The organism is Exiguobacterium sp. s192 (assembly GCF_018618795.1).
GTDB lineage: Bacteria > Bacillota > Bacilli > Exiguobacteriales > Exiguobacteriaceae > Exiguobacterium_A > Exiguobacterium_A undae.
Genome location: NZ_JACSMS010000002.1, coordinates 57672 through 173014, shown reverse-complemented (window position 1 = coordinate 173014; position 115343 = coordinate 57672). Strand labels below are relative to the sequence as shown.

At 47.3% G+C, this 115343-nt stretch carries 108 protein-coding genes (2 of these 108 cut by a window edge); 19 read left to right on the top strand and 89 right to left on the bottom strand.

Annotated elements, in window-relative coordinates:
* From glyS to rpsU, 14 genes are all read right to left on the bottom strand, one after another.
* Nucleotides 1-621, bottom strand: partial view of a glycine--tRNA ligase subunit beta gene (gene glyS, locus KNP87_RS05810; RefSeq protein ID WP_214721112.1) — the 5' portion only. It extends 1440 nt beyond the left edge of the window; the window shows 621 of its 2061 coding nt (coding positions 1-621); the start codon lies at nucleotides 619-621; the stop codon falls past the left edge of the window.
* Nucleotides 614-1504, bottom strand: coding sequence for a glycine--tRNA ligase subunit alpha (glyQ, locus tag KNP87_RS05805; RefSeq protein ID WP_026833630.1), 891 nt, complete (start codon nucleotides 1502-1504; stop codon nucleotides 614-616). The genes glyS and glyQ overlap by 8 nt, the downstream gene beginning before the upstream one ends.
* 286 nt (nucleotides 1505-1790) lie before the next feature.
* Nucleotides 1791-2540 carry a DNA repair protein RecO gene (recO, locus tag KNP87_RS05800; protein ID WP_214721111.1) on the bottom strand — a complete coding sequence of 250 codons (750 nt, stop codon included), beginning with the start codon at nucleotides 2538-2540 and terminating at the stop codon, nucleotides 1791-1793.
* 3 nt (nucleotides 2541-2543) lie between these two features.
* Nucleotides 2544-3452 carry a GTPase Era gene (gene era, locus KNP87_RS05795; RefSeq protein WP_026833632.1) on the bottom strand — a complete coding sequence of 303 codons (909 nt, stop codon included), beginning with the start codon at nucleotides 3450-3452 and terminating at the stop codon, nucleotides 2544-2546.
* On the bottom strand, nucleotides 3445-3843 hold the full coding sequence (locus KNP87_RS05790) for a cytidine deaminase (RefSeq protein ID WP_026833633.1): 399 nt from the start codon (nucleotides 3841-3843) through the stop codon (nucleotides 3445-3447). The genes era and KNP87_RS05790 overlap by 8 nt, the downstream gene beginning before the upstream one ends.
* A 48-nt stretch (nucleotides 3844-3891) precedes the next feature.
* The gene (locus KNP87_RS05785) at nucleotides 3892-4242 is read right to left on the bottom strand and encodes a diacylglycerol kinase (RefSeq protein ID WP_214721110.1); all 351 of its coding nucleotides are present in this window, start codon (nucleotides 4240-4242) and stop codon (nucleotides 3892-3894) included.
* On the bottom strand, nucleotides 4239-4715 hold the full coding sequence (gene ybeY / locus KNP87_RS05780) for an rRNA maturation RNase YbeY (RefSeq protein ID WP_214721109.1): 477 nt from the start codon (nucleotides 4713-4715) through the stop codon (nucleotides 4239-4241). Before ybeY ends, KNP87_RS05785 begins: the two co-directional genes overlap by 4 nt.
* Nucleotides 4712-6769, bottom strand: coding sequence for an HD family phosphohydrolase (locus tag KNP87_RS05775; RefSeq protein ID WP_214721108.1), 2058 nt, complete (start codon nucleotides 6767-6769; stop codon nucleotides 4712-4714). Before KNP87_RS05775 ends, ybeY begins: the two co-directional genes overlap by 4 nt.
* A 41-nt stretch (nucleotides 6770-6810) precedes the next feature.
* Nucleotides 6811-7773: a PhoH family protein gene (locus tag KNP87_RS05770; protein ID WP_051524030.1), complete on the bottom strand. Its 963-nt coding sequence runs from the start codon at nucleotides 7771-7773 to the stop codon at nucleotides 6811-6813.
* 227 nt (nucleotides 7774-8000) lie between these two features.
* The gene (locus KNP87_RS05765) at nucleotides 8001-8468 is read right to left on the bottom strand and encodes a hypothetical protein (RefSeq protein WP_214721107.1); all 468 of its coding nucleotides are present in this window, start codon (nucleotides 8466-8468) and stop codon (nucleotides 8001-8003) included.
* Between the two features lie 13 nt (nucleotides 8469-8481).
* A complete protein-coding gene (gene floA, locus KNP87_RS05760) occupies nucleotides 8482-9465 on the bottom strand; it encodes a flotillin-like protein FloA (RefSeq protein ID WP_026833639.1) in 984 nt (327 codons plus the stop codon).
* Nucleotides 9462-9971 carry an NfeD family protein gene (locus KNP87_RS05755; protein WP_035387659.1) on the bottom strand — a complete coding sequence of 170 codons (510 nt, stop codon included), beginning with the start codon at nucleotides 9969-9971 and terminating at the stop codon, nucleotides 9462-9464. Before KNP87_RS05755 ends, floA begins: the two co-directional genes overlap by 4 nt.
* Before the next feature lie 189 nt (nucleotides 9972-10160).
* A complete protein-coding gene (locus tag KNP87_RS05750; protein WP_026833641.1) occupies nucleotides 10161-10607 on the bottom strand; it encodes a GatB/YqeY domain-containing protein in 447 nt (148 codons plus the stop codon).
* A 21-nt stretch (nucleotides 10608-10628) separates the two neighbouring features.
* A complete protein-coding gene (gene rpsU / locus KNP87_RS05745) occupies nucleotides 10629-10802 on the bottom strand; it encodes a 30S ribosomal protein S21 (RefSeq protein ID WP_012369719.1) in 174 nt (57 codons plus the stop codon).
* Between the two features lie 310 nt (nucleotides 10803-11112).
* Here rpsU and KNP87_RS05740 point away from each other — a divergent pair, with 310 nt between their 5' ends.
* Nucleotides 11113-12366 carry a dicarboxylate/amino acid:cation symporter gene (locus tag KNP87_RS05740; protein ID WP_026833642.1) on the top strand — a complete coding sequence of 418 codons (1254 nt, stop codon included), beginning with the start codon at nucleotides 11113-11115 and terminating at the stop codon, nucleotides 12364-12366.
* A 70-nt stretch (nucleotides 12367-12436) separates the two neighbouring features.
* Here the strand turns inward: KNP87_RS05740 and pulA are convergent, their stop codons facing one another.
* The 13 genes from pulA to KNP87_RS05675 form a co-directional block, all read right to left on the bottom strand.
* Nucleotides 12437-15349 carry a type I pullulanase gene (gene pulA / locus KNP87_RS05735; protein ID WP_214721106.1) on the bottom strand — a complete coding sequence of 971 codons (2913 nt, stop codon included), beginning with the start codon at nucleotides 15347-15349 and terminating at the stop codon, nucleotides 12437-12439.
* Between the two features lie 180 nt (nucleotides 15350-15529).
* The gene (locus tag KNP87_RS05730; protein WP_214721105.1) at nucleotides 15530-16453 is read right to left on the bottom strand and encodes an LCP family protein; all 924 of its coding nucleotides are present in this window, start codon (nucleotides 16451-16453) and stop codon (nucleotides 15530-15532) included.
* A gap of 12 nt (nucleotides 16454-16465) precedes the next feature.
* On the bottom strand, nucleotides 16466-17656 hold the full coding sequence (locus tag KNP87_RS05725) for a DHHW family protein (RefSeq protein WP_214721104.1): 1191 nt from the start codon (nucleotides 17654-17656) through the stop codon (nucleotides 16466-16468).
* Between the two features lie 15 nt (nucleotides 17657-17671).
* The gene (locus KNP87_RS05720; RefSeq protein WP_026833646.1) at nucleotides 17672-19060 is read right to left on the bottom strand and encodes an MBOAT family O-acyltransferase; all 1389 of its coding nucleotides are present in this window, start codon (nucleotides 19058-19060) and stop codon (nucleotides 17672-17674) included.
* Complete coding sequence (locus tag KNP87_RS05715) at nucleotides 19050-19544, bottom strand: hypothetical protein (protein ID WP_214721103.1); 495 nt, start codon at nucleotides 19542-19544, stop codon at nucleotides 19050-19052. Before KNP87_RS05715 ends, KNP87_RS05720 begins: the two co-directional genes overlap by 11 nt.
* A complete protein-coding gene (gene wecB / locus KNP87_RS05710; protein WP_483299337.1) occupies nucleotides 19541-20650 on the bottom strand; it encodes a non-hydrolyzing UDP-N-acetylglucosamine 2-epimerase in 1110 nt (369 codons plus the stop codon). Before wecB ends, KNP87_RS05715 begins: the two co-directional genes overlap by 4 nt.
* Before the next feature lie 14 nt (nucleotides 20651-20664).
* Nucleotides 20665-21495, bottom strand: a complete 831-nt coding sequence (gene tagH, locus KNP87_RS05705) for a teichoic acids export ABC transporter ATP-binding subunit TagH (protein WP_012369712.1) — start codon at nucleotides 21493-21495, stop codon at nucleotides 20665-20667.
* An 11-nt stretch (nucleotides 21496-21506) separates the two neighbouring features.
* The gene (locus tag KNP87_RS05700; RefSeq protein ID WP_012369711.1) at nucleotides 21507-22307 is read right to left on the bottom strand and encodes an ABC transporter permease; all 801 of its coding nucleotides are present in this window, start codon (nucleotides 22305-22307) and stop codon (nucleotides 21507-21509) included.
* Entirely contained in the window at nucleotides 22304-23596 is a 1293-nt protein-coding gene (locus KNP87_RS05695; protein WP_214721101.1) for a nucleotide sugar dehydrogenase, read from the bottom strand. The genes KNP87_RS05700 and KNP87_RS05695 overlap by 4 nt, the downstream gene beginning before the upstream one ends.
* A 302-nt stretch (nucleotides 23597-23898) precedes the next feature.
* Nucleotides 23899-25137 (bottom strand): glycosyltransferase, encoded by a 1239-nt coding sequence (locus tag KNP87_RS05690; protein ID WP_214721100.1) that lies wholly within the window; start codon nucleotides 25135-25137, stop codon nucleotides 23899-23901.
* Nucleotides 25134-26456, bottom strand: a complete 1323-nt coding sequence (locus KNP87_RS05685; RefSeq protein ID WP_235183996.1) for a glycosyltransferase family 4 protein — start codon at nucleotides 26454-26456, stop codon at nucleotides 25134-25136. The genes KNP87_RS05690 and KNP87_RS05685 overlap by 4 nt, the downstream gene beginning before the upstream one ends.
* A complete protein-coding gene (locus KNP87_RS05680) occupies nucleotides 26348-27352 on the bottom strand; it encodes a methyltransferase domain-containing protein (protein WP_251135464.1) in 1005 nt (334 codons plus the stop codon). The genes KNP87_RS05685 and KNP87_RS05680 overlap by 109 nt, the downstream gene beginning before the upstream one ends.
* On the bottom strand, nucleotides 27352-29994 hold the full coding sequence (locus KNP87_RS05675) for a glycosyltransferase (protein ID WP_214721098.1): 2643 nt from the start codon (nucleotides 29992-29994) through the stop codon (nucleotides 27352-27354). Before KNP87_RS05675 ends, KNP87_RS05680 begins: the two co-directional genes overlap by 1 nt.
* Before the next feature lie 276 nt (nucleotides 29995-30270).
* On the opposite strand from KNP87_RS05675, the gene KNP87_RS05670 reads away from it, so the two are divergent.
* Nucleotides 30271-30432 (top strand): hypothetical protein, encoded by a 162-nt coding sequence (locus KNP87_RS05670; RefSeq protein WP_199699986.1) that lies wholly within the window; start codon nucleotides 30271-30273, stop codon nucleotides 30430-30432.
* Nucleotides 30433-30493: 61 nt separating this feature from the next.
* On the opposite strand, the gene KNP87_RS05665 is transcribed toward KNP87_RS05670, so the two are convergent.
* Nucleotides 30494-31486: an NADP-dependent oxidoreductase gene (locus tag KNP87_RS05665; protein ID WP_214721097.1), complete on the bottom strand. Its 993-nt coding sequence runs from the start codon at nucleotides 31484-31486 to the stop codon at nucleotides 30494-30496.
* Nucleotides 31487-31678: 192 nt separating this feature from the next.
* Between KNP87_RS05665 and KNP87_RS05660 the strand changes: the two genes are divergently transcribed.
* Nucleotides 31679-32740 carry a PTS sugar transporter subunit IIC gene (locus KNP87_RS05660; RefSeq protein ID WP_214721096.1) on the top strand — a complete coding sequence of 354 codons (1062 nt, stop codon included), beginning with the start codon at nucleotides 31679-31681 and terminating at the stop codon, nucleotides 32738-32740.
* A gap of 58 nt (nucleotides 32741-32798) precedes the next feature.
* Here the strand turns inward: KNP87_RS05660 and KNP87_RS05655 are convergent, their stop codons facing one another.
* From KNP87_RS05655 to KNP87_RS05645, 3 genes are all read right to left on the bottom strand, one after another.
* Nucleotides 32799-33425 carry an HAD family hydrolase gene (locus KNP87_RS05655; RefSeq protein ID WP_214721095.1) on the bottom strand — a complete coding sequence of 209 codons (627 nt, stop codon included), beginning with the start codon at nucleotides 33423-33425 and terminating at the stop codon, nucleotides 32799-32801.
* 12 nt (nucleotides 33426-33437) lie between these two features.
* On the bottom strand, nucleotides 33438-34022 hold the full coding sequence (locus KNP87_RS05650) for a DedA family protein (protein WP_214721094.1): 585 nt from the start codon (nucleotides 34020-34022) through the stop codon (nucleotides 33438-33440).
* A gap of 227 nt (nucleotides 34023-34249) precedes the next feature.
* Complete coding sequence (locus KNP87_RS05645; protein ID WP_026833661.1) at nucleotides 34250-34684, bottom strand: YkvA family protein; 435 nt, start codon at nucleotides 34682-34684, stop codon at nucleotides 34250-34252.
* Between the two features lie 176 nt (nucleotides 34685-34860).
* Between KNP87_RS05645 and KNP87_RS05640 the strand changes: the two genes are divergently transcribed.
* Both KNP87_RS05640 and KNP87_RS05635 read left to right on the top strand, forming a co-directional pair.
* Nucleotides 34861-35610 carry an SDR family NAD(P)-dependent oxidoreductase gene (locus tag KNP87_RS05640; RefSeq protein WP_026833662.1) on the top strand — a complete coding sequence of 250 codons (750 nt, stop codon included), beginning with the start codon at nucleotides 34861-34863 and terminating at the stop codon, nucleotides 35608-35610.
* 335 nt (nucleotides 35611-35945) lie between these two features.
* Nucleotides 35946-37166 carry a murein hydrolase activator EnvC family protein gene (locus KNP87_RS05635; protein ID WP_214721093.1) on the top strand — a complete coding sequence of 407 codons (1221 nt, stop codon included), beginning with the start codon at nucleotides 35946-35948 and terminating at the stop codon, nucleotides 37164-37166.
* A gap of 51 nt (nucleotides 37167-37217) precedes the next feature.
* On the opposite strand, the gene KNP87_RS05630 is transcribed toward KNP87_RS05635, so the two are convergent.
* From KNP87_RS05630 to lepA, 15 genes are all read right to left on the bottom strand, one after another.
* A complete protein-coding gene (locus KNP87_RS05630) occupies nucleotides 37218-38867 on the bottom strand; it encodes a methyl-accepting chemotaxis protein (protein ID WP_214721092.1) in 1650 nt (549 codons plus the stop codon).
* The gene (locus tag KNP87_RS05625) at nucleotides 38864-39841 is read right to left on the bottom strand and encodes a BMP family lipoprotein (protein WP_214721091.1); all 978 of its coding nucleotides are present in this window, start codon (nucleotides 39839-39841) and stop codon (nucleotides 38864-38866) included. Before KNP87_RS05625 ends, KNP87_RS05630 begins: the two co-directional genes overlap by 4 nt.
* Before the next feature lie 155 nt (nucleotides 39842-39996).
* On the bottom strand, nucleotides 39997-40662 hold the full coding sequence (gene deoC, locus KNP87_RS05620; RefSeq protein WP_026833666.1) for a deoxyribose-phosphate aldolase: 666 nt from the start codon (nucleotides 40660-40662) through the stop codon (nucleotides 39997-39999).
* Nucleotides 40663-40737: 75 nt separating this feature from the next.
* On the bottom strand, nucleotides 40738-41622 hold the full coding sequence (rarD, locus tag KNP87_RS05615) for an EamA family transporter RarD (protein ID WP_214721090.1): 885 nt from the start codon (nucleotides 41620-41622) through the stop codon (nucleotides 40738-40740).
* A gap of 22 nt (nucleotides 41623-41644) precedes the next feature.
* Complete coding sequence (gene rarD / locus KNP87_RS05610; RefSeq protein WP_214721089.1) at nucleotides 41645-42520, bottom strand: EamA family transporter RarD; 876 nt, start codon at nucleotides 42518-42520, stop codon at nucleotides 41645-41647.
* 65 nt (nucleotides 42521-42585) lie between these two features.
* Nucleotides 42586-43281 carry a 23S rRNA pseudouridine(2604) synthase RluF gene (rluF, locus tag KNP87_RS05605; RefSeq protein WP_014969772.1) on the bottom strand — a complete coding sequence of 232 codons (696 nt, stop codon included), beginning with the start codon at nucleotides 43279-43281 and terminating at the stop codon, nucleotides 42586-42588.
* A gap of 125 nt (nucleotides 43282-43406) precedes the next feature.
* On the bottom strand, nucleotides 43407-44741 hold the full coding sequence (gene mtaB, locus KNP87_RS05600) for a tRNA (N(6)-L-threonylcarbamoyladenosine(37)-C(2))-methylthiotransferase MtaB (protein ID WP_026833670.1): 1335 nt from the start codon (nucleotides 44739-44741) through the stop codon (nucleotides 43407-43409).
* A 5-nt stretch (nucleotides 44742-44746) separates the two neighbouring features.
* Complete coding sequence (locus KNP87_RS05595; protein ID WP_214721088.1) at nucleotides 44747-45493, bottom strand: 16S rRNA (uracil(1498)-N(3))-methyltransferase; 747 nt, start codon at nucleotides 45491-45493, stop codon at nucleotides 44747-44749.
* A 4-nt stretch (nucleotides 45494-45497) separates the two neighbouring features.
* Complete coding sequence (gene prmA / locus KNP87_RS05590; protein ID WP_026833672.1) at nucleotides 45498-46445, bottom strand: 50S ribosomal protein L11 methyltransferase; 948 nt, start codon at nucleotides 46443-46445, stop codon at nucleotides 45498-45500.
* A 24-nt stretch (nucleotides 46446-46469) separates the two neighbouring features.
* A complete protein-coding gene (gene dnaJ / locus KNP87_RS05585) occupies nucleotides 46470-47576 on the bottom strand; it encodes a molecular chaperone DnaJ (RefSeq protein WP_026833673.1) in 1107 nt (368 codons plus the stop codon).
* A gap of 133 nt (nucleotides 47577-47709) precedes the next feature.
* The gene (dnaK, locus tag KNP87_RS05580) at nucleotides 47710-49536 is read right to left on the bottom strand and encodes a molecular chaperone DnaK (protein ID WP_026833674.1); all 1827 of its coding nucleotides are present in this window, start codon (nucleotides 49534-49536) and stop codon (nucleotides 47710-47712) included.
* A 46-nt stretch (nucleotides 49537-49582) separates the two neighbouring features.
* Nucleotides 49583-50146, bottom strand: coding sequence for a nucleotide exchange factor GrpE (gene grpE / locus KNP87_RS05575; protein ID WP_214721087.1), 564 nt, complete (start codon nucleotides 50144-50146; stop codon nucleotides 49583-49585).
* Nucleotides 50147-50170: 24 nt separating this feature from the next.
* Entirely contained in the window at nucleotides 50171-51208 is a 1038-nt protein-coding gene (gene hrcA, locus KNP87_RS05570) for a heat-inducible transcriptional repressor HrcA (protein WP_214721086.1), read from the bottom strand.
* Nucleotides 51209-51505: 297 nt separating this feature from the next.
* A complete protein-coding gene (hemW, locus tag KNP87_RS05565) occupies nucleotides 51506-52672 on the bottom strand; it encodes a radical SAM family heme chaperone HemW (RefSeq protein ID WP_214721085.1) in 1167 nt (388 codons plus the stop codon).
* 67 nt (nucleotides 52673-52739) lie between these two features.
* Nucleotides 52740-54563, bottom strand: coding sequence for a translation elongation factor 4 (gene lepA / locus KNP87_RS05560; RefSeq protein ID WP_026833678.1), 1824 nt, complete (start codon nucleotides 54561-54563; stop codon nucleotides 52740-52742).
* A 233-nt stretch (nucleotides 54564-54796) separates the two neighbouring features.
* On the opposite strand from lepA, the gene rpsT reads away from it, so the two are divergent.
* Nucleotides 54797-55057 carry a 30S ribosomal protein S20 gene (gene rpsT / locus KNP87_RS05555; protein WP_012369681.1) on the top strand — a complete coding sequence of 87 codons (261 nt, stop codon included), beginning with the start codon at nucleotides 54797-54799 and terminating at the stop codon, nucleotides 55055-55057.
* A gap of 182 nt (nucleotides 55058-55239) precedes the next feature.
* Here the strand turns inward: rpsT and KNP87_RS05550 are convergent, their stop codons facing one another.
* Both KNP87_RS05550 and holA read right to left on the bottom strand, forming a co-directional pair.
* Nucleotides 55240-55683 (bottom strand): GNAT family N-acetyltransferase, encoded by a 444-nt coding sequence (locus KNP87_RS05550; protein WP_214721084.1) that lies wholly within the window; start codon nucleotides 55681-55683, stop codon nucleotides 55240-55242.
* 12 nt (nucleotides 55684-55695) lie between these two features.
* Nucleotides 55696-56697 (bottom strand): DNA polymerase III subunit delta, encoded by a 1002-nt coding sequence (gene holA / locus KNP87_RS05545; RefSeq protein WP_026833681.1) that lies wholly within the window; start codon nucleotides 56695-56697, stop codon nucleotides 55696-55698.
* Nucleotides 56698-56799: 102 nt separating this feature from the next.
* Here holA and KNP87_RS05540 point away from each other — a divergent pair, with 102 nt between their 5' ends.
* Nucleotides 56800-56961, top strand: coding sequence for a YqzM family protein (locus tag KNP87_RS05540; protein WP_012369678.1), 162 nt, complete (start codon nucleotides 56800-56802; stop codon nucleotides 56959-56961).
* A 35-nt stretch (nucleotides 56962-56996) separates the two neighbouring features.
* Here the strand turns inward: KNP87_RS05540 and KNP87_RS05535 are convergent, their stop codons facing one another.
* The 15 genes from KNP87_RS05535 to KNP87_RS05465 form a co-directional block, all read right to left on the bottom strand.
* A complete protein-coding gene (locus tag KNP87_RS05535) occupies nucleotides 56997-59120 on the bottom strand; it encodes a DNA internalization-related competence protein ComEC/Rec2 (protein WP_353049356.1) in 2124 nt (707 codons plus the stop codon).
* Nucleotides 59121-59155: 35 nt separating this feature from the next.
* Nucleotides 59156-59770, bottom strand: a complete 615-nt coding sequence (locus KNP87_RS05530; RefSeq protein ID WP_214721082.1) for a helix-hairpin-helix domain-containing protein — start codon at nucleotides 59768-59770, stop codon at nucleotides 59156-59158.
* A 193-nt stretch (nucleotides 59771-59963) separates the two neighbouring features.
* The gene (locus KNP87_RS05525) at nucleotides 59964-60692 is read right to left on the bottom strand and encodes a class I SAM-dependent DNA methyltransferase (protein WP_214721081.1); all 729 of its coding nucleotides are present in this window, start codon (nucleotides 60690-60692) and stop codon (nucleotides 59964-59966) included.
* Nucleotides 60692-61039 carry a ribosome silencing factor gene (gene rsfS, locus KNP87_RS05520; RefSeq protein WP_014969755.1) on the bottom strand — a complete coding sequence of 116 codons (348 nt, stop codon included), beginning with the start codon at nucleotides 61037-61039 and terminating at the stop codon, nucleotides 60692-60694. The genes KNP87_RS05525 and rsfS overlap by 1 nt, the downstream gene beginning before the upstream one ends.
* Nucleotides 61036-61611 carry a bis(5'-nucleosyl)-tetraphosphatase (symmetrical) YqeK gene (gene yqeK, locus KNP87_RS05515; RefSeq protein ID WP_214721080.1) on the bottom strand — a complete coding sequence of 192 codons (576 nt, stop codon included), beginning with the start codon at nucleotides 61609-61611 and terminating at the stop codon, nucleotides 61036-61038. Before yqeK ends, rsfS begins: the two co-directional genes overlap by 4 nt.
* Nucleotides 61601-62170: a nicotinate-nucleotide adenylyltransferase gene (locus KNP87_RS05510; RefSeq protein WP_214721079.1), complete on the bottom strand. Its 570-nt coding sequence runs from the start codon at nucleotides 62168-62170 to the stop codon at nucleotides 61601-61603. The genes yqeK and KNP87_RS05510 overlap by 11 nt, the downstream gene beginning before the upstream one ends.
* Nucleotides 62167-62460 carry a ribosome assembly RNA-binding protein YhbY gene (gene yhbY / locus KNP87_RS05505; RefSeq protein ID WP_012369671.1) on the bottom strand — a complete coding sequence of 98 codons (294 nt, stop codon included), beginning with the start codon at nucleotides 62458-62460 and terminating at the stop codon, nucleotides 62167-62169. The genes KNP87_RS05510 and yhbY overlap by 4 nt, the downstream gene beginning before the upstream one ends.
* 1 nt (nucleotide 62461) lies before the next feature.
* Nucleotides 62462-63247: a shikimate dehydrogenase gene (gene aroE, locus KNP87_RS05500; protein WP_214721078.1), complete on the bottom strand. Its 786-nt coding sequence runs from the start codon at nucleotides 63245-63247 to the stop codon at nucleotides 62462-62464.
* A complete protein-coding gene (yqeH, locus tag KNP87_RS05495; protein WP_026829033.1) occupies nucleotides 63247-64353 on the bottom strand; it encodes a ribosome biogenesis GTPase YqeH in 1107 nt (368 codons plus the stop codon). The genes aroE and yqeH overlap by 1 nt, the downstream gene beginning before the upstream one ends.
* Nucleotides 64354-64494: 141 nt before the next feature.
* Nucleotides 64495-65079 carry a YqeG family HAD IIIA-type phosphatase gene (locus tag KNP87_RS05490; RefSeq protein WP_026833688.1) on the bottom strand — a complete coding sequence of 195 codons (585 nt, stop codon included), beginning with the start codon at nucleotides 65077-65079 and terminating at the stop codon, nucleotides 64495-64497.
* 151 nt (nucleotides 65080-65230) lie between these two features.
* Nucleotides 65231-66580, bottom strand: coding sequence for an ArsB/NhaD family transporter (locus KNP87_RS05485; RefSeq protein ID WP_214721077.1), 1350 nt, complete (start codon nucleotides 66578-66580; stop codon nucleotides 65231-65233).
* 59 nt (nucleotides 66581-66639) lie between these two features.
* The gene (locus KNP87_RS05480; RefSeq protein WP_214721076.1) at nucleotides 66640-67419 is read right to left on the bottom strand and encodes a phosphatidylserine decarboxylase; all 780 of its coding nucleotides are present in this window, start codon (nucleotides 67417-67419) and stop codon (nucleotides 66640-66642) included.
* Nucleotides 67412-67882, bottom strand: coding sequence for a thioredoxin family protein (locus KNP87_RS05475; RefSeq protein ID WP_233550606.1), 471 nt, complete (start codon nucleotides 67880-67882; stop codon nucleotides 67412-67414). The genes KNP87_RS05480 and KNP87_RS05475 overlap by 8 nt, the downstream gene beginning before the upstream one ends.
* Before the next feature lie 34 nt (nucleotides 67883-67916).
* A complete protein-coding gene (gene iadA, locus KNP87_RS05470; protein WP_214721074.1) occupies nucleotides 67917-69050 on the bottom strand; it encodes a beta-aspartyl-peptidase in 1134 nt (377 codons plus the stop codon).
* Between the two features lie 64 nt (nucleotides 69051-69114).
* On the bottom strand, nucleotides 69115-69309 hold the full coding sequence (locus KNP87_RS05465; RefSeq protein ID WP_012369663.1) for a YjzD family protein: 195 nt from the start codon (nucleotides 69307-69309) through the stop codon (nucleotides 69115-69117).
* A gap of 194 nt (nucleotides 69310-69503) precedes the next feature.
* Between KNP87_RS05465 and KNP87_RS05460 the strand changes: the two genes are divergently transcribed.
* On the top strand, nucleotides 69504-70313 hold the full coding sequence (locus tag KNP87_RS05460) for a Cof-type HAD-IIB family hydrolase (RefSeq protein WP_214721227.1): 810 nt from the start codon (nucleotides 69504-69506) through the stop codon (nucleotides 70311-70313).
* Nucleotides 70314-70406: 93 nt separating this feature from the next.
* Here the strand turns inward: KNP87_RS05460 and KNP87_RS05455 are convergent, their stop codons facing one another.
* The 7 genes from KNP87_RS05455 to KNP87_RS05425 form a co-directional block, all read right to left on the bottom strand.
* Nucleotides 70407-71258 carry a YitT family protein gene (locus tag KNP87_RS05455; protein WP_026833694.1) on the bottom strand — a complete coding sequence of 284 codons (852 nt, stop codon included), beginning with the start codon at nucleotides 71256-71258 and terminating at the stop codon, nucleotides 70407-70409.
* Nucleotides 71259-71461: 203 nt separating this feature from the next.
* Complete coding sequence (locus KNP87_RS05450) at nucleotides 71462-73762, bottom strand: glycoside hydrolase family 65 protein (protein WP_214721073.1); 2301 nt, start codon at nucleotides 73760-73762, stop codon at nucleotides 71462-71464.
* 242 nt (nucleotides 73763-74004) lie between these two features.
* Nucleotides 74005-75033 (bottom strand): LacI family DNA-binding transcriptional regulator, encoded by a 1029-nt coding sequence (locus KNP87_RS05445; protein ID WP_214721072.1) that lies wholly within the window; start codon nucleotides 75031-75033, stop codon nucleotides 74005-74007.
* Between the two features lie 34 nt (nucleotides 75034-75067).
* Entirely contained in the window at nucleotides 75068-76597 is a 1530-nt protein-coding gene (locus KNP87_RS05440) for an alpha-amylase family glycosyl hydrolase (RefSeq protein WP_214721071.1), read from the bottom strand.
* A gap of 23 nt (nucleotides 76598-76620) precedes the next feature.
* A complete protein-coding gene (locus tag KNP87_RS05435; protein ID WP_012369657.1) occupies nucleotides 76621-77454 on the bottom strand; it encodes a sugar ABC transporter permease in 834 nt (277 codons plus the stop codon).
* Complete coding sequence (locus tag KNP87_RS05430; protein ID WP_214721070.1) at nucleotides 77454-78806, bottom strand: carbohydrate ABC transporter permease; 1353 nt, start codon at nucleotides 78804-78806, stop codon at nucleotides 77454-77456. The genes KNP87_RS05435 and KNP87_RS05430 overlap by 1 nt, the downstream gene beginning before the upstream one ends.
* A 115-nt stretch (nucleotides 78807-78921) precedes the next feature.
* The gene (locus KNP87_RS05425) at nucleotides 78922-80181 is read right to left on the bottom strand and encodes an extracellular solute-binding protein (protein ID WP_233550656.1); all 1260 of its coding nucleotides are present in this window, start codon (nucleotides 80179-80181) and stop codon (nucleotides 78922-78924) included.
* 457 nt (nucleotides 80182-80638) lie between these two features.
* On the opposite strand from KNP87_RS05425, the gene KNP87_RS05420 reads away from it, so the two are divergent.
* On the top strand, nucleotides 80639-82426 hold the full coding sequence (locus KNP87_RS05420; RefSeq protein WP_214721069.1) for a glycoside hydrolase family 13 protein: 1788 nt from the start codon (nucleotides 80639-80641) through the stop codon (nucleotides 82424-82426).
* 117 nt (nucleotides 82427-82543) lie between these two features.
* Nucleotides 82544-83695, top strand: a complete 1152-nt coding sequence (locus KNP87_RS05415) for a cation:proton antiporter (protein ID WP_026833701.1) — start codon at nucleotides 82544-82546, stop codon at nucleotides 83693-83695.
* A gap of 70 nt (nucleotides 83696-83765) precedes the next feature.
* Here the strand turns inward: KNP87_RS05415 and KNP87_RS05410 are convergent, their stop codons facing one another.
* Complete coding sequence (locus KNP87_RS05410) at nucleotides 83766-84539, bottom strand: enoyl-CoA hydratase/isomerase family protein (RefSeq protein ID WP_028106839.1); 774 nt, start codon at nucleotides 84537-84539, stop codon at nucleotides 83766-83768.
* A gap of 196 nt (nucleotides 84540-84735) precedes the next feature.
* Here KNP87_RS05410 and KNP87_RS05405 point away from each other — a divergent pair, with 196 nt between their 5' ends.
* From KNP87_RS05405 to KNP87_RS05375, 7 genes are all read left to right on the top strand, one after another.
* Nucleotides 84736-86118: an MATE family efflux transporter gene (locus KNP87_RS05405; protein WP_214721068.1), complete on the top strand. Its 1383-nt coding sequence runs from the start codon at nucleotides 84736-84738 to the stop codon at nucleotides 86116-86118.
* Entirely contained in the window at nucleotides 86078-86545 is a 468-nt protein-coding gene (gene ybaK / locus KNP87_RS05400; RefSeq protein ID WP_026833704.1) for a Cys-tRNA(Pro) deacylase, read from the top strand. The genes KNP87_RS05405 and ybaK overlap by 41 nt, the downstream gene beginning before the upstream one ends.
* Nucleotides 86546-86566: 21 nt before the next feature.
* Nucleotides 86567-87313: a CDP-diacylglycerol--serine O-phosphatidyltransferase gene (gene pssA, locus KNP87_RS05395; RefSeq protein ID WP_174544503.1), complete on the top strand. Its 747-nt coding sequence runs from the start codon at nucleotides 86567-86569 to the stop codon at nucleotides 87311-87313.
* A gap of 162 nt (nucleotides 87314-87475) precedes the next feature.
* Nucleotides 87476-88234 carry a carotenoid biosynthesis protein gene (locus KNP87_RS05390; RefSeq protein WP_026833706.1) on the top strand — a complete coding sequence of 253 codons (759 nt, stop codon included), beginning with the start codon at nucleotides 87476-87478 and terminating at the stop codon, nucleotides 88232-88234.
* A complete protein-coding gene (locus tag KNP87_RS05385) occupies nucleotides 88203-88901 on the top strand; it encodes a lysophospholipid acyltransferase family protein (RefSeq protein ID WP_026833707.1) in 699 nt (232 codons plus the stop codon). Before KNP87_RS05390 ends, KNP87_RS05385 begins: the two co-directional genes overlap by 32 nt.
* Nucleotides 88898-89974: a glycosyltransferase family 2 protein gene (locus KNP87_RS05380; RefSeq protein WP_214721067.1), complete on the top strand. Its 1077-nt coding sequence runs from the start codon at nucleotides 88898-88900 to the stop codon at nucleotides 89972-89974. The genes KNP87_RS05385 and KNP87_RS05380 overlap by 4 nt, the downstream gene beginning before the upstream one ends.
* Nucleotides 89975-89989: 15 nt before the next feature.
* Nucleotides 89990-91462: a phytoene desaturase family protein gene (locus KNP87_RS05375; RefSeq protein WP_214721066.1), complete on the top strand. Its 1473-nt coding sequence runs from the start codon at nucleotides 89990-89992 to the stop codon at nucleotides 91460-91462.
* Between the two features lie 436 nt (nucleotides 91463-91898).
* On the opposite strand, the gene KNP87_RS05370 is transcribed toward KNP87_RS05375, so the two are convergent.
* From KNP87_RS05370 to addB, 9 genes are all read right to left on the bottom strand, one after another.
* Entirely contained in the window at nucleotides 91899-92726 is an 828-nt protein-coding gene (locus KNP87_RS05370) for a phytoene/squalene synthase family protein (RefSeq protein ID WP_026833710.1), read from the bottom strand.
* Nucleotides 92692-94164: a phytoene desaturase family protein gene (locus tag KNP87_RS05365; RefSeq protein ID WP_214721065.1), complete on the bottom strand. Its 1473-nt coding sequence runs from the start codon at nucleotides 94162-94164 to the stop codon at nucleotides 92692-92694. Before KNP87_RS05365 ends, KNP87_RS05370 begins: the two co-directional genes overlap by 35 nt.
* A complete protein-coding gene (locus KNP87_RS05360; protein WP_214721064.1) occupies nucleotides 94161-95651 on the bottom strand; it encodes a phytoene desaturase family protein in 1491 nt (496 codons plus the stop codon). The genes KNP87_RS05365 and KNP87_RS05360 overlap by 4 nt, the downstream gene beginning before the upstream one ends.
* A 106-nt stretch (nucleotides 95652-95757) precedes the next feature.
* Nucleotides 95758-96756, bottom strand: coding sequence for a class I SAM-dependent methyltransferase (locus KNP87_RS05355; RefSeq protein WP_026833713.1), 999 nt, complete (start codon nucleotides 96754-96756; stop codon nucleotides 95758-95760).
* 135 nt (nucleotides 96757-96891) lie between these two features.
* Nucleotides 96892-97272, bottom strand: coding sequence for a DUF1516 family protein (locus KNP87_RS05350; protein ID WP_119922438.1), 381 nt, complete (start codon nucleotides 97270-97272; stop codon nucleotides 96892-96894).
* Between the two features lie 63 nt (nucleotides 97273-97335).
* On the bottom strand, nucleotides 97336-99903 hold the full coding sequence (locus KNP87_RS05345; RefSeq protein WP_214721063.1) for an ATP-binding protein: 2568 nt from the start codon (nucleotides 99901-99903) through the stop codon (nucleotides 97336-97338).
* The gene (locus KNP87_RS05340) at nucleotides 99884-100261 is read right to left on the bottom strand and encodes a response regulator (protein ID WP_119922436.1); all 378 of its coding nucleotides are present in this window, start codon (nucleotides 100259-100261) and stop codon (nucleotides 99884-99886) included. The genes KNP87_RS05345 and KNP87_RS05340 overlap by 20 nt, the downstream gene beginning before the upstream one ends.
* Before the next feature lie 159 nt (nucleotides 100262-100420).
* Complete coding sequence (gene addA, locus KNP87_RS05335) at nucleotides 100421-103972, bottom strand: helicase-exonuclease AddAB subunit AddA (protein ID WP_214721062.1); 3552 nt, start codon at nucleotides 103970-103972, stop codon at nucleotides 100421-100423.
* Complete coding sequence (gene addB / locus KNP87_RS05330; RefSeq protein ID WP_214721061.1) at nucleotides 103969-107400, bottom strand: helicase-exonuclease AddAB subunit AddB; 3432 nt, start codon at nucleotides 107398-107400, stop codon at nucleotides 103969-103971. Before addB ends, addA begins: the two co-directional genes overlap by 4 nt.
* A gap of 205 nt (nucleotides 107401-107605) precedes the next feature.
* Here addB and KNP87_RS05325 point away from each other — a divergent pair, with 205 nt between their 5' ends.
* On the top strand, nucleotides 107606-107986 hold the full coding sequence (locus tag KNP87_RS05325) for a truncated hemoglobin (RefSeq protein WP_026833719.1): 381 nt from the start codon (nucleotides 107606-107608) through the stop codon (nucleotides 107984-107986).
* A 59-nt stretch (nucleotides 107987-108045) separates the two neighbouring features.
* On the top strand, nucleotides 108046-108387 hold the full coding sequence (locus tag KNP87_RS05320; protein ID WP_026833720.1) for a hypothetical protein: 342 nt from the start codon (nucleotides 108046-108048) through the stop codon (nucleotides 108385-108387).
* An 88-nt stretch (nucleotides 108388-108475) separates the two neighbouring features.
* On the opposite strand, the gene KNP87_RS05315 is transcribed toward KNP87_RS05320, so the two are convergent.
* From KNP87_RS05315 to lplA, 9 genes are all read right to left on the bottom strand, one after another.
* The gene (locus KNP87_RS05315) at nucleotides 108476-108898 is read right to left on the bottom strand and encodes a hypothetical protein (protein ID WP_026833721.1); all 423 of its coding nucleotides are present in this window, start codon (nucleotides 108896-108898) and stop codon (nucleotides 108476-108478) included.
* 106 nt (nucleotides 108899-109004) lie between these two features.
* Complete coding sequence (locus KNP87_RS05310; RefSeq protein WP_026833722.1) at nucleotides 109005-109490, bottom strand: competence protein ComK; 486 nt, start codon at nucleotides 109488-109490, stop codon at nucleotides 109005-109007.
* Nucleotides 109491-109608: 118 nt separating this feature from the next.
* Entirely contained in the window at nucleotides 109609-110982 is a 1374-nt protein-coding gene (locus KNP87_RS05305; protein WP_026833723.1) for a sensor histidine kinase, read from the bottom strand.
* Nucleotides 110979-111644 carry a response regulator transcription factor gene (locus tag KNP87_RS05300; RefSeq protein ID WP_026833724.1) on the bottom strand — a complete coding sequence of 222 codons (666 nt, stop codon included), beginning with the start codon at nucleotides 111642-111644 and terminating at the stop codon, nucleotides 110979-110981. The genes KNP87_RS05305 and KNP87_RS05300 overlap by 4 nt, the downstream gene beginning before the upstream one ends.
* A 127-nt stretch (nucleotides 111645-111771) precedes the next feature.
* On the bottom strand, nucleotides 111772-111927 hold the full coding sequence (locus tag KNP87_RS05295) for a hypothetical protein (protein WP_167331063.1): 156 nt from the start codon (nucleotides 111925-111927) through the stop codon (nucleotides 111772-111774).
* Between the two features lie 97 nt (nucleotides 111928-112024).
* On the bottom strand, nucleotides 112025-112459 hold the full coding sequence (locus KNP87_RS05290) for a methylglyoxal synthase (protein WP_119922433.1): 435 nt from the start codon (nucleotides 112457-112459) through the stop codon (nucleotides 112025-112027).
* Between the two features lie 76 nt (nucleotides 112460-112535).
* A complete protein-coding gene (locus tag KNP87_RS05285; RefSeq protein WP_214721226.1) occupies nucleotides 112536-114080 on the bottom strand; it encodes a fatty acid--CoA ligase family protein in 1545 nt (514 codons plus the stop codon).
* A gap of 124 nt (nucleotides 114081-114204) precedes the next feature.
* Complete coding sequence (locus KNP87_RS05280; protein WP_214721060.1) at nucleotides 114205-115092, bottom strand: SDR family oxidoreductase; 888 nt, start codon at nucleotides 115090-115092, stop codon at nucleotides 114205-114207.
* Nucleotides 115093-115143: 51 nt separating this feature from the next.
* A protein-coding gene (gene lplA, locus KNP87_RS05275; protein WP_214721059.1) for a lipoate--protein ligase crosses the window boundary here: on the bottom strand, nucleotides 115144-115343 show its end. The gene runs 790 nt beyond the window's last position; only the last 200 of its 990 coding nucleotides appear in the window; the start codon falls outside the window, past its right edge — the gene reads right to left on this strand; its stop codon occupies nucleotides 115144-115146.

The window sequence follows — 115343 nt, the reverse complement described above, 5'->3', positions numbered from 1 at the left end:
TGCCGCGAGTGCCTCGACGTAGGCGTTCGGACGAAGAATCGTAATGTCTTGTCCGAGGAAACGGTGTCCGCGTGATGTCCGTCCGGTTGCGACATCTGCGACCTCAAACGGAATGACTTGATCATCCAGTAAAGCAATCATCCAACGAATTGGACGCATGTACCGTAACGATTGTGTACTCCACCGCATGTTTTTCGGGAACGACATCGCTTCAACGATTTGTTTCAGTCCCGGCATGAGTGTCGCCGTTTCTTGTCCTGACTCTTTACGTACCGCGAAGATATACTCCTCGCCTTTTTCTTCTTGTAAGAATAAATCGTCCGTCGTCAATCCTTTTCCGCGGGCAAATCCCTGAGCTGCTTTTGTCCAGTTTCCGTCTGCATCTTGAGCAATCCGTTTAGCCGGTCCCTTCAGGGTTTCTTCTAAATCCGTTTGACGTTCAGAGATGCCCGTCACGAGAACCGCCAGACGACGTGGTGTTGAAAACGATTCGATGTTCTCGAATGTAATTCGTGCCTCCGTCAAAAACGTCGTGACGCGTTCTTTTAACTGCGTTTCCGATTGCAGAACGAAACGAGCTGGCAGTTCTTCCAGACCGATTTCAAGTAATAGTTCATGCATGCGATTCACCTGCTTTCGATTTAATCAACGGGAAGCCTAACCGTTCCCGTTCTTCAATGAAACTTTGTGCGCAACGGCGAGACATATTCCGAACACGGTGGATGAATCCAGTCCGTTCCGTCACCGAGATCGCCCCTTTTGCGTCCAGCAGGTTAAAGGTATGCGAACATTTTAAGATATAGTCATACGCTGGGAACACGAGATTCTCATCGAGTGCCCGGTTCGCTTCTTTCTCATACTGGTCAAACAATGTGAATAACAGGTCGACATCCGATGTTTCGAACGTGTATTTCGAATGTTCGAATTCCGGTTGATAGAAGATATCACCGTACTTGAATCCATCCGTCCAGACTAAGTCAAAGACACTCTCGACATCCTGAATGTAGGAAGCAAGACGTTCGATGCCGTATGTGATTTCTACGGCAATCGGGCTGCACTCGATTCCGCCGACTTGTTGGAAATATGTGAACTGCGTGATTTCCATTCCGTTTAACCAGACTTCCCAACCGAGACCTGCCGCACCGAACGTCGGATTCTCCCAGTTGTCTTCAACAAAACGAATGTCGTGTTCCAGCGGATTGATTCCGAGCAGTTCAAGGCTTTGTAAATAAAGCTCCTGAATGTTATCCGGTGACGGTTTCATGATGACTTGAAACTGATGGTGTTGATACAAACGGTTTGGGTTTTCTCCGTAACGACCGTCAGCTGGGCGACGGGATGGTTCTGTGTAACAGACGTTCCATGGTTCTGGTCCTAAGCTCCGTAAAAACGTCATCGGGTTCATCGTCCCGGCACCTTTTTCGACATCATATGCCTGCATCGTCAAGCAGCCTTGTTCAGCCCAAAACTTTTGCAGTGTTAAGATCATTTCTTGTACTGTCATCTTCAAGACTTCCACCTCCAAATTTATGAGGGAACGCAAAAACGTCCCTATGTACAACAAGGTTGTACATAGGGACGAGACAAGCCCGCGGTTCCACCCTACTTGCATGACTCAGCATGCCACTCTTTGATCGAGAACACTCAAAAATGCCGTTCACACCTGCTTCATTTCCGGCTCGCACTATCCCGAAATCGCTTGACTGAACATCAGGTGTTACTCCTTTTTCTCATCGTGTTCGTTTAGTTAGTTCTTCCGCACTTATTCTACCGAACGTTCGACTAGTCTGTCAATCGTCTCCAAGATTGAGTAATTGATCAAGAACCCGTTTCGAACGAAGGCGGAGTCCGCTGTACCGCTCCATATAGGCATCCATGATTTGCCGCAACAATCGTTTTGTATCCGGCTTCACTTCCACCTTGCCAATTCGGGAAAAATCATAAACAGAAAAGACGTATAACATCTTAGCCACCGCTTCTGTTAAATATACCGCATGCTCATCTTCGTGCCGGTGACGTTTACACAACAATCCACCATGGTTCAATGAGAAGGCAAACGGCGCTTCGGCACTGCCGCAAATCGTACAGCCGTTTAAGTGCGGGGCAATCCCTAAATGCCGTAATAACCGTAACTCGATGATAAAAGAAACGACGTCCGGATCAAGTCCTTCGTCCATCGCCTCTAGACCATCAACGAACAAGTCATACAGTGCCGGTTGCGGCACCCGCTCATCAAGCGCCTTATCGGCAAGTTCCAACACATACATGGCGTACGCCATCAGGAAAACATCTTGGCGAATGTTCGAATAACCGGTGATGACGTCTGCTGATTTCAGTTGACCGAGACCACGTGAGCGCGGATAGACGTAGACCGCTCGAATAAACGGCTGACTCGCTGCATTAAACCGGCTTCCTGGTTTTTTTGCACCACGGGCCATGACGGCGAGCTTGCCATATTCACGTGTCAACAGCGTAATGATCTTATTTGATTCACCATACACGACCGTTCGTAGTACAAGCCCTTCCGCCTTATCAATCATCGTTTAATACTCGTCGTCGCGGAACCCGAGCTCGCGCAATTGGCCGGCTTTGTTGCGCCAGTCTTTCTGCACCTTCACCCAAAGGTTCAAGTAGACTTTTGTACCAAGCAACATCTCGATGTCCGTCCGGGCTTCTGAACCGATTTCTTTCAGCAACGCCCCGCGTTTTCCGATGATGATCCCTTTTTGTGAATCACGTTCAATCATGATCGTTGCATGGATATCGACCATGTTGCCGTCTTCCCGTGTCTTGATTTGATCAATCGCCACAGCAATCGAGTGCGGGACTTCGTCACGCGTCTTTTGCAGGACTTTTTCCCGAATCATTTCCGAGATGATGAACCGTTCCGGGTGATCAGTAATTTGATCTGCCGGATAGTACATCGGTCCTTCTGGAAGAATCTTAGCGATTTCTTGCAGAAGGGGTTCCACGTTATTCCCTTGCAATGCCGAGATCGGAACGACCGCAGCAAAGTTCAGTTCATTTTGATACGATTCGATGATGGGCGGAATGTCATTCGGGTGAATCAAATCCACCTTGTTCATGACGAGGATGATGGGTGTATCCAGTTCTTTCAGCTTCTCGATGATGAACTCGTCACCTTTTCCTTTTGGTTCCGTCACATTGATCATAAAGAGGATCGCATCGACTTCCCGTAAGGCATTGGTTGCGACCTTCATCATGAAATCGCCCAGTTTATGTTTTGGTTTGTGAATCCCCGGTGTATCAATAAAAATCGTTTGCAGGTCTTCCGTCGTATAAACCCCTTGAATCTTATTCCGCGTCGTTTGCGGCTTATCCGACATGATGGCAATTTTCTGCCCGATGACGCGGTTGAGGAATGTCGATTTCCCGACGTTCGGACGACCGATGATCGAGACGAATCCCGATTTAAATCCTTCTTTAAACATGAAGATCTCCCTTCGTGAATGCACCTGGCAAGAGGGCACCAACCGTTGTTTCCGTGACGTCTCCCGTAAGGTTCGTCAAGTAAACCGGCATATCGGCTTCACACATTTCAAATAAAACTTGGCGGCACTGGCCACATGGTGCGACCGGACCTTCTGTATCGGCTACGACAGCAATGGCTGCGTATTCACGTGCGTCTTGCGCCCAAGCAGAGAAAATCGCTGTCCGCTCGGCACAGTTACAAAGACCATACGCTGCATTTTCGATGTTGCATCCGTGGAAGACTTGTCCGTCTTTCGTCAGTAAGGCAGCTCCGACTTGGAACTTGGAATAAGGTACATACGCTTTTTCGCGTGCAAGTTTAGCTTGTTCGAGTAATTGTTCTGTTTTCATGTCATTTTCCCCTTTTAGCAACTTTGTTGGCCAAAAAAGGCCGGATTCTTATTGTACCAAATATGGGACGAAGATGCATAGTGCAATTGCAATTGATGTAAGCGCCAACACCAGAACTGCTCCACTGGCAATGTCTTTTGCCGCTTTTGCAAGCGGATGCCATTCCTCCGTCACAAGATCCACCGTCCGCTCAAAAGCCGTATTAAACATTTCCGCACTCAGCACGACACCGACCGTCAAACATAGGATTGCCCGCTCGACTGCCGTCAGCGGCAAATAAAACGCGACCAGTAATACGACCATTCCAATGACAACATGCACCTTCATATGCCGTTCTTCTTTTAAGGCTTGACGGATTCCGTTCATCGCATGGACAAACGGTAACCACCACGTCTTCACAACTTTCCTCGATACAGCTCGAAGTGGTGTAAGATTTCCTCCTGCCGCTTCGTCATGATTTCTTCGTCCGCTTTCTCGATATGGTCATATCCGAGAAGGTGGAGAAAACCATGCACCGCTAAAAATCCAAGTTCCCGTTCAAAATGATTGCCGTATTCAGCTGCTTGTTCCCGGCACCGTTCGACCGAAATGATTAAATCACCGAGGACAACGGGCTCATCTTCGAGCAACTGAAAGTCGATTTCATCTTCTCCCAGTTCATCCATCGCAAACGAAATCACGTCCGTCGCCTGGTCTTTCCCACGCCATTCCCGGTTGATCTGCTGGATTTCATCATTGGTCACGAAAGTAACGGACAGTTCACTGTTACTTTCAATTTCCTCTTCCTTTGCCGTATACACTAAAATCGATTCGACCAGTTTCAATTGGTCCTCGTTCAACAATGTACCTTCATCTGTCATATAGATATTCATGTCGATTCCTCTTTCTTTAACTCAGGATATTCAATGCGTTCGTGGAATAACCCCGATAACGTATGACAAGCACTGTCACCAACACGGTAAATATCACGTGTCGTCATGTCACATTCGGAAAATTGATCATCGAGCAGCTTTTCTCGAATGATTTTTTTAACCAATTCCCGAATGCCTTCTTCCGTCGGTGATTTCATCGAACGGACTGCCGCTTCAATCGAATCGACGATCATGATGACGGCCGCCTCGCGTGATTGTGGCTTTGGACCACTGTAACGGAAATCCGCTTCGTTTACTTCGCCTTGTTCAGTCGCCTTGACATAAAAGTACCGTAATAACGATGTCCCGTGGTGCTCCCGGCAAATATCGACAATCACACCCGGTATCTTGGCTTCTTCCAGCAAGTCGACCCCGTCATCTGTATGGGCCAGAATGACCCGTGCCGACTCTTCCGGTTTGAGACGATCATGCGGATTCAACCCATGTTGATTTTCAATGAAATAAAGCGGCCGCCGGGTTTTGCCCAAATCATGATAATACGCACCGGCACGGGCTAGCAACCCATCCGCACCGATCGCTTCACATGCCGTCTCGGCAAGGTTTGCGACCATCATACTGTGGTGATAGGTGCCAGGCGCCTCGACCAACAATTTTTTTAGAAGCGGATGTGTCGGATTCAATAATTCCAGTAAACGCGTCGGTGCCAAGATGCCGAATGTCATTTCGAGGAACGGCAACAGCCCAATCGCAAAAATCGCACTCAAGACACCGCTCGCAATCGCAAATCCAATCAAGTATGAGGTTTCCTTCAGTTCAAGTTGCCCGGTCCGCATCAAAACAAATGCCAGAAACACAGCAATATTAGCCGCTGCGATTGTCAAACTGCTGATGAAGATACGGCGTCGGGATAAGCTCGATCGCAAAAAGTACGTCGCAACTAGCCCCCCCACCAACAGATAAATCGCGATGTTAAAGCTGAAATTCTGATTCGTGCTGTAGAAAAACGTCCCCGCTAATGCCATGAACAGCGTGCTCGATAATGCAATCCGCTCATTCAGCAAGTTGCGTAACACGAGTGCTGAAAACGCCGTCGGAGTGAGTAAGTACAAGGCAGGATTGATATCCTCCGCTAAGAATGCCATCCCGTACGTAACGATGAGCTGAAGTATGACGACGAGATAGACGAGGCTAAACAACTTCACCTTCCCCATCTTTGCATAACGGAGATTCGAACGACCGATGAAGCCGTACAATAACAACGTCATCAAGCCGCTTAAGATCAATGTCCCGAGCAACGGTTTAAAGGATTGCCGGTCTGAGATCAGCCCGACAAGTTGCAGTTGCCGGTAGGCATCTTGAGAAATCACTTCCCCTCGTTTGACGATGACCTCCCCTTCCGAAATCAGGACCGGCTCGACTTTATCATTCGTCTGCTTACGCAACTGTTCCGTTTTCTCCGGGTCATACACATAGTTCGTCACAATCAATTGGTCCGTCAACGTTTTTCCGACGGCTTTCAAAGAAAAGGACAACGGTGACCGTTCAATGTCGAGCCGTGCATTTTCACGCGCTTCCGCCACTTCACCACCATCGGAAGAAATACGTTGCCGCATCGCCTCTTCAATCGCTGTGATCACGACGTCACGCGCTGTATTCCGGACTGCTGTCGACGAGGTGGCTAGAAGACGCAGTTCATCATCTTTCAGCAAATCAGCGGCTTCGGTTCCCCGGAGACGCTGTTTGATTTTACCGACGTCTTCGGCTTCCGTAATCCCTTTCAGGCTCGCAAAAAGCTGTTCGACTTTATCGATTTGTTGTGTTGCATATTCCTGCTTGATCGTATACTGGCTGTCGATGGCTGCCACCGTGTTTTCCTTCAACAGCCTTGTCGCTTCTCGATCTTCGATGGTCAACGGAGATCGAATATCTTCTTCCGCAATAGAAAAAGGTTCCGCCGACAATGCTTCCGGTCGGACACTTACGTACATCATCGTCGAGATGATGACGTAAAAGCCGAGCGTCAGCAGACTGATCCATATGCCTGCTTTACGCATCCGTTCGTCTCCTTTCCACTCTGTGATTCATCTGCCACGGTTCAGTCGAGTTCTTGACTGTACGCATCAATGATTTTTCGGACAAGTGGATGTCGGACGACATCAGCCGAGCTGAAGTGTTCAAAATGGATTCCCCGGACGTTCCCAAGTAGATTCAAGGCCTCCTGCAACCCAGATGCTTTCCCGCGTGGTAAATCGACTTGGGTCAGGTCACCGGTGACAATCATTTTGGAATGGAACCCAAGGCGTGTCAAAAACATTTTCATTTGTTCCCGTGTCGTATTTTGCGCTTCATCCAAAATGACGAAAGCATGCTCGAGTGTTCGGCCCCGCATGTAAGCAAGCGGCGCGATTTCAATCACACCACGTTCTAATAAACGCGCAGTATGTTCTACCCCCAACACATCATGCAACGCATCGTAGAGAGGACGCAGGTACGGATCGACCTTCTCTTTTAAATCTCCCGGTAAGAACCCAAGATTTTCGCCGGCTTCGACGGCCGGTCGTGTGAGGACCAGTCGTTTGACATGCCCTTCTTTTAAGGCACGTGCTGCCATGACGACCGCAAGATACGTTTTCCCCGTTCCGGCTGGTCCGATCCCAAACGTCAAATCACATTTTTCAATTCCCCGGACATAACGTGCTTGTCCCAATGTTTTCGCCCGGAGTGGTTTTCCTTTATGGTTCGTATGGATAACCGTGTCATATAATTCCAGCAATTCATCGACACGATCTTGTCGTGCCAACTGAATCGCACTGGTCGCATCCCGTTCCGTCAAGACTGCGCCACGATCCACAAGCTGTTTTAAAACGCCGACCACTTGTTTCGCCAAAACAACAGCACGTTCTTCTTCTGCCTGTGCCAGCAACTCATCTCCCCGATGTGTCAGTTGCACGTCCAGTTCCGCTTCCATCGTTTTTAGTACGGCATCGTTCGGTCCTACGAATGCTTGAATCTGTTCTGAATTCGAAAATGCAAATGGGATTCTTTCATTAAATATCACGTTATGATTGGCCTCCTAATGATGGATAACAGTACGTCATCTCTACAAATCTGTTCTAGTCCACTTTAGCATTTCCGAATAATACTTGGAAGGAAAAACCCATCCTCAAGATGTGGTTTCCTTGTTTTAACTCTTTTCGTTTTCGATCCTTGCTGAGCCCTTGATTTTTTCGTCGTGTCTTCACAAAAACAGATCAGCTCTCCACTGACACGAGAGCTGACCTGTTTTTAACGATGCGGGGACTTAGACGTCCGTTTTGATACCGGCGGTCCAAGGACTTCACTCCAGATGATCGCCTGGCGGATTTCCTCTTGCGTTGTCTGCATCCCTTTTTTCTCGTCCCGTCTTTTTCCAATCTCATCACTTGAAATACTTCCCGTGATTTTGCCCAAATTCGATCGTGCTTGTTTCTGAGCTTTCACACGATCGCGTTCGTCCAAGCGTTGTTGCAATTCGGTCCGCTGATGCTTGACCGGTTGTGTCTGTTTTTGTTGTTTCCGCTTAATCGGAGGTGGAACCTCTCGATTTTCCGGAAGCTTCGTTTCCACTTGATCGACCATTTTCTTGACATAGTCGCCAAATTCTTTAGAGGGAACACGTGTTGAAGAACTGGTCTTCTTTTGATCGGCTGCTTTTGAGATAACCGAGATGACACCAAAGGCAATCATCAAACCGACCCAAATTAAGCTTTCCATCCTAGATCACCCTTTATTGTGAGTCGTTCGGCGAAGACTGCCCACCAATGGCTTGACGCATTTTTGTATCCGCCGTCACGTTCAAGTAGTTGGCATAATCCATTACGCTGAAGTTTCCGTCACGCAATGCTTCTGCGATTGCCAGTGGAACTTCGGCTTCTGCCGCAACAACTTTGGCACGCATTTCTTCGACACGTGATTTCATTTCTTGTTCGCTCGCAATCGCCATTGCCCGACGTTCTTCGGCTTTGGCTTGGGCGATGTTTTTGTCGGCTTCCGCTTGGTCCGTTTGGAGAACCGCGCCGATGTTTTTTCCGATATCAATATCCGCGATATCGATCGAGAGAATTTCAAAGGCTGTTCCTGAGTCTAGACCTTTCGCAAGGACGGTCCGCGAAATCATTTCTGGATTTTCAAGCACTTCTTTTTGATCTTGACACGAACCGATTGTCGAGATGACACCTTCGCCGACACGCGCGATGACGGTTTCTTCACCCGCACCACCAACGAGGCGGTCGATGTTGGCACGTACGGTAATCCGTGCTTTTGCTTTTACTTCAATCCCGTTCATCGCGACACCTGCAATAAATGGCGTTTCGATGACTTTCGGGTTAACGGACATCTGAACGGCTTCGAGCACGTTTCGACCTGCTAAATCAATTGCTGCGGCCCGTTCGAAACTGAGTTCGATATTAGCACGATGTGCAGCAATCAACGCGTTGACAACACGGTCAACGTTACCACCGGCAAGAAAATGACTTTCCAGTTGGTTCGTATTGAGGTTGATCCCGGCTTTGACGGCCTTGATCAATGGATTGACGATTTTCGATGGCGTAACGCGACGGAGTCGCATCCCGACAAGTGTGAAGATCGAAACCCGGACGCCGGCTGCAAGCGAGCTGATCCAGAGTGGAATTGGAACAAGTGTAAAGAAGATCGCGAGGAAAATAAGTATTCCTCCTGATATGAGTAGAACGGTCAATAATTCAGGTGTCATGTGAGTGACTCCTCCTTCGTTTTTTGGACTCGAACGATGACTCGTCCGTGTGTGACGTCTTGAACGACGACTTGTTCTCCAGAGCTGATGAAGCTACCTTCCGTGACCGCATCGACTCGATTCCCGTCGATTTCAATCGTTCCTGCAGGACGAAGTGGTGTCAAACTGAGCCCCACTTTCCCACGTAGTTGTTCCTTGTCTTGATGAGACAAGTATCCTTTTTCAGACGATGTGGAGTCTGTTAAGATCAACCCTCTCCACAGTAATGACTGATTCGATTTGATCCGACGATATGCCCAGAACCCGGCAGCCAGCGACAAAAAGACTGCCAACCCTACTGCAAGACCCACTTGACCAACCGTTGCTCCTGCCATGATTAAGCTGGCAAGGACAGCACCGATTCCAAGTACGCCGAATATACCGAATCCAGTCACGAATATCTCGACCAGTAACATGATGACACCGATCATGAAGACCGCTAAAATCATCCCTAAGCTAAAAGACATTACTCCGTTCACCCCTTTTTCATCAGAATCAGACGACAAACAAATTTCCTCTTTCTGAACATGGCTCATTGTTACTATTATTATATACGCTTTCATCTCAGAAAAGGTTTCATAACTTTTTCTAAGTTCCGAATTTTCCGAATTCATCGAACAAAAAAAGGCATCCCGAAGGACACCTTTCAAAACGGGTTAATTCAGTTGTTGTTTCACAAGCCGATTAATCAAGGCACCGTCCGCCTTACCCTTGAGTTGCGGCATGACGATCCCCATTACTTTCCCCATATCAGAAGGAGCCGAGGCACCCGTCTTCGCAATTGCTGCATCAACGATTTCCTGGACTTCTTCTTCCGAAAGTTGTTTTGGCATATAAGCTTCGAGCACGATTATCTCTGCTTGAATCTTCTCGACGAGGTCGTGACGATCAGCGCGTTCGAATTCTCGGAGGGAGTCGTTGCGCTGTTTCATCTCACGTGAGAGTATAGTTAGCTCTTCCTCATCAGTTAATTCTTGCTTACCGAGTTTAATCGCTTCATTTTGCAGGGACGACTTCACCATCCGAATCGTCGTAAGACGATCTTTCTCACGCGAACGCATGGCTTCCTTCATATCCGCTGTCAAACGCTCTTGAAGACTCATGAGGATACACCCTCTCTTACGTTAGAACTTCTTACGCTTACGCGCAGCCTCCGATTTAAGCTTACGTTTTACACTTGGCTTTTCGTAGTGTTTACGTTTACGAACTTCAGCAAGCGTACCATCTTTTGAAACACCACGTTTGAAGCGGCGAAGTGCGTCTTCAAGTGATTCATTTTTACGTACACGAGTTTCCACTAGTTTTCCCTCCCTCCGATATTACCGACTAAAGGAAACGTGTCAGACACGTCATACAACATTATAGTAGGAATATACAATTTGGTCAATAGTTGATTGACCGGTTTTGGATCATTCCCGAGATGTTCCTTTTTGTTCTTTTCTATCCTCTCATGTCACCCCATTATTTACAACAGATTCATGGTTTTTTGCTGAAAAAATTCGAAATAATTTGTAAGCGTTTTCTTAAAATTTTTAAAATGTTTTGTCAAAACGGTGAATGATGTGTCAAAATAGACACAGTTATCTGAAAAAGGAGTTGTTCTCATTTATGAAAGAAGCCAAACGAATTATTTGGGGATTGATCCTCGGGGTCATTCTCGGAATCATTCTCGCAACGTTACCAGACAAATCAATCTATGAAGGATTGAATAAGTATGCACTTCAACCAATCGGTACGATTTTCTTGAACTTGATTAAGATGCTTGTCGTGCCGATCGTCTTCTTCTCGATTACGCTTGGTGTCATGGGACTCGGGAATCCAAAGGAACTTGGCCGGGTCGGCGGAAAAGCCATCGGTTATTTCATGACGACGACGGCTGTTGCCATCGTCATCGCACTTGGTTTGTCGTTACTGATCAAACCGGGTACGTTCGGCAACTTTGCAACCGACAACTTGGAATATGACCAAGGAAACTTACCGGATACCAGCTTGATCAATACGATTGTCGGAATGTTCCCGACGAATCCGATCACGTCGATGGCAGAAGGCAACATGTTGCAAATCATCGTCTTCAGCGTCTTTATCGGTTTCGGAATCACATTCCTCGGCAGTAAAGTATCGACTTTACGGTCATTCGTCGAACAAGGAAATGACTTGATGACGTATTTGATTGGTCTCGTCATGAAGATGGCACCACTCGGCGCATTCGCTTTGATTGCCTCTGCCGTCGGTTCACAAGGATTTGATTCCTTAAAAGCAATGGCTCTCTACATGGGTGTCGTCATCCTGGCATTGATTGTCCATTCCCTGTTGACGTACGGTTCGACCGTCTCGTTGCTCGGAAAGATGAATCCGTTTTTCTTCTTCAAGAAGTTTGCTCCCGTCATGTTGTTTGCCTTCTCGACTTCGTCGTCGAACGCGACGTTACCGGTCGCTATGCAAACCGCACAACGTGAGTTAAAAGTTCCACGCTCCGTGTCAAGTTTCGTCCAACCACTTGGTGCGACGATCAATATGGATGGGACAGCGATCATGCAAGGGGTCGCGACCGTCTTTATCGCTCAGGTATATGGAATTGATTTATCGCCTGCTCAACTCGCAACCGTTGTCTTGACTGCCGTTCTCGCATCTGTCGGAACAGCCGGCGTACCGGGTGTCGGTCTCGTCATGCTGACGATGGTTCTTCAGTCAGTCAACCTGCCTGTTGAAGGGATCGCCTTGATCATCGGTGTCGACCGCCTGCTCGATATGATGCGGACAGCCGTCAACATCACGGGTGACGCTGCTTGTGCCGTCATCGTCGCGAAATCGGAAGAAGGTAATCTGAACGAAGAAGAGGAAGAAGACGAGCGTTACGCTTAATTTTTCCTTGATCACAAAAAACGTATCGCCTCTGTGAATGATTCACAGAGGCGATACGTTTTTTACTTGTTTATTTTTTTAACACGTAAGAACTGAGTGGGTCGACCGTAAGGCTGCCCGACACTTTTTTAAGTGTTTTCGTTCCCGCGGTTTTACCGTCGACGATCACGTTCCACGTCCCTTTTGGCAACGTCATCTTGACGGCTTGACGTTTCGCATTATGGACGACATACAGATCGGTTTTTTGTTGTGGAGCTTCATCTGCCAATTGATAAGCAACGACTTGTTCCGGTGCATCCTTAAACGTCAGGTAGCGGCGGATGTCTTTTGCTGAACCGAGATGCAGAGCCGGATTCGCTTTTCGGACTTGAATCAGTCCTTTCATGTAATCCACATCGGCTTGACGGTCCATTTTTAATTTCCAATCCAGTTGATTGACGGAATCCGGTGACTTGTACGAATTGTGGTCGCCACCTTTTGTCCGCATGAAATCTTGACCGGCATGGATGAAGGTTGTTCCTTGTGACGTCAGCAGGATGCTTGACGCCAAGCGGTGCATCTTTGTTTTTGTTGCATCGGTATCTTGCGGATTCGTTAAGTTTAACTTGTCCCATAATGTGTGGTTATCATGGGCTTCGACATACGTGATGGCTTGATCGGGTTCTGCTGTGAAACCGGTGATTTCTTTGTTATAGGCAATCTCACCGACAACCCCGCGCTTGATGCGTGTTTCAAGACCTGCCTTACCGTTGACGAAACCGGCTTCCGTATCTTCAAAAACACTTCCTTTGAGCGCATCCCGCAAGTTGTCGTTAAAGTGTGCGATGCCCGGCATCTGCTTGGCATTCGTCTGATTGGCTTTTTCGGCTTCCGGAAGTGGTGTTCCAAGGCTCCATCCTTCTCCGAAGACGAGGATTGACGGATCGATTTTAGTTGTCGTCCGCTTGACGGCATTCATCGTCTTGACGTCATGAATCCCCATTAAATCAAAACGGAATCCGTCCCAACGGTATTCTTTTGCCCAGTAGTCAACCGAATCGACGATCAGTTTATGCATCATCTTGCGTTCGGAAGCCGTATCGTTTCCGACACCTGTGCCGTTCGCCAGATCGCCGCCTTCTGTGTAGCGGTAGTAATAGCCTGGGACGATTTTATCCAAGTTTGAAGCTTTCGCATCAAACATATGGTTGTAGACGACGTCCATGACGGCACGTAATCCGTTGTCATGTAATCCTTGAATCATTTGTTTCATCTCTTTGATCCGGACTTTTGGATCATAGGCATTGGTTGCGTAAGAACCTTCAGGCGCATTGTAGTTTTTCGGATCATAGCCCCAGTTGTATGTTTTAAGGGGATTCGTCTCATCGACGGACGCCGTATTGAAGTCATACACCGGAATGAATTGGACGTGAGTAATTCCCAATTCTTTTAAGTGATCGAGTCCGGTTTTCGTTTTTGTTTTTTTGCCGTCCTTCAACAGACGTGTTCCCGGCTCGATGACACCGAGATACTTTCCTTTTTGCTTGATGCCTGAATCGTATGTCGTACCTGTCACATCAAACATCGACAAGTCACGGACATGCGTTTCGTAGATGATGGCATCCGTTGCCTCTTTTAACGGCATTTTTGTTTTGGTCCAACGTTTTGGATCCGTTTCATTTAAATCGACGACGACGCCTTGATCCCCGTTGACGGCAACTGCCGTCGCATATGGGTCAACCGCTCGTGTCGTTTCTTTGGCATGCTTGACTTCATACGTGTAGCCTGTTCCGTCAAGGTCTCCCTTGACCGTGACGCTAAAGACACCACGGTCGCCGCGGACCATTTTCACTTCACGCACGATATCTTTAGTTGTTGCTGCTTGTTTTTTCGGTAACTTGTACAGTTCGAGTTCCACTGCTTGAGCTGTCGGTGCCCAGACCCGGAACGTCGTTTTGCCTTTTTGATAGACTGTACCGAGTTTGCCATCGTACGCATACTTTTGATCAAAGGCATCGGAACGCAGGACTTTCCCCGCTTCTAAAATCCCTTCGCCAAAGACCGGATGTGACACGGTGACGACATTCGCCAGATCGATGTCAGAGGTGACCGTGACTTCAAGCGTCTTCGCATCAACTTGTTTTACGACCGGCTTGACCAGTCCTTTAAACGTTAACGCTTTTACATCTTCCGCCGTAATCGGCGAGTTGGTTTTCAGCGTCATGGTTTTAAAATCATCGGCCAGGAAACTTGTGAATTTGGGTGTCCGGTCGATGTCCGGTTTACTGTAATAAATGGTTTGATCGCCTTCAATCAACCAAATGTCTTTTGCTCCGGCGTAATAAAAACGATCCGCTCCGTCTTTTTCAGACCATCCTTCGATGTGCGGAATGATTCCGACAAGACGCTCCTTTGTTGTATTCGTCAACGTGACGTTGGCAACAGCACCAAACTCATCTTGACCATTAAACTCAAATCGTTTTCCATCCTGGGCGTTTGGCCATGCCCATACCCCGTACTTGTCGTAGTCATTATCGTAACGGTAGTAATGAATGTTCGTATTGACATCCTCAACGTCGCTGCCACCTGTTGGATTGACAGGTGATACTTCTTTACTGCCTGATTCGATCCAGACTTCTGCGACCCCGTCCTTGATCATATCTTTTGTGATGAAACGGTCGTTTTCCGAACCGGGATCTTTGTTCCATGAATCATCGCGGACGATGAATCCGATTTTTTCCGGTTGATCCACTGGAAATTCATAAGCTGCGATTTTCCCGTAAGCATCTTCGCCGTTAAAGGCGTGTGCCTTGTTCGGGAAATAATCTGGTCCGTTCGCCCATAACCAGAGATTCCAATCTTTTTCTGACGTTTTATCTTCTTTGTAGTGAATGATGACGAGTGTCGATTTGCCTTTTTCCAGTGCCAAGCTGTTTACTGGAAACAAACTAAACATCAGTGCAAACGTTAGCACAACTGCACAGACTGATTTCAATCGATTCATGCCGTATCCTCCTTGGATTTATGTAATCGTTTTCATTTCCATTCTCCATTCGTTCTGCTTGTCTGTCAAAGCTTATTTTAGTCTGCTAAAGAAAATAAGACTTTTGGACCAACAAGCGAATCGAAAAAAAGGACTGTGAAAAAGGAACCCCCTTTTACACAGTCCTTGCTCACGATTGGATTAACTTTTCGTCAGTTTGTCGATTGCCTGTTTGGCTTCTTGCATCGATTGATCCGAGGCGAAAAAGTACCAGACGCCGTCACTCGCAATGTATCCCTCACCGTCCAGTTTGAGCGGTTTCAGACGTTCAAACCCGGTTTGATTTTCTTGCGCCAGTTGTGCCGCTTCTGAAAACGTGATATTCGTGCTGAAGTTGTTTTTCAGAACCCGGCTAATTTCTTCCAAGTTCGCTAAAATATCAGGACCGGCTAGTTTCATCCCGACCGCTTCCAAGACCTGCCGTTGACGGATTTGTCGTCCCATGTCACCGAGCGGGTCTTGTTTCCGCATACGGGCATATCCGCTCGCTTCGAGCCCGTCAAGTTTGATTTTCCCTTCCGCATAGTCTTTTTGCAGACGACGGTCGTTCCAACTGAAAGCAGATGGATTATCAACCGTCACCCCACCGACCGCGTCAACGAGTTCAATCAATCCATCCATATTGATTTTGGCATAGTACGGGACTTTGGTCTCAAACGTCCGCTCGACCGTCTCAATCGTCTCTTCAACCCCACCGTAAGCATACGTATGATTGATTTTTGTTTTCTCACCATTTGCAATTGTCACCTGCATATCACGCGGAATCGAAAGAGAGGTCGCTTGTTTCGTTTTCGGATTAAACGACAACAACATGATCGCATCCGCTCGCCCCGGATCATTTTTTCGTTCGTCGACTCCAATCAATAAGACGTTGACCGGTTGCATCACCTCAAGCGGGAGCTTTTTTGTTCCTTTTAATGGTGTGATGAATGAATCTGCTGTTTGTTGGAACTTCAAGAACGCAAATCCGGTTGTGGCACTGACGGTTAAGACAAACAACAACAAAACGGCACTGGCAATCCGCCAACCGATGCGCGGTTGTTTTTTCCGTAAACGTGATCTCATGCGGCACCTCCTTTACAATTTCTGCTGATACGTCTTCATCAACCCGTTGATGTTCGCATTGTGTAAGAAGACGACGGCATCCACGTTTTTTTGCTTCGCAAATTCAGATGCGTCAAAATCTTTGTTGACGTATCGCACATCGACGACCTCAAGATTGGCACTCTTAGCAAGAAACGGCAGGACCGGATTGGCAAACGAGTCTTTGAGGACAAGCAGCTTCGGTCCTTTCGTCTGCGACGTCATTGATAAGATACCGTGATTGCCGCGCATGAACACTTCGTAGCGATCGGCATAGTCGCCCTCTTCCTTGATGAATTGCTCATCAATCAGCGGCTGACCACATTTCTTGTCGTAGCAGACGTCGATGCCCTTAAATTGGTCGGCATCGTAGTATTCAATTTTGTCTCCTGTGCTCGCATACGCAAGCGTCGTCTTGCGGGCGAGTGAACCAAAGTAAGGATGTTCCGATGCCCGCTTTGATTCCGGATCGACTTCCACTTTTTTTAACGTCGGTTCTGTTTTCGCGACTGTACGGATAATCTCACCATAGGCTTGATAGGCGCCGTCTACGTTCCAGTGATGATCCGTCTTAAAGTAATCGGACAACTGTAAGGCATCGAGAGGAATCGAGGTAATGCCCGCTTGCTTGAAGCCGGCTTGCATCGTCTGATACCGTTGTTCCGCGTTCGAAGCCACGTAACCCGGAATGATTCCATCCCGTTCCGCGACGACGGTTTTCGACGGTGCGAGGGCAAAGTAGACCGGACGGTTCACCTCTTGCGTGAACTGTCGGAAAGCGTCCGGGACGATTGGTTGCGCCGCTTGACTCGGCTCAATCAAGTAACCGTCTTCTGCCGTATAAATGCCGTTACGGAACGGTTGCCGCAGGACATTTTTTGATAATCGGGCCTGCATTTCAACAAAGGTTCCACGCAACACTAATTGATCGGTGAAATAACTTTCCATTTTCACCATATCGTCACCCGAAATCACGCCTTGGACGGTCGGTTTGACAGACTGTGCAAGGGTTCGATTTTCCAGTTGGGAACTGACGCGGTCTTCCCGAAGGATCGTCCCCGCGCCAATCGCCATCAAGATGACGAAAAAACTGATCGTCGTCAGCCACATCATCTTCCGTTCAAAGGATGAGGACGGTTGACCGTCCGCTTTCGGCTTTAATTTGCGTTCGATTGGTTGTGCCATGTCGTCTTCTCCTTTCTAGAAACGGAAATAAATAAAGGGATTAAATGTACTTGCGACGAGTGCCGATGTTGCGAGGAACAACAAGACCATCGCGTATCCATATTGCATCGTCTGTCCGACTTTGCCCGATGATTCGACAAATCGTTCGCCGATCCGTTTTGGAATCGGGGTCGCAGCAAGACACGCCAACGCTAAAATCACACCATTTTGGACGAGTTGGTAGCTCGCGCGGTCATCCCACAGCACATCCGGGACGAACATCGCTTGAATGTACGTGATCGCTTCCGGGAACGTTTCTGCCCGGAAAAAGACCCATCCGACCAAAACGAGCACGAGCGTCCACACCGTCGCGAATACGGGAACCCGCGCCAGCAGTTTTCCGAGGAAGGCTTTTTCGACCATGATCCAGATTCCGTAGTAGACTCCCCAGGCAACAAACGTCCAGCTTGCGCCGTGCCAAAGTCCGGTCAACATCCAGACAATTCCGAGATTTCGGTACTGTTTCCACGGCGACACCCGGTTTCCTCCAAGAGGAATGTAGACATAATCCCGGAACCAGGAGCCTAATGAAATATGCCACCGGCGCCAAAATTCAGAGACGGATTTTGAGATGTACGGATAGTTGAAGTTTTCAAGAAAATGAAAGCCAAACATCAACCCCAGTCCAATCGCCATGTCACTGTAACCGGAAAAATCAAAATAAATTTGTAAGGCATAGGCGATGATTCCAATCCAAGCGAGACCCATCGATAAATCCTTCATGTTAAAAATCGTATCCGCGACTTGCCCGCATCCGTTCGCTAAAATCAATTTTTTGGATAAGCCGATGATAAAGCGGCGGACGCCTTGCGCAAATTCAGGCAAGGTTTCCCGCCGGTGATTGATTTCGTCCGCAACCGTCTCATAGCGGACAATCGGACCGGCAATCAATTGCGGAAACAACGCGATGTACAAAGCGAGATCGAGCGGGTTTTTTTGAACCTGTCCCGCTTGACGATACACATCGATGACGTAACTCATCGCCTGAAAAGTAAAGAACGAAATCCCAATCGGTAAAACGACTTCCGGGACAAACAACGTTGTTTGAAAGGTCTCGTTGATTGACGTCACAAAAAATCCGCTGTATTTAAACCAACCGAGCAGTCCCAGGTTGACGGCGATCATACTGAACATGATCCATTTGACACCGATCCGTGTCCGGTACGCGTGTACAGCCAATGCAAACAGATAGTTGATCAAAATGCTGGTCAACATCAATAGGACGAATCTCGGCTCACCCCAGGCATAAAAGAAAAGGCTCGCTACAAGGAGCCAGCCGTTCCGAAACGTGCGTGGCAACAAGTGGTAGACAAGCAACACGATCGGTAAGAATAGAAATAAAAAAATCGTCGAACTAAATAACATGATAGGATTCCTCCTGCTTGATCGGAACAAGCCGGTTGACGTGTAACGCCGTCAACCGAACCCGCATGTCCCCTTCGAGTAAAAACTTGAATGCAATTTTAAAATAGTCGGCGCCTTTAACTCGTTTCAATTGTAAGGAACACGTTGTTTTTCCGTTTACTGTCAGCCATTCCGTCTCTGAATGCATCCGTTTTTTTTGCCCGTATTGCATCTTGAATACCTGAATGTCGCATGACGATTCCGCTTCCAGTTCGCACGTCAATGTGACGGACTCGGCCTGTCCAAAAGAGGCGTCGGCACGATACAACTTCGAGGGAGGGTATTGAAATCCCTGATCAAACAATTGGATGTACAGCTTATCGGTCGGATCCGCCTGTTGAAAATCGAACCAAACACCGTCCGCATCTTCTTCGAGCAGAATTTTATCGCGGTCCCCTTGCGGAAAAAACTGATAACTCGCCAGTTCCAGTGGACGTGAACTCATACCGGTACCTCGCTTAAAATCGCGTCCACGATGCGTTCTGCCGCATGACCGTCTCCGTATGGATTCGCCGCTTGTGCCATCGCGTCATAAGCCCCTTGATCCGTCAGTAACAGATGACCCGTTTCATAAATGCGTTCCGGATCCGTCCCAACAAGCTTCAACGTACCGGCCGCGACACCTTCCGGACGTTCGGTCGTATCACGCAAGACGAGGACCGGCACGCCAAGCGAAGGTGCTTCTTCTTGGATACCGCCGGAATCCGTCAAAATCAGAGTCGCCCGGGCTGCCAAGTTATGAAAATCAAAGACATCTAGCGGTTCAATCAATCGAATACGCGGGTGGTGGTTCAACTGTTCCGCTGCCTCGAGGACAATCGGGTTCGGATGGACCGGATAGATGATTTCGATATCCGGATGACTGTCCGCCAATCGTTCGACGGCATCAAAAATTTGCGATAATTGCAAGTGATTTTCCCGTCGGTGAACGGTCAACAAAACCAGCTTCCGTCCGCTCTCTGTAAGATCCGTCAACACCGGATGCGTGTAGTCCTTCGAAACCGTTGTTTTCAACGCGTCGATGACCGTATTTCCCGTCACGATAACCGGACTTTGTTTGTTCTCGAGCCGTAGATTTTCCGCTGCCTGATCAGTCGGAGCAAAATGATAATCAGCGAGTACACCCGTCAATTGACGATTCATCTCTTCCGGAAATGGTGCATACTTCTGATACGTGCGTAAGCCGGCTTCGACATGACCAACCGGAATCTGCTGGTAAAAAGCCGCAAGTGAAGCCGCGAATGTCGTTGTCGTATCCCCATGGACCAACACCAAATCCGGTTGCTCTTTTTCCAAGACACGACGCATCGCATTTAAAATCCGTGCCGTCATCTCTTCGAGTGTCTGACGTGGACGCATCAAATCTAGATCATGGTCGGGAACGATTTGGAACAGTTCAAGGACTTGATCGAGCATTTCCCGGTGTTGTGCCGTCACGACGACAATCGGTTCGACTCCTTCTCGTTTTTCCAATGCTTTGACGACAGGCGCCATCTTGATTGCTTCCGGTCTCGTTCCGAACACTAACATGACTCGTTTCATTCGTTCCATCCCCTATCCGTTATTCATGACGATAATTCAATCGTTTCACCGCGTGCCGAACGCTCGATTTCATCACTTCGTCCTGTTCTTTTTTTCATGACATAATGTGCAGCTTGTTTTTTCGTCAACTGCTTGTACCAGTATAAATATTTGTTATACTCCGCCATCGTTTCCGCTGTCGGTCCAAACATCCGAACTTCTCCATACTCGAGCCAAAGGATTTTTGTACAAAAACTTTTGACTTGATTCAAGGAATGGCTGACAAAAAAGATCGTTTTTCCCTGGTCGCGAAACTCCCGCATCTTATCGAGGCATTTTTCCGTAAAGGTCTGGTCGCCGACCGACAGCGCCTCATCGATGATCAGGATATCCGGATTGATATTAATCGAGATGGCAAAACCAAGCCGCGCCCGCATCCCGCTTGAATATGTTTTGACGGGTTGATCGATGAAATCTCCGATGTCCGCAAACTCCAGAATTTCCGGTGTAATCGCCTGGATCTGTTTTTTGGTCAGCCCCATCATCAATCCTTTTAATTCGATGTTGTCCCGTCCGGTCAGCTGATTATTGAGACCACTGGAAATCGCGATTAATGCCGATTTACCGCCAAGCGTCACACGACCGTATGTCGGCGGCGTGACGTTGGCGAGCAGATGCGACAAGGTCGACTTCCCACTCCCGTTGATTCCGACCACACCGACGATTTCGCCTTGTTCGACGGAGAACGAGATATTTTTTAAAGCATAAAACGGTTTACCGCTGACTTTACCGAACAACACTTCTTTTAATTTATCAATTGGTCGGGCATACAAGACGTAGCGTTTTGAAACATTCTCGAATACGACGTGACTCATGTTTTTTCCTCCTAGACATAATCAATGAAGTACCGCCGGAACCGCAGATGAACTGCTGCTCCTACTACTAACAAAACGGACGTCACAGTCCAGAAGTAGACTCCATACCAGACGTGATCGAGCAGATAACCGGTCCCGATCAATGCCGAGCGGTATCCTTCAATCAAATAGACGAGAGGATTGATCATCAACAATGTCTTAAACAGACTGTGATCCGGCGGAATCCACATGATGGGCGTCAAATACATCAACATCCGGATTGCCGAAGTCACCATGTTTTGGACATCCCGAATCATCGTTGCCAGAGCAGACAACAAAAGTGAGACAGCATACAGAAAAATCACACCAGCCGGGACGATATACAACAATTCAAACGTATGCCAGCCCGGAAAATAACCGAATGCCATTCCGAGAACAATCGTCAAAGCAATCATTGCGACATGGCGGTAAAATTGCGCCAAGATGACATAGGCCGGAATCGTACTGAGTGGAAAGTGCATTTTCGAAACAAGGGCGACCCGACCGTAAATCGATCGTGAGCCGCTTGGTATCGTACTGCCGATGAAAAACCAGGCAATTAATCCACTGACCAACCAAAAAACGAATGGAATCCCGTCGACCGGATTTCCGCCACGGATTCCGAAACCGAACACGACCCAGTAAACGCCAATCTGCAGGAGCGGCGTCATGATTTCCCAGAACCATCCGAGATATTGCATGCTGTATTGACTTTTTGTTTCATAAAGCGAAAGGCGAAAGATCAGATAAAAATGATCTTTCAGCTCTTTCCCGATTGTACCGACCCCGTTCATATCGCCTTCGCATCCACTTCCGTCGTTTGATACGTATGCAGGTTACCAAAGTTTAGGACCGTGATGTCCTCAAGCGGTTGAACGATTCCTTTTGTATCAAACAAGACGGGTGTCCGCATCTGATTCGCAAGACGCCGTGAATCAAATTGTTTAAATTCGTCATGATCAACGAGTACCAGTGCCAGGTCCGCACCTTGGATCGCATCAATCTCATCCACAAGCTCAAAGCGTGACGAAATCGAACGTTCGACGTGTGGATCACAGACTGACACATCTAGTCCGCGGTCAATCAGTTGCTCGATGACATCGACAGCCGGACTTTCGCGCATGTCGTCGACATTGCCTTTATATGTGACACCGAACACTGCGATTTTTGGTCGGACGTGAGAAGAAACAAGGCGTTCTGCCTGTTCAGCAACGAATTGCGGCATGTTGACGTTCGTTTCCCGTGCCGTATGAATAATCCGTGCAAGCGACGGTGCTTTTGCGACGATGAAATACGGGTCCACCGCAAGACAATGTCCACCGACACCTGGTCCCGGATGATGTAAATTGACACGTGGATGCATGTTCGCCATCTCGATCACGTCAAGCACGTTAATTTCGAGCTTATGGCAGACTTGCGTCAATTCGTTGGCTAAAGCGATGTTGACATCGCGGAACGTATTCTCCATCAATTTCGACATCTCTGCCGTCTTCGCATCAGTCTTGACGATTTCGCCTTGAACGAATGTTTCATATACCGCTGCTCCTGCATCCGCGCAAGCCGGTGTCAATCCGCCGACAATCCGGTTATTGTGAATGAGTTCATGTAAGATTTGTCCCGGAAGCACCCGCTCCGGACAATGAACGACGAAGACGTCTTGACCAATGACGAAGCCGGCTGCTTCAATTAATGGTCGGACATGATCATCCATCGTCCGTGGAGCGATCGTTGATTCGACGATGATGACGTTGCCTTTTTGAACGTGCGGCAACATGTTTCGAACGGCTGCGAGGACATACTTCAAGTCACACGATTTATACGTGTCATTTAAATTGGGTGTCGGAACGGCAATCAAAAAGACATCTGCCGGTTCCGGTGTTAATGTTGCCCGAAACTTTCCGTTTGCGACGACACGTTTGATGACATCTTCAAGTCCCGGTTCTTCAATATGAATGTCTCCCGCATTCAACATCTTAACGATGCGTGGGTCGATGTCGACCCCGACGACGTCCGTTCCGTGATCTGCAAACATGGCTGAAGAAGGTAATCCAATATATCCGAGTCCGATTGTACAAAGTTTCATTTTGTCATTCCTCCATCTAGTTACGAGTTAGTCCTTCACGTCAGCAAATTACCGACTGTGTCGTGGCTGTAACTAGACCATAACGACAATTGCTTGTGTTTCCAATGGTTCTAACCATCTCTTAAACCATTCTTCACAGACCTTACATTCGAGGTCTTTCCTGTACTTTTTGTAAAGCTTGTAAATAATCAGCGAACATTTATCGCATTCGGCAAACAAACAACTGAATTTGGTCAATTCCGTTGTTTCCTGTCGTGGATTTGCCTGCATCTACCTGGTTTCCGTCTTCGTTCAGTGTTTAGTTACACCGTTATTTCACGGTAGACGTCCAACAAATGGTGCTTTTCTTTATCCCAGTTGTATTTCCGGCGCGCCTGCTTTGTCCGTTCTTTCATCGCCTGACGTAAGCCGTCTTCCTCGACGATTTGGTTCACGGCGACAGCAATCGCTTCCGGGGATTCGACGTCAACGAGTAATCCAACGCCTTCCGTTTCGACGACACGCCGAATTTCTGGTAAATCCGCCGCCACGACCGGCACGAGTGCCGCCATGTATTCAAACAGCTTGTTCGAAGAAGCCGAATAATGATTAAAACAGATGTTTTGCAGAACTTGAAAACCGACTGTCGCAGCCGCCGTATAACTTGGCAGCTGATCAAGCGGTACTTTATCAATGAAATGGATCCGCTCCCGTTCCGGAGACTGTGCCGCCAACTCCTGGAGACGCGGTTTGATTTTTCCGTCTCCAATAAACAGCAAAGTCCCACGCCGGACGAACGGCATTGCTTCAATCAGTCGCTCAAGTCCCCGCCCTTCCTGGATACCGCCTTGGTACAGCAGAATGGGTTCGTCCTCCTTGATGCCGATTTCTTCATGCACGGATCGTGGTTGTGGTACTTCTTCGTGATAAAACGGATAATTATGAAGGACAGCCGGCCGTTCGCCATAAAGTGACGCATGGTAGTCGGCCCGCGTGTCATTTTCAACCATCGTTTGATCGACAAACCGTAACAAGTAACGCTCAAATAATCCTTGCCCTTTTCCATAACCTGTCCGGTCGGTCTGCACCTCATGCGAATCGTAAACGACCTTCGCCCCTCTTGAAGAAAAAATCGCTTGAGGCAACGTGTTTAAATCGTTCGCATGCATGATATCGTACGTGTGTCTGCGGGCTGCCCGCGTCATGCGGATGATTCCGAAGCTGTTGTACAGCGCGTAGCGGACAAACCGGCTTTTCTGTAAGAGATACAGCAGCACCAAGACCGGAATCAGCCATGGAAACAGCAATAACACGCCTGCGCCAACCATCAGCGTAAGAGGATTACGCTTCCGGATCCGGCGCAGCACGGATTCAAGTGGAGGTGTCCGATCGATTCGAAGAATCTGAAAACCTGCCGGGTGTCGTTCGAGTTTCGGCAAGCTCCCATCATTCAGGCAATACAGATCAACGTGATACCCGGCTTCCGAAAGCGCCGTACATTCCCGTAAAACACGTGCATCGTTCGTAAACGTATTCCAAACAAACATTCCGACCCGCTTCATTTACTCACCCCTAATACTCGAAGATCGGTTTGACGAATCGCCTCAAACAACCGCTCCTGATTTTGTTCCCAGTCAAAGTGTGCTTGAACATACTTCACGCCGGACTGCCCCATGGCGCTACGTGCTTCGGGATGTTCAGCCAAGTACCGGATATGCTCGACGATCTTTTCACGACTCCGCTCGCGGGAGACAAAGCCCGCTCCCGCATCTTCAATGACTTTGGCGGCATGCCCCGAGACGGCTCCGACAATCGCACACCCCATCGCCATGTAGTCGATGATTTTCCCGGGCGTCACCGTGTCGAACGCCGTACTCTCGACCAACGTCGCAAAGGCGATGTCACTCTTGGCCAATTGTTTCAGCGCATCCCATCGTGGCATCGCGTTCATGAAGTGAATGTTCGTCAGCCCCCGCTCGAGAACATGGGCTTCGAATTTTTCCTTGTGATACCCGTATCCGACGACATGGAATTCAATGTGTTTATCCTCTTTTAGTTGTTCCGCGACATCAAGTAGTAAAAAAACATCCTGCGCCAGACCGATGTTGCCGGTGTAGACGACACGGACCTGCTCCGATACTTTCCGCCGTTTGATCAACCATTCATTTTCCTCAATCGAATTCGGGATGTAGTGAATCTTCTCTGGTGCAATCCCTTTCTTTTCGATATACGACCGAAACCCTTCACTGTTGATGACAATTTGATCGGCTTGGCGGTACATCCATTTTTCCAGCCAATAGAGTGGCGCAAGCAACAACCGTGATTTCGTAATCCCGACTCCGACCAGTGATTCCGGCCATAAGTCGCGAACATCCAGAATCAGCGGTGCTTTTTTCAGGTGTTTGGCAACGACTCCGACAAGACCCATGAAGATCGACGGCGTCGTCGCATAGATGTAAGCGTATTGTTTGGTATCGTGCCGTACTTCCTGGACTGCCAGGACAAATTGTTCAATGAACAAACGGAGTCTGCGCCATAAATTCGTCGTCGCCCGAAGATCACGCGGTTGAATTCGGGTGATCTTGGCAGCATCCAGACTCGGCTCGTCCCAAAACATGGCATCCGTATACAGTTCAGCTGTTGGATAAAGTGGTTCCGACGTCAAGACGTGGACCTCACTTCCCTGTTGCTCCATCCGTTTGAAGATATTTTTCATCCGGTTCGCAGCACTCCCGATCTCGGGATAAAAATTTTGACAAATCATCAGGACGTTCATCGTCTCCGGGCCCGTCGTTTCTTTACGTTTCGTCTGAACTTCCAGTAACGGATGACGATTTTTCCGAGCTTTGAATTTGCGAGTGACCGGTACTTTGATTTCCATTCTGCATTCGCCTCCAAGACATCCAGATTCGACACAAGCGCCCCTTCGTATCGCGCGAGCACCATTTGATACTGTTGCGTCAACAACTCAATTTCGTCTTCTTTCTCCGCGAGTTGTCGCGCAAGCTGATCCCGCTCTGACACCAACTCTGCCTGTTCCTGTTCGATGTCCTGTTGTTTTTGCTGCTTCAATTCCCACTTTTTATTCAGTTGCTTCAAGCGGACGATTTCAGTAAGATGCAACCGTTCCACCGCTTCAAAAGCTGTTTCGAGCCAACTGACTTCTTGTTCCGTTACCGGGCGTGACGGCTGTTTCTCCGGATGAAGCGTCAACGTCACACCGAGCCATTTATCGATGCGTTCCAACTGCTCAATCGTCCCGTACGGTGTCAATTGTTCCAGCAGATGCTGTAAATAATACGTCCGTTTATGATCAGCATAATCGTTCACACCGAATGGAACGGTCACGACGAGCCGACCACCGGGTTTTAAGAACGAACAAGCTTTTTCGACAAACCGCTCCGGTTCCCCGATATGTTCTAAGACTTCCGTCATCAATACCGTGTCGAATCGTTGGGACGTTTGGAAGGTCATCAGATTAGCTTCTTCCAATTGAATCAATTCTTGAACGGAATGTGCTTCTTCTCCTAATGCCGCCGTCGCTTCCTCGATTGCTTCCGGTGAGACATCGATACCGACCACCTGCTTGCCTTCGCGCCCGAGCAGAATCGGAACCAGCCCACCGGAACAGCCGATATCGAGAATTTGACTGCCTTTTGTTTCCCGGATGATCCAGTGGACCCGAGACCGGACCTTTTTCCCGAATGCGACTCCGAGTTGATCATAATAGGCGGCCCGAATTTCATCTTTCGGTCGCATCACCTGTTTTGTCTGCATCATCTGACCTCCTCCAGTAACAATGTTTGAATCGCATCCGTCCGTTTCATGTCCGCCAACTCCACGAATCGACGGATCAGCGGATTCGTCAAGTTCATTGGTTCATAAAAAGCAACAATCATGCGAAGTAATGCGACACTTGGGGCAAAATCCTTGTCGCTGCAATACCGGAGCTTCACTAAATACCAATGTTCAAAGAAATGTTCAAAACGTGTTGTCTTATACGCATCGAGCACACCGTAACGGGCAAATTTCTCTGCCCGCGCCTTTTCCCGGACGACACTTCGTTCGAAGAAACGAACCGTTAAGGAGTTGACGGTCGAACCGGCAACCGCGGCATAGTAATAATGGATGACACGATTGACGAGCAGGACACGGTTGGCGTGCAACATCATCTCTTGGAAAAACAGGGAATCTTGTCCGACGGCACCGACCACCTGCTCCAGCTGATGTTCCTGCAGAAAACGGCGGTTGACGACCAACGCCTGAATACTTTGAACGGAAAAGCGATTTTCCAATAAGTAGGCTTTCGGATGATCACACACCGTCCGCCCTTGTTTACGAATCTTCGGCAACGCGATGATGCTTGTTTTTTCCGCCAATTTCTTCATGTGGCCGACAGCAAAGTCGAGTGTCGGATCTTGATCCAACTCAGCCAACAGTTCGGCATACCGGTCACTCAAGACTTCATTATCAGGATCAAGGAAAGCGATCCGTTCCGAGCGGGCCAGTTCAACCCCTTTATTGCGCGGACGTGACGCACTGCCGCTGCCGCCTGTCGGAAACAGATGAGTCACGACATTCCCATGACGTCGTGCCAGGCGGTCAATCGCTTGGCGGGTGAATCGATCCGTCGATCCATCGTCGACCAAGATGATTTCCGACTCGTCAAACCGATCCATCCGTTTGAGGCTGGCAAAACATTTATACGTCAAATGCCTGCCATTGTTGAAGATCGGGACGATGACAGACAGCACAGGAGCTTCGACCATTGCGGTCCCGCCACCTTCGTTCCACTCCAGCGCGTCCAGGAACAAGGTCTCTCCCTCAACCTTTCCTTCGGAGAATTGCTCATACGGGAACGCTTCACGCCAAATCATGGCGTTCACTGTCGACCCTTCCGCTTCCCGGATTACGAAATGAGCTTCGTCAGTCCGCGTTTTGCGGGTGATCGATACATCACTGTATTTGAACCCGTTCACCAAGTCTTCCAAGTAGTATTCTCCATATGATTCAGCTCCGTCGAGTACAGTGACGAGATCGGCTGAGGCATAAAGCGCTCCGGTCAACTCTGATTCGTGACAGATTACATCAGCGGTGATCGATTGACGCGCGAGCAGTTGTTCAAGTTCCGGCGTCGCATTGCGTAAGACGACGAGAAGCGTCCGTTTGACCGGCGGCATGTCCAGTTGCAGAAGCCGTGTCAATTGATCAATCCGGTCATAGACCGTATGCGACGACATGACAGAACGAATTCCTTCCGCCCGGAGTCGATCAATCTCCTCTTGTGTCGTCCGCTCGAGAATCGCCTGGACTTCTTGATGGTCATGGATGGTAAAAACGTTCGGGAAATCGTTATTGACGGCAATGCTGTAGTTCGACAAAATCAGATTGCCGAGCGCTTGTGATTCATAGACCCGACGTGCACACATCGTCTTGCTGTACTTGATACTGTTTAGATTCAACACCCAGTCATAACATTTACTGACCTGTTGCAATGCATCATAGGGAATCGCAGGAGCAACACGCGGGACGTAACGTTCCGGAAAATGATAGTCCGGTAGATTTAACTGGTAGTTGCGGTCAACGATATCGAGTGTATGGTCTGAACGTAAGACACCATCAAATAACATTTCCGTATCTTTGACACGCTCCGGATACTTCGCCATCCAGCTGCCGGCAAACAGAACATGTTTTTTGCGGCTTCGCGTTGCTCCGACTGGATTGTGGATGATCGGATTAACACCAAACGACGTTGCCTCAATCCGGTCGTGTCCACAGAGTACTTGGTATTCCGGAATCATCGCTTCGTCTGATGTCAAAATATAGTCGGCAACTTTCGCCAGATCACTGAACCGGTCAAAGTTACTCGGATCTTCCGTCGACTGGAAGACGACCGGGATTCCTTTTGCTTTCACCTGCTCCATCATGTCGAGCAAACGCTGCCGTTTTTTAGAAGTCGGTGTCGCAACCCCTTTCCAATCATCACCGTGCAGACCCTTCCAGGACGTGACGACGAGAAACAGATCAATCGGTTTTTCAAAGACATCCGTAAACGTTGCCGGATTGACATAATGTAAATGTAACGCGTCCTGATAGTAAGCATGCATGAACTCCGAGCACACGATTGCCACCTCAAGCGGCCGGCGTTCATAATAACGTGAACCGCCCGTCACAGGAATGTCCTCATACGCAATCTCTTTCAGCAACTCCCTGTTGCTGTCCTGATGGTAACGCTTTGTTTTGGCTTCGAGTGGGGATGACTTAGGGCGAACCGTCGTTTTCATCCGTAAGATCTCAAGCTGTTTTAGCCCCTCGATCGACGCACGGTTTGCTGCCGGTGCAGATTGGATTCGCTTCTGTTCAGTCCGCACCCAGTTTAATTGTTCAATGATGCTTTTTTTCCACTTTTGTTCACTCACACGTATACACCCTTCCTTCATTCATCTCTGTTTCAGTCTACGAGACCAGTTCAAAGAGGACTTAAAGGTCATGCAAGGTTTTTGTAAAGAGTTGATGAAGCAATTGGTCTTTTTCCTTACATTCACCATCAAATGAAGAGGAGTTTGCGTGGAGTCGAGTTTGTTCGTATCTTGTTTTGCTACAAAACATCAATCTCACCAAAGTGTCCGTTTCGTTTTTAGAATCCATAATTCGGGTACATATAAAAATATCGAAGACAAGGGGGATGAACACTCATGACGGATAAAAAACAAGATGCACCAAACGAAACAGCGGATGTCGGCTTACATCCGGATCCAGAACCAGCCAAAACATCTGACCCGGGAATCAAACCGGCCGAAACACAGCATCCGGATCCTGACGTCGAAGAATTAAAAAAAGATCCTGCTGATCAATAAATCCAAGCACAAAAAAGGTGTTGCTCTCCGCTCAGGAAAGCAACACCTTTTTGACATACTCTTATAATTTGACCAACAGTTTTCCCGTGTTCGACCCGTCAAACAGACCAAGAAATGCGTCCGGGACTTGATCAAAACCTTCAAAAATCGTTTCTTCGTACTTCAACTCACCATTGCTGACCCATTGACCAAGTTGTTCCGCTGCTTCTTTAAACCGTTTGCCATAGTCTCCGACCAAGAAACCTTGCATCCGTGCGCGCGCAATGATCAACTTCGATTGAACCCGCGGACCTAAATCCGCTTGTTCATTATAGCCGGAAATCGCTCCACAGACTGGAACACGGGCAAATGGATTCAATCGATCAAGAACGGCATCCCCGATTGCACCGCCTACATTTTCAAAGTAGACATCGATCCCGTCCGGACAAGTCCGGTCTAAGGCTTCGCCGATCTGCTCAGTTTTGTAATTGATGACTTCATCAAATTCAAGCTCCTCTTTCAGATACTGAATCTTTTCAGCACTTCCGGCAATCCCGACGACACGTGCGCCTTTAATTTTAGCAATTTGACCAACAATTGATCCAACGGCTCCTGCTGCTGCCGAGACGACGACCGTTTCGCCAGGTTGCGGGTTCCCGATGTCGAGCAACCCGAAGTAAGCGGTCATTCCTGTCATTCCAAGCACACCCAGTGCCGTTGAGACAGGCGCCAATGTTGCATCGATTTTACGGACTTGTTTTGCATCGACCACTGATTTTGTCGCCCAATCGAGCATTCCGACAACGATGTCACCAACTGTTAACAGATCACTTGTTGATTCAACGACCCGTGCGACGACACCCCCTTGGATAGGTGCATCCAGTTCGAATGGTTGCGAGTAAGAACGTGCATCATTCATTCGCCCGCGCATATAAGGATCGACTGAAATATAGAGCGTCTCCACTAACACTTGATCCGTTTTTAAGGCATCCAGTTCGATTGTCTCGTAACGGAATGTATCCCGTGTCGGACGTCCCTCTGGTCTGCTGGCTAATACGATTTGTTGTTCTGACATAACTGTTCCCTCCCCGATTTTTTACTTCTCCACTCTAGCAGTCCTCTTCTTTAAGTGCGAATAGTTTGCTTTTGTTTTTTCAGAAAATTCCATTTTCCACTTGACGTTTTGAACGCTCTTTCGTATGATTAAACACAATTCATCGCTTTTATACTGTTATGCATAAAAGCAATACATAAGGAGTGAATCTATTTGAATACGACCTTAAAACGTTTTGACCGTCAATTCGGCGTCCATGTCTTGAACGGTCTCAGTATCGGGATTTTAGTTGCTCTCATCCCGGGAGCATTGCTTGGTGAACTTGCCAAAGCCTTGCTTCCCTATTTTTCTCCTGCACAACATATCATCGACTCGACTGCTCTCGCGATGCGGCTCTTGCCGATGGTGATTGGTGTCGCCGTCGCCATGCAATTCAAGGCAACCCCGATTGAGGCGACCTCGATTGGTCTTGCGACTGTCGTCGGATCCGGCGTCGCAAGCCGAACCGAGACCGCCGGTTACTTATTCGTCGGGACCGGCGATGTCATCAATGCCGGATTGACAGCCGCAGTCGCGACCGCCCTCGTCATCTGGCTTGGAAATCGTTTCAAGACGTATACGGTTCTCGTCATCCCGACCTTAATCATCGTCGGAGCCGGCGGAATTGGTGTCCTTACCTATCCGTTTGTCACGATGATCACAGCCACTATTGGTCAAGTGATTACACACTTTACTGTTCTTCAACCGGTGCTGATGGGCATCGCCTTAGCCGTTACTTTTTCGGTCCTGATCGTATCACCGCTCTCGACGGTCGGGATCGCAACGGCCATCAGTTTATCCGGTGTTGCGGCCGGAGCCGCTAACCTCGGTGTTTGTGCCGCAGGATTCGGACTCGCGATTGCCGGGTGGCAAGCCAATTCCCGCGGCACGTCCATCGCTCATTTTTTAGGCTCTCCTAAAATTCAAATGGCGAATTTCATTCGCAATCCGATCATGATTCTGCCGGTCATGTGCAGCGCCGCCGTACTTGGCGGACTCGCAGGTGTACTCGGTATTCAAGGGACCCCCTTTAGTGCCGGATTTGGTATGTCGGGTCTGATTGGTCCAATCAATGCGTTACACTTGATGGCAGGTGGCTGGACGTGGATCAATATTTCGCTGGTCTTCGGACTGTTTATTGTTTTGCCGGTGATTCTGTGTCTTCTGTTCCACCACCTCTTCCGCCGTTTTCGTCCTTGGACGAATCACGAGCAGTACCGACTTGATTTTGATTAACTAAAAAAAACAAGCAGACGCTGTCTCATCAGCGCTGCTTGTTTTTTTGCTCATTCCGTTATACAAACTTCAATAAATCAAGCGGTGTCTTCAGCTGATGGTCAGCCGTCTTCCATTCTTGTTCTGTTCCAAAACCGAAGCAACAAATCGCTACCGGCATATTCTGTAGTCTGGCCGCCTCAACGTCCGACGAACGGTCACCGACCATCAGATAGTCGACCTCACCAAACTCTTCACGATGTGCGGCTAAAATGTCTGCTTTTTGTTTCCCGTTCACCGATTCCAAACACTTTGGACTTGTAAAATAAGACCGAATGTTTTGGCTATCGAGGACAAGGTTTAAATAATGTACCCCGCAATTACTTGCTGTTGATACAATATGTCCCTGTTTCGTCAATCGTTCTAATAATTCTCGAATACCATCAAACAAAACATCTTGATTCTGCATGGTTTGCTCCAAGTGATGATGACGTTTTCTGCGAATCTCTTTAATGTCGTTTTCTGAAGCATCCGGGATGGCTTTTCTCCAAAAAGCATTACCCGCCAAACCATAACTCGACTGGACACTTGCTTTGGATGGTTTGACCAGATGCGGCATATCTTCCATCGCAAGATGAATCGCCTCTGTCATCTGATTGGTCGAGTCGATCAATGTACCGTCAATATCAAATAAAATCACTGCCATGTGAACACTCCTCTATTTTTTAGATACAGCTTGTTTTTTCATAAGCGTTTTTTTTCGGAAGTACAAATAACCTGCACCAAATACGATGAGTCCGATTATCCAGGGAAGGTAGTGGTGGAATTCAGGATGCCGTCCCATCATGCCATGTCCAAGTTTCTTTCCGCCCCAGATAAAAAAAGCGGACCACATAAAAAAAGAAATCGTCGTCGCAATCGTAAAGGTGAGTCGCGAGACACCGGTCAACCCTGCCCCGATTGCAAATCCCATCCGCCACATCGGTGACAGCAATAAGATGAAACGACCACGCGTATCCATTTGACGTTGGAATCGTACCATCTTTGTTTCAGAAATACGAAACCATCTGAAAATTCGTTTCAGTAAACGGTCACTCCCGAGACGCCCGATCGTAAAGAAAATATTTTGACTGATCACAAAACTCATGACAGCCACGATCAGCATGACAATCAGGTTAAACTCGGTTGTGTGGACCAGATAGCCTGCATATGCAAGCGGTACTTCACTCGGTAAAAAGGGAAACATCAAACTCAACATGATTCCAAAATAGCCGTACGATTCAATCCATGAATGCCAAGCCATCCCATACCTCCTTCCCCGAAAAAGTTTCTCTGCTTCTAGTGTAACGAACTTTCAAGGACGCGTACAGAAATGACGTTTTTGTTACCTGTAAAGAAAGAGCAGGTTTCCGGTTTCCCGCAAGTGTACGAAACGAGGACTTTCGCCCACACGAAAACAGAAGGCGGATTCAAAATCCGCCTTCTGTTTTATATGAGGACCAACTGTTTCAGTCCGGTTGTTTCATGAAATTAGTAAGCATCCTCACTTTGGAGTGGCTGCGTACTTGCTTTTTGTTGCTCATCCTGCCAGTCACTGAATCGTGTCAACTCTTCGAAAATCGTTTTCGTTACGAACAAGATGATGGCGATATCATCCGCAAATCCAAAACCTAACACAAAATCCGGCACTAAATCGATTGGTGATACGAGGTAAATCAAGGCCCCGATCACTTTCAAAATCGTCGTCCGGCGAATATTTCGATATTCACCTGATTGATAGGCACGAACCATATCGATGAATAAACGGACGGGAGAAAAAACGACCGATAGCGTCGAATTTTTATTTATTTTTTCGCTTGCCCGTCGTAACATCGAATTCGTTTTTTTAGGTTGATTGATATAAGACTTGGCTTTTTCTGCGTACTTTTCTTCTTCTGTCTCGAGCTTTTGATTTGATAAATCCATCAAAAAATCCCCCATTCAACATAATAGTGGCATTACCTAATCACTATGTTCCCCAAACAGTATCCCGGTAATCATTTCTTAACTCAGCCTGTCAGGTTTTAATTGATTCCTTTTCGGCTATTTCATTAAAGCAGATAACGCAATCCACGATACTCACCTATTAGGAGTGATTTAAAATGAATCATGTCAACCAAACGGTCATCATCACCGGTGCCGCGAACGGAATCGGCGCAACGCTCGCGAAGACGTATGCCCAAAAAGGAGCAACTGTCATTTTAGCAGATGTCGATCAAATGACAGGTGACGAAGTCGCAGCCGACATTGAATCAGATGGCGGAACGGCTTATTTCTACCACCTGGATGTCCAGGATGAACACGATGTTCAACTGTTGATCGACAAAGCACTTGAACATACGGGCAGAATTGACATCGTCATTAATAACGCCGGAATCATCGTTCGAAAGCCGATCCTCGAGTTGTCTCTCGAAGAGTGGGACCGCGTCCAGCATACGAATTTACGCAGTATTTTTCTGACGACAAAAGCCGCAGCACCACATTTGAAAAAAAATCCGACCGGAGGACGGATCGTCAATCTTGCTTCGACACGCGCCTATATGTCTGAACCGGATACGGAGTCTTATGCCGCCACGAAAGGTGGAATCGTTGCTTTGACACATGCACTCGCCGTTTCATTAGGACCGGATCGGATATTGGTCAATGCGATTGCTCCGGGGTGGATCGAGACAGGAAACTATCACGAACTGTCACCGGAAGATCACAGCCAACATCCGGCCGGCCGTGTCGGAAAACCGGAAGATGTTGCTCGCGCAGCCTTGTTTTTGACTGATCCAGAAAATGATTTTTTGACGGGTGAAACGTTAATCCTTGACGGAGGTATGACTAAAAAAATGATTTACGAAGAGTAAAACTTACTAGAATATCCGTTTTCTTAATGAATTAAACCTTTTTCAGTACAGCATCTTTTTAATATTACAAACTCATATCAGTGACTTTTAAAAGTGAATGGAGCCATTCACTTTTTTTATTTCACCTTCTTTTTCCGCTCTGTTATCAGCTTTTCACAGTTCATTGAAAATGACTCCCGCCTTGTCTTCCATAAAAAAAGTGGTACTTCCTGATAATTTCCACATAATATTTTAATGAAATTGTAAAGGTGACACTGCTCTTTTCTTGTTAGAGTGGAACAGGTATCGCTTCCAAAGCATGAATCTGTATCAAGGAAGGAATGAACGTTCTAATTATGAAACCATCTTTACGACAATCGATTGGTCTGACGCTGATGACCATGACGTTACTTATTCATCCACTTGCGAACCCCGTTGGTGCCGCAGGTTCTTATAAAGAAAAACAACAGCAAAATCAACAGCAACAGTCAAAACAAAAACAAGCACTTTCCAATAAGAAAACACAACTGTCGAAAGCACAGCAAAAAGTGTACGCCATCGATCAGCAAATCAATGGCTTAACGTTACAAGTCGTTGAGAATCAACAAAAAATTGATCAGAATACTCGACAAATCAAACGACTTGAACAAAAAATCCGTCTGCTGAAAGAAAAAATCGCAAAACAAGAAAAAATGTTGGGTGACCGCCTGGCTGTCCGTCAAGCTAAGGCAGATCAAGATCCTTTACTTGAAGCAGTATTCGGGGCCAAAGATGTCGGCGATATGATCAGCCGCTTCAATGCGTTTAATACGATTGCGGAAAGTGATGCCTCGTTATTAAAAGACTATGAACAAAACAAACAACAGTTGGCGACCGCTCAGAAAAAATTGCGTCAGACACGACTTGATCTGATCGATGACTGGACCAACCTCAAGAAAAAACAACGCGAGCTGAAAGCAGAGAAAACGAAACGTACTTCTTTGCTCAACCGTCTTAAATCAGAAAAACGTTCAATTGAGACAACCATCTTGAGCTTGAAAGATGCTTCAGCACAATTAAAAGCGCAGGAAGCTGCTGCCAAAGCCGCTAAACAACAAGCAGCCGCGCAATCGGCGCAACCTGCTTCCAGCATCAAAGCAAGTACAAAAGTCATCTCGAAAGCAACCGGGAAATTCATCAAGCCTGCTGCCGGTTCGGTTTCCCAAGGAATGGGAGCAGCGAGCGGTAGTAATGGATATGCCTATCATAATGGAATCGACTTGGCGGGACCCGTTAATTCACCAATCGTCGCTTCCGCCAGCGGAGTCGTCATTCAGGCAAGTTCTGGTGGTCCTTACGGCAATCACGTTTATCTTTCGCATAATATCGGCGGCAAGACCTATACAACCGTCTATGCCCATATGAACTCGCTGACCGTCAAAGCAGGTCAAAACGTCAAACAAGGTCAGCAGATCGGAAACCTCGGCAGTACAGGAAATTCGACTGGACCACACCTTCACTTTGAAATTCATGACGGTGGCTATCAGTACAATGCCAACGGTCGGACAAACGAACTGAATCCAAGTGGTTTCTTCTAAAACGTGACAAACTCTCCGTAATTTTTTACGGTGAGTTTTTGTCCTGCATCATTATAATTTAAATTGACTCGTTTGATGATCAAGTGAGGTCGTCGTCTGCTCAAGCTCTTGCATCAGTTGATGAATCTGTTCAAACGATGCTTGTTGATCGCGCATCGAAGCAGCGACTTCTTCATTTCCGGCTGCCCACTCCTCCATCACACCACTGACCGAACTGACTTGATTCACGACTTGATTGGCTTGATCTTTCGACTGAAGCAACTGCGTCGTCATGAAGTGGACAGCTTCCGTGACATCGGCGACGTGCGTCCGTGTTTTTTCAAATGCCAATTTGACTTCCGCAAAGTTCTGAACTTGATGTTCCTGTTCTTTTTCTGAGCGAAGCAAGGCTTCTTGTAAAATCGCTCCATCCGCACGAATCGAGCGGACGAGTGAAAAGATCGAGCGGGTCGCTTGATGGGTTTCGTCCGCCAACTTCTTCACTTCACTTGCAACCACTGCAAACCCGCGTCCTGCTTCTCCGGCTCGTGCCGCTTCGATTGCCGCGTTTAACGACAGCAGATTGGTTTGGGCGGAGACGCTTGAGACAAGTTGTGCCATCTGTTCAATCTGTTGGGTTTGCTGCAGGAATCCGGCCAGTTTGCGACCAAGTTCCTGATTTTGAAGGGAGGCCGTTTCAAGCGATTCTGCCTGTTCCTGCATAATCGTCGCACTTTTCCCCATCGTCGTATCTGCCAGTTGTCCCTGGCTTAGTGCCTGTTGCGCCCGTTGTTCACTCTGCTCGAACAACGTACTCATGTCTGTAATCGTACTGACCGTCATCTGCAGATCGTCCGAGACGGTTTGGGTGCCGCTTGCCATTTCGTTGATCGCATGTGTCATGTTTCCAGACACTTCGACGATATTTGCATTTTCAGCTGTCGCCTGTTCGCTCATCTGATTGATGGTCGTCGATGTTTGACTGATTGTACCGATTACTCCGTGAAGTGTCCCTTGCATCTGGGCAATCGCCGACTCGAGTCGTCCGATTTCATCCGTCCGTCCGGAAACTTGCAGTTGTTGCGACACATCGCCTTGTGAAATCTGTTCCGCCGTTTTGACGACACGGCTGATCGGGCGTGTGATGCTGCGTGCAAAATACCAGTTATAAAGTGCCAAGGCAATGAGCAGAACAAACGTCGCAATCAGGACAGAACGTGTCAGGTTCAACGTCTTGTCTTTTGCCTCTTGTTGCAAGACATCATAAAACTCACCGTTTTTCGTATGTAACGTATACAGATCACTCAATACACCCTCAATCCGTGCTGCGTACGACCGGATCGTAATCGGATTAAGTTCATTCAGCAACGTTTCCCGTTCAGAAGATAAGGCTGTATACTTCATTTTTGCCCGATCCAGGTCCTGTTGAAAACGGTCAATCAAGTATGCTTTTTGGAGCGCATTTAATGCTGCCTCATTTTTCTGACTGAGGGCGAGTGCCTGTTCCTTTTGGTTTTCTGAAGGTTGGCTCGCCAGACGGTTCCATGCCGCCTGCTCATACAATAGTTTCGTCTCCAGTTCAGAAATCTCAACGAGCTGTTTTCCGTAATCTTCGTTGTACGATTGAATTTGCCGCAATTCAAATAAGGTCCAACCCATCAAGGCGACGACACTGACGATTGTCACGAGTGTCGAAACTAAAAATCGTTTTCGTAACGTCATTGTACATCCACCTTTCCTTCCAATATATCTTGTTTCAATTGTTCGAGCTGTTGCAGTTCTTTTGGTGTGAAGTTGGCATTGCGAATCGGTGCCAGTTGAATCGCTCCGTCTTTCACCCCTAACACGATTTGACCGGATTGCAGACCGGATGCTTTGACCGTGTCCCCGATTTTCGTAATCGCGAGATCGACCTGTTTCAGCATGGATGTCATGACGGCGTCTGGTGCAATCGTTGTCTGGTCACTGTCGACACCAATCGCTTTTTTGCCGTTTGCTTCCGCCGCTTCAAGGACACCACTGCCGGTTAACCCCGCCGCTGCGTATAACACATCCGCCTTCTTTTTCATTTGGGCGTCCGCCAGTTGTCTCCCTTTGTCCGGTGCGGCAAAATCTTCCGCATAATCCACAAGGACACGGATATCCGGATTGACGGCTGTCGCCCCTGCTTTATATCCTTTTTCAAACTTTTCGATGAGTGGCGACTTCATGCCGCCGATAAAGCCAATCGTTTCACTTTCTGATTGGATGGCCGCTGCTGCCCCTGCCAGGTAACTGCCCTCATCTTCTTTGAACGTGACGGATAATACATTCGGCAACTCCGACACCGCATCAATCAATGCGAATTGTTGTTTCGGATACTGCTTGGCGACCTTCTCCAAATCCGCTTGCCCCATGAAACCAAGACCGACGACAACGGTTGGTTTTTGTTTGGCTAATGTAGCAAACGCCACCTCGTATGACTTCGTTTCATTCAGTTCTCTATAATCAATGAACCAATCTTCCTTTTCACGAAGTAAGGACATGCCGCTCATTGCAGCATCGCTGAATGACTGATCCCCTAATCCGACATCCGATAATACGACCGCCATCTCCCGGCGCTCCTTTACTGCTTGTTGTGGGTCATCGATGACGCTACCGCACCCCGCTAAACCAACTGTCAGCGCAAGTAAGGATAAACCGAATCGTTTTGACATTTTTCCACTTCCCTTCCCTGTTCTACACTGGATTATCGGAAGGGTTGTCTGACTTCTTAACCTAAAAATCAAATTCAGAATTGTTTTAAAACAAAAAAACATGTCCTTCTCGCAACAGAAGTTGCGAAAAGGACACGCTGGTTTATCCGATTAAATTAGTAATCGCTGTCTGAAGAACCGCCTGTGACGATCGCGATTCCGGCAGAAGCACCGATGCGTGTTGCGCCAGCATCGATCATCGCTTTTGCTCCTTCGAAGTCACGGACACCACCTGATGCTTTCACACCGATGTCAGGTCCGACTGTCTCACGCATGAGACGAATGTCTTCTACTGTTGCGCCGCCTGTTGAGAAACCAGTTGACGTCTTAACGAAATCTGCGCCTGCTTTAACTGATAATTCAGCAGCTGTTTTGATTTCTTCTTTTGTTAAGAGGCAGTTCTCAAAGATGACTTTGACAAGTGTGCCGTTTGCCGCTTCGACAACTGCACGGATGTCGCGTTCAACGAGTGAAAGGTCACCGTCTTTTAATGCACCGATGTTTAAGACCATATCGATTTCTGTTGCACCGTTTTTGATTGCATCTTGTGTTTCAAATGCTTTCACTTCTGGTGTGTTCGCACCGAGTGGGAAGCCGATCACCGTACATACTTTGACGGCATCGTCTGATTTTAAGAGTTCTGCTGCGAGTGCAACGTTTGTCGGGTTGACACAAACGCTTGCAAATTTGTATTCGAGTGCTTCTTTACAAAGTGTTTCGATTTGGGCACGTGACGTTTCTGCTTTTAAAGCCGTATGGTCGATCATTGCTGCTAAATTCATGATTAGTTCCTCCTTAAGGGTATCCCTTATACTCTGTTTCCATTCTATCACGCAAGAGGTCAGACTTCTATCTTTTTACGCTACTTTCCTCAGCTGTTTTTTTCGAATCAACAAACCGTTCAGTGTAAAGACGAATGCAGCCGACCAAATAAATGTAAACGCAATCAAGTGAGTTCCCGTAAAGGGTTCGTCGTACAGGAGGACACCGATGGCAAGCGACAACGTCGGAGCGACGAACTGCAGAAAACCGACGACTGTGAACGGAATCCGTTGGGCGCCAAATCCGAACAATAACAACGGAACGGCCGTAATCACACCGGTCAATACAAGTCCGGTCGTCACGAAACCGGACGACGTAAACGTTTCTTGTCCACTGACGCCCATGTAGCCTAAGAACAGGATTGCGATTGGTAATGGCGCAAGCGTCTCAATCGTCAAACTGACCGTTGACTCGAGCGGTCGTTGTTTTTTGACGACACCGTAAAAGCCAAAACTGAAGGCTAGTGCCAAGGAAATCCAAGGGAATTTCCCATAGCCGATCGTCAGAATCAAGACACCGATCGTTGCAAGCAGAATCGCAAGCCATTCGATCCGCGACAGTTTTTCCCGGAAAAAGAACACCCCGAAAATAATGCTGACGATCGGATTGATGTAATAGCCGAGCGAGGCCTCGACGATGAAGTTATGATTGACCGCCCAGATGTAGATGAACCAGTTCATGCTGATGATCAGCCCGTTTAGGAAAAAAAGTCGTCGGGTGAACGGATTTTTCAAGGCTCCGGTAAACTTTGGCAACGCCTTTTGAACATATAATAACAGCAGTAAAAAAATGAACGACCAGACAATCCGGTGCGCTAAAATTTCTTCGCTCGAGACACTGGCGAGCAATTTCCAGTAAATCGGCAACAATCCCCAAATGACGTAGGCGGCTAATGTCGCAAACAAACCCGATTTATTCATTATTAGTTTCCTCTTTTCTGGATCACGATACCTTTTTCATCTTCATCCGACCGCTCGATATCCCGCTGATTGTAAAGACAGCGACAGCCAACCAAATGAACAAGAACGCGATGAAGTGAATCGGTGTAAAGATGTCATTGAATAAAAAGACACCGAGAATCAAGGTCAGGGTCGGAGCGATATATTGTAAAATCCCGACATAGACAAACGGAATTTTCGGCATCCCGTATCCGAACAGCATCAATTGCACCGCAGTCGCTACGCCAAGCATGACGATGGCGAACAACGCTTCTGTCGGAAGAGCAATCGGGTTCGCTCCTGTAATCCCAAGTGTCAACATGGCAAACGGCAACGTGACAAGCGTCTCAAGAAACAGACCGGATAGCGGCTCGGCCGCCGCCTTTTTTTTGAGAACACCATAAAAAGCAAACGAGATGGCAAGTGAAAATGCGATGATCGGAAACTTTCCGTAGCCAAACGTTAAAATCAGGACACCAGTGATGGCGCTCGCCATCGCAAGAAGCTGGGCCCGGTTCAGGCGTTCACCAAAAAACAACAAGCCGAACAAGACACTGACGAGTGGATTGATGTAATAACCGAGCGAGGATTCGACGATGTACCCTTCGCCAATCGCGTACAGGTACAAGGTCCAGTTTCCCCCAAGGACAAGTCCTGCCCCTAAAACGGTATTGCGTTGACGTTTACTTCGCCAGAGTTGTTTGACGTGCTTAAACTTCCCTGTCAGTCGCAATAACAACGTAACAAAGATAAAGGCACTGATGATTCGGATTGAGACGACCGTCCACGCCGGTACCTCATCCGCAAACAGTTTGTAGATCGGCAGCAATCCTCCGATCACATAGGCGACGAACGTCGCACTCATTCCCCGTTTATCCACGATGAACCCCCTTTTCTTTATATGTATACAAGTAAAGCCGCCATCATCATGGCGACTTTTTCAGCTTATTGTTGATCGAGAATCTGGAACAATGTCTTCATTTCCGACTCCGTCAAGTCGCGCCATTCCCCAATCGGTAAATCACCGAGTTCGACGTTCATGATCCGGACACGTTGCAGACGCTTAACCCGGTAACCGAATTCTTTGCACATCCGGCGAATTTGCCGGTTTAACCCTTGTGTCAAAACGATTCGGAACGTCCGCGACTCGAGCTGTTCAACGACACATTCCTTCGTGGTCGTTCCAAGAATGTCGACGCCGCTCGCCATACCTTCGATAAACGTTTCCGTGATCGGTGCGTCGACCGTTACGATGTACTCTTTATCGTGGTTGTTTTCCGCACGTAAAATCCGGTTGACGATATCCCCGTCGTTCGTCAGGATGATCAGTCCGTCCGAATCTTTATCGAGTCGTCCAATCGGGAAAATCCGTTTCGGATGATTGACGAAATCAATGATGTTACCTTCGATGTCACGCTCTGTCGTACACGTAATCCCGACAGGTTTGTTTAAGATCAAATACTCAAGTTCCGGCTTCGCTTGTAACGGTTGTCCATCGATTTCGACAGCATCTGTTTTTTCGACCTGCGAGCCGAGTTCGGCCACGTTTCCGTTGATCGTTACACGTCCGGCATCGATTAATTTATCGGCTGCCCGCCGGGAACAATATCCTGTTTCACTGATGAATTTATTAATTCGCATAAGTTTGTGTCCTCTTTCTCTTGTGTAATCTTTACTCAGTGTAGCGTATCCGTTACCTGAAAACAAAATAATTTATCACCCCAAAAATAAAGTTCGTCTTCCGATAACCGGAAGACGAACTCATTTCAGATCGCTTGTTCTTTTAATGTCTCCATGATACGGACGAATTGTCCGTCATTCATTGGATAACCGGCTTTGGTAATTTTGACACGAACGAGTTGACCAATCAATGATTCGTCCCCTTCGATCGCGACACGTAAGTAATTATCGGTATAACCGACGAGACGGCCGCCTGCTTCTTCCGAAAATTCTTCCGGAATGATTTCAAGCAGTTCTCCCTCGTATTTCGATGCATATTCTTTCGCAAGTTGATCCGACAAAGCAATCAACCGGGCGACACGTTGTTCTTTGATGTTCTCATCGACTTGATCATCCATCATCGCAGCCGGTGTACCGGTCCGTTTCGAATACGGGAAGACATGCAGTTCACTGAACTTATGATCGTTGATGAAGTTAAACGTCTCCATAAACTCTTCTTCCGTCTCCCCCGGGAAACCGACGATGACGTCAGACGTGATCGCACAATCCGGTAAGACTTCTTTTAAGCGCGTGATGCGTTCACCGAACTCCGCCATCGTATATTTCCGGCGCATCCGGCGCAAAACCGTATCCGATGCCGATTGAATCGGAACATGAAGATGTCGGACGACGATCGGCGAATCTTTTAAGACGTCCAGTACCTCATCTGTGATTTGGCTTGCTTCAATCGAAGAAATCCGAAGCCGTTCGAGACCTGTCACGGACTCAAGCGCTTTTAACAGTTTTGCTAAGTTGTAGTCTTTGAGGTCTTCCCCGTAACCGCCCGTGTGAATACCGGTCAGAACGATTTCCTTATAACCTGCATCCACTAATTGTTGTGCTTGCTTCAAGACATCTTCCGGTTGACGGGAACGCATCAGACCACGTGCCCACGGAATGATACAAAACGTACAGAAGTTGTTGCAGCCTTCTTGAATCTTTAGGGAAGCCCGCGTCCGGTCCGTAAAGGCCGGGACGTCGAGTTCTTCATACACTTTTGCCTTCATGATGTTACCGACGGCGTTGATCGGCATCCGTTCTTCGCGGAACTGTTCGATATAACCAATCATCTTGTGCCGGTCCTGTGTCCCGACGACGACATCAACTCCGGGAATCGCCATGATTTCAGCAGGAGATGTCTGGGCATAACAACCGGTGACACAGATGACACTGTCTGGATTTTGACGGATTGCCCGTCGAATGACTTGGCGGCTCTTTTTGTCGCCCGTATTTGTTACTGTACATGTATTGACGACATAAACGTCGGCATGATCTGCAAAGTCAACACGTCCATATCCCGCATCCTTGAACAGTTGCCAGACGGCTTCTGTCTCGTAATGATTGACTTTACAACCAAGCGTTTGAAAGGCAACAGTTGCCATTTCACTCACCCTTTCAATTCAAAATGATACGATACGGCGGACAGGACATAAAGTGGTGCCGTTTCCGTCCGTAAAATCCGTCGTCCGAGTGATGCTGGTAAGAAGCCAACATCGGTTAAACGCGATACTTCCGTTTCCGTGAGTCCACCTTCCGGACCGATTACGACCAATAAGGAATCACCGGCTTGCAACCGTGACAGCGTAGAAGCGAAAGCTGCCGCTTCCCCGTCTTTCGCCGCTTCTTCATAGGCGATCAGACACGCCGTATAGTGGCCCGCGTCTTGTAGGACTTCATCATACGTCACATAGTCAACCGTCGGCAAGTGCGCCCGGTACGATTGTTCGGCTGCTTCTTTGATGATTTTTTGGAGCCGTTCAAGCTTTTTCGGGATTTTTTTGGCATCCCATTTCGAGACCGAGCGTGCCGATTCAAAAACAAGCAGCTGACTGACGCCAAGCTCCGTCGCTTTTTGAGCAACCAGTTCCACTTTATCCCCTTTCGGTAACGCATACGCAATCGTCACCTGGATCGGGAGTTCTGTTTCGATCGGTAATTCTTCAATCATTTCCGCGACGGCCGTTTGCTTTTCGAGTTGGTCGATTCGGCAACGGAACAGTCCCGTTCCGTCTAACACCAAAATCTCATCGCCGACATCCATCCGCATGACGTTTTTCATATGATGGGCGTCGTCTTTTGAGAACGTGAAGGTATTTCCTACACGTGCGGTCGGATCTATGAAATATCGTTGCATCGGCTTAAGCCTCGCGTTTCGCGATAATCGCGACCCAGTCCTCGAGCTTCGTCGTCTCAACGATTGTAAATCCGGCATCGATCATGGCGTCACGCACCATGTCTTTTTTCTGACCAATGATGCCCGATGCAATGAAGTGTCCGCCCGGAAGCGTCAACTCATACGCATCGTTCACGAACAGTAAGATGACTTCCGCCAGGATATTGGCGACAATCAACTCGACCGGTTCTTTCAATTCCTTCATCAAATCGCCTTGACGGACCGTCACTTGCTGACTGACTTGATTTAGTGCCACGTTATCCGTTGCCGAACGAACCGCCACTTCATCCAAATCAAGTGCAAAGACATCCTTTGCCCCGAGTTTGGCTGCTGCAATCGCCAGAACACCTGAACCCGTTCCGACATCGACAACACGGTCGTTGTCTTTCAGGTAATTTTCAATCGCCTGAATACAAAGGACTGTCGTCGGATGTGTTCCTGTTCCAAATGCCATCCCGGGATCGAGTTCGATGATCTTTTCATCCGGTTGCGGTGTGTAGTCTTCCCACATTGGAACGACCGTCAGATGACGGCTGATTTTAACGGGTTTATAAAACTGTTTCCACGAATGGGCCCAGTCTTCTTCGTCCACTTGTGTCAGCGTGACAGTTCCTGCACCAATCGTCAGACCGAATTTCGTCAGCATCTGAATATCGCGCTCGATTCCTTTGATCGTATCCGTCAAATCACTGCTTTCCGCAAGATACGCTTTGACGAGAACACCGCTGTCCGGATATTCATCGCGCTTCTTCTCATCCCAAATTTCACCGAAGTTGTCTTCACGATGCGACATCATCTCGAAATCCTCTACGTCCTCGATGACGACACCACTCGCTCCCGCCTCATGTAAGATGTTCGAGACTGCTTCGATTGCTTCTTGTGTCGTATGGACACAGACTTCTGACCATTTCATTTCCTGTCACGCTCCTTTAGTGAATCACCCTGTAAAGAATGTTTTGATCCGGCTGAATACGCCTTCGTGTTGTTCCTCGACACCTTTTTCGTCACTGATTTCGTTAAACTCACGGAGTAATTCCTTTTGGCGGTCCGTCAGGTTTTTTGGTGTGATGATGACGACGTTGACGTATTGATCCCCGTGATGACCTGAACGGACGTTTGGCATCCCTTTGCCGCGCAGACGGAAACGTGAACCTGTTTGTGTGCCGGCTGGAATTTTCAAACTGACCTTTCCGTGAACAGTCGGTACTTCGATTTCGTCTCCAAGCGTCGCTTGTGTGAATGTCAACGGCATGTCCATGACGATATGATCGTCGACCCGTTCAAACAATTCATGTTCCCGTACACGAACGACGACATACAGATCTCCGAACGGTCCACCATTGACACCCGCTTCCCCTTTACCGGCCAAGCGGATCTGTTGCCCGTTGTCGATCCCGGCTGGAATCTTGACACGGACATCTTTGTTTTTACGGACACGTCCGGCACCACGACATGTTTCACATGGTTCTTTGACGATTTGCCCGCGTCCATGACACGTTGAACATGTCGTTTGATTGACGACACGACCAAACATCGTGTTTTGCTCGACGTTGATGTGTCCTGATCCACCACAACGCTTACATGTTTCCGGATGTGTTCCCGGTTTGGCACCTGAACCGTGACATGTTCCGCAGTCTTCTTCGACCGGAATCGTGATGACTTTCTCGACACCCGCGAACGCCTCCATGAAGTCGATTTCTTCGACATATTGCAAATCCTGTCCTTTGCGTGGAGCATTCGGATCTTGACGGCGTCCGCCGCCGAAGAACATGTCAAAGATGTCGCCGAACCCTTCCGCTCCACCAAATCCGCCGCCACCTTGTGATGGATCTTGGTGACCGAACTGGTCGTAGCGTGCCCGTTGATTGTCGTCTGACAATACTTCATACGCTTCAGACAGCTCTTTGAATTTTTGGTCGGCATCGGCTTCCTTGTTAACGTCCGGATGGTATGTCCGGGCGAGTTTTCGGTAAGCTCGTTTGATTTCTGCTGCTGAGGCATCGCGCGCGACGCCCAACACTTCATAATAATCGCGTTTTTCCACGTGCATTCTCCCTCTCTTTGGTTCCGATTCAATTCATACTGTTTGATTTTACCGAACTTCATGCGACATGGAAAGAGCCAAAGCGCGGATTACGCTTTGGCTCTCTCTAGCGCCCGAAAAATCGGTCGGTTACTTATTTGTTGTCTTTGTCGTCGACTTCTTCGAATTCAGCGTCCATGACGTTGTCGTCTTGTCCACCTGCTTGTGCACCTTCAGCGCCAGCTTGTTGTTGAGCCATGTTTTCGTAGACTTTTTGTGTCAACTCTTGAACGACTGTCGATAATTCGTCTTTCGCAGCACGAATCGCTTCGATGTCTGTTCCTGCAAGTGCAGTCGTGACTTTTTCTTTCGCTGCTTCTGCTTTTTCTTTATCTGCTGCGTCAATTTGCTCACCGAGGTCTTTGACCGCTTTATCTGTCGCGAAGACCAGTTGATCCGCTTCATTGCGAAGTTCCACTTCTTCTTTACGTTTGTTGTCTGCGTCGGCGTTCGCTTCAGCATCTTTGACCATTTGGTCGATGTCTGCTTCAGTCAAGCCGCTTGATGATTGGATTGTGATCGATTGTTCTTTGTTCGTACCAAGATCTTTCGCTGATACGTTAACGATTCCGTTTGCATCGATGTCGAACTTAACTTCGATTTGCGGCACACCACGTTGTGCTGGCGGAATATCTGTCAATTGGAAACGACCAAGCGTTTTGTTGTCTGACGCCATCGGACGTTCCCCTTGAAGAACATGGATGTCTACTGCCGGCTGATTGTCAGCTGCTGTTGAGAAGACTTGTGATTTTGAAGTCGGGATCGTCGTGTTACGGTCGATCAGTTTCGTCATCACGCTACCCATTGTTTCGATTCCGAGTGAGAGTGGTGTTACGTCGAGAAGGACAACATCTTTAACGTCCCCTGTTAATACGCCACCTTGAACAGCTGCTCCAAGGGCAACCACTTCATCCGGGTTAACCCCTTTGAATGATTCTTTGCCTGTGAAGTCTTGAACTGCTTTTTGAACAGCAGGAATACGTGTTGATCCACCAACGAGGATGATTTTGTCGATTTTGTCCGGTGTCATGCCAGCATCGCTGAGGGCACGACGTGTTGGAGCCATCGTCCGTTCTACGAGATCAGCTGTCAAATCGTCGAACTTCGCACGTGACAATGTCATTTCAAGGTGAAGCGGACCTGCTGCGCCAGCCGTGATGAACGGAAGGCTGATTTGTGTCGAAGAGACACCAGAAAGATCTTTCTTCGCTTTTTCAGCAGCATCTTTTAGACGTTGAAGCGCCATTTTATCTTGTGCAAGATCAATGCCGTTGTCTTTTTTGAATTCTGCGACTAGATGATCGATGATTTTTTGGTCAAAGTCATCGCCACCAAGACGGCTGTCACCGGCAGTTGAAACAACTTCGAAGACACCGTCTCCAAGTTCAAGGATCGAAACGTCGAATGTACCGCCACCTAAGTCATAGATGAGGATCGTGTGGTCTTCACCTTTTTCAAGACCGTATGCAAGTGCTGCTGCTGTCGGCTCGTTGATGATCCGTTTGACGTCAAGACCAGCGATTGTTCCTGCGTCTTTTGTCGCTTGACGCTCAGCATCGTTGAAGTAAGCAGGAACCGTGATGACAGCTTCCGTTACTTTTTCACCGAGGTAATCTTCTGCTTGAGCTTTGAGTTTTTGAAGAATGATGGCAGATACTTCTTGTGGCGTGTAGTCTTTGCCTTCGACTTCAACTTTATAGTCTGTACCCATGTGACGTTTGATCGACATGATTGTGTTTGGGTTTGTGATGGCTTGACGTTTTGCGACTTCGCCGACTTGACGCTCACCGTTTTTAAAAGCAACGACAGATGGTGTCGTCCGGTTTCCTTCTGCGTTTGCGATAACGACCGGCTCTCCGCCTTCCATTACTGCGACACATGAGTTTGTAGTTCCTAAGTCAATACCAATGATTTTTGCCATGATAAATTCCTCACCTTCGAATAGTTATTGTAGTTTCAAGGACATCTTATTCTGCGACTTTGACCATACTTGGGCGGATGACACGATCGTGTAATTTGTACCCTTTTTGGAATTCAGCTGTCACGACGCCTGATTCGTGCTCTTCACTCGGCTCCTGAACGACTGCCTGATGCAGGTTCGGATCAAAGGCTTCTCCAACTGCTGGAATCTCAACGACGCCCTCATTTTGGAGTGTTTCCACCAATTGACGTTTGACCATCTCGACACCCGCTAATACAGACTTCGTTTCTTCGTTGTCCGATTCGATCTGCAACGCACGATCGAGGTTATCCACTAACGGGAGTAACTTCTCGACGATTGTCTGGGACGAGTACTTCGCACGATTTTCGGCTTCAATCCGGTTCCGACGTTTGAAGTTATCGAAATCCGCACGGAGGCGTAATTCTGATGCTTTTGCTTCCGCCAGTTGCGCTTCGAAATCCGGTGTCGGTGCTTCTTCGACGAGATCCGCCTGTACGACTTCTTCTTCCGTCACTTCAACTGCTTCTGTTTGTTGCTCGGTAGTTTCTTCATTATTATTGAGGTTTTGATTCTGCTTTTTTTCTTCCACTCTGAATCGAGCCCCTTTCTATATTCAATCTAAGTTGTTTTTACGCAACTCAGTTTGGAATGCTTGTAAAAGATGAATGATCGAGTTGATGCCTCGATTGTAATCCATCCGTTTTGGACCAATCAGCGCCAATGTCCCGAGTGAGATTCCATCTACTGAATAATGCGCCCGGATCACGCTACAGTCCTTCAGGGCATCGACATTGTTCTCGCTACCAATCGTAATCAAGATTTGATTATCGAGATTCGGACTTAAAAAATCAAACAAGGCTTCTTGCTGTTCAATCAACTCGAGAACCGGTCGCAATTTCGCGACATCCTGAAATTCCGGCTGATCAAACATGTTGGCCTTCCCTCCGAGATAAATCAGGGGACGTCCTTCATGCTGATCCGTCAAAACGATATCAAGTGCTTTTGACAACAAGGTCGTCTGTTCCGAATGCTCGGAACGGAACCGTCTGATTTCTTCGAGCAGACGTCCACGCAACATGCTCAGCGGCGTTCCGCGTAACGTCTGGTTCAATCGTTCCATCAAGCGACTTGCCGCCTCACGTGAGAGGGCTTCCGCGAGCTGAAGTGTCTTATGTTCGACATGACCCGTTTCCGTCACCAAAACGATGACGACACGGCCTTCCGCCAAGGGAATCAGTTCTAAATGATGGAGACGTTGTCCTTCTTCTTTTGGACCTAATACAAGCGTCGTATAATGTGTCAATTCGCTCAACAAGTCCGCTGTATGTCGGATCAACCGATCATTTTCATTCACGGAATGGGCAAATAACGATTTTAACGCCTTTGCCTCTTGCGGTGAGATGCTTTCCGGACGAATCAGATGATCGACATAAAATCGATATCCAAGCTCGGATGGAATTCGGCCGGCAGATGTATGCGGCTTTTCAATCAATCCCATTTCTTCGAGGTCCGCCATCTCATTTCGAATGGTCGCGGAACTGAACGTCACGTCACTCCGTTTTGAGAGCGTCCGTGAGCCGACGGGTTGAGCGGTTTTGATATAATCATCGACGATTGCACGTAAAATCAACAATTGGCGATCCGTCAGCACCTTCTTCACCACCTTATTTTGTTAGCACTCACTTTTAACGAGTGCTAATTACATCTTTACTATAAGGAATCCTGGAAATGATGTCAACCAATTTGCTGAACCCTTTGAAGACTTTCCCATTCTGCGATACAGTGAAACAAACAAGAAAAGGATGAGGTCCATGCTGGAACTGTTTGCAATGGCCGGTGTGTTCGTCTGGGTGTTCATCGCCATCATCGGTACAACCGCCTACTTTTTACGAAAACAAAAAAAATAAAACGGCGTCCGCATACTTTTGTATGGACGCCGTTTTATTTTTTAAGCTTGATCTGTTTTCTGCTCTTCAATCTCTGCTTCACCGATAAACTCGGCAAACACTTCATTGGCGAGCGGTACACCGGCATCTGTCAAACGGATGTGTGTTGCTGTCCGCTCGACCAGTCCGCGCGGCAACAATTTCGCAATCGTCTGTCCAAAGACTTGGTCAAGCGAGTACCCGTATTTCGCTTCGAAGTGCTGTTCAGACACCCCTTCTTTCATCCGTAATCCGAGAAACATCTCTTCTTCCATCCGTTCCACTTCCGTCAACGGCGTCTCATTGCGGACCGGTAATCCCTCCGCTTTGATGTAGTGCGGAATCGGTGCGATGTTCGCCCGGCGCGTCTTGTTGATATAACTGTGTGACCCGGCACCAAATCCGTAATATTCGTCATTTTCCCAGTAGACCCGGTTATGCCGGCTTTCCCGACCCGGTAAAGAAAAGTTCGAAATTTCATATTGATGCAATCCACCGGCTTCAATCGTTTCAATCATTAAACGGTACATATCCGCCTCTAGATCCTGCGTCGGCAACGGCAACTTCCCTTTTCGTTCTTGAATCGCAAAAACCGTATGCGGCTCAAGGATCAAGGAATAGGATGAGATATGGGTGATTGGTAAACGCAAGGCCCGTTCGACATCATATCGGACTTGTTCGAGCGTTTGATTCGGTAATCCGAACATCAGATCCACCGAGATGTTATCAAATCGTTTCGCAGCATGCTCCAATGTCTCGGCCACTTTAGCTTCCCGATGCGTCCGACCGATCCGTTCGAGTAATCCGTCGTCAAACGATTGAACACCAAAACTGACCCGGTTGACGCCGCCCGCTTTCATGATATCGAGTTTTTCCGGCGAGACGCCGTCCGGATTGGATTCGACCGTATATTCCAAGGTGTCATCCGTCAGCGGTAAAAGATGTTTTTTAATGATGTCCATCAAGCGTTGCATTTGATCTTCGTTTAAGGCGGTCGGTGTACCTCCCCCGATAAAAATCGTTTCGAGTCGATCCGTCGGGTATTGTTGTAACGTCAGTTCGATTTCTCGTTCTAACGCATCCAGATATTCAGCGACCGGCTGATTTTTTAAAAAGACTTTATTAAAGTCGCAATAGTAACAAATATGTTCACAAAACGGAATGTGGACATACGCGGCGTGTGGAGTCATTTCGCCTCATCCTTTCTTTACTTAAACAGAAAAAGGGTGCGCCAAAACGCCCCCTTTGTTTCTTCTCTCAATCTTCATCCATCGACAGAACCGACATGAAGGCTTCTTGCGGTACCTCTACCGAGCCTACCATCTTCATCCGTTTCTTACCTTCTTTTTGCTTTTCGAGCAATTTACGCTTACGCGAGATATCTCCCCCGTAACACTTGGCGAGAACGTTTTTCCGCAACGCCTTGATTGTCGAGCGGGCAACGATTTTTGTTCCGACGGCGGCTTGAATCGGTACTTCAAACTGCATCCGTGGAATCAGTTCTTTCAATTTATCAACGATGACTTTCCCGCGTTCATACGCAAAATCACGGTGAACGATAAAGCTCAGTGCATCGACGTTTTCGTTATTCAAGAGAATATCCATCTTGACGAGACGTGATTGCTGATAACCAATCAACTCGTAATCAAGCGATGCATATCCCTTTGTACTCGACTTCAGCTGATCGAAGAAATCATAGACGATTTCCGACAATGGAAGTTCATACGTGATTTTGACACGTGTCGTATCGATGTACTCCATATCGACGAATGTCCCACGTTTCTTTTGACAGAGTTCCATGATGGCACCGACGTAATCGTTTGGTGTCATGACCGCCGCTTTGACGTAAGGCTCTTCAATGAACTCGACTTTTTGTTGTTCCGGCATCTTCGACGGGTTGTCGACGTGGAGCACTTCTCCGGCCGTCGTCGTCACATGATAGATAACCGATGGAGCTGTCGTGATCATATCAATGTTGAACTCACGTTCGATTCGTTCCTGAATGATTTCCATGTGAAGCATACCAAGGAAACCACAACGGAAACCGAATCCGAGTGCTTGTGACGTTTCCGGCTCGAATTCGAGTGCCGCGTCACTTAACTGCAGACGTTCAAGTGCTTCACGTAAATCGTTGTAACGTGCGGCATCAATCGGATAGAGACCACAGTACACCATCGGATTCATCTTCCGGTATCCCGGTAGAGCTTCTTGAGCCGGTTGTTTCGCCAAGGTAATCGTATCCCCGACGCGGACATCGCCGACGGTTTTAATGGAAGCAGACAACGTTCCAACATCGCCGACCGTCAATTCTTTCTGACGGAGTGGTTTCGGTGTCGACACGGCGAGTTCCAAGACTTCAAAGTCTTTCCCGGTCGACATCATCCGAATCTTGTCGCCGACTTTAACCGTTCCGTTGACGACACGGATCGAAGCGACGACACCACGGTAGGCATCGTAATACGAATCAAAAATCAATGCTTCGAGTGGTGCTTCCGGATCCCCTGTTGGTGCCGGAACTTTTGCGACGATTTGTTCCAGAATTTCCTCAATCCCGATACCTGCTTTCGCAGACGTCGGAACGGCTTCTGAAGCATCGAGTCCGATTACATCTTCGATTTCTTGACGGACACGTTCCACGTCCGCCGAAGGCAAATCAATTTTATTGATGATTGGTAAGATTTCTAAATCGTTATCGAGCGCCAAATACACGTTGGCAAGTGTCTGGGCTTCGATTCCCTGTGCGGCATCCACGACGAGTACAGCGCCCTCACATGCTGCGAGTGAACGTGATACTTCATATGTGAAGTCGACGTGTCCCGGTGTATCAATCAGATGGAGGATATATTCCTCACCATCTTTTGCCGTGTATTTCAACTGAACGGCATTTAATTTAATGGTAATCCCGCGTTCGCGCTCTAAATCCATCGCATCCAGCGTCTGATCTTTCATCTCACGCGATGTCAACGCACCTGTTTTTTCTAAAATGCGGTCTGCAAGTGTCGATTTCCCATGATCGATATGCGCGATGATGGAGAAATTACGAATACTTTTTTGCCGCTTTAAACGATCTGCATTATTCATGTTTATAGTCACCTTACCTTATAGTCAAACGTACATACGCTTCATTATACCAAAAATTACACGAGGTGCACCATCTCGTTTTGTTTTCCTGAAAAACAAAAATCGAAAGAAACCCTAGAGCTGTTATTGCTTTTAAGAAAAACGTTTGCTACAATTGTGTTTGTTCTGTTGAACGATAAATGCAGATATGCGAATATAAATCTCGAATGAGTTTTCTTGGAGGTGAATCATCCATGGCTAACATTAAATCAGCAATCAAGCGTGTTAAAACAGCTGAAAAACGCCGCGTCGCTAACGTACAACGTAAATCGTCTATGCGTTCAGCAATCAAAGCAGTCGAAACTTTCGCTACTGAAGGCAACAAAGAGCAAGCGCTCGTAGCTTTCAACACAGCATCTAAGAAAATCGACAAAGCTGCTGCTAAAGGTCTTATCCACAGCAACAAAGCTGGTCGTGACAAATCACGTCTCGCTCGACTCGTAAACGCACTTTAATTCTTCTTTGAAGGATACAGTGATCGATCGCCACTAGGAGCTTGCTCCAGTGGTGATTTTTTTGTTCCTAAACAGAAACTAACTCAAAAAAATAGACATAACACAAGAATAGAGAGGTGGACTGTTACGTCCGCCTCTCTATTTGTTTTGCTGTTTTTTAGAAGATGAATGAATTCCATCCATTATTCTTTCCTTGCGAAGCAATCGACCATCACATGATGCGGACCGATTCCCTCAATGTCAAACGATTCACTGGCAATCGTCAGTCCGGATCGTTCGTAAAAAGGCACCGCCACGAGTCGGGCATTACACCACCAGCCACGAGCTTGTCTCGCCGCCAACACCTTACGTGCTTCTTCAAGCAGTGCTTTCCCGTATCCTTCCCCCCGGACGTCAGGGCTCGTCGCCATCCCACGCAGTTGATACGTCAATTCGGGATCGGTTTCATGCAATCGGTTCGAAAATGTGCCGACCGCAACAATCCGACCGTTTTTGATGCCACCCAGATGGAACGTTTTTTCCGCATGATCATCCGGATACGTACAGGTTTCAATCGGTTGATGCGGCCGTAACACTTCATGCCGCAGTGGAATCACTTCTGATGCTTCAATGAGTTGAATCTCCATATTACAACCTCCTCACAAAGTGGCCAATCGTACGACAAGCGAATCAAATAAAATCCGTTTATCGCCGCGTCCGGTTTTCATCCCTTCGTCCGTTGTCGTGATGGCGATCAAGGCTTGTTCGAGCTGCGCGAACGTAAAACGTTTTCCCGCTTGCAACGCCAGTTTGATCGCATACGGATGGGCACCGACTTTCGAAGCGATTTGCCGCTCTCCATACCCTTGTTCGGCGAGGCGTTTTGATAACAGCATCATCCGATACTGGCGTGCCATCAGACCGAGCAGTGCCAAAACTTCTTGACCTTGTTTTTCCAAATCACGAATCAGACGAATCGCCGGTTCAAGTTGACGTTTCATCAGGTAATCGGTCAGCTGGAACACGTTATCTTCCAGCGTCCGCGGGACAAGTAAATCCACATCCTCCAGCTCAATTGCCGGTCGATCCCCTGCATAGAGCATCAATTTATCCAGTTCATGTGTCAGCGTCGCCCACATTTCACCGGTCAAAAAGATCAATCGCTCAATGGCTGGACGATCCATCCGGTAACCCTTGTCGTTCACCGCATCCATTACAAAACGAAACAGCTCTTCTGTTGTCGGTTTCTTGGCTTCGAGAATCACAGCGCGATCCTTTAGACGTTTGACGATGGTTTTTCGTTCATCCAGTTTTTCCGCTTCCACAATCAAGACAACAATCGCATAATCCGCCGGTTGGACGATGTACTCTGCCAGACGATCGACATTATGGGTTTTTTTATCTTTTGCTCCGGTTAAAAACGTCGCAGGTTTTGCTATGACGACACGATAGTCACTTAAAAAAGGAACGGTCTCCGCCTCATCGAGTACCGCATCAAGCGGTTGATCGTTTAAGTCAATTTTCATATAGTCGAACCGCTCACCGTCCGGTAAGGCAGCTTTGACGATTTCACGTTCCCATTCTTCCAAAAGGTGACGTTCTGTTCCATATAATAAATAAAGGTTCGCCAGTTTTCCGTTGACAAGCCAAGGTGTTTTCATCTTCCCCACCACATTTCACAGTTTGTTCTTAACTTCATCATAGATAATCCTCTTTTATTCCGCTATACTAGAAGCGGAATCTATTTTTAGGGGGAATGCAGCATGGCACATTCAGTACGCCCACCAAGTGAAAATGCGTTTGAAAACGATATTCAATCCAAACGTAATGACGCGCTTGACTCTGCCGTCGGTTTTGGCGCATCGTTCGGTTTTTTCGCAGTCTTGTTCATCATTGGCGTCGTAATCAAATTCTTAAGTCTTTAATCACTAAAACAGCAACCTTGGGGGGTTGCTGTTTTTTATTTTAGCATAGGTTCACAACCCATTGCAGAACAAGTTATCATTCCCGCCTGATCCGTCCGGATGACGGTCCGTCCCCTCGTCCGCTCCAAAACTTCCGCATGCGGATGACCATACCGGTTGTTTCGCCCGGCTGATATGATGACGGTCTCCGGATCTACTTGTTTCAGCATTTTTTCTCCTGTCGAGGTCTTGGAACCATGATGTCCGGCTTTTAGAATATCCACCTTCCCGACGTGCCACTTCTCCTCCTGCTGGATGCTTGCGTCCCCCGTCAATAAAATACGGTGTTCAGCGACTTCAGCCAGCAGGACGATGGAACGGTCATTTTCTTCTTCCTCCGTTCCTGAAGGAGCAATTACATTCAACCACGGGCGAATGCGTTGTCCGGTTCGGACGAATTGAATCCGTGTCCCCGTCCTTTCAATCTGCTTGATCAGTTCCTGGCGTTTTTCGTCTTGATTATCATATTGCCCAAGATAAATCGTATCGACTTTTACTTTACGCAACAATCCGGCAAGCCCTCCAATATGATCGTGATCGGCATGCGTCAGAATCAGCCCGTCAATTCGTGTCTCAGCCCGTGTGGACAGAAATGGTGCAACAATCTGGCTTCCGGGATCAAACGGACGCAACGGCGGTCGTTTCGAGAGCGAGAACACCCCTCCTGTATCGATGACAAATGTTTCTCCATCCTTTTCAATAACGGTACTGTCTCCCTGACCGACATCCACAAAAGTGATCCGCTCTTCCGTCCGATGATCCAGAACAGTACTGGCTGTCAGCAGACAAACAAGCGGAATCAGGTGCCCGAACCATTTTCGTTCAGCCACCCACCACCCGGCCATCACCCCTGCCGCCACTGCCAGCCAGACAGGAAATGAAAACAAATGCAGGGCTGAGGAAGGCAACGGTAAGCGTTCAGCAAGCGCCAAGGAGTGGTCCAGTAAGGCAATCGCTTGACCGTGGAACTGAAGAATTGTCGGTGCCGTCGGAATCAGTACCGTCATACTCGCAAGGAAAGACAACGGCAGGATGACCCATTCGATCCAACCGCCTAAAAGGATGTTCAAGACCGGTGACCAGATTGAAAGTTCGGTTTGTTCCGTTAGTTGTAGCACAAGACTTGTCATGATTTGAGCCCACACACTAATCAGCAACCAGTTCCACGGACGTTTGATCCCGTCCCACATTCTGCGGGACAATAATAAAAAGACCGTCAATCCGACCGTCAGCTGAAACCCGACATCATACAAACTTGTATAGGAGAACGCCAATTGGAAAGCTCCTACCGTCGCTACGACCGCCACAGGGTCCGGTCGGCGATTAAATCGATGGCAACATAATAAAATCATTGCCACACCAACAGCCCGCATCACCGGTGCGCTCCATTCGGTCAACCACCCGTACAGCGGTAACAGGAATAAGACCAACTCGAATCTTCGTTCTCGGGTCAACCGGATTTTTTTAAGCACCCATAACATCGTCCAGATTAAAAATGCGATGTGAGAGCCCGAAATCACAATCGCATGAAGTAATCCAAACCGTTTAAAACGTTCCATCGTCGTTTGATCCATCAGACGGTCTTCACCCAAGACCAGTGCTTCGATATAGAGAGCTTGCTTAACCGGCAACTGTTCGATACGTGCCATCCATTCCTGGCGCACCCGGCGTCCATTTCCATCGAACCCCGGTGTGTCTGAACATTTCCCGAAACGCTCTACTTCGTACTTTCCGCTTAATCGTTCCGTCCGCATCCACCGTGCCTCATCAAAACCGCCGTCGTTCAATTGCGGTAAGACCGGCAACTCGTGTAAGGTCACCTCACACCGTTGTCCGATTCGTTCATAATCAAGCGTTGTGTCTTCATCCAACGTCGTCGCCACGATGATTTGCTGCTCTTGTACTTCAGCCAGATAACGAATACGATCCCCATTCTGCTTCGCATCGATGATATCGATGACATGGATATCCGTTACTGGCGGCGGAGCAATCAGGCGGACCGCAAAAATCATACTTAATCCACTGATTAACAGCAACGATTGGATCGACTTCGACCACGACTTCAGGACAAACATCATGCACACTGCAGCAACAAACCAAAGTGATTCTTTTAATGCCACCAACAGGATCATAAAAAACAAGGGAAATAAGGGCATCAGTAGACGATTAAGTATGCTTTTAGATTTTCAAGCGTCTTTGGTCCAAACCCTTTGACGTCTCCTAAATGGTCGTACGTCGCAAATCCACCTTTTTCTTCTCGGTACTGGATGATCGCACTCGCTTTGGCGGGACCAATGCCCGGCACTTCCAACAATTGTTCTTCCGTTGCGGCATTCAAATCGAGCAACCCTTTTGGAATCTCCGCCTGATCGACCGGACCCGCGGATTTCTTTTTAACACGGTCCTGTCTTTTTGTCGGAACGACCACTTCTTGCCCATCAATTAAACGTGCTGCGAGATTGAGTTGGTTTACATCCGCTGCCGGAGTCACTTGCGCCCGCTTGACGGCATCCTGGACGCGGTCTCCCAACCGAAAACTGTAGGGACCCGGACGTTTGACCGCTCCTTTGATGTCGACCATGATTTTTTTGGCACGGAGTAGGTTGCTGGTGGACGGATCTTCCGCCTGTGCTTCCTGCTCTTGTTTGACGATGGCTGGTTTTTCAACTAGTGCCTCATTCGAACAGGAAGGCAACGGAACAAACAGTACCACCAGGAGCAAGAGTACAACGGCCAAAGTGGCGAATTGCTGTAAGCGTGGAATCGTCATCAATATTCCTCCCGTCCACCCGACTGTATCAATTTCTCCACTTCTGTTACCTCTGCCCAAACTTCTCGTTTCCTGCTTCGGTTCTCGGCTGTCCCGCTGTTCCTTTTCCGTTTATCAGACGTTTCGCGACAGTACTCTTGTTTAAGACGAAAAAAACCATCAACCGGCGAGCGGTCGATGGTTTCAGTACTGCTTATAATTTTTCGGCGACAAAAAAGATTCGTTCAGCTGTTTCCGTCGGAGCATCTGTCGTAAAGTCACCTGTCACCGAACGCACCCGGAAACCGGCTTCACGTAACCACGTGATGTATTGTTCCGGTGGATACGTCCGTTGATAGTGTGTCTCGTCGACCCGATCGTACCGTCCGTCCTCATCTTCGATAAAGAAGGTTAATTCGTGAACGACCGATAACGGTGCTTCACCAGGATCCGCGAACCAAATATACGAACTCTGTTCCGCATGAGTGGCGTACGTCTTGCCGTTAAATAACGTTTCCATCTTGTACGGCGAATGTACGTCGAACAGCAACTTTCCACCGTCTGTCAGAAGACGGGCCGCACTGTCAAACGTCTGCTTGACGTCGGCTTCGGTTTGCAAGTAATTTAATGAATCACACAAAATCGTGATTGCATCAACAGGTTCCGGTAATTCGAGTTCCCGCATGTCCTGTACCCAAAACGCAACGTGACGGTCTGTTTCCATCGCCTTTTCTTGAGCGATTTCAAGCATTTCTTCCGACAAATCGACGCCGGTGACCTCGTAATGGTCGGCAAGCAACAAGGTTGCTGTTCCTGTGCCGCAACCGATATCCGCAATCTTTTTACCGGGCTCTACCTGTTCGAGCACCCAAGCGACCCACTCGGGGTACGGGACATCCTGCATCAGTTCGTCATAGACATACGCAAACTGTTCGTACGCCATTAGTCGATCTCGACTTCTACTTTAGGTGCGTCTGCCCATAATTTCTCGAGGTTATAATAGTCACGGTCATCCCGGTGGAAGACATGGACGACGACATTCTCAAGGTCAGCGAGGACCCAACGCGCCGCATCCATTCCTTCTAATCGTTTGATCGGTAATTCGTTTTTATGGGCAACTTCTTTAACTTCACGCGCGATGGCCTGAACTTGTTTCTCCGAGTTTCCTTCGCAAATGACGAAGTAATCTGCGATTGGTGAAATCTTCGACATGTCGAGTACGACGATGTCCTCAGCACGTTTATCATCAATTGCATTTACGATTAATTTTAATTCTTGTTCGACTGTCATAGGACGGTCCCCTTTCGTTTTTCCGTGATGAACGCATTGTATGTCTCGATCGTCAGCGGAAAAATCACTGTTTGTTTTTTACATAAAAATGTGATCGTCTGTCCAAGTGTCGCGATGACGGCTTGTGTGAGATCTTCTTGCGCAATCTGTCGAAGCTGATCCACACCGGGGTACTGGCGATTGGGTTCAATCGCATCCGCCACAAAAATGATTTGATCGAGCAAAGGCATACCGGGTGCACCGGTTGTATGGTTCGCGATCGCTTGGTAAATCTCGATGTCCTCGACGCCAAGCTCCCGCTTGACGAGTTCAGCCCCAACAGGCGCATGCAGCAATTCATCCTCATACTCAAGTAAATGATTCAAACCGAGTTCCACTGCAATCGTCTGCATCTCGGATACATTCCGATATTTGGCATAGTCATGCAGCATCGCTGCCAAGGCAACCTTGTCTTCTTGTACCCCGTATCGCCGCGCCAGTTGAATGGCTGTCTCGACGACTCCGAGCGTATGGATGTAGCGTTTCGTAGGTAGTGTTTCCTCAATGATTCGTTTCGCTTCTTCAAGTCGCATAGAGTTTCCACTCCTTGATTAATTGTCGGACCGGTTCCGGTACGAGATAACGGATACTGCGGTCTCTCGCTACGCGTTGACGGATGTCCGTCGAAGAGACTTCAAGCAACGGCATATCGACTGCCGTGACTTGCGCTCCCTCCGGAATCAGATAGCGGCTCCCCGGTCGTGCGACAGCACCGAACCGGACTTCTTGATACAAGTCGTCCGCCCGGTACCACGTCCCTAGACTCACAAGTGAATCCGCACCAATCAGGAAAAAGAAGTCATGTTCGGGATACCGGTTTTTCAGTTCACGAATCGTATCAAACGTGTACGATTTCGTTTCCCGTTCAAACTCGATATCCGAGACAGAAAAGGCTTCATTACACTGGATCGCCGCTTCAACAAGCTGAAGCCGCTTGTCGGCGCTTGTTCCCGTCGATTGTTTATGGGGTGGAAGCTTAGCCGGTAAAAACCAGACCGCATCCAACTCGAGTTGTTCTTTGGCTTGTTCGGCAATCAACAGATGACCGATATGCGGCGGATCAAACGTTCCACCCATCAACCCAATCTTCATCGTGGTAATTGAAGTGTCTTATTCTCTTTCGATTCCTTATAGAGAACGATGACTTTCCCGATGACTTGAACCAGTTCTGCGTTCGTCCCGTCAACGAGTTCAGCCGCGACATCTTTTGGTGCATCGGCACAGTTTTGTAACACTTGAACTTTCAAGAGTTCACGTTTTTCGAGTGCGTCCATCAAGTCCGCACACATCGCTTCCCCTACTCCGTTTTTTCCGACTTGGAAAATCGGGCTTAAATCGTGAGCCGTCGCGCGTAAATAACGTTTTTGTTTACCTGTTAACATATTATAATTCCTCCAATTGCTTTCTAATCACCTGTTCGCCGAGAGCGATGTCAGGTTTATGACCGGTGAAGCGTTCAAACGCTTCAGCCGCTTGTAATACAAACATCAAGACACCATCTAATGTATCAAGTCCGCTTGCGGTAGCTTCACGCAACAGACGGGTCGGAGTCGGTCGATAAATAATATCACAAATCAAGGCCGTCGTCGCTGTCAGATCAATGGGTGTTTCCTCGATCTGTGGAGCCATCCCGACCGAAGTCGTATTGATGATGACATCATACGAGGTCAAATCGATTGTCCGTGACCACGCAACAGCATGTTGTCCGAATTCGTCTGCGACACGCTCAGCCGTTTGATTCGTTCGATTCATGATCGTGACGTGACCGGGCAGCATCGGAATGATGCCACGCGCTGCCCCGCCGGCACCAATCACCAGAGTACGTTCCGCATTGGTTCGTGATGCGAGCGCACGGGCAAATCCGGTTCCATCCGTATTTGCCCCGACAAGATTATCCCCGTCCCAATAGACGGTATTGACGGCTCCTGCACGGGCGGCTGCCGGCTCGAGACGATCGAGAAACGGAATGATGGCTGACTTATACGGAATCGTCACGTTAATCCCGTCCAATTGACGGGTTCGTAATTGCCGGACGAGCGACTCTAACTCTTCTGCTTCAACATCCACCATGGTATAACAGCCGAAAAGCCCAGCCGCTTTCAGCCATGTTTCGTGCAACATGGGTGAAAGTGAATGGGCAATCGGATGACCGATGACAGCAAAATGCATCAGACGAGCGCCTCACGTAACGAGACGGCCACACCTTTTGGTGCGTAGGCAGCAACTCGTCCGCCTTTTCCGTGAACAGCAACCCAGCCAAGTCCGCTGAAGACGATATCTGTCTTCATGTTATCGCGCAGACTGAACTCGTGCCGAACGAGTGGCGGAAGCATCTCAAGCGTTTTCTCATTCGGAGGCGATAACAGCTCTCCGTTATGGTTCGCGTACAGATCATCCGCCTTATCAAGCTTCGTCCGGTGTACTTTCAAATCATTCGACATATAAATGACGAACGATCGTTTGTTGCCTTCCATGTAGTCAAGACGTGCCAGACCACCGAAGAACAACGTTTGTTGCGGATGAATTTGGAAAACTTGCGGCTTGATTTCTTTTTTCGGTGTAATCAGCTTCAAATCCCGTGCATCCACATAGTGTGCCATTTGATGATGATTGATGATTCCCGGTGTGTCGTACAGGTTACAGTTGTCGTCAAGCGGGATATCGATTAAATCGAGCGTTGTCCCCGGGAAGTGACTGACTGTGATGACAGCTTCCTCTTCTTCTCCGAAACGCTTGATGACCTGATTGATCAATGTCGATTTCCCGACATTCGTACAGCCGACGACATACACGTCGCGTCCTTTACGGTAGTAATCAATCTTTTCTGCCAGTTCATCGACCCCGTGCCCTTTTTTCGCACTGATCAGATGCACATCGACCGGGCGTAACCCCAACTCTTTTGATGTTTGACGCATCCAGTTCATCAGACGATTCGGATTGAGTGATTTCGGTAATAAATCTGCTTTATTTCCGACAAGCAAGACATCATTTTTCCCGACAAATCGGTGTAATCCTGGTAACCAACTACCGTTAAAATCAAAGATATCAACGATTTTGACGACAAGTGCATCTTTTTGACCGATTCCATCTAAGATTTTGACAAAATCATCGTCCGTTAATGCGACGTCTTGAATTTGGTTATAATGCTTGAGTTTAAAACAACGTTGGCAGATGACCATTTCACGATCAAGTGCGGATTTAGGCGCATAACCGGGTGCTTTCGGATCCTCTGTTTGGATCGCGACACCACAGCCTGCGCAATTGATTTCTTCCATGTGTGTGTTGAGCCGCATCGGGAACTTTCCCTTCTCTATTCAACGTAGCGCCCTGCTCGCTACTCCAAGAGCGTAACTTCCGACCTTTTGCCGTACATGTTGCGACTGCTGCCTATCCTTTCATCTACCGGTATGACAGGGTCATTGTTGCTTATCTTGACGAAGCGTCTCGATGGGATGTTTCAACGCTGCCGGATCCTCTTTGACGCGTTGCGTCAATTTATAGATTCCTTTACGTTTCATCCGCCGAAAAATCACGCGTTCCATCAAGCGATTAAATTTTGTGACGACACCGTCTGTCTTGACGACGGGTTGAACGTGAATCACTTCGATACCTACTGAATTTGCTCCCAGTACGTCAGTAAACAGTTGGTCTCCGAGGAACACGACTTCCTTCGCATGATACCCGAATTCTGTCAGTGCCCGTTTAAACCCAATCGGTAACGGTTTACGTGCCGGTGCAATATAATGCAGGCCAAGCGGATCCGCAAATTTCTTGACTCGATCGCCGTTATTATTCGAGACGATGATGACGTCAAATCCATATTGATTATTGACCATATCGAGCCATGACACCAATTCGTCTGGAGCATCGGCAATATTCCAAGCGACAAGTGTATTATCAAGATCCGTCAAAATTGCTTTGACACCGTTTCGTTTTAACATCTCTAAGTCGATATCATAAATCGAAGCCACAAAATGTTTTGGATAAAGTCGTTTAAACAAGAATAAAACCTCCAGATAATGGTCTAGCTCTATAGTTAAGTTTAAGAAACAGTTATGTTCTTATCGTTCGATTATAGCACAATCAATTTGATTGAGCGATGACCAAACGAAAACGGAAGATTGGATACATCTTCCGTCCGTTCATCCGCCTTCAATAATAGCGGATCCATAAATACAGTTGCGACAAAATGAGTGTCACGATCGTAATCGGGGCCCCGTACAGCAAGAAACGCCCGTACGTGAACTTCTCCCCTTGCCGGGTTGCAAGGCCTGCCACAATCACATTGGCGGATGCGCCGATCAACGTCCCGTTTCCGCCAAGACAGGCTCCGAGTGAAAGCGACCACCATAAGACGTCGATTTGCGGGCTGTCCGGTGATAGACCGATACCTGTCGCGACATCGTTGATGAGTGGAATCATCGTCGCGACGAACGGGATGTTGTCAATCGTCGCACTTGCGATACCGGATAACCAAAGAACCGCCGTCGCCGTCGTTTCGATATCTCCCCCGGTCAACGTGATTGTCTGCTCTGCCAGATAACGAATGATGCCGACTTCTTGAATTCCACCGACCAAGATGAACAGTCCCGCAAAGAAAAAGATCGTTGTCCATTCGATTCGGGCAAACACTTCCTCTAGCTGGTGATTGTTTTCAATCGTCAATAACATCAAAACCGTGGCACCGAGCATCGCGATGGCCGGTGCCTCGAGTTGAATCCCGATCCGGCTCAGTAGCGGATGTAAAATGAATAAGGCAATGGTACTGATCAGCACGATACTGCTCCGAAGAACAAGTTTACGGCTGATGATATAACTGTTTTCGTCAATTTCCATCAATTTCTGTTGATTTTCCGGTTCGACATACAACTGTTTCCGGAACAAAAAGTACAAAATCCCAATCGTCACGACTGTGATCAAGACGATGATGGGAGCGAGATTCCACAAGAACGCATTAAACGTCAAATGCGAATTTGCAGCTCCAATCATGATATTCGGCGGATCTCCGATTAAAGTTGCCGTCCCGCCGATGTTGGCAAACAGAACTTCCGCCAAGAGAAACGGAAACGGTTTGATTTTTAAGACTTTCGTAATCGAAAACGTAATCGGGACAATCAGCAACACTGTCGTGACATTGTCCAAGAAAGCCGACCCGAAAGCCGTCAAACAAGAGAGTAAAATCAAAATTTTGATGGGATCGCCCTTTGTCCGTTTCGCCGCACGAATTGCGATATATTCAAATAAGCCCGATTGGTTCGCGATTGTCACGAGGATCATCATCCCGATTAACAGCACGATGGTTCCCCACTCCACATATTCAAATAACGCAGATTCGAGTTCCACGATCCCTAACATGATCATCGCCAGTGCTCCTAATAAAGCGACGATGGCACGACTGATTTTCTCGCTGATGATGAACGCATACGTTACTAAGAAAATGAATAACGCACCATACACTTGAAGCGATGAGTTCGCCATTTCTGTAAACATCAAAATCTGCATGACAGATTCCTCCTAAGCATGACGGGACGCCCCCTTGATACTTAGAGAGCGTCCCGCATTCATGAATTCCAAGTACCGATTCGTTGTCCCATCAAGACCGGACCTTTAATGTCGTCCATTAATGTGACAGCGTCTTTCGGACAAATCAAGACGACGGTCGAACCGAATGAGAAATACCCAAACTCATCACCACGTTTGACTTCCCGCTGTTGATTCGTTTGGACGATCGTGTTGACGTTTAATGCGCCGACCATGACATGCTCCAGTGCATGCTCCCCTTGCGTGATCCGTGTGACGCGTCGGTAGTTGCGTGTCAACGGACGTTTTCCATATTCGAGACCAAGTTCGTTGACGGGAGCCGAATCGCGCCCGAGCGTGTAACTTGTCCGCACCGTTCCGTCAATCGGAACATGGACCCGATGATAGTTTTGCGGGCTCAAATAAAAGATTAAGACACGCCCACCGACATAATTTTGTGCTTCATGGTGAGAACCAAGCAGTTCTGCGACCGAATAGTCTTGGCCCTTGACGGTAAACCGGCTGTCTTCCGTCAAATCCTCGACAACGGACAGCACACCGTCACACGGACTGACGACCGCCTGTGCAGACGAATCGACCGGACGCACTTCTTCTTTTAGATGTCGGACGAACAAATCATGTAACGTCTTGTACGATGCAAGTGGCTGTTCCGCCTCTTGCATCTGGATGTCGTACATGTTGACGAACGGTTGGATCAACGGACGACTCGCCGGACTCATCGCAAACCGCCGCAGTTGTTTTGCAACTGCCGGATGCCCGTTTAATTCGAATAATTGGGTGAAGAACCACTTTTTAATCATTTAAATCACCAGACGACTCTTCTTCTGAATTTTTAACGTCTTTTCCCGCAAAAAATTCCTTGTAGGCTTCCTCGGTCTGTTCTCCTGAAACACGGCTGACCTCTTTTCCGTCCTTAAAGTGAACAACGGTCGGAGTTCCTTCGATTGCGAATGTATCCCATGCCGACTGCTCGACCGCAAGATCAATCTGTTCGAATGGAATGTCTTGTTTCTCTCCGAGCGGCACTAAGTAAGGTTTTACTTTCTCACAGTGAACGCATCCGGTTTGGTAGAAATACGTATAAAATTCATCGCCCGATTTCAACTTATCGGATACTTGGCTTGCGCTTAAATTTCCGTTCTTGGATGCTGAATCTTCCCGATCCGCGAACAGTAACATCGTTGCTCCCACCAAGACGATCAGCGCAATCACACCTGCTGTGATCCAGTTGGCTTTTGATTGCGGTTTTTTTGTCGGTTTCACACGACTAGACTTCTTTGACACATTGATCCCTCCGTCATTCTGGCGACAGCCATTTTTTCTGAATCATTATAGCACGCCCATTCGCAAGAATCGTATCGATTTGCAAAGCGTCATCAATCAGTAACAGATCCGCCCGCTCCCCTAGAAGGATACGTCCTGCGGAGAAGCCATAAGCATCTGCGACATTACAAGTGACCGTCTGTATCGCCTGCTCGAATGAAACACCGTATTGAACAGCGTCCCGAACCGCTTCGAGCATCGACTCGGGTCGTCCGGTCTCTAATCGAAGCAGTTTGCCGGCGTCATCGAATGCCGGTAAACTGGCTCCCGCATCACTTGACATCGTAATCCGCTCTAACGGGATGCCTGCATCTAGTGCGCGTTTTAAGGCGAGTCCCGCCGGCACTTCGCCTTCTTCGATGAAAGCATCGGTCGTGCAGGTCGTAAAATCGATTCGCCCCCCTTGTCTGGCCCACTCTAAACCGGCTTCAAAAATCCGTTCGCTGCGATTGATGTGGGTCGGCAAAAATTGGGTGATCGGAATGTCGGTCGTCTCCACCACTTCTTCAAGCAAACGGAGAGCCTGTTTGCCATCCCCGATATGGACATTCATCGTTCCCGTGACTCCCTTTAACAAACCGGCAATCCGGGCTTCTGATGCGAGACGGGCCAATTCCTGAACGGTCGGTTGTGTCGAACGATGGTCGTTGATTGCGATTTCACCGATGCCGATGACTTCATTGATCAGCAAGATGTCCCGGGCAATCGAATCGGTGATTGAAACCGGAGGGACGGCATAACTGCCGGACAATAAAAAAGACTGGATTCCGGAACTCGTGTATCCCCGGAGATGTGCCAACAAATCAATTCCTGTCCGGGTCCAGCCGTCTGTCCCAAGCAGACCCACGACGGTCGTCACGCCTCCCGTTAAGAAGTCCATTGCCAATAGAGGAGCCGTCCGCGTCGAAAATCCGCCTTCGCCCCCGCCGCCAATCGGATGCACATGTCCGTCCACTAATCCCGGAACCAACTGCTTTCCTGCGCCGTCAATCGTTTGTGTAATCAACCGGTCATCGACGGAATACGAACCAATCGCCAGAATCTTTCCTCCACCAACCAGTACATCCGTCGATTTCCCTTCCAGCCGTACCTCTTTCAGTAAAATCATGGAATACCTCCCAAATGATAAAAAAGCGAGTCTATCGTCCGAATGACGATATCTCGCTTTTAACTTATTCTGCCTTTGTCCCTTGACCAAGACCAAGATCTTCATTGACTGCATCAAGTGCGAAGACGACAAGTGAAGTCACGACTGACATAGCTGTCGCGAATCCGAAGTTATACGTAACTGCATCGACCGCTGATACGATGAACACGGCTGTGTTCACGAGTAAAAACGACCAGAAGAATGTAACGAGAAAACGCATTCTTCCCCCTCCATTTCTTAGCTTACTTTTTTATGTCCTACGTTTCGTAGTATATCATTTTTTGAAGCAACAGACAGCTTTTCTCCAATTTTTTTAAACGCTTTCTCGATTCTAAAACACAGGCAATTCTAGATATTTTTTCCGTCGAATATGCTACAGTAAGCGTAATGAATCAAGAGTGGAGTGGGTTATTCATGCAGCGTCATTTGATCGCCGTCGACCTAGACGGCACTTTACTTCGTGACGACAAGACCATCAGTCAAGCGAACGTAGCAGCGTTACGGAAGGCACGGGAAAACGGACACGAGGTCGTCATCGCAACCGGGCGTCCGTTCCGACATGCAAAACGGTATTACGATGAACTTGGACTAACGACACCAATCGTCAATTTTAACGGCGGACTCGTTCATCATCCGCACGATTCACATTTCGAAGTCAGCCATCATCCGATTCCGTTAAAGACCGTACAGCACATATTAGAATCGATTTCTGATACCAAAACACAAAACATCGTCTGCGAAGTGACGGATCATGTTTACTTCCAACGGGATCCGGTCGGAATTTATGAATTTTACACGGATCATGCTTTGTCGGTGACGACAGGCGATCTACGAAAAGTGTTGCAACACGAGCCGACGTCGTTACTCATTCATGCGAAAGGCGAACATGTCCAGGACATTCGCTCGGAGCTGTCGAGCATCCATGCTGAGACCGTGTTGAACCGGCAGTGGATCAAACCGGAATACATGGTGGAAGTCATGCGTAAAGGAACGAGCAAAGCTGTTGGTCTGCAACAGATTTCGCGTCATCTCAACATCCATCAAAAACAGATTGTCGCTTTTGGTGATGAAGAAAACGATTTGGAGATGCTTGATTATGTCGGTCATGGTGTCGCAATGGGCAACGCGATTGGTCCCCTTAAACTGGTTGCCAATGGCACGACCAAGACGAATCAAGAAGACGGGATTGCTTACTATCTGAAACATGTCCTCGGACTGATCTAATGCCCCATATTAAAAGAAGCCGCTTTCCCGTCGTATGGACGAGAGCGGCTTCTTTTTGTCTGTAACCAGTCTGAACGTTTCTTTAGAAATCGTTCATCCTTTTCGGAAATATCCGACGACCGAGTCTGTCGCGACGACATTGATGAAGACCGTTTCGTCGGCGTCCCGGCAAATCCGTTCGACGTCCCGCAACTCATGTCGTTCGATGACCATCATCAACGTTGATTTCTCGGCCCGTGAGTAGGTTCCGATCGCCGGCATCTGCGTAATACCGCGAATGATATGTTGATGCAATGCGGTCGTGATATCATCGGCATGATTCGTGATGATGAAAATCGTCAGGCGTTGGTTGCTCGTGTGGATTTCATCGACGACTTTTGAGGTGACATAGATGAAGACAATCGTATACAGTGCAGTTGACCAACCAAACAAGGCACCGGCCAAGATGGCGATCAAGAAGTTCAAGACAAACAAGTACAACCCGACACTTCGATCGGAGAAACGTGCAAAAATCAAGGCGACGATATCAAAACCGCCCGTCGACGCCCCGAACTTAATCGTGATGCCGGTACCGATCGCAAGCAACACACCACCAAAGACGGCGTTGAGTGTCTGATCACCCGGAATGACAGCATATTGTGGAATCAGTCCAATAAAAATCGTTGTCGCCAAAACGGAAATCAATGTAATGATGGTAAAACTGCGTCCTAACATAATCCATGCCAGAACGATCAATGGCAGGTTCAGCACTAAGAACCAGACGTTTTCACCAAAGGCAAACGCCGTTCCTTGTAACACCTGCGTCAAAATCTGGGCTAGTCCTGTAAATCCTGTTGAATACACACCACTTGGAATCAGGAACCAGTTCATCGCCAATGCGATGACGAACCCGCCAATCGAGGCGACAATTACTTTTAAGATACTTTCCTTTACAACCGCTGTCACACCTTGTTCTCCTCTCATTCGTAAACTATCTTGGAACACTTTAGCACATAACAAATGAGTCCGGATAGTCAAGATGACGAAAGAATTCCATTTCTTTTTTTGGTAACGCTCTCATTTTCAGAAGTTGAACACAACTCGACATTTGCGGGAATTTCAAAAAAAAATACCGGCCGGGACTGTGAGGTCTCCTGCCGGTATGTGAATCAGACTGTCATCGAAGCTGGAATCGTTACAGCACCTTCTGCCGGCACTTCAACGGTTTCCCCGTGGAGTTGCAACGTAAACGCTCCCCCTGTGTTCTGCTCGATGCAGACCTCATTTTGTTTGACGTGGACAAGGATATGATGCCCTCGCCATTGCATGCGGAATGAATAGCTTGTCCATCCCTTCGGCAACATCGGCTTGAAGGATAACGTCCCCTCCTCGACACGAAGTCCTGCGAAACCATGAACGATTGACATCCAAGATCCGACCATCGATGTAATGTGTAGACCATCTTCCGTATCGTTGTTGTAGTTATCAAGATCAAGACGTGCCGAACGCTGGTACAATTCCATCGCCTTCTCTTCATACCCGACTTCCGCCGCGATGATGGAATAGATACACGGTGAGAGCGATGATTCGTGGACAGTCCGCGGCTCATAGAAGTCAAAGTTATTTCTCTTTTGTTCGACCGAGAAGCGATCCGTCAAGAAGTACAGTCCTTGCAAGACATCAGCCTGTTTGATGAAGACAGAACGCAGGACGCGGTCCCACGACCAATTTTGATTTAACGGAAGGTGCTTTGGATCAAGGTCTGCGACCATAATCTGTTCTTTGTCCATGAAGCCGTCTTGTTGCATGAAGACATCCGGAACCGTCTCGTCTTTTGGATAGTACATTTTTTGATCAATTTCTGCCCAATGTGCCAACTCTTCGTCCGACAAGGCCAGTTGATGCATCAATTCTTCCAGACGCGCCGGTTCTGCTTGTTCGAGATGACGGTAGACCGTCTGGGCATACTCAAGACACCAGGCTGCCATCAAGTTGGTGTACCAGTTGTTGTTGACGTTGTTTTCGTATTCGTTTGGTCCCGTCACACCGAGGATCATGTAAACGTCCTTCTGTGGAACGTAGTTGACACGACTTGCCCAGTAACGTGCAATTTCAACAAGCACTTCAAATCCGTACTGGCCAAGGTAAGACGTATCCCCGGTATAGTTTGTATAGTTATAAATCGCATGAGCAATCGCACCGTTCCGGTGAATTTCTTCATGGGTGATTTCCCACTCGTTATGACACTCTTCACCGTTCATCGTCACCATCGGATACAGGGCACCCTTCATCCCGACATTCTTATCCGCATTTTCTTTTGCTTGCGGCAGTTGATTGTGACGGTATTTCAGCAGGTTCCACGCCACATCCGGCTTCGAAGTCGCAAGGTAGAAGTTCAAGCAGTAGGCTTCTGTGTCCCAATAAGTCGCCCCGCCATACTTTTCTCCCGTGAATCCTTTTGGTCCGATGTTCAAGCGGGAATCTTCCCCTGTGTACGTTTGGAACATGTGGAAGATATTGAAGCGAATGCCTTGTTGGGCTTCGATGTCGCCTTCAATCTTCACGTCAGCTTCTTCCCAGTGCTTTAACCAGGCAGCTTGATGTGCTGCAAGCGCTTCGTCAAATCCACTATCAAAGGCATCATTAACACGTTTCATCGCTTGCGCCAATAAGTCTTCGATTTCATAATCACGATTCGTGACAAGCGCGACTAACTTTTCAGCTGTAACCGCCTCTCCCGCCGGCACCTGTTTCGTGAAACGGTTTGCTACGTACTGTAATGTACTTTCAAGCACTTCACATTTGGCCCCTTCGACATCCGTGATCATCGCTGCCGTGACGTGCCAATCCAGTTTCTTCGTTTTAGACGTGACATATGCAAATCGTTCCTCTACGCCGTGCTCGACCGGAAGCCAGAATTTTTCATCGTAGTTTGAGTCTTCGTTCTCGACATCCGCATCCAGGTAGGATTCGATGATAACTTCGGCATCAAAGTTAACGGGTGTAACGGTGTAACGAAGTCCAGCCAGTTCTTTATCGACGATTGAGAAAAATCGTGTTGCTTCAATCTTCGTTTCTTCAACACCATTTCTGATCAACATCGTCCGGGTGAGGACACCATGTTGCATATCAAGTTCACGTTTAAAATCTACGACTTCCCACTCGTTCAAATCAACGTTTTTTCCATTGATGGAAACACGAAGTCCCATGATGTTGACAGCGTTCAAGACTTTTGCGAAGTATTCCGGATAGCCGTTTTTCCACCAACCGACACGTGTCTTATCCGGATAGTAGACACCTGCGACATACATCCCCTGATGCGTATCGCCCGAGTAATCCTCTTCAAAGTTTCCGCGCATTCCCATATGACCGTTTCCGATCGACGTCATCGATTCTGCCAGACGGTTATCTTCCGGGTGGAATCCTTGTTCCGTAATCTTCCATTCATTAATATCAAACAATCGTTTCATTTTAAGTCGCTCCTTTATTCTTAATCACCGGACGCACAAGCATCGTTTGTAAGCGTTTTATTATTCTCTACATTCTTTATTTTACACATAAAAACTACTAATGCAATCGTTTGCACGAAAATAAAATTCTTTTTCTGAATCCGGCTTCGTTTTGACTGCCTCCATCTGCTGACTGTAATTTTACGATAAAAAAAACACCACTCTCCGAACGGAAGGAGTGGTGTACAATCAATAGTCTCTGTTTATTTGGCGGTGCCGCCGCATGACTGACGAACCACCAGATAATGAGGCACGATTACACGTTTTCCATATGGTGTCGCCTCTTCGTTCATCTGTTCAATCAGACAGTTCGTCGCTTCAAAACCTAAACCAAAGATATTGATTTCAACTGAAGTCAACGGTGGACTTGAGAATTCGGCAATGAATAGGTTGTTGAAACTGACGACGGCCATCTGGTCCGGCACACTGATTTCCATTTCATTCAACGTGCTCATGACACCAAGCGCCATCATGTCATCACTGACGACGACAGCGGTTGGCGGATGCTCAAGCGACATCAGCCGTTTGACCGCGTCTGCTCCACCGGTCGTCATAAACGGAGCACTGACGATATACGGTTCATGAATCGGAATCCCCTCTTCCATCAACGCCGTCTTATAACCGCCGACACGTTCCTGCGTCACGGCAAGATCTTGTGCGCCTCCGACGAAAGCAATACATTCATGCCCGAGTTGATGTAAATATTTCGTGACTTCGCGTCCCGCGAGGTAATTGTCTGTATCGACATACGTGACGTGTGACGAATCACTGAACGGTTTCCCGACCACAACGAACGGAAAATTAGAATCCTGCAAAAACTGGACAACTTTATCATCCGTCCGCGAATACAAGACGACGACACCATCGACGCGACGACCCTGAACCATCGAGACGACTCCTTCGTAGACCTCTTCTTCCGACACTCCCGTCGTCATATACAAGGAATAGCCGTTTTGATGCGCTTTCGTGCTGATTCCCCGGATCACTTCCGAAAAAAATGGATTCTGGAGCGTTTTCGTCGCCGCGCTTGGCATGACGAGTCCAATTGCCTGTGTTGTCCGATTCGCCAGACTCCGTGCGTGCACATTCGGATAGTACCCGAGTTCTTCCATCGCTTGACGGACACGTTCTTTCGTTTTTTGACTGATGCGTGGACTGTTGGCGATTACACGCGATACAGTCGATGGCGCAACATTTGCTTCCCTTGCGACGTCCTTAATGGTTACTTGCATGCCTTTCACCTCATCATTTCCCTACAAATGTATTTTAGTGTGTTTCCTTCGACCGGTTGAGCCGTCTTCGATGCATAAATAAAATGATTAAGGCAAGAATCGGAGCAATTGATCCAATCGCAACGAGTGACATCCAATTCACTTGCGAGCGTTCAATCACATATCCGTTGGCACTATTTGCATCTAGCGTCACTTCATACGCGTCCCCGTCTTGTCGAACGACATCAGAAAAAAGTAATCCCCGCAACCGCTGATCGTCACCGATTTCTGATGCTTTGACCCGTAATGTCGTTTTCTTTTCCCCTAAGTTGATGGCATAGAGAACGGTTTGGTCTTTGACTTTCCGTTCGTAGACAGCCATATGATCCGTCTTGGCAACCATTCGCTGTTTCCCTGTCTCAAAAGCCGGATAGTCACTCCGCATCTTATTTAAGGTCTGGACATACTCCTGCATCTTGTCATTTTTCTCAAACTCCATCATCATCCGGTTTCCGGGATCATCGCCGCCCGGCATCGCCACTTCCGTCCCCTGATAGACGATCGGCATGCCTGGTGCTGCATAGAGTGCAAACAAGGCTAAACGCAATTGACGTTCTTCATCCTCGGTTCCGCCGATTTTGGCTTCCGTGATAAAACGCTTTAAATCATGATTGTCGACGAAGTTTGCTAAAGACATCGCTTTCGGGTTAAACGTAGTATCTCGATTATAAACTGAATCCAGTTCTTCCGCTGAACCATTTTTTCGAGCGAACTGATCTTTTATCCCGTAATAAAATGGAAAGTTCGTGACCGAATCAAATCCTAATTTGGAATACGTCGCAATTTTCCGCGGATCTCCGTCAAAAACCTCTCCGAGTAAAAACAGATCCGGATGGTCTTGTTTGACGGCTGGAATGAACTTTTCCCAAAAAGCGGGTGGGATATGACGGACGGTATCGAGACGGTAACCGTCAATCCCCGTTTCATCGACCCAATATTTCGCGACATCAATTAAGTACTTGACGACTTCTTCGTTTTCCGTGTTGAAGTCCGGTAAATCAAACAGCCAGTTGTTCTCTACTTCCGCTTGGTTGTTCCAGTTCATGATGGTTTGTTCTTTATGGAACCAATCCGGTTTTTCCTCCACGAGCGGATGATTTGGACCGAGGTGATTGACGACCAGATCCAATACCACTTTGAGGTCGCGCTCATGCGCTTCCTTCACCAGCGTCTTGAATTCTTCTTTCGTGCCGAAATGTGGATCAATCTTGTAGTAATCCTCTGTCCAGTACCCATGATAGCCGTTCGGTCGATTCTTAAAGACCGGTGTCAGCCAAATCGATGTGAATCCTTGATCTTTGATGTAGTCAAGCCGTTTGGTGACGCCCGCCAAATCCCCGCCTTGAAAGGCTTTTGGATCCTCTGGATTGGCTTCTAAATCGTTACTTGGGTCACCGTTTTCAAACCGGTCGACCATGATGAAGTACATCCGTTCTTTTTCCCACTCTGCTGCTTCACTCGTCTGCGGAAAAGTCCCGATAGACAAGAGAAGCGGCAAGAGGAGAAGCATCACGCCTCGTCTCATGCCGCTGATTCCCCCTTGATTGATTAACCTTTCGTTCCGCCTGCCGTCAATCCAGACACGAAGAAGCGCTGGAAAGCGAAGAACAGAAGAACGATTGGTACTGCTGATAATACGGCACCTGCCGCAAACAATGTGAAGTTGTTATCGAATTGCTCTGAGACCATGTTGTAGAGTCCAACGGCTAACGTCTGTTTCTCCGGTGAACGGAGAACAAGTGAGGCCAAGATGAAATCGTTGAATGGTGCCATGAAGTTAAACAAGGCGATAACCGCGACCATTGGTTTAGCGAGTGGAAGAATGATCTGCCAGAAGATCCGAAGATGTCCTGCTCCATCCATCCGTGCCGCTTCATCTAGTTCCTTTGGTATTGTATCAAAATATCCTTTTGCAAGATACGTATTCATCGGAATCGCGCCACCTGCGTACAGGAGAATCAATGCCAAATGCGTATCAAACAGTTGCAACATGTTCAACAAGACGTAGATCGCGATGATGGCAACGAATTGTGGCACCATTTGCAGCACGAGGAACAAGATCAGTGAATTTTTCCGGCCAACGAACCGGTACCGTGAAAAAATGTAACCCGTCAACGTGATCAATGCCACTGAGACGACCATCGTAATTACAGCGATTTTGATGGTGTTTAGATACCACATACCGTAATCCGTTTGTGTCGCATCAAATAAGTCAAAGTAATGGATCAATGTCGGATTGCTTGGGAAGATATCAGAAGTGATGCTTTTCCCAGGGTTCAGTGATGTCCCGACAACCCATAGCAGTGGATACACGATAATTATCGAGGCGATCGTCAAAATGAGGTATGACAACGCCATATTGATTCGGTTTTGTTTTCTCATTAGATCATATCCTCATCTTTGAATGATTTTGAACGTTTAAACTGAATGACGGCAATCGTCATGATAAAGAACGACAACACGAGCGTAATCGCGGCGGCAAATCCATATTGCGGATTCGAACCGAGCGACAGTTTGTAAATCCAGGAGATCAGGATATCCGTTCCGCCAGCCGATTGACCCGGAACAGCCGGTCCCCCGTTGTTAAAGAGATAGATGATGTTGAAGTTGTTGAAGTTAAACGTATATTGCGTGATTAAGATCGGTGCTGTCGCAAACAAAATCATCGGTAATGTGATCAAGCGGAACTTCTCGCCCGACGTCGCACCGTCAATCGTTGCTGCTTCATATAGATCTTCCGGAATCGACTGCAAGATCCCTGTCGTCAATGTCATGATGTACGGGAATCCGAGCCACCACTGTATGCCGATCAAGGCAAGCTTCGTATACGTCGGATCCGTCATCCATTCGGCACCGCCGTTGATTCCGATTGCCGGTAGCAATGTCGTATTAAAGACACCAAACGTCTCATTAAACATCGAACGGAAAATCAAAATCGTGATGAATGCCGGTACTGCCCACGATAGGATCAAAATCGAACGGAAGAAACGTTTTCCTTTTAATCCTTTTTGATTCAACAGGACAGCAAGACCAATTCCAATCGCGATGACACCTGTTGTCGAAGCGACCGTCCAGACAAGTGTCCAACCTAAAACACTGACGAACGTGTCACGGAAGATGTCGACGGTAAAGATGTTCAAGAAGTTTTGAATCCCAATCCAGTCGACGAGTTTCGCCGGTGGTGAGTTATTGAACTTGTAGTTCGTAAACGCAATTAAAAATGTGAAAATCAACGGTAAAACAACTGTGAAGACGAGCAATACCAACGATGGAATCAACATCGCGTACGGGAATCCGTTGTCACGGAAGTTACGCAATTGCATTTTCAAAGATGGTACTTCTAATGCCATATCCCGCAGTTTACCGATTCGATACGCATCGATAAAGTTCCAGACGTAAATGGCGATACCAAACACAAGCAGAATCAACGCAATGATTCCCTCGACCATCAAGAAGATCGAGTGATCCCCCCTTACGCCTGCTACCTCACCGAGTGTAATCAATCCCCAGATCGCCCCGCGATCTCCCGGACCATTCCCAGCGCCTTTAAAAAACAGTTCAAAATTGACTAAAAAATATGACAGGACGACGATGAAAAATGTCGCACCTTTTAAAAATTGTTTGTTGTACAGTTGCCCCAATCCAGGAACGATCGACATCACCGCCGCAATCGTTCGGTGATTCGTTGTAGGCTCTGGTGATTTTGTCGGTTTAGGTGTAGCAATGGCAGCCATCGTCTGTTCTCCTTTCCAAAGGTCATGTCTGACCTCAGGCTTCTCTTCCAACCATAAAGATAAGGGGGAATCCAAGATCCCCCTTTCTTTAATTCTGTATCATGCATTCAGTTGCTTACTGATTGTTTGCTTCGATTTGTTGCTTGATTTGTTTGACTGCATCGTCAGCTGATTTTTGTGCATCTTGTTTGTCTGTTGCAACGAGCTGAAGTGCTGCTGCCATTGGCTCCCAAACTTGACCCATCTCAGCGATGTTCGGCATTGGAACACCATCTTTAGACTGTGCGAAGACAGCTGCTGCGACTTCGTTGTCTTTGATTGTTGCATCTTCTTGAAGTGCTGTTACTGGTGGAATCTCATTGTATTTTTCAAACATTGCTTTCGCATTCTCTTCGCCAGTCAATGACGCGAGGAACTTCTCTGCCCACTCTGCGTTTTCCGAGTATGCTGAAACGGCATATGTCTTAACACCTACGAATGTTTTAATTGCTTCGCCGTTAGGAAGCTTTGGAAGAGCTGCTGCTCCTAAGTTGATGCCTTTTTCTTTGTAGCTTGCGACAGCCCATGGTCCGTTCATGACTGCGACTGCTTTCTTGTCACCGAACAATTGGTCCATTGCTTGACCACCGCCACCGCCGATCAAACCTTTCGGGAAGAGACCCTCTTTGTACCATTTACCGATGTAATCCATTCCTTCGACAGCACCCTCGTTGTTGAGACCGATGTCTGCAGGATCAAGTTTTCCACCGTTATCTTTAAAGACATATCCACCGTATCCACCGATTGGACCGTGTGCAAAGTAGAAGTTATCCCAAAGTGCGAGGAAACCGTACTTACCGTCTTTTTTCTGTTCTGTTGATACTTTATACAAATCATCCATTGAAGCCGGTGCTTCTTTTAACTCATCTTTGTTGAAAAGAAGGATTGGTGTTTCAACAGCTTTTGGATATCCGTAAACTTTTCCATCAAATGTAACTGCTGATTTTGCTGTATCGATGAAAGGCTCAAGTGCTTTTTCGCCGTCTTTGAGTTCAGCAATCAACCCTTGGTCAACAACTGTTCCAATTTGGTCATGTGGAAGAAGGATGATATCCGGACCTTTACCAGCCGGGCCATCAAGAGCGACTTTCTTTTGTTGATCCGTCATTTTAACTTCTTTGACTTCAACTTTGACGCCTTCTTTTTCTTCGAACGCTTTAGCAGCAGCTTTTGTCGTCTCTGCTTTTTCTGTATCTTCCCAAATTACAATTTTATCCGGTTTGTTTCCGCCTTCTGAACTTGTGTCTGAAGAACCTGAATCCGTGCCGCCACCACATGCTGCAAGCGCGCCGACTGCCATGACAGATACTGAAAGACCTGCTACTAATTTTTTGATTTCCATGATTGAAAATTCCTCCCCAAGTTAACTTACGAATGATAAGTTCTGATGCACAACGTTTGCATAAAGGCACAACCATTTTCCCGTGATAACAACCGAGCGGTTGTAAGCGTTTTATGAAAACGTTTGCATCACCTTTACATTTTTATTATACAATCTAAAATCCTTTTGACAAGTCCTTTTCTTCAAATATTTTCTTACATTTCAAAAAGATTTTAAAAAACTATTTTTAAAAACGGATTCGACCTCTTAATAAAATCATTTTAAAAAGAAAACGTTTACATTTAACTCTTTTGCACAAATAGGTGCAATCGATTGCACTGAAATAGACGCTAATGTTTGATTGTCCGGATTTTCTCGAATTCTCAATTGACTTTAAGAAAGCGCTTCACTATTCTTAGGTCGAGGACTATTACATTAGAATGCAAGCGATTGCACTAAGGGAGTGACCAAAATGCTGAAAGAAGCTGTTTTCCACCGCGCCATGTCTCCATTCGTCTACAAATATGACGAGAAAACCATCCATATCCGTCTCCAAACGAAAAAAAATGATGTTGATCATGTCGAACTCATCTGGGGAGACCCCTATGACTGGCACACTGAAAATCCAGACGATGCCGACTGGAATTTTGATCCGTCTAAAGCCAACTACTGGAATACGTTTGAAACACCGATGAAACGAAGTGGTTCGGATGAACTGTATGACTATTGGTTCATCGATGTTGTCCCTCCTTTTCGTCGACTGCGCTACGGATTCCGTCTCCATGACGGGAGTTCCAGTCTTGTCTTTACCGAGCGTGGCTGGTTTGATGAAAAACCTTTGGATGATACAGGTTATTATTTCTGTGTACCTTACTTAAATAAAATTGATGTGTTCCATGCACCGGACTGGGTCCAAGATACAGTCTGGTATCAGATTTTCCCGGATCGTTTTGCCAACGGGGATTCTTCTAACGATCCTGCCGGAACACTACCTTGGAATAGTGCTGCACCTACGACAACCAATCTTTTCGGCGGTGATTTCCAAGGGGTGATCGATCAGATTGATTACCTGGTTGACCTGGGCATCACCGGCATCTACTTCTGTCCGATCTTTGAAGCCAAATCAAATCATAAATACGACACGATTGATTATCTTGAAATCGATCCCCAATTCGGGACCAAAGAAAAGTTCAAGGAAATGGTGGATCTGCTTCATGAAAAAGGTATCCGGATTATGCTTGATGCGGTCTTCAACCATGCCGGTTTCCACCACAAGGCGTTTGCTGATATTCGGGAACACGGAAGCAATTCTTCCTATAAAGATTGGTTCCACTTGCGTAACTTCCCGCTCGTGACGGAACCGATGCCAAACTACGATACGTTCGCCTTTGTACCGGAGATGCCGAAGTTCAACACGGAAAATCCGGAAGTAAAAGCCTACTTGCTTCATGTCGCCCGTTACTGGGTCGAGGAATTCGGCATTGACGGTTGGCGTCTCGATGTTGCGAACGAAGTGGATCATGCTTTTTGGCGTGATTTCCGAAACGTCGTCAAAGAAGTTAACCCGGATACGTACATTCTTGGGGAGATTTGGCACGATTCACAAGAATGGTTGCTTGGCGATCAGTTCGATGCGGTCATGAACTATCCGTTCACGAATGCAGCCCTGAACTTCTTTGCACTCGACAAAACATCAGCCTCGGCTTACGCAAACGAGATGTCACACGTCTTGTTTTCCAACACGATGAATGTCAACGAAGTGACGTTTAATCTGATTGGTTCACACGATACGCCACGGGCATTAACACGGGCGGGTCATGATAAAAATAAGATGCGGTTGCTATTGTTATCGATGTTGACGTTCTCTGGTAGTCCCGTCATTTACTACGGTGACGAGATCGGACTCGACGGCGATCAAGATCCAGGCTGCCGTAAATGTATGCCGTGGGATCCTGCCGAGCAGGACTTGAATCTGTTGATGTATACAAAACATTTACTTCATTTGCGTAGCCGTCATAAAACGCTTGCTAATCAAGGACATATCTCATTTGTACATGCTGACGATGCAACTAACACCATTGTCATGCGACGCATCAGTCAAGATGGAACTTACTACGTCTACTTCAACAATTCGAATCGCCAAGTGACGATTGCCGCTCCAGAAGCCGGTCAAGGAATGGATCTGTTCTCAAACACCCCTCTCCTTTCGTTGGATGTGACACTTGCACCATTTACAGGGACCATCGTTCAAGTCATTTAATTACAAACGGTATCTTTCGCCAGTCTGCGAAAGATACCGTTTTTATTATTTTGATGACATTCCCCTAATTTACTGATTTTTAGGGTAAAGAGGATAGAAAGGAGGGACAACTCTCTCATGGAACTATTTTTTTATGCTGGACTCGTTCTAATTGGTCTATTCGCTGTCAGTTACCTCAGCGAACGATTCCACCTTCCGAGTATTTTGGCGTTCATCTTGATCGGGATCGGACTCGGTTTTTCCTACGATCTTCCCGAAGAACTCAAACTTGGTGGAGAAGCCGGTATCATTGTCCTGTTTTTCTTACTGGGCTTGAAGTTTTCTGTTGCCGATTTGATGATTCAGTTCCGCAACGTGTGGAAAGCCGGTTTGATTGACTTGGTTTTATCGTTTGGTGGCACCTTCCTGTTGACGTTGGCATTCGGTTTTTCCGTCCCGGAAGCTTTTTTAATCGGTTGTGTCCTGTACGCCACAAGTTCTTCCATCTCGGCGCGCCTGCTCGATCGCGAACCGGATAAACATAAGGATGTAAATAAGTTCGTCTTGTCCTTGCTGATTTTTGAGGATTTGGCAGCCCCGCTCTTGTTGACGACTGCTCCATTCGTTCTCGGTACACAAGAGTTCACCTTGATGAAAGTCGGGACAATTTTCATCGGATTTTTGTTCTTGTTTAGTGCATTGATTTTTCTGACGGTATTCATTCGTAAACAAAACAAGATTGTCGATTCCCTGTATCGGCATCCCGACGCCGGAATCGGGATCATCGGGTTGATTTTGACGTTTTCCGGGATTGGGATCATGTTTGGTTTATCGGAGGTACTTGGTGCTTTCATTGTCGGAATTTTGTTGACTGAAATAAAAGAGACCAGATATTTAAAACGTCTGGTAACACCGTTTCAAGATCTACTGTTGCCCTTATTCTTTATTTCGTTCGGGATGTCATTTGAACTGACGGAAGGATTACCACTCGATTGGTTTTTCTTTGCCCTTGTCGTTTGGGGATTACTTTCTAAATTCTTGGTTGGCTTTTTCGGTGGACGATCGTTTGGTCTTTCCAACTATCATGCGATTGAATCAGGGTTCTGTTTAGGACCCCGCGGAGAATTTTCAATTTTATTCATTACATTAGCGAGTGGCGCGTTCGCCACTTTAACAGGACTGTATATCTTCGTATCAGCCTTCCTCGGAATCCTGTTGTTCCGGATTTCCACTACACTAACCGACCGGACGCACGCAACCGCTCAAAAAATCAAACAAAAAATGCATTAACTTGCAACAGAAGGGACCTTTCGAATCGAAAGGTCCCTTCTGTTTATACATATGCCTCTAAGACGTTACATTATCTCCCGACGAAAACGGGGGCTTTTTTCTCGATAAAGGCTTGAACGGCTTGCTGATGATCCTCGGTTTTTCCGGCACGTGATTGATAGATGATTTCCTGTGCCAGCATATCGTCCAACGTCGACTCGGAACTCGCAGCCTGTAATTGTTTAATGTATCCGATGACTTTGGTCGGACGTTGTGACAGGAGTTCCGCAAATGCAGACACTTCCTGCTCAAACGATTCAGCTTCAACGACTTTTGTCACTAAATGATAGTCAAGCGCTTGCTCTGCCGTAATTGTATCCCCTAATAACGCCAGTTCCAGTGCTTTGGCAGAACCAATCAATCTCGGCAGGAAATATGGTGCCCCTGCATCGGGTACTAAACCGATGTTGATGAATCCCAACGATAGTTTGGCATCTGCCCGGACAATCCGAAAATCACACGCCAACGTCAAAGATAACCCCGCCCCCGCGGCGACACCGTTGATTGCGGCAACAGTCGGTTTGTTCGTTGTCGCAATTGCTCGGATAACCGGATGATAGTATTGCTTTAAATACTCCCCATGATCCATACCGGGTTGAACGGTTTTCAAATCTTGACCCGCACAAAAACCACGTCCTTCTCCGGTCAACACAATGACCCGAACCGCCTCATCTTGATTTGCTTCTTCCACTGCTTCCACTAATTCGGTTAACAGTGTGGATGTGAGTGCATTTAATCGTTCTGGGCGTGACAAGGTAATCGTTGCAACCTGCTCTTTTACCTGATAATCGACTTCGCGTTTCATCCTATTCCCCTCCCTTTCAAAAATGAACATTCATTCATTATGATGTATTCGTGATGTTTTATGAAAATCCTTTTAAATGACCTTTTTTTCATGAAAGCGTACCTTTTGCTCTTTCATTATGAAAATTGAAGGCGTATAGTTTCCAAAAGATACAGAAAGACAAAACGTTTTAAGGACTTAAAGGGGAATTTAATTTATGAAAACTGTTAAACAACAATCATTATTCCAAATTACTTGGCCACTATTTATTGAAATCGCACTCCATATGAGTCTAGGGATTATCGCTACGTTGATCCTCAGTTACTACTCGGACAGCGCAGCCGCTGCCGTTGGTGTGTCGAATCAGGTGCTCAACATTTTCATTATTCTATTTAACATTACTTCTGTTGGTGCAACGATCATCATTGGTCAGTATCTCGGAGCAAAACGCGTTCAGGACGCACGACAAACCGCACGCTCTGCTTTTTCAATTAACTTATACATCGGGTTAATCATTTCTGTTCTTGTCGCTTTGTTCGGCACACAATTACTTGGCTTTTTCTCATTAGAAGGAAAAACACTCATGTATGGCGAAACCTTCTTAAAGATTGTTGGTCTCTTCTTATTTTTAGAAGCGATCTCGCTTACGCTTGGAGCTATCTTAAGAAGCCATGGTTTTACGAAAAATGCTATGTACGTCACACTTTTAATGAACTTCGTCAGCGCATTTGGAAATGTAATCGCCGTTCTCGGATTATTTGGAATCCCGGTCCTCGGTGTCGCTGGTGTCGCCTGGTCCATCGTCGTTGCTCGGACCGTCGCCGTTGTTCTCCTGTTTTTCGTTGTCTACCGGAAACTGTCTTTACGGTTTAAACTAAAAGATTTGATTCAGATTAATCGTCGTGATATCAAAAGTATCATGAACATCGGTATCCCATCCGCTGGTGAAGGGGTATCGTATCAATTTTCCCAACTGATCATCACGGGATTCATTGCGACTATCGGAGAAGCTGCTTTATCGGCACGTGTCTATGTCTCGAACATCACGATGCTTTGTTTCTTATTTACTTTGGCCATTGCCCAAGGAACTCAATTGCTTGTCGCCCGTCAAGTAGGGGCGCAACAATTCAAAGCTGCTCACAAACGTGCGTTAAAAACATTAAAAATCGCTGTTTTTGCAAGTTTTGTCTCGGCCGTCGCTCTCGCTTCATTCGGAACGTCGATTATGTCACTCTTCACATCAAGCCCTGAGATCATCGCCATCGGTATTCCATTGCTTTGGGCAAGCGTCATTCTTGAACCGGGTCGTGCGATGAATATCGTGCTCATGGGTACGTTAAAATCAGCTGGTGATGTCCGCTTCCCAGTAGCGATCGGCATTCTCTCCATGTGGGGAATTGCAGTTGTCCTCAGTTATACACTCGGACTTCAGTTCGGACTGGGCTTACTCGGAATCTGGATTGCCTTCTCTGCTGACGAATGGTTCCGTGGACTCTTTGCCTTAAAACGCTGGAACAGCCGCAAATGGGCACAATACGCTGTCGTTAAAGGAGAACAACATGAGCCAAACGAACGTCGCAAGACTTCTGAAGCAGTCTGATATTGCATTCGATCTGCTTTCGTATCCTGTGGATGAACAGGATTTATCCGCTCAAAATGTGGCTAGAAAGATTAATTACCCCCTTTCCAGCATTTTTAAAACCCTTGTTTTAGAAACTGATCAAAAACAGCACGTATTTGCTGTCATATCCGGAGAAGAAGAATTAAATTTGAAGGCGGCCGCACTGGCGCTTTCCACTAAGAAAGTCCAACTGGTGCCAATGAACGATTTAAAAAAGCTAACGGGGTACATCCGAGGAGGTGTCGCCCCGATTGGTGCGAAAAAAAAATTTCCTGTTCTCCTATCGGATCAAGTGACCGGTCAACCATTCATGATCATTTCTGCAGGTAAACGCGGCTTTCAAATCAAACTGGCTCCTGATGATTTTTTAACATTCACGAACGGGATTCTCTTCACGAACCGCTGATACGTACTGGAAATTTATGATATGATGGTTAGTATCGAAGATGTGGCAGGAGGAATCATTTTGTGGAAAGAACGTGTACGTAACTCGATTCCGAACCTCTTTACGTTCGGAAATTTATACTGTGGTTTTCTTGCCATTGTCATGGCTGCTCGAGGCGATTTTCAAAATGCGACATTATTGATTGTCATCGCGATGATGCTCGATAGTCTGGACGGTCGTATCGCCCGTATGCTCGGCGTCGCAGGTGATTTCGGAAAAGAACTGGACTCGCTTGCCGATGTCGTGACGTTTGGTGTCGCCCCCGCTATGATGGCTTATTACACTTATTTTTATGATTTTGGAGAGATTGGTTTATTGATTGCCGCGTTATTTCCTTTGTTTGGAGCATTTCGCTTAGCACGCTTTAACCTCTCAGCAACGAATGTGGCCTCTGCTTATTTTTCCGGTGTCCCGATCACGGCAGCGGGAGGCATTTTAGCCGTCGTGACGCTGTTCAGTGGACGGATGAATGACTTGATGGTGCCGCTTGTGTTTACCGCACTCGCATTCCTGATGGTCAGTCGTGTGAAGATTCCAAGTTTCAAAGACATTCCGGTTCCACGACATACGTTTGTCATTACCTTTACGTTGCTGTATGTTACTTATGTCATGATTGCGCGAAGCAATGAGTGGTCGACGTTTTGGTTCGTCGCCGTTCCTCTCTACGTTGCATTCCTGCTGTTTTCTTTCATCAAGAAGAAAAAACAAAAAAATCATCAAACCAGTTAAAAACAGACGACTTCCTGAACTGCCCCATAGAGATTGGACATAAAAATCCAATTTCTATGGGGTATTTTTTTGCCGTCTGTTGGAATCACATCTCATTTCTGGCTCGTTTCCCTTTTGTACAGGTATACTTGTATCAGAATATATGGACATGGAGGTACACACATGATGAATGTTTTTCAAAAGCGTCTCTGGTTATTTTTTACGATTTGGTTTGTCATCGGTTTGATTCTAGTCGGCTTTTCGATCCTTCCACCTTGGCTCGAGTGGGCCAATGCGGTCTTTTTATTTGCCTCCGGTCTATACGCCGCGCTTTATTTTTGGGATGTCGTTCCAAAAGGCCGTTTCATCATTCCCGTCATCTTTTTTGGCTCCATCGCAATCGAATCGATCGGGGTGCATACCGGTTGGCCATTCGGTACATATGCGTATGAAGCGGACTTCGGTGTTCAATTACTTGGTGTACCCATCACGATCGGTGCCGCCTGGTTATCCGTCATGGGTGCCAGTCTTGCCTTCTCACGCCGGTTTCCGTTTCGCTACAATACGGTGATCTTGGTTCCGCTGTTTGCCGTTTGGTTGGATTTAGCAATCGATCCTGTTGCCGCAAACGTTAAATCGTATTGGATTTGGCAAGATGGCGGGTTGTATTATGACATTCCGACCCAAAACTTTTTCGGTTGGTACGGAACGGCACTTTTCTTCTCCCTCTTGATTGCTCGGTTCGAACAACAGGTCACGATTACAGCACTTGAACGAAACAATCAGTACCTATTTTTGATGCTCCATGCGTTGTTCGGTCTGACGGCAGGTGTCGCAGGACTTTATGGCGTCACGCTGATCAGTCTTCTGGCGGGTGTCACGTATTGGCTCACACAAGGAGGTGTTCCGCTTGCAAAAGGCAAACAAAAACAAATTAGCTGAACAAGCCTTTCACCTTTACGTCAAAGAGCGGTTGATCCGAAAACAATTTCATCGTATTTTGTATCGGGCGGATGATTTACCGACCCCCGGTTTGATGCTCGCAACGCATGGTTCTTGGTGGGACGGCATGATTTTATTCCATCTCGACCAGACGATGCTGCGTCATGATCCTTACGTCATGATTGATCAACAAGGATTGGCCCGTTTCCCGTTTTTCACCCGGCTCGGTGGATTTTCGATTGATCGCAGCTCGTATAAGGAAATCAAGCAGAGTCTACAATATGCGAAGGATCAACTGGCAAACGGCAGCAGCGTCTGGATGTTTCCGCAAGGCGAAGAACGGCATCAAGAAGAACGTCCGCTCCAGTTAAGCAGCGGCGCCACCCATTTAGCAAAAACGGCTCCGTCGATTTCGTTGTTTTCGTTTTATTATTCGTTTGGTCACGAGCAACAACCGGACGTCTACATCCGAACGCGAAAGATTCAATTGCCCGACGACCGGTCCTCAGTGCAGATGCAATACTTAACGGAGGCGATGACTGCACTCTATGACGATGTCCGCTCCGATGCCATTCAGGAACGGACGTCAGCGTATCAACTGTTGACTGAACGAAAGGAACCGTTGCCGGTCAAGACCGAACAGTGGTTACAGGCGATCCGAAAATGATTATTGTGATGTTCATCTTTTCTACTTTCGTCTGTCTTTACACGTTCCTCAATCTGGCTTTTTTACCAAAACTGTCGAAGCCCGTTGCACCGCAGAGTCTTGCGGTGTGCATTCCGCTTCGAAACGAAGAGCGGAACGTCGTCAAATTAATGACGTCCCTTAAACAAGCACTTCACCCCAACGTACAGGTTTACTTATATGAAGATCGTTCAACAGATAAGACACGCGATTTACTGATCGAACAGATTGGAAACGATGACCGGTTTACGATGATTGACGGAATCGATCTGCCGACCGGTTGGGCTGGAAAAGTCCACGCCTGCCATCAGCTTGCTTTAGCATCAAAAGAGGAGTACTTGTTATTTTTAGACGCTGACATCACCTTGACAGCAGATACGATTCCCCGTCTGTACGCGACGATGCTACAGGAACGGGCTGTCTTTTTATCCGGCTTCCCGTCGTTTCCCGTCCCGACGTTTTTAGGCAAATGCCTGATTCCGATGCAACATGTGTTAATTGCCCAGCATCTACCGATTGCCTTTCGGAAAGTCAAACATCCTGCGTTTGCCGCGGCGAACGGGATGGTTGTTCTTGTTGAGCGTCAGGCATACGAGCAAGTCGGTGGTCACCAGGCGATTCAAATGGCGCTCGTCGATGATTTGGAACTCTGTCGGACCTTTAAACAACATGGATTCACGACGACCCTCGTCCATGTGGCGCCTTATGTCAGCTGTGACATGTATGCGACCAATCGTGATGTCTGGCAAGGTTTCTTGAAAAATGTCTTTCGTGGCATGAATGATTCCTACTTGATCGGCAGTTACTTTCTTCTCTTTTATTTGGTGCAAGCTTGTGTCCTGCCGCTGATGTTACTTTTCCCATCGGTGTGGACAATCGGGGCATTTTGCCTGCTTATGTTGGCCCGGTACAGGATTGATCGGAATGCCCGGATTTCCCATGCTTGGTTTTGGCATCCGGTCGCGACGATCCTCTATGTCGCACTTCTCGCAACGGCGATGATTCGAAGACTCAAGAAGAGGGAAATCAGTTGGAAAGGTCGGACATATTCTTAAGGAGGCGTTTTTGGTATGAAACATATTGCAGTCATCGGTGCCGGGCTAGGTGGATTAAGTGCTGCCATCTCCCTTGCTTCAAAAGGTTTTAAAGTTACTGTTATTGAACGGAATGAACACATTGGTGGAAAGATGATGCCAATCATTGCAGACGGACACCGCTTTGATTTTGGTCCAAATACCATCACAATGCCTGAAATCTTTCAATCCGTCATCTTAGAATCTGGTGCAAATCCAGATGATTACTTTACTTTTGAAAAATTAGCACGTCACACCGTCAACCATTTTCCGGATGGCCGTTCGCTGACATTTGCCAGCGGTCGCGAAGCGATGCGAACGGAAGTCGACCGCTTCACCGATGGACAGTTGGCAAAAAACGATATTACAGGTTACCAGGAAGAAGTCGCTCATTTGTTCCAAATTGCTAAACAGCAATTTTTTATCAACATTGACTCCTACTTCAACTTCTCGTTGTTGCGTGACATGGCAAAAGTCCACCCGTTGACATCATTACACGCACTGCACAAAAAATACTTCAAGGATCCGCAATTGATTCAAGCATTGGATCGTTACGCCACATACATCGGAAGCAGTCCTTTTCAGGCCCCTGCCACATTTGGGCTCATCGCCCATCTCGAGTTGAATGACGGTGTCTATTTTACGCGTGGAGGAAATACGGCGATCGCCGAAGGATTTGCCCGCCGTGCTCAAGAATTGGGGGTCGTTTTCCGTTTGGGTGAAGAAGTGACACAAATCGAAGTCACGAATCATCTGGCAACGGAAATCGAATTGAATCATGTCGATTACCTGTCCGTCGATTTCATCGTTTTAAACGGCGATTTATTGACTCAATACCCACGGCTGATCTCAGAGACGATTCGACCTGACTTCAAAAATCCGACACCGTCCCAGATGGAGCCTTCCATTTCAGCTTACGTCCGTTGCATTGGACTTTCCCGTCGGATTGAGGGACTCGCTCACCACAACGTGTTCTTCTCATCCGACTATGAAGCAGAGTTCGAGGCATTGTTTACCCAACACCGTTATGCGGAGGAACCGACCATTTATATTTCCAATTCTTCTGTGACAGCACCGGACATGGGGCTCGCTGGAGATAATTTATTTGTTTTGGTGAATGCTCCGGCGACTCACGAAGGATCTGTCATTGATTTTGATACGTATGACGAGATCATCAACCGGCGTTTGCAAACGTTCGGCATTGATGTGACGGAGGATGTTGTCTTCGAACAACGCATCACACCACAGGATATCGAACAAAAATTTTCGGCGTATCACGGTTCGTTATACGGTCTTTCTTCAAACGGTACACGCGGAGCATTCATGCGTCCTAGTAACCGTTCAAAGAATGTTCACAATTTGTTTTTTGCCGGCGGATCAACGCATCCCGGTGGTGGCAGTCCAATGGTGACGCTTTCAGGAAAACTGGCAAGTGAACGAATCGTATCGGCGGTTGCTTCCACCCTGTGAACGTTATGTGAATTGCATATCAATTACTTGTACGGACAACTTAGATTTGATACGATTACTTCGAGTTCAAGAGGTAGTGATTGACCCCACATCCTCAATCAAGCGCATGGTGACTTCCCCGAGTCAAACGCGTTTAGGAACTTAACCAATCTGTTGTCGTGTGATTGTTCGTGCAAGACCCACTTGTTCGAGGTACTGCCAACGTAACCCTTTCGGCATGAATTACGACGTTCCCCCTTAGATCGTCTCATCCCGACTGGTTTACAGACGGCTCAATTACGAATCGATCCATCCCCGTGGATCAAGACCCGTCTTGTTTGGAATACGGTATCCAATCACATACACAGATCAAGTTTAGACTCCCCGGTCTAAACTCCATAAAAAAAGACCTTGGTCCCCGCCAAGGTCTTTTTTTTATGGAGTTTCAACATCGCAATCAGATCGTAGCCAGTAACTTCATCTTTTGCCACCGGCTGACGTAAGCACGTTTCGTAAAGACATCATACTGATTATCGCGTGCCGCATCCAGGATACCACGGTACAGTAAGGCCGCTACTTTCAATGCCCGACGACTCTCTTTCGGATATCGATCGAACGAAGGCGTTGCTGCATCGTACAGATGCTCGGCTCTTAAAGCCAATGCTTCCCACAATCCGGCAAAATCGCCCGACGGTGTGCCGGCTAATAACGATTCGGTCGTTACGCCGTACTCATCCATCCAGTTCTTCGGCAAGTAGACGCGTCCTCGTTTTGCATCTTCCCCGACATCACGCAGAATGTTCGTCAGTTGCATTGCAATGCCGAGTTGAATCGCGGATTCACGTAAGTCGGGTTGGTTGGGGGCAAGGATCGGCAGTAACATCAAACCGACCGTACTCGCGACATAATAGCTGTACTTTTCCGTTTCCTCTAAAGACTGGTAACGATTTTTCTCAATGTCCCAACGCATGCCCTCTGCCAACTCTAAAAAAGGTGTCTCATCCATTTCATATCGAGAAAAAACATCTGAAAGAGCAATCCATAACGGTTTTTCAATTGACTGACCGGATCGGAACAAACGAAATTCTTCTAAAAATTCTGCTAAACTTTCTTTTGGTGTGGCGGATTCATCTACCGTATCGTCAAGGAACCGACAAAATGTGTAAATGGCATACACTGCCATCCGGTCTTGCTTCGGTAATAAGGAAAAGGCCTTATAAAATGTTTTAGATCCGCTTTGAATCGTTTGTTCACATACTACGTACGCGTTCGTCACTGTATCCACTTTTCCACCTCATCTCTTGTTCCATTCGATTGACAAGTAATGTCGCTCCCATCATGACGATCGGAACGCCTCCACATGGATGGACAGATGCGCCGACTGCATATAACCGTTCAATATCAGCGTATGGTTTTGCTTGTGTCTTTAAGGCAGCAGATTGGCGAATCGTTGGTGCGATTCCAAAACTTCCGCCCTCATATAATCCAAATTCTTGTGCATCTTGAGGTGTTCGAATCTGCATTTCCATGACCTGCTGTTCGAACCCGGGCACATGTTGCTCGATTTTGGCCAAAATCCGGTCGATGAATCCATGCGCCTCGTACCGGTCCCGGTCAAAACCGCGTGGTGATGGAACCAGGGCGTAAACGACACTGTCATCCGCTTCCGTTAATGTATCATCCACCTTGCTCGGATTAAACAGATACACCGCCGGGTTCACCGGTAACTCATCTTTTTTAAAGATTGATGTCATCAAAGGTTGAAGATCACTTGGCATGAGGAAACGATGCACTGGTAGATCCACTTTTCCCTTTATCTTAAAGTACAATAACAGTGTACCGCCGGATGGGACATATTGTTTAGGTTGCTTGCCTTCCACCAAATATTCCATCAGCGGGAACTCACCATTCAACACGACGCTGTCATACAGATGTTCCTGTCCGTTGACAAGCACTCCTTTAGCTTGGCCTTCTCTAATCATTACACGTTCGACCGGTTGGTTAAACTCGAACCGCACACCCCGTCGAACCAGTTCCTCATACATCCGCTCCGCCAAGGAGAAGTAACCGCCTTTGACATACCAGACACCTTCCTCCTGTTCGCGGTAAGGAATCAATCCATAAATCGAAGGAGTCGTATACGGATTTCCGCCGATGTAAAACGTCGGAAAACTGTAAGCCATCCGTAAATACTTACTTTTGAAATAACGCTTCAAATGATCGTGCGCCGTCTCAAGTGCATGCATTTTCACAAGTGGCGCTAACATACTCGGTTGCAACAATTCCGTTTTGCGGAAATAACTCCGCTCTAAAAATTTCGATACGCTGACGTCATAATCCTTTGCTTTTTGATTCATAAATTCTTGAAAACCACGACCTTCACCAAACTGGCGCTCAATCGCTACTGCTTGAGCGACGACATCGGCTTGTTTCGTGACGACTGTCCCGTCGTCGAAATGAAGATCATACAACGGATCAATCCGCTCCAGTTCAACCCCTTCGAGACCCGCTTCTTTTAATTGTTCCTGTAGCTTCCCAGGCATCAATACAATCGTCGGACCTTGATCGATCCGGCCGCCGGACTGAAAATCAACGGATGTCAGTCTGCCGCCAGCACGTGCTTCCTTCTCAAAAATCGTGATTTCAACTTCCGGATAACGTTTTGTTAATAATAATGCGGCATGTAACGTACCGACACCTGCTCCAACGAATCCAATCTTCATTTCAAAGCACCTACTTCACTTGTCAATAAGTCGGCTGTAATCCGGGCCGACTCAAAAATCGTCGGCAGTCCGCTTCCGGGATGCGTTCCCCCGCCTACTAAATAGACATGATCCAATTCTTCAAAACGGTTATGTGGTCTGAAATACATCATCTGTGTCAATTGATGACCCAGGTTAAAGGTTGCCCCTTGGTGTACGCCCATTGCTTCCCAGTCATCCGGTGTGAACATTTCTTCAACTTCGATTGCGGCTTCGACACCTTTGTACGGGGAACGGTCTTCGAGCGCATCGAGGACACGGCGACGTAATTTAGGTCCTTCGATGGCCCAGTCAAGTTCAGAATAATTATTCGGGACCGGTACCAACACATACAAGGCGGATTTCCCTTCCGGTGCAAGTGTCGTATCGATCACCGATGGATTTTGAACATAAAACGAAAAATCTTCCGATAACTCGAGCGTCTGCGTCATCTCACGCACATTTTTCTCGTAATCGTCAGCAAAATAAATCGTATGATGCGGTGCATCAAAGGTTTTATTGACGCCTAAGTACAGCATGAACGTTGAACAAGAGAATTTTTTACGGTCAATCTTCGGACGTGACCATTTTTTCAGAACACCTTCCGGAACAAGATGATTCATCGCATGGGCAAAATCGGCACCGACCACAACATCGTCATATAGGACGTGTTCTCCGGACTCTAAAATGACTCCGGCCGCTGCTTTTCCATCCAAGATCAATTCGCTGATTCCCGTCTCCAGATGAACAGTCCCGCCGAGCTCTTCGATCGCCTGTTTCATCGCTTCTGGAATGCGGTTCATTCCGCCGATCGGGTGATGGACCCCATAGGCATGTTCCATGTAAGACAAAATCGAAAATCCACCCGGGCATTCCCATGCTGACATGCCTAAATATTTCGCCTGAAACGTAAAGGCATATTTGAGTTCTTCGCTTGTGAAATAGTCTGACAAGACATCGTACAACGATCGTCCCAGAGATAGTCGTGGAAGCGCGGTAATGACACGTGGTGACAGATAGTCTGTCAACTTATCATGTTTCGTTTGCAAAATCGGCATCAATTTTCCGAGTTTCAACGCCTGTTCTGCCATGAAACGATCGTACCCTTCACCGTTCCCTGGAAAATGCTGTTCGATCGTCTGTTTCATCCGATCACGATCCGTCGTCATCGTAAAGTGTTCTTTGCCACCGTTGAAATATAACGTATACATCGGATCAAGCGCCTTTAAGTCCAAATAATCACTCATCTTCAATCCGATACTCGTAAATAGATTCTCTAAAATATGCGGCATATTTAAAAAAGTAGGTCCACGGTCAAATTGATACTCGCCTACTTGTACACGAGAGGTTCGCCCACCCACAATCGGTTGTTTTTCGTATACGGTTACGTCTACTCCTCTGCCCGCGAGCAACATCGCACAAGCGAGCCCTCCAGGTCCTGCTCCAATAACGGCTACACGCTGCTTCACACGAATCTCTCCTTTTTATCTCTATTCGTTTTAACTATTATACTAATCACATACTCATCCCCACAAATTTGAACTGCGTTAAAACTGTAAAAACGCCAATCTTCCATTAGGAAGTGGCGTTTGCAGTCACAATATACCAAGCTCCTTCTTTCAAAAACGGTGAAATCGAGACATTTTCGAAACCGGCAGCATGCAGTTGTTCCGTTAATTCCTGCTTACCTGGTAACGGATAGAGATTTTCATGTAAGGTCATGAATGCATTAAAGGCAGCGGAGAACGGTGCACCGTATTCACTGTCACGTAGTGGTGTGACCAAGATGACGGTTCCAGCATCTTTGACGAAACGACGGACCCCTTCCAGAAGACGAAGGCGTTCTTCTTTCGGGAAGTAGTACAGAATGTTATTCATCATGACACCGTCATAGGTTTCCTTGACTTCAAATGTCTTGATGTCTCCGACTACAAAATCGATTTCCCCGGTCGTATCACGTCGTTTTGCTTCTTCAATGACAGACTCCTCGATGTCGATCCCGGCCAGTCGGAGTTCCGGCAAGGCTTCATGGATTTTGCGTAAGTAACCGCCATACGCACAGCCGATATCCAGTAAAGAGGTCACATTTTGATTCCGGATGATATGTCGGACGGCGGGAAAAGCGACGGTTTCCACTAAGGCAGACGTCTCAGCGACGATATCCCCGTGCTCTTCGCCGTCAAATGTTTTTTGTTGACCATCTTCCAAGAACTTTGGATACGAGAAGAGTGCCGGAAGATGCAATTCCATCAGTTCTGATAACATGAAGCCAATACTCCGGTCATCCGATTTCGATAACTCAGGTAAAACATGGCGTGTTGCGGTGTAGCGCAGGTCTTTCTTTTTCAAGTGTCCGACAGCCAGCCCCACTTCAAACCAGCGTGACAAAGCTTCTGCCGTCAGTGGTTGTTTTAAACGGATTTGTGCTTCCGCTTGTGTTGCCCCCGAGCCCAACACGTCAAACAATCCATACTTGTATCCGATGTATCCATGCCATAAAGGTAAGACAGGTTCTGCTCGTTTCATCCATTTTCTTGCCCGGAAAACTTTTGTCCATTCTTTCAACTGTGCCACAAGCGTTCCCCTCTCAACTGCGTAATATATCCCTTTTCCCAAATAACAACAGATTATAACCACAAAAAAACACGCTTCGCCCTAATTGGACGAAACGTGTGTCGGAGTCAGCTCCACGCTGACGATTTGTTCAGTTTAGAAGAACTGCATTCCGTACGGTAAAGAATAACCGAGGAAAATCGTCACGAGGACCAGTGCAGCAAATCCAAGCAGGAAGCCGGAATAGGATTTCCCTTTTTTCAGACGGACAAGCGTCAACTCACCCAGTACCAGTACTAAAATTCCGGCAGTGATCTTCGCATGATACAAACCATCCGGATTAGCAGAAGCCCCCATGATTTGAATATAAAGATAAAGACCGGTTGCGAACGTCAACAACAGCAATAAACGGAACGCCATGTGAATTCCTTTTGCAGCACTTTTTCCGTTCTTGTACATGGAAAAGGCGACAAAAAATGTAACGAGCAGTAAGACCCATAATAAGACGTGTGTGTGCACAAATGCAGTAATCGGCATTGTAGTTCCCCCTTTTTTAATTTCTTACTATATCGTAGCTGATTTTTCACACTAGATATAGCATTATTTTCCTGAGATATCGATCATGTCAGAAACTGTTTCATATGTCGTGACGATGTGCGGCAGTTTGACGGTAAACGTGCTTCCCCGTTTTTCAATCGACGTGACGGAAATGTTCCCCCCGTGTCCTTCCACGATTTCTTTACAGATTGCCAGTCCAAGACCGGTTCCGCCAATTTTTCGGCTGTCTGAGTTATCGACTCGATAAAACTTCTCGAACAGTTTCTCAAGTGCGTTGCTCGGAATCCCGATTCCTTCATCGCGAACATCAATTTGAACATATTGATGATCTACGGTGAGTGCGACTTCAATGTTTCCGCCGAGTGGAGAATATTTCACCGCATTATTCAACAGATTGTTCATCAATTGTTTCATCTTTTCTTCGTCCGCTTCAATCAGAGGATACGAGGCATCGTCGTGCGCATAAAATGTAATCGTATGTTGCGCTGTCGACGCGGCATAAAATTGCGTCGTCTCTTCCAATAACGGGCGTAAATCAATCAATCCCTTTTGATAGGACTGGGTTCCGGATTCCATTCGTTGGACATCCAAGAAGTCATTCACCAAATTCGCCAAGCGCTCGGTTTCAGAATGAATCGTCTTTAAATAACGGTCTTGTCGGGATACATCGATGTCCCGGTTCAACATCAATTCCGTGAATCCGTAAATCGATGATAACGGTGTCCGCAATTCATGCGAAACCGTCGAAACCAACTCCGATTTCAAACGATCCATCTCGGTTTCTTTCGTGACGTCCCGCAAGACAAGCATCGTTCCTTTTCGAACCCCTTCTATTTCAATCGACTCCACATAAAATTGAATGAAAACGACTTGTTCACGAATCGAGAACTGGAGGCTGTCTTTTGGAACTTCGCCCTGCAATACAGCTTCTACATAACGGGAGAAGGCTTCGGGTTCATCAACGACCGCATGGATCGTATCCAGACAGCCTTGAAGCGTCTCTGTTTTCGCCGTCCCGAATTGGAGTTCCGGGAACAGATCATACAGCGGACGATTCACGAACACGTCCTCTTTCCCCGGTTCGATGTAGATGACCGCTTCCCGAATCGAATCTAAAATCCGTTCCGTCTTTGTTTTTTCCCGGTTCATCTCGTCAAATAACCGCATGCGGAGAAGCGATAACGACAGTTGCCGTGAGAAGGACATGACATCCCGCATCTGTTCGTTCGTAAACTGATCCCGGTAACGAACCAGATAGATAAACGCAATCACTTCCTCCGACGCCGGATCAAGAATCGGCACTGCCGTCTCATACATATAGTACGGATACGGCAGCGGATGGTTACTGGCCACTTGTTTCGATGAATGGACAGCTTTCTTCAGCGAGTCAGCTCGTTTCAACAACGAAAAATCACTGCCTAATAATTGTTCGGACAGTTCTTCCGTCATTCCGTGTGTCACGATTGAATACGCAGATCCCTCATCCACGAACACAAGGGCACCGATTTCTGAATCGGTGATCGTGATCAGCTTCTCAATGATCTCCGGATATGCCGTCAACGCTTCCCGCGCCGCCAGTGTTTCCGTCAAATCATTGCGGTATTGGAGGTGTTGTTCATTTCGCATCGTCAGTTCAAGTGCTTCTTCGAGTTCCTGCTGTTGTGCCTGCAGTTCCTCTTGTTGCGCTTGTAACTCTTCTTGCTGGGCTTGGAGTTCTTCATTTTTCGCCAGCATGTGCTGTTTGTTTTCCGAAATCGAACCCGCCATCTGATTAAAGGATAACGCTAAAATACCGATTTCATCTTTTCGGTCAGGCACTTCGACACGCGAAATGTCTTCCCCTCCCGCCAGACGCTGGCTGTTTTTGACGAGCGAGAGCAACTCGGCTGTAATTTTCCGAATGAACGGGTACACAAAGAAAATCAATACTCCGACCAACACGATGATATTTGAAAGCCAGATCAGTTGAGTCGTCTGGATTTCTTGTTCAAGCTGTTGACTTGTCTTTCCCGACCACTCCTCAAGGAAGTCCCGGTAGCCGCCAAGCGCCAACTCACTTTTATTGATTTCAGACAGGACGTCGATGTTTCCGGACGCATCGAGCTTGATTCGTCCGTTCGCGAGCAATTCTTTCCCCAACGGTAAGGACGTCAATGTCGTTCCTTCTAAAAACGATTCATCGACCTCACCGGATGCTTTGGCTTCGACATAGGATTGAATCAACGGCAAAATTGCCTCAAAATAATAGGCATACAGTTCACGCGAAGAACGGGCATAATCTTTTCCTTGCTCATAAATCGCATTTTCCTCAAACCAACGTGTCTGCTCGTCAATCGTCGCCTGTTGATCCACCATCTTTTGATAGATCTCCTGATCACCAATCAGAGCATACCCCCGCATATTGAACTGCAAGTCTTGCCATTCTTCCCAAAGTGCACCGGCACGGGCACTGCGATCTCTAATATCTTCAAGCTTGAGTCGTGTCTCCTGTAGTTTCGTGTCAGTATAATTATAGACAATCAATGAAGAAATCATCAGCGTCGTTAAAACGATATAAAAGGAAGCCATCAGCTGGCGTCCGATTTTTCGATTAATCCACCGGATGATCACTCAATATTCCTCCTACGACATCAATCAATTCAAGTGGACTGAACGGTTTTGAGAAGAAATAATTCGCACCGATTTCTTCCGCTCGTTCCCGGTCGGATTGTTGACTTTTGGCTGTTAACATCATGATTTTCAGTTGTTGTTTATCCGGATGTTGCCGTACTTTTTCAATGACTTCGATTCCAGTCATACCAGGCATCATATAGTCGAGTAACACAAGATCGTAATGCTCACTCATGATTTTTTGGTAGGCTTCATCTCCGTCTGTTGCTTCATCAATCGTATATCCTTCGTCTTCTAATGTATCGAGCACCAACATTCGTAAGACATCTTCATCTTCTGCTAATAAAATACGTGCCATCTATAAAACCTCCTGTAATGAACCACTAGTTTACGTACATACCTTTTCATTTTACACAGTTCTTTCATATTTAGAAACGAAAATCGTCTAACCAATTTGTTCTGATCACAAGACGTGTGACAAAACAGGTTGGTTAGACGTTTGTTAGACAAAACTTTCTTAATCGATTTCAATCAGTTCGTGAAGTGAAAAAGCATAAATCAGTTTTTTGGAAATCGTGATTTTCAAAATCGCTTCCAACGCTTCTTGATATAAATTCAACTGGGTCGCATAGCGTTCCCGTAACATTTCGTGTGGGTCTTGGCTGTCAGCCGTTTCAAAGACTTGATCGGATTTATAATCTAAAAGAATATACTCCTCTCCGTCACGTATCAGACAATCGACAATCCCCTGCATGACGGCTTGATCACTCGGACCATACCAATCCGGACGGAATCGGACGGAATCGATTTTATAGGTGAACGGCAATTCCCGGTAGACATCTCCTGTCGCAAGGCGCTGTTCAAAAAGCTGTCCGATTTCGGAATCAAGAAACGCCTTGAGCTCCGGCTCTGCTTCGCGCATCGTACCGGCTTCTAAAGCAGAAATCCGTTCCCCTTGCTCCCACTCGGTAATTTGATCTTCGAGAGGACGATTCGCTTCATACAATTGCATCGCCAAATGAAGAACCGTTCCCCGCTCGGCCCCTGTCAAAGTAGGCCCCAAAAATTGTGGTGTCCGGTAATAGGTCGCTTGCCGGTACGTCGCTTCAAAAGCCGCCCGTTCGAGCTGTTCGGTCCGTTTCAATTCTGTCACGGTTTGTTTGGCTGCCGTGTCGGTTGCGGCTTGATACGGATATTGATACGTCAAGGCTTCTTCAATCCGCTGTTTTAATGCTTCATTTCCAGCATGATCGATTTTTTCCAACACCCGGACATGTTCCAGTTGATCAATCATTTTCGTCAGTTCTTGATACGGGGCAATCTCTTCCGGTGCCATGATGCGTAAAGACCACTGCTGTTCGCCTTCACTCAACATGAAATGGCGTAAAACGGCAGGAGCAACCCAATCAGCATACGTTTTTGCATTACGTCGGTTGATTTCCGGTAACAGCAACTCATCAAGCGGCTGATCTTGCCATTTAGCAAGTTGTTCTTCCAATCCTTTGATGGCACCAACCAGGATTAATTTTTCTTTTGCCCGTGTCATCGCGACATACAGCACACGCATCTCTTCCGCCTTCATCTCACGGTCCATTTCCCGGCGGATGACTTCTTTTAAAAGCGTTCCCGAGCGAAGTCGTTTTACCGGATCAATGGCGTCTAATGCGATGCCATATGTTTTATGCAATTGGATGGCTTGGATTTGATCCTGCTTATTAAACTGCTTCCCGAGCTGACTGACAATCGTCACCGGAAATTCCAATCCTTTTGATTGATGAATCGTCATGATCCGAACGACATCCTCATCCTCTCCTAAAGAACGGGCTTCTGAAAAGTCTTCACCGCGCTCCACCAGACGATGAATCAATCGGAGGAATCGATACAGCCCCCGGTATCCGGAAGCTTCATATTGTGTGGCTCGTTCATAGAGGGCATTCAGGTTGGCTTGTCGACTCCGACCGCCGTTTAAACACCCGACATATTCGTAATAACCGGTCTGATCGAACAACGAACGAATCAAGGCGGCCAGTGATTTCCCTCTGGCTTCCGTCCGCCATGCTTGAAGTTGTCGAAGCGCTTCATCCACCCGTATTCCGAGCGGTGTCTGCTCTTGTGCGACCGTGACCGCCGCTTCGTAAAAACTCGCCTCTTTTGATTTTGCCCGAATTCTGCCTAAATCCCGGTCCGTCAATCCAAAAATCGGCGACCGTAAGACACTCGCTAACGGAATGTCCTGCAACGGATTATCAATCGTCTTCAGTAATGCCATCATGATTTGAATTTCAGTTGCTTGAAAATAGCCGCCCGTCGTGTCGGCATAGACAGGCAACTCGTATTGTTCGAATACATCCACGAGCGCCTGAACCCGTTTACCGCGCGACCGGACCAAAACGACGATATCACGGTACTCGCACTTTCGGAACCGTTTTTGTTTGGCATCAAACACTAGATACGGATGATCATCGTTTACCATCTCGATGATGCGTGTCGCAATCACTTGTGCTTCGAGTTCTTCCTTATTCGCTTCCACTTGATCAATCAACAACAATTCCGGAGCAACTTGATCGGATTCCATGTACCCGAGATTTCCTAATCTTAAATAAGCGGCCTCATCGTAATCAATTTCTCCGACTGCTTCATCCATCACCTGTCGGAAGATATGATTTGTCCCGTCCAATACTTCCAAACGGCTCCGGAAGTTTTTGGTTAAATCAATTCGTGTCCCGACATCCGTTTGGCGGAACCGTTTAAACTTGTTGAGAAACAAACCAGGTTCCGCATGACGGAATTTGTAGATCGATTGTTTGACGTCACCGACCATAAACAGGTTTCCCGTCTGTTCATCCGGTTGAGAAACGAGTTTTAAGATTCGCTCCTGCACTTCATTCGTGTCTTGATATTCATCGACCAGCACTTCAACAAAACGTTCTTGCAACAATCGGGCGACATCCGTCGTTTCTCCGTCCTGTTCCAAGATTGCTAACGCAAAATGTTCCAGGTCCGAAAAGTCAACGATTCCCCGTTGTTGTTTTTCTTCTAAATACGCTTCGGAGAAACGACGCACTAATGTCACAATCATTTGTACGTGTCCGAGTTGCGAACGCAAGTCCTCCAAATAATCGACTCCGTCTTTTTGAACAAACAAGTCCCGCATCTTTTTCAGATCGCCGACGAGACGCGTCCGTTCGGCTTGAAACACTTTCATGTCATCATCCCCGCGGACACTTTTCCAACGTCCGAATTCGACCGCTTGAAAAGCGAGGGCGACGGTCGTCCAACGATCACGTCGGGGGTCGACTTGCCGAATCGGCGTAACATCTTGAATCAGCAGATCCGCCATTTCGCCGTAACCGGCAGCCCGCAACCGATGAGACAATTCCAGGTAGCGGTTGACGACCGGTGCAACCCGCTCCCATTCGAGCTCAAGCAGTCGGGTCAACAAATGTGATTCATCCGGATCCACCGGTTGATCGTACTGGGCAATCAAATGTTCATAAAAGGCTTCCGGGTCCGGAAGCGAACGGGAAAAACGATACAGATTCGAAATCAGGTTCAGCATTGCCTGATCGTCCCGGTCTGATGTATAGCTGTCAATCAGCTCGTAAAAGGCAGGATCCGCATCCGCATAAAACTGTTCGAATACTTCTTCCAGGACGTCGTCCTGCAACAATAACAATTCTGCTTCTTCCGCAATCCGAAACGCGGGATCAAGACCAATCCGGTAATAGTTTTCCCGCAGAATCGATAAGCAGAACGAGTGAATCGTCGTAATTTGAGCCCGGTTCATCATCTGTCGTTGTTTTTTGAGGTACACATCTTCCGGTGACCGTTCAATCTGTTCTTCAATCGCTTCGATGACACGTGTCTTCATTTCTTTGGCCGCCGCATTCGTAAATGTCGCAACGAGAATCCGGTCGGCTGTCAATGGATCCTCTTGATTGATGAGCCGTTGTGTCAGCCGCTCGACTAAAACGGCCGTTTTTCCCGAACCGGCTGCTGCCGAGACCAGAATATGTCCGCCTCTGGCATCGATGGCCTGTTGTTGTTCGTCTGTCCATTGCACACTCATTCTGTATCCTCCTTCAACCGTTCCAAGACTTCTTTTTCTGACAGGGCGTTGAGTCGCCGGTAATCATTTCCGAGGGATTCATCAAATTGACAGACCGAACGATATTCACAAAACGTACAAGGGGTTCGTTCTTGATAATCAAACGGATCAATCGCAATATCTCCTTCATACATCGACTGACTGCTCGTTTTCAGTTCATCCCAAGCATGATCCATCAAGGCGTTTAATTCGTCTTCCTTCACGACCCCTTTGGTATGGGATTTGTGCAGACCTGTTTTCGTGAACGTCACCTTGACGAGTGGTGATTTTTTCCGCTCATCGTAAGCAATCTGATCCATCGCCCGAAGCACTTCATCATTTTCGACGATGACGCCCTGCATTTGATACGATTCCAGCAACAAGCGGCTGCGTTCGATTTCGTCAGCCGATAAATCGCCGCGTAACATCGGATTCTTGACGTGGAAATACAGTGCTCCTGCCGGCTTTGCTTGCTGGTTGAAGAGTACTTCCGACTGCTCGACGACGGTCTTGAGATACAGCAGCATCTGAATCGCTAAACCGTAATAGATTTCAGCAAAGTCCAGTTCTTTGGCACTCGATTTATAGTCGACGATCCGGACATACAATTGGTCACCAATCGTCGCTTGATCGACCCGGTCGATCCGCCCTGTGAATTCGATTTCCGTTCCGTCCGGTAAAGCAAACCGAAGCGGCGGGAACATCGCATTCCCAAAGCTGATTTCGAATAAATCCGGTTCAAAGTCCGATCGTTCTGCTTGTTTGACTAGCATTTTGGCAGTCTGCTCAACGACATCCGTCAGCTTTTTCTTAATGTATCCAAAACGGTTCGAACTCATCAAAATCGCATTTTGAATTTCCGGCGTCACCTTTTCGACGGCTTCCTTTGCCAGGCGGCTGCACGACTGATCATCCAAATCCCGCCAGTGCTGACCGGACGACTTGATGTTGACGGAGAGATCATTGAGCGCACCGTGGAACAGATTGCCGATATCCGGCGCTTCGAATTTATATAATTTCCGTTCTTTCAGTCGTAATCCGTAACGCGCAAAGTGTTTATACGAGCAGGCATTGTACGTCTCAAACCGTGAGACACTCGCTTTGATGTTGTCCCCGTACAACGTACGGGCCAAGTCATCCGGTAAGGACTCCGCTTGATTTTGATAAAACAGTGCACTCGAGAACAAAGCCATTCGTTCCCGCCCCTGACCATTTTCGAGCAACGTATTGTAGACATCAAACCATGATTGTTGGATTGGATACCGGCGTTGCAATCGTCGTAATTCGATTGCGGTCGCAGCAGCGGCACGATCCGGACTCGTCACGAATTGAAGTTGATCGTCCGGTGCATGGTCGCCGGCCTCTGCAAAGGACGTTTTGACAGGACGATCCTGCAACAGTTGACGTTTGATTTGTTTGACGATTGAGGCGGGTTGCAAAGCCTTCCCGTCCTCGTCAACGAGCGCGTAGCTGATGTGGAGCGCTTCACTTGGTGCCGTCACTCCTTGATACAGGTAAAACAATTCGTCATCAAATACATCAAGTGATGCTTTGCCGACCGGAACACCATGATCATGTAAAAAGTCATGATCACTCTCTGATAACAGCTTCGACTGATCCTCGACAAACGGAATCAATCCATCGTTCGCTCCAAGCAGAAAGACGACTTTTATTTGCTGCAAGCGTCCCCGGACATAGTCGGTTGCAATCACCTGATCGAGGGACGGCGGAACAAGCGCAAAGCGGAGACTTTCAAGACCCGTTTCGACCATTTGGATAAACAGTTCCGTCGAAAGGGTTGTTTCTGGAGCTGCCGCTTCCAATTGTTCAAAGAGATGGAGGACTGCTTCATACACTTGATCATGTTCACGGGCATGACCCAACTGATTCGCATCGAGCGCTTCCTGTTTCCAAATCATCAACCGGTCCGTCAACTGATGTTCTTCTAAAAAGCGGTACAAGGCACGTGTATATTCACTCATCGTCCGCGAGGCCTTAAACCGTTTTTCGAGCGGTTCAATCGCATCGACGAGAAACTGACGCCATTCGTTCAACGCATTCTCTTCTTTTAATTCCTCATCAGTCAGACTGACTTCGTCTGCCAGACGACGTTTCAGTTGCCATGGCTTTTTCCACATGGAACCTTTGATCCCCCGCTCCAAGACAAACGTCTCCAGACGATCAAGCGCCAAGCGCGAATCATCTGCCGGCAATGGAATCAATTCTGTTTTCAGTAATCGGAAAACCGATTCTTCCCGGTAACCCGTCAGAATGATTTCGAGGACGGCATGCAACAACTCAACGATTGGATGATGGACCATCGGTTCCCGTTGATCCAAAAAATAAGGAATATCATACAGCTGGAAAGCACGTTCCAAATGATCGGCATACGGCTCGAGGTGACGGACAAGAAACGCCACTTCATTGAAACGGTATCCTTCGTTCCGGACAAGCTGAATGACTTTTCTGACGGCCGCTTCCGTTTCGACTTGCCGATTGACCGCTGCCGTAACCGTCACCCCGTCCACTTCCTGATCGACGGCCGGATAACCCGGTGCCAGTAACGCTTGCTCAAGTATCTGTAATCCGCTGCTTTTAAATTTTACGGGTTGCTGGTAATGAATGGATTCATGGTCGATTTGACGCTCTTTCATCTGTTCCAGTAATTGCATGTAACACCGTTGCGATACACCAAATTCCGATTGTTTGGCATGAGTATCATCCGTGTCTAACGTAAAACTGATATGCATGTCTTGCGTCAATTCCATCAAACGAAGCAACACTTGTTGTTCCTGCAAAGAAAATTCATAAAATCCATCAACATAAACACATGCCTGTCCCAGATTGGCTTGCGGCAACAACTCAATAAGGGTTGTAAAGTAATCATCCGCATGCAGGGCTTTGTCTTCAATCCGCTCTGTAAACCGTTCATAAATCAACGCCAAGTCATTCAGCTTCGGTGAACGTTCAGGCGATACTTCACTGATTTGACGTAACATATCCGGATCCACCAACGACCGTTTGAACGAGGCAATCAATTCATCCAATCCCTTATAAAAACCGGGCATATTTTTCGTCCGTTTAAAGATTTTCAAATTTTCTTCCGTTTCCTCCACTACTTGCCGCAACAACAGTTGCGTACCGGTTTCATCCAAAAAGGGAATCGCTTGATTGCCGTGGTCACGGATGATGTGGAACGCAAATCGCCGCAAACTCATGACTTCCATTCGCACAAGACCGGATAAGCGCGGATCAATCGCAATCCGTCGTTCCATTTCAAATGACATTTGATCCGGAACGATGAAAAAGATGGGCGGGCCTAACGGTTGTTCCGTCAATTGATCGACAACACGCTCAATCAGCTTTGTGGTTTTACCTGTACCGGCACGACCTAGATGCATATAATTCATATTCAACCTCCTCTAGTTGTTTTCATATGTACATTATCGCATAAATGCGAACAAACGTCCGGTGATGTCGTAAGTTTTTTCCATTCAATTTTGGGACAAGATATGAATCGGGTACCGGATCCGGAGTTGCAAAAAAGGGGTAAAGACTGGCATAATGATATGTCGCAAGATGATTCAAACCGTATGTACAGAAAGAGGGACATCGATGCTCTACGAAGAACTCGGAAAACGTCAAGCAATTGAACAACTGGTTAAACGATTTTATGAACAGGTTTACGCGGATGAACTTCTTCTCCCTTTATTCCCGACTGACCGTCAGCGGGTTGAACAAGCACAAATCGTTTTTTTAATCCAGCTGACAGGTGGACCCAAACAATATGAGCAGTATGATGAGCGCATGAACCTTGCGATGATCCATCGTCTTTTGCCGATCGAGCAAGCGCATGCTGAACGTTGGATTGAACTGATGACACTCGCGGTTGCTGAGACCATTTCGAATCCGGAGGCTGCTGCCCGCTTAATCGAACGATTACGAATCGGTGCGCTGAATGTTCTCCGGATTTGCGACGCGCACCGAGGCGGCTAAGGGATTTTTCTTTCTCATCCGTACATTTCAATGTAAAATAAAAAGTGGAGGCGATAACTATGACTGAAGAACAAGATCAAAAGAGTGAATTGGTAAAGAATGCACTCGAACAAGCTGAAGCTGCAAAAACGACAGATGAAACCGTCGAAGAAGAAAAGTCGGATGAACAAAAACGACTGGAACACATACGAGCCCTTGTCACACTAGAGCGTGGTTCTGATTATTATCGCGTCGTATTCTACGATGATCATAAGCATTTGATTTTCAAGGAACTGGATTATGACCGCGTAGAATTTGTTGGTCGATTCTATAATGACAGCTTCGATCCGACGAATCAAAAAGAGTTAGAAGAGATTTCTGAAAAAGCACTTTCAACGTCGATTCGTAAACGATTCCTGTAAAAAATCGCGTCTCGAAACGTTTTCTCATTGAAAAAGCCGTTCTCCCACAATCAGTTGATGGGGAGCACGGCTTTTTTTATCGGTTCGATTACGATTGCTGTTCGGGACGTTCAGCTGCATGTCGTTTTTTCCGACGAAGTACATATGCTAATACCCCGCCTGCGACAGCAAGTCCAGTCGCTGCCAAGACCGGCAGGAACACTTTTTTCGAAGTCAATTTTTGTTTGACCTGTTCAAGGCGTGATTCTGTCACTTCTTTTTGCGCAACAGAAGTCCGGCGGTTGATTGTCATATGTTTTGCTGCATCTGTTACGACGATTCGTTTCGTCACCCAACGGCGATTTCCCGCTTCGTCCACAATCAGTTGACGTGCCCGTTTGACACCTTTGACCCGCTTACCTGGCGTATTTTCCGGACGGACGATACGCGAACTGATAAAACGACGTCCTCCGTTTACACCAAATCCCGGTTGTAGTTTTCTTCGGTTTAACCATTCATATGATTCATTCATTGTGTAGCGATCGTTTGATCGCTTCACCTCCCCTTCGATTCTCTCTCTTATGCACTCATGGATTAATTCGCTTTATTTGCTAAAGATTCCTGTTAAGATGTTCCACTTATCGTGGTTTATTAAACGTCATCGGTCGTTCTTCTTGAAATCTCCGTTGCATTTCATATGCGAGTTCTAGCGTTTTGATTCGTTGCCGTTCAATGCTGTACGCCGAAACCTCCGTGTCAATTCGTTGTCCGGTCTGAAACTCGACTTGAACCGTTTTCCCTTTTTTCTGGACGGCCTTCATCTGCTTAAAATTAATCCAGATACACTCTGCCTTTTCCTTGGCTGTTGTCGGAAAGAAAATCGTCTGTGCCTTCCAGTCAATCAAGACCGGTGTTTTCCGATTTGGTCCCAGTACGTGGCGGGCCGCTTCAATTCGTCCGCGCATCGATGAACCAAAATACAGACAAGATTCTTCGATGAACTTGATGGGGTGTCCATCTAATACCACTTCAGATTGTTCTTGAATAAGTAAGGTTTGCGGTTCCCCGTACGGACCATATCGGGGAATAAGTGCTAGCGTTTTTTCCGTAATTTTATGTGGCATTCTGATTTCTCCCTTCTTGTATTAATTTGGTTATATCAGATTACGAAGAATCCGGCTGAGCATCGGCATTATTTCCCGAAATAAAAAACGAGATATGACTATCTCGTTTTTTAAGATCTTATTTTTTGGGTGGTGCTGAATCTCGGAAGTGACGTGGAAAATTAAATTTCACACATACTTTATCCTTTTCATTTCCCGCCGTCTGGTTTTCGATCGTCACCGTTCCTTCATGGCGTTCTACAATCCGCTTGACGATGTATAATCCAAGACCAAACTTCCCTTCCTTCCCACGCGAAAATTGGTGGAACAGGGGGGATGAAGCATCAAGCGGCGGACCATCATTCTCAATCTCGATTGTTGCCGTCTCCGCTGTTCCGGATAAACGGATCGCAATCGTCGTTTCGGCGTAACGGATCGCATTGTCCAGCACGTTTTCCAGTGCCACACGCAATTGTTCGCCTTCACCTAACACGATTCCAGCCTCACCGGAGATTTTCCAGGTCAATGCTTTTGTCCCGACAAACCGTTTTTGCAACAAATGCACCATCCGGTCCAGATCCACATGATCCCACTTCGAACGATCCAGCTCAAAATAGTCCAGTTTCGTCACATACAACAACGCGGCCACCTTTTTCTCCAACCGTTCGGCTTCCTCTTCAATGACGGAAACCGATCCCGTCAGGTCACCGTCGGGATAAATACCGTCTGAAATCGACTGGGCGTAACTTCGAATGACCATGATCGGTGTTTTTAGATCGTGAGAAATATTTTGCAACAGGGATTTTTGGGCTTTATCCTGCTTTTCCAAATCCATTCGCATCGCATTGACGGAACGGGCCAAACGGCCGATCTCGTCCCCGCGATCAAGAGGGAGCGGCGTATCCCACTGCTGAGCAGCGATTTTCCCGACAGCCCCTTCAATTTCGATCAACGGTTGTGTCAGTCGACGTGCCAACCAAAATGCGATGAACAATGTCAAGATACTGACGATCGCCACGACCCAGCCGATTTTTGAGAATAATTGCGAAATCAATTCTTGACGATAGGCATCCCAGACGTATGAGACACGGTAGTACGTTTCACCTTTAATCTCCATCTTCAAGATGCTGTAGTAAACATCTTCCTTGTCGAGACGTGTCGTATATTTTTCCATCTCATCTTCTTGCGCAATGGCATCCCGATACATTTGATTGACCAACTGTTGGGGCGCACCGCCATAATACAGCTTACCGTTTTTTGATAATAACAAGACGTTAACCGATCGTGACTCTTGTTTTCGTCGATCGAATTCAATCGGATTTTCTTGGAGCATCTCAATGACGGATGCATCTTCCGAGAAAAACACTTCACTGTTTTCGAGTGTCGCATACACCTGTTCATCGATGAAGTTACCGATCGACGAGCGCATGACGACCAAGATCACAATCGAGAGCGTGGCAATGACTAATAAAAACATCGCCCAGATTTGAAAACCTAGACTCCGGTTTTTCATGCAGCCACCAGACGATATCCGATACCATATATCGTCTCGAGTTCAAGTTTTGAGAGCTTTTTTCGGACACGGCGTACAAGATCGTCGACGACGCGATCAGATCCAAAGTAATCGTCTCCCCAGACACTGACCAGGATTTGTTCACGCGACATCGGTGTCCCGATCTGTGTCGCGAATAAAATCAATAAGTCGTATTCTTTTGAGGTCAAATCAATCTCTTGACCATTCTCTTCAATCACACGTTTTTCCGGATAGATCATATAATCCCCGTAACGAATAACACCGGTTTTCGGTGCGGCGTAGGCGCGTGCCAAAATCTTCTTCACACGAATGACCAGTTCGCGCGGCAGAAACGGCTTGGCGATGTAATCGTCCGATCCCATCTCCAGCCCAATGATCTTGTCGATGTCTTCATCACGGGCCGAGATGAAAATCACTGGTGTCGTCTCATCATGCGCTTTAATCCGTTTGATCAATTGAAAACCGTCCAAATCCGGCAACATGATGTCGAGTATCCATAAATCAGGTTTTTCAATGATGGCAGATGCCGCAGCTTCTCCTGATGTAAACGATTTAACTTGCCAACCTTCCTGTTCCAAATACTTGACTAAGACACGGTTCAAGTTCACTTCATCATCGACTAAATAAATCGTATGCATCATCATCACTCCTGCTTAAGTTCTTTTTTTTAGTGTAACAAAGGATTTCCGCAGAATTATGGGAGAATTAAAAAAATGTACAAAAAAACGCTCTCTTTCATAGAAAAGAGAGGCGTACGGAACAAAACAATTATTTTACAAGGCGCAACGATGGATACGTCGCACGTTCTACATGTGTTTTCACATTCGCCGATACATGACGACGTTCCGTTTTCACTACGTGTGTTAGGAACGTTACACCGCCACCAAGTAAGACTGTTACGCCTGTCATTAAAATAATCTCCATTGTTTTCGCCACCCTTTTCCATCGCAATTGATAATCAGTATCATCCTCAATACGACTATAGCATGGTTGATAGAAAATGAGAAGCGTTCTCAGAGATTTAATCATTCAAAAATTTCTGTTGTTCCACTTCATGCCGTTTTCGAATAATGTCACGCCATTTGAATTCACCCTGTTCCAATCCGTTAATTAAAATTTCAGCGGTCCCGACATTTGTCGCAAGCGGCAGATCATAGACGTCACACAACCGAATCAAAGCAGACACATCCGGTTCATGCGGTTGAGCGGTCAACGGGTCGCGTAAAAAAATCACGATGTCGATTTCACCCCGAGCAACCATCGCGCCAATTTCTTGATCGCCGCCGAGTGGACCTGATTTACAGCGATGAACAGTTAACGCCGTCGCCTCCATGATGCGTTGTCCCGTCGTCCCGGTGGCATACAACGTGTTTTTCGAAAAATACGTTTCATATGCCCGGGTGAACATCATCATCTCATCCTTTTTTTCGTCATGTGCAATCAAAGCAATATTCATTTGAATCCTCCCCCTCTCTCTTTAATATGCACACAAAAAGAACTTCAGAAACATGAAGTTCTTTTTGTGTAGGGCATCAGGAAATTGTCGGTTGCTTTTTCAATACGGTCCGTAAAATCTTCCCCGTCGTATTTCGCGGCAGCTGATCAATGAATTCAATCCGTGTCGGACATTTGTATTTTGCGAGCGATACCGCGCAAAAATCGAGGATTTCTGTGTCTGTCAACGGCTCACGCACGACGACGAACGCTTTGACCGCCTCCCCCATTTCTTCGTCCGGTACGCCGATGACGGCTGCTTCGACGACGGCAGGGTGTTGGTACAGCACCTCTTCGACTTCACGTGGGTAAACATTGTATCCGCCGACGATGATCATATCTTTTTTCCGGTCGACGATATAGAAATATCCGTCTTCATCACGTCTCGCTAAATCCCCTGTATACAACCAACCTTCTTTTAACGTTGCTTGTGTTTCTTCCGGCATTTTATAATATCCTGTCATGACGTTTGGTCCACGCACAATCAATTCGCCGACCTGACCAACCGGTACGTCCTGACCCAATTCATCGACGACTTTATTTTCGACATCGATGATTGACGGACCAATCGATCCCGGTTTTTGAATCCCGTTCAATGGATTAAAACACGTCACCGGCGACGCTTCCGATAGTCCATATCCTTCGAGAATATGACAATTAAACGTTTGATCAAACGCTTGCAGTAACGGAACCGGTAAACTTGCGCCACCGGAAACAAACAACCGTGTCGTCGCAAAATGATCGGCGTATGTCGGATGTGCTTTCACCGTTTGTAACAAGAAGTTGTACATCGTCGGTACACCGGCAAAAATCGTCACCCGTTCTTTTTTCGCCAGTTCAAAGGTCTCCTGTGGTGAAAAACGGGAGGCGATGACGATTGTTGCGCCATGTGCAAGCGACGCATTGACGACAACCGTCAAACAAAAGACATGGAACATCGGCAAGACAGCTAATGTCCGGTCCTCTTCCGAGACATTTAAGTATTCCCCGATGGAACGTGCATTCGATGTCAGATTACGATGTGACAACATCGCACCTTTTGGTTTCCCGGTCGTTCCACTCGTATACAAAATAACTGCGGTTTCATCCAGTTCATAGGTCACGTCTTGAATCGGATGGTCAATCTCAAGCCAGTTTTCAAGTGTCGTGAAGCGAACGTTGCCGAGCTGTTCGTCCGGACCGATTTGACCATTAAACGGCACGGAGACGACAACAGCAAGATGTGGTAAATGCACCAAACGCTCTTTCGCCGCCTCGACAAGTGGTGCTATCCCCAAAATCCCTTTGACATCCCCGTTCATCAAGATATAACCGAGTTCATCCGGCGTATAGGTCGGATTGATCGGGATAGCGATTGCCCCTTGCTTCATGACGGCATAGTAACCGATTAAAAAAGCTGGACTGTTCCCGAGAATAAGAGCCACGTGATCCCCTTTACGAATGCCGTGTGCCTCAAGTGCTCCGGCTGCCCGGTGAAACTTTTCAACAAATTCGCGATAACTGACTGTGGTCTCTTCGAATACGTACGCAGTGCTATCCGGACGTTGCCGCGCCGTTTCTTCCACCGAATGAATCAATCCCATCATAACTAGTTTCCCCTTTCGAATGAATAACCATTCATTTTTAGCATAAAAAAATCCATACATGACGTGTCCGCCTGTATGGATAGTGTAGCATTTTATGGAAACGTTTTCACGTTCTTTCTTTTTAGCCGTTGACGATGACGCCACCGTTTAGATGAAGAACTTGTCCCGTCATATAGCTGGAATCGTTACACGCCAAGAACACATAAGCGGAAGCCATTTCGGCCGGCTGTCCCGGGCGGTCCATTGGCGTATTCTTACCGAACGTCTTCACAGACTCATCCGGGAACGTATCCGTGATCAACGGTGTCCAAATCGGACCCGGTGCAACAGCATTGACACGAATCCCTTGTTTGGCGAGATTCATCGACAGACTGCGTGTGAAGCTGACGATTGCCCCTTTTGTCGACGAATAATCAATCAATAAAGAGTTTCCTTCATATGCGGTCGAAGACGTCGTGTTGATGATGGCTGATCCGAGTGTCAAATGTGGCAGAGCTGCCCGTGCCAAACGCATCATCCCGAAGATGTTCGTCTTGAACGTTTTTTCCATCGATTCGTCCGTGATGTCGAGCAACGATTCTTCCGGTTTTTGCATGCTCGCATTGTTGACGACGATATCGAGACGTCCGAACCGGTCGATTGTTTTCTTGACAAGCTCTTCACAGTAAGCACCGTCACCGATGTCTCCTTGCGAAAGTAATACTTCTCCACCCAATTCTTCGAGACGGGCTTTTGTTTCTTCTGCGCCTTCTTGATCGCCGTAAAACGCGATGACGATTTTAGCACCTTCCAATGTATAAGCAATCGAGATAGCTCGTCCGATTCCTGAATTCCCGCCTGTCACGATCGCGACTTTTCCTTTTAATTTTCCGGCAGCACGATAATCGTCCCGCTCATAATACGGTAACGGCTGTTGGTCTTCCGTTTTCGGTAAGCCTTCGGAAACTTTTTCAAAATTGATGAAGTCGTTTAATGTACCCTCTAAAAAGTTATCTTTATTGTAGCCCATGAAAAAAGCTCCCCCTATGCAAGTTGATAGAAAGAGTTTTCCCAAAAAAGCTTATGCTAAAACGTCAAGTACTTCATCGAGTTCAACGGCACCAAAATATTTCTTTAATTCGTACTGACTCAACACGTCCCGTAATGAGGATCGGTCATACCGTTTTCCTTCCAGCGCCCGAGCGATTTCCGATGCATCCTCGACACCGAAAAAATCACCGTAAATCTTCGCTTCTTCAATGATTCCCTTTTTGACGTTCA

Excerpts from the sequence above, each read along its gene's own strand:
- glyQ (WP_026833630.1), bottom strand. The coding sequence starts at position 1,504 with ATGACAGTACAAGAAATGATCTTAACACTGCAAAAGTTTTGGGCTGAA.
- recO (WP_214721111.1), bottom strand. The coding sequence starts at position 2,540 with ATGATTGATAAGGCGGAAGGGCTTGTACTACGAACGGTCGTGTATGGT.
- era (WP_026833632.1), bottom strand. The coding sequence starts at position 3,452 with ATGTTTAAAGAAGGATTTAAATCGGGATTCGTCTCGATCATCGGTCGT.
- KNP87_RS05790 (WP_026833633.1), bottom strand. The coding sequence starts at position 3,843 with ATGAAAACAGAACAATTACTCGAACAAGCTAAACTTGCACGCGAAAAA.
- ybeY (WP_214721109.1), bottom strand. The coding sequence starts at position 4,715 with ATGAATATCTATATGACAGATGAAGGTACATTGTTGAACGAGGACCAA.
- KNP87_RS05775 (WP_214721108.1), bottom strand. The coding sequence starts at position 6,769 with ATGCGTAAAGCAGGCATATGGATCAGTCTGCTGACGCTCGGCTTTTAC.
- KNP87_RS05765 (WP_214721107.1), bottom strand. The coding sequence starts at position 8,468 with ATGGAAAGCTTAATTTGGGTCGGTTTGATGATTGCCTTTGGTGTCATC.
- floA (WP_026833639.1), bottom strand. The coding sequence starts at position 9,465 with ATGACACCTGAATTATTGACCGTTCTACTCATATCAGGAGGAATACTT.
- KNP87_RS05755 (WP_035387659.1), bottom strand. The coding sequence starts at position 9,971 with ATGTCTTTTAGCTTAGGGATGATTTTAGCGGTCTTCATGATCGGTGTC.
- KNP87_RS05750 (WP_026833641.1), bottom strand. The coding sequence starts at position 10,607 with ATGAGTCTTCAAGAGCGTTTGACAGCGGATATGAAGGAAGCCATGCGT.
- KNP87_RS05740 (WP_026833642.1), top strand. The coding sequence starts at position 11,113 with ATGAAAGAAGCCAAACGAATTATTTGGGGATTGATCCTCGGGGTCATT.
- pulA (WP_214721106.1), bottom strand. The coding sequence starts at position 15,349 with ATGAATCGATTGAAATCAGTCTGTGCAGTTGTGCTAACGTTTGCACTG.
- KNP87_RS05730 (WP_214721105.1), bottom strand. The coding sequence starts at position 16,453 with ATGAGATCACGTTTACGGAAAAAACAACCGCGCATCGGTTGGCGGATT.
- KNP87_RS05725 (WP_214721104.1), bottom strand. The coding sequence starts at position 17,656 with ATGGCACAACCAATCGAACGCAAATTAAAGCCGAAAGCGGACGGTCAA.
- KNP87_RS05720 (WP_026833646.1), bottom strand. The coding sequence starts at position 19,060 with ATGTTATTTAGTTCGACGATTTTTTTATTTCTATTCTTACCGATCGTG.
- KNP87_RS05715 (WP_214721103.1), bottom strand. The coding sequence starts at position 19,544 with ATGAGTTCACGTCCACTGGAACTGGCGAGTTATCAGTTTTTTCCGCAA.
- wecB (WP_483299337.1), bottom strand. The coding sequence starts at position 20,650 with ATGGAACGAATGAAACGAGTCATGTTAGTGTTCGGAACGAGACCGGAA.
- tagH (WP_012369712.1), bottom strand. The coding sequence starts at position 21,495 with ATGAGTCACGTCGTATTCGAGAATGTTTCAAAACGCTACGTCTTGTAT.
- KNP87_RS05700 (WP_012369711.1), bottom strand. The coding sequence starts at position 22,307 with ATGAACGGGGTCGGTACAATCGGGAAAGAGCTGAAAGATCATTTTTAT.
- KNP87_RS05695 (WP_214721101.1), bottom strand. The coding sequence starts at position 23,596 with ATGAAACTTTGTACAATCGGACTCGGATATATTGGATTACCTTCTTCA.
- KNP87_RS05690 (WP_214721100.1), bottom strand. The coding sequence starts at position 25,137 with ATGAAGCGGGTCGGAATGTTTGTTTGGAATACGTTTACGAACGATGCA.
- KNP87_RS05685 (WP_235183996.1), bottom strand. The coding sequence starts at position 26,456 with ATGGAAATCAAAGTACCGGTCACTCGCAAATTCAAAGCTCGGAAAAAT.
- KNP87_RS05680 (WP_251135464.1), bottom strand. The coding sequence starts at position 27,352 with ATGCAGACAAAACAGGTGATGCGACCGAAAGATGAAATTCGGGCCGCC.
- KNP87_RS05670 (WP_199699986.1), top strand. The coding sequence starts at position 30,271 with ATGACGGATAAAAAACAAGATGCACCAAACGAAACAGCGGATGTCGGC.
- KNP87_RS05665 (WP_214721097.1), bottom strand. The coding sequence starts at position 31,486 with ATGTCAGAACAACAAATCGTATTAGCCAGCAGACCAGAGGGACGTCCG.
- KNP87_RS05655 (WP_214721095.1), bottom strand. The coding sequence starts at position 33,425 with ATGGCAGTGATTTTATTTGATATTGACGGTACATTGATCGACTCGACC.
- KNP87_RS05650 (WP_214721094.1), bottom strand. The coding sequence starts at position 34,022 with ATGGCTTGGCATTCATGGATTGAATCGTACGGCTATTTTGGAATCATG.
- KNP87_RS05645 (WP_026833661.1), bottom strand. The coding sequence starts at position 34,684 with ATGGATTTATCAAATCAAAAGCTCGAGACAGAAGAAGAAAAGTACGCA.
- KNP87_RS05640 (WP_026833662.1), top strand. The coding sequence starts at position 34,861 with ATGAATCATGTCAACCAAACGGTCATCATCACCGGTGCCGCGAACGGA.
- KNP87_RS05635 (WP_214721093.1), top strand. The coding sequence starts at position 35,946 with ATGAAACCATCTTTACGACAATCGATTGGTCTGACGCTGATGACCATG.
- KNP87_RS05630 (WP_214721092.1), bottom strand. The coding sequence starts at position 38,867 with ATGACGTTACGAAAACGATTTTTAGTTTCGACACTCGTGACAATCGTC.
- KNP87_RS05625 (WP_214721091.1), bottom strand. The coding sequence starts at position 39,841 with ATGTCAAAACGATTCGGTTTATCCTTACTTGCGCTGACAGTTGGTTTA.
- deoC (WP_026833666.1), bottom strand. The coding sequence starts at position 40,662 with ATGAATTTAGCAGCAATGATCGACCATACGGCTTTAAAAGCAGAAACG.
- rarD (WP_214721090.1), bottom strand. The coding sequence starts at position 41,622 with ATGAATAAATCGGGTTTGTTTGCGACATTAGCCGCCTACGTCATTTGG.
- rluF (WP_014969772.1), bottom strand. The coding sequence starts at position 43,281 with ATGCGAATTAATAAATTCATCAGTGAAACAGGATATTGTTCCCGGCGG.
- mtaB (WP_026833670.1), bottom strand. The coding sequence starts at position 44,741 with ATGGCAACTGTTGCCTTTCAAACGCTTGGTTGTAAAGTCAATCATTAC.
- KNP87_RS05595 (WP_214721088.1), bottom strand. The coding sequence starts at position 45,493 with ATGCAACGATATTTCATAGATCCGACCGCACGTGTAGGAAATACCTTC.
- prmA (WP_026833672.1), bottom strand. The coding sequence starts at position 46,445 with ATGAAATGGTCAGAAGTCTGTGTCCATACGACACAAGAAGCAATCGAA.
- dnaK (WP_026833674.1), bottom strand. The coding sequence starts at position 49,536 with ATGGCAAAAATCATTGGTATTGACTTAGGAACTACAAACTCATGTGTC.
- hemW (WP_214721085.1), bottom strand. The coding sequence starts at position 52,672 with ATGACTCCACACGCCGCGTATGTCCACATTCCGTTTTGTGAACATATT.
- lepA (WP_026833678.1), bottom strand. The coding sequence starts at position 54,563 with ATGAATAATGCAGATCGTTTAAAGCGGCAAAAAAGTATTCGTAATTTC.
- rpsT (WP_012369681.1), top strand. The coding sequence starts at position 54,797 with ATGGCTAACATTAAATCAGCAATCAAGCGTGTTAAAACAGCTGAAAAA.
- KNP87_RS05550 (WP_214721084.1), bottom strand. The coding sequence starts at position 55,683 with ATGGAGATTCAACTCATTGAAGCATCAGAAGTGATTCCACTGCGGCAT.
- holA (WP_026833681.1), bottom strand. The coding sequence starts at position 56,697 with ATGAAAACACCTTGGCTTGTCAACGGAAAACTGGCGAACCTTTATTTA.
- KNP87_RS05540 (WP_012369678.1), top strand. The coding sequence starts at position 56,800 with ATGGCACATTCAGTACGCCCACCAAGTGAAAATGCGTTTGAAAACGAT.
- KNP87_RS05530 (WP_214721082.1), bottom strand. The coding sequence starts at position 59,770 with ATGACGATTCCACGCTTACAGCAATTCGCCACTTTGGCCGTTGTACTC.
- KNP87_RS05525 (WP_214721081.1), bottom strand. The coding sequence starts at position 60,692 with ATGGCGTACGAACAGTTTGCGTATGTCTATGACGAACTGATGCAGGAT.
- rsfS (WP_014969755.1), bottom strand. The coding sequence starts at position 61,039 with ATGACAGTCGAACAAGAATTAAAATTAATCGTAAATGCAATTGATGAT.
- yqeK (WP_214721080.1), bottom strand. The coding sequence starts at position 61,611 with ATGCGACTTGAAGAAGCGAAACGAATCATTGAGGAAACACTACCTACG.
- KNP87_RS05510 (WP_214721079.1), bottom strand. The coding sequence starts at position 62,170 with ATGAAGATTGGGTTGATGGGTGGAACGTTTGATCCGCCGCATATCGGT.
- yhbY (WP_012369671.1), bottom strand. The coding sequence starts at position 62,460 with ATGTTAACAGGTAAACAAAAACGTTATTTACGCGCGACGGCTCACGAT.
- aroE (WP_214721078.1), bottom strand. The coding sequence starts at position 63,247 with ATGCATTTTGCTGTCATCGGTCATCCGATTGCCCATTCACTTTCACCC.
- yqeH (WP_026829033.1), bottom strand. The coding sequence starts at position 64,353 with ATGGAAGAAATCAATTGCGCAGGCTGTGGTGTCGCGATCCAAACAGAG.
- KNP87_RS05485 (WP_214721077.1), bottom strand. The coding sequence starts at position 66,580 with ATGCAGATTTTGATGTTTACAGAAATGGCGAACTCATCGCTTCAAGTG.
- KNP87_RS05480 (WP_214721076.1), bottom strand. The coding sequence starts at position 67,419 with ATGATTAAAAAGTGGTTCTTCACCCAATTATTCGAATTAAACGGGCAT.
- iadA (WP_214721074.1), bottom strand. The coding sequence starts at position 69,050 with ATGATTTTACTGAAAGAGGTACGGCTGGAAGGGAAATCGACGGATGTA.
- KNP87_RS05465 (WP_012369663.1), bottom strand. The coding sequence starts at position 69,309 with ATGCGTTTTCTCGTTACATTCTTCTGGTCGTTTTTACTCGTGAACACA.
- KNP87_RS05460 (WP_214721227.1), top strand. The coding sequence starts at position 69,504 with ATGCAGCGTCATTTGATCGCCGTCGACCTAGACGGCACTTTACTTCGT.
- KNP87_RS05450 (WP_214721073.1), bottom strand. The coding sequence starts at position 73,762 with ATGAAACGATTGTTTGATATTAATGAATGGAAGATTACGGAACAAGGA.
- KNP87_RS05445 (WP_214721072.1), bottom strand. The coding sequence starts at position 75,033 with ATGCAAGTAACCATTAAGGACGTCGCAAGGGAAGCAAATGTTGCGCCA.
- KNP87_RS05440 (WP_214721071.1), bottom strand. The coding sequence starts at position 76,597 with ATGAGACGAGGCGTGATGCTTCTCCTCTTGCCGCTTCTCTTGTCTATC.
- KNP87_RS05435 (WP_012369657.1), bottom strand. The coding sequence starts at position 77,454 with ATGAGAAAACAAAACCGAATCAATATGGCGTTGTCATACCTCATTTTG.
- KNP87_RS05430 (WP_214721070.1), bottom strand. The coding sequence starts at position 78,806 with ATGGCTGCCATTGCTACACCTAAACCGACAAAATCACCAGAGCCTACA.
- KNP87_RS05420 (WP_214721069.1), top strand. The coding sequence starts at position 80,639 with ATGCTGAAAGAAGCTGTTTTCCACCGCGCCATGTCTCCATTCGTCTAC.
- KNP87_RS05415 (WP_026833701.1), top strand. The coding sequence starts at position 82,544 with ATGGAACTATTTTTTTATGCTGGACTCGTTCTAATTGGTCTATTCGCT.
- KNP87_RS05410 (WP_028106839.1), bottom strand. The coding sequence starts at position 84,539 with ATGAAACGCGAAGTCGATTATCAGGTAAAAGAGCAGGTTGCAACGATT.
- KNP87_RS05405 (WP_214721068.1), top strand. The coding sequence starts at position 84,736 with ATGAAAACTGTTAAACAACAATCATTATTCCAAATTACTTGGCCACTA.
- ybaK (WP_026833704.1), top strand. The coding sequence starts at position 86,078 with ATGAGCCAAACGAACGTCGCAAGACTTCTGAAGCAGTCTGATATTGCA.
- pssA (WP_174544503.1), top strand. The coding sequence starts at position 86,567 with ATGATGGTTAGTATCGAAGATGTGGCAGGAGGAATCATTTTGTGGAAA.
- KNP87_RS05390 (WP_026833706.1), top strand. The coding sequence starts at position 87,476 with ATGATGAATGTTTTTCAAAAGCGTCTCTGGTTATTTTTTACGATTTGG.
- KNP87_RS05380 (WP_214721067.1), top strand. The coding sequence starts at position 88,898 with ATGATTATTGTGATGTTCATCTTTTCTACTTTCGTCTGTCTTTACACG.
- KNP87_RS05375 (WP_214721066.1), top strand. The coding sequence starts at position 89,990 with ATGAAACATATTGCAGTCATCGGTGCCGGGCTAGGTGGATTAAGTGCT.
- KNP87_RS05365 (WP_214721065.1), bottom strand. The coding sequence starts at position 94,164 with ATGAAGATTGGATTCGTTGGAGCAGGTGTCGGTACGTTACATGCCGCA.
- KNP87_RS05350 (WP_119922438.1), bottom strand. The coding sequence starts at position 97,272 with ATGCCGATTACTGCATTTGTGCACACACACGTCTTATTATGGGTCTTA.
- KNP87_RS05340 (WP_119922436.1), bottom strand. The coding sequence starts at position 100,261 with ATGGCACGTATTTTATTAGCAGAAGATGAAGATGTCTTACGAATGTTG.
- addA (WP_214721062.1), bottom strand. The coding sequence starts at position 103,972 with ATGAGTGTGCAATGGACAGACGAACAACAACAGGCCATCGATGCCAGA.
- addB (WP_214721061.1), bottom strand. The coding sequence starts at position 107,400 with ATGAATTATATGCATCTAGGTCGTGCCGGTACAGGTAAAACCACAAAG.
- KNP87_RS05325 (WP_026833719.1), top strand. The coding sequence starts at position 107,606 with ATGCTCTACGAAGAACTCGGAAAACGTCAAGCAATTGAACAACTGGTT.
- KNP87_RS05320 (WP_026833720.1), top strand. The coding sequence starts at position 108,046 with ATGACTGAAGAACAAGATCAAAAGAGTGAATTGGTAAAGAATGCACTC.
- KNP87_RS05315 (WP_026833721.1), bottom strand. The coding sequence starts at position 108,898 with ATGAATGAATCATATGAATGGTTAAACCGAAGAAAACTACAACCGGGA.
- KNP87_RS05310 (WP_026833722.1), bottom strand. The coding sequence starts at position 109,490 with ATGCCACATAAAATTACGGAAAAAACGCTAGCACTTATTCCCCGATAT.
- KNP87_RS05305 (WP_026833723.1), bottom strand. The coding sequence starts at position 110,982 with ATGAAAAACCGGAGTCTAGGTTTTCAAATCTGGGCGATGTTTTTATTA.
- KNP87_RS05300 (WP_026833724.1), bottom strand. The coding sequence starts at position 111,644 with ATGATGCATACGATTTATTTAGTCGATGATGAAGTGAACTTGAACCGT.
- KNP87_RS05295 (WP_167331063.1), bottom strand. The coding sequence starts at position 111,927 with ATGGAGATTATTTTAATGACAGGCGTAACAGTCTTACTTGGTGGCGGT.
- KNP87_RS05290 (WP_119922433.1), bottom strand. The coding sequence starts at position 112,459 with ATGAATATTGCTTTGATTGCACATGACGAAAAAAAGGATGAGATGATG.
- KNP87_RS05285 (WP_214721226.1), bottom strand. The coding sequence starts at position 114,080 with ATGGGATTGATTCATTCGGTGGAAGAAACGGCGCGGCAACGTCCGGAT.
- KNP87_RS05280 (WP_214721060.1), bottom strand. The coding sequence starts at position 115,092 with ATGGGCTACAATAAAGATAACTTTTTAGAGGGTACATTAAACGACTTC.